The sequence below is a fragment of the Stenotrophomonas sp. LC732 genome (assembly GCF_052446685.1).
Taxonomy (GTDB): Bacteria; Pseudomonadota; Gammaproteobacteria; order Xanthomonadales; family Xanthomonadaceae; genus Stenotrophomonas; species Stenotrophomonas muris.
Map to the genome: position 1 here is coordinate 2,233,377 of NZ_CP199214.1, position 109,461 is coordinate 2,342,837.

Genomic DNA, 109,461 nt, shown 5'->3' on the forward strand with positions numbered 1-109,461 from the left:
CCGCATGTCCCCCGCGTAGCGGCGATCCGGCACGTAGGGCTCGTTCGAACCGCGCCCGCGACCGCGGTAGACCTTCATGGGTACCGAAATCCGGCTCAGCCCACTGGGCAATGGCTGAGGCCTGATATCCATATAGACACTGTCGGCGGACGTCTCGACCCCCACCTGCAGAGCGCCCAGCCGCTTCCATAGATCCAGTGCATCCAGGCAGGCTGAGCCGCAGGAGGCGTCCGCCACGATCACCACCCTGCCGCTGCGATCCGGAACGGCTGCAGCGGGCGGACGCATCGGCCCAACCGGCGCGTCCGCCGGTTCGCACCACAGCGCCTCACCGTTCGCACCGGCACGGGCCATCCCTGCGGTGACCGTTTCCAGCATGTGCAGCAGTTCGGGCGACGCGTCGTGTGCTGCCTTCAGCTTCTGCAGGAAGCCGCGCAGCTGCGCGATGTTGGCCTCCGACGTCCGCCATTCCGCCCAACTCTCGTCACGCAATGCATCCACCGCTGCAGGCCCCCAGATCAAACGGGCCAGCGCGATGCTCCAGTGCGACGCACCTCCGGTATTGCCGCGCACGTCCAGCACCACCCGCGGTGCCTGCTGCAGTGCGTCGGCCACCGGGGTGAGTTGCTGCAAAAGCTCGGTCAGCTGCTGGGCATTGCGCGTGGCTGGATCGGCATTGAAGCTGCTGGTGGTGATCCAGTAGCCGCCACCGGCCAATGTGTGCCAGCCATTGGCTGGGCGGAAGCTGCGACGGGTATCGGCCAGTCGCGCTTCGCGTGTTGCCGTATCAATCGGAAGCCATTGCAGCGTGTAGGCGCTCTGGCGCCCATCCACCCGGAAGACGCAGCTGTGCAACGTCGGCACGAACGGGTTGCCCTGTTCAAGCAGCACCTCGCCGCCAGCGTGGATACGGCTCGCCTGCAGGTTCCAGCGCCCGCTGAAGTCGCCCACGCGCCACTCAGCCAGTGCCTGTGCATCGACGCCATCACAGGACAGCAATCGCGCGCCCATGGGCGGCCGACCGGGGCGTCCATCCACGACCATCACCACCTGCGCGTCACCTTCGAAGCCCGTCAGGAACCCGGGCCATCGGGCCGGCAGCATGGGGGCGCCCGCCAATGGATTGAGACTCACGTGGCCATCGTTGAACGTGGCCGCATAGCCCTTCATCGCCCACCAGTAGCCGGCGAAACTGTCGACCTGGCGCGCGCGCGACCGTGCAAGTGACAGGGCGCCGTCCATCTGGGAGACGAAGCCGGGATTGTGCGGGTCAACCACCCCGGGATGGCTGCCGCGCAGGGCCGCGTCAGCAGCCTCCAGATCCATCAACAGCGTGCTCGGCCAATCTGTGGCACAGCCTTGGGTGCCTGCTGCCAGTACCGCGCCGACCAGCAACGATGCGAGCGCCATCGATTCACCTCTCGACTGGATTGCGCTCCAGTCTGGCAACTTTCAGGTCTGTCGTGCCGCGCCCGCCGCAACGGGCGCGGCGCCACGTCAATGCAGGGGCACCTTCAGCACCGAAGGCGCGTTGGCCGGTGAGCTGAAGGTCACCGCACCGCCCAGCTGGCTGATGCCCGCATAGCGCAGGTCCACGGTATCGACCACCAGGGTCAGGCGGCTGCCGGCCGGGAGGTTCCAGCTGCTGGCTTCCAGGCGGAGATCGATTGTCTTCGGCTGGCCGGGCGTGGCCCCGCGCAGGGTGTAGGGCTTGTGGCTGACCAGCTGGCCGTTGCCCAGCACGTCTTCGGCATACAGGTAGGCATACAGCGTGGTATTGGCGCGGCTGGGCGTCACCGTCACCCGCACTTCCGGTGCGCCATCCAGGCGACGTGCGCTCCAGTAGATCGGGCCCTGCCAGACGCCGGCGGCGTTGCGGCCGACGAACGGTACATAGGCGCCGGGCGGCAGGTTGATCATCTGCAGTGCACCGGAGGCCATCACCACGCCGGAATTGGCAGCCGTCAGCAGCCCGCTGCCGATGCGGTAGCTCCAGCCGGTAGCGCCACCGTTCTCCGCTAGGCCGCCGGTGGGAAGCAACAAACCGGAGGGTGCGGTCAGGCCGTAGCTGACGGCGCCCGCATTGGTGGCCTGCCAGTCCGGATAGCGGCTCCAGCTGCCCTTCTGCGACTTCAGCTGCACCGCTGCCTGGCGATCGATGCCATTGTCCACGCCCTTCAGGTAGTGGTCGAACCAGTCGCCCACGGCGGCATAGACCTCATTGGGAATGCCGAACGCACCGAAGGCCTCGTTGAGGGCATGGTCGCCGTGGCGCAACTGCAGCTGCTTGGGCCCCGTCAGGCGGTTGAAGAAATCGACCAGCTGGCCCGGCGGGAACAGGCTGTCATTGAAGGCATTGGCGAGGAATACTGCCGGCTGGTTGGCGTTGATCTCTTCAAGGCTGCTGGCCGGGCTGCGCTGTGCGGCCACCGGCAGCAGCGAGTCCACCGCCCCCTGGTAATTGCCGACCAGCACATTGCGGTTGATGGTGGCCAGCTCCGCGCCGGGGCGGCCGGTGGCCAGACCCGCCGCCACCAGCAGGGCGATGCCCTGGGCGCTGGGTGTGTCATGGCTGTACAGCGACGCCTGCAGGTCGGCCCAGCCACTGAGTGCGGCAACGGCCTTGATGCGGGGGTCGCGCGCCGCCGCCAGCAGGCTGGTGCCGGCGCCATAGGAGATGCCCGAGACCCCGATCCTGGCCGGATCGGCGCGGGTGTTGTCCAGCGCCCAGTCGATCAGCGCGCTGACATCCTCGACCGTGGCGGGCCCGGCGATGTCGATGCTGCCACCTGACTCCCAGAAGCCGCGCGAGCTGTAGCTGATGACCACATAGCCGCGCTGCGCCAGCGACTGTGCCACGCCCACGTACTCCACGCTGGGCACCGCCCAGCTGCTGGGCATGACCAGCAGCGGATAGCGCCCGCTGCCGGCATCCTGCGGTTCGATGACGAAGGCCCCGAGAGGCGTGCCATCCCAGCTGGGAATGGTGCGATGGGTGGTCTTGACCGTGGCGGCCCAGGCGGTGGGCGCCAGGCCGGTCAGCAGGATCAACAGCAGCAAAAGCTCGCGCATCGTCGTCTCTCCCCGTCGGTGGTGGTGCAACGGGTCGGACCGTACCAGTGCGAATGGTGGCTGGCACCTTGCGACGCAGCATGGCGCAAAGCGCACCTTGGTATGCTTCGCGGCACTGCGGTCCTCCGCAGGCTCCCATCAATGCAAGGATGCCCCCCCGATGCGCAGGACGCTCTTCGTCGGCACGCTCTTGAGCGTGGCCAGTCTGTTCGCCCCTTCAGCCGTGGCGGCCCGGGACCCCGACGTCACGGATGACTGCAGCGAAATCGCGCAGTTGATGTCCAACGACGACTTTCCGGCACTGGACGCGATGGCCGCGCGCCTCCGCACGGGCGAGCTCAACGCCGCCGGCGAATCCCGGCTGGGCCGTTTCTACCTCTGCATGTCGCGTGCAATCGGCACGGCGCGGCAGGAGGTGGAGGCCTGGAACCGCTGGTCGGCCTGGGCGGCGCGCTGGGTTCAGCATGCGCCAAAGTCGCCGGCAGCCCACCTGATGACTGCACGGATTCCGCTCAACCTGGCCTGGAGCTACCGCGGAAATGGTTACGCCAACACCGTCAATGCCGAAGACTGGGCTCAGTTCCATGAGTACAACGCGGCTTCGCAGGCCTACCTGCAATCGCATGAGGGCGTTGCCGGCGGCGACCCGTTCTGGCACGAGATGAGCGTGCTGATCGCGCTGCGCGAGGGCGCGGATGACGAAGAACTACTGACGCTCGTCGACCGTGCAGCGAAGGCCTTCCCCGACTACGAGCCGCTGCACTTCATTGCCCTGCAGCACTTCACGCCGGCCTGGGGCGGCAGCGCACAGAAGATGGAAGCCTTTGCACGGCGCTCGATGGCCAGTATCCCGAAGAAAAAGCGGGCCATGCGCTACGCACGGCTGTACTGGTCAGCCACCGCGTATTCGGCCGATCACTTCCGCGCGGCGACACCCGATTGGCCGCTGATGCGCCAGGGGCTGGACGAAATCGCACAGCGCTACCCGACCATCGACAATCTGGAGACCATTACACGCTACGCCTGTTGGGCGCGTGACGGCGATGCCCTGGATCGGTGGAATCGCCTGTACTTGAGCCGAAGTGGTTTCAGCGAGGCGGTCATTGCGGACTCGAGCGAGCAAAGCAGGGCCGCCTGCCTGGCGCCGGATGCTGGGCAAGAGGCTTCCTTGTAGAGCCAATCGGTGCGGAACCGGGCCGCGGAGGATGCGCGGTCCAGCATGCACTTCACACCTGCAGGGTGCTTAGCACGTACGCATGTCAGCCACGGACCGCGTGATCTGACAGATCACCAGTGCTTGCACCCGGTCACAGCTTTGCGCTTTCGTCGTTGACCAAAAGACGACAGCTTGTGACGCTTGCGACACCGCGCGGCCCTCCGGGCCTCCTCATCGCGGCCTCGCTCTACTGCACTCCGCATCACCCGTATCCGCAACGCCTTCACATGACACAGGCCGGGCCTGGTCGTGGCGGGCAGCTGCGTCCTGAACTCTTTGCTGGAGAATCGCAATGCGCCTTGCAAGCTTCGTCTTTGCCTTCGTCCTCAGCGCCTTTGCCGGCGCAGCCCAGGCCCAGGTAGTCACCCTCAACAAGGGCGGCTTCGTGCTCACCTACGACTGCAGCATCCACAGTGCCACCCGCTACGAGTACACGCTCACCGCCGATACCGGTTCGGCCGCACGGCCGTCCAGCTTCTACAAGGACCCGGACCTGCCGGCCGGTTGCCTGGGCCAGACCAGCACCGCGTCCTACGCCAGCATCAAATCCGGCTATGACCGTGGCCATCTGGTCACGTCCAACCACATGGATTACGACGCGACCTACATCCGTCGCGCCAACTACATGACCAACATCGTGCCGCAGGTGTCCAGCTTCAACCAGGGCATCTGGGTGAAGGCCGAGAACGTGGCCGAGTGCTACCGCGACATCGCGCCGGTGGACGTCTACGGTGGCGTGGTCTACGGCGATGCCGCCAACGATTATTTCCTGGCCAGCCATGGCATTCCGACGCCGGAGTTCTTCTGGAAGACGATCATCACCCGCGACCCGAACACCGGAACCGCCAAGGCGATCAGCTGGATCATCCCCAACGAGGCCAACCTGGGCAGCCTGGACAACTACCTGGTGACGATTGCGGATCTGGAGGAACTGCTGGGCGCCAGCTATGTGGCGATCAACGCGCCGGCCTCGCTGAAAAACATGCTGCCGGCCACCACCTGGCCGCAGCCGGCCGGGTGTGACCTGGGCTGATCGGGGGGCAGAGGAACGTCACGATGCCTGTGCGCGCAGCCATCGTGACGCCAGCACTCTGGCCAGCAGGAACTGCACTGCGGCGCCGACGACGGTGGCAACGACAAGCCCGCGACCTGTCGTCGGCGCCCCAGCGGACAGCGCTCGCAGAAGATAAGCCATGCTGGCCAGGATGATCAGCAGCGCCGTGGCAAGCAGGATCAGCGACACCACCATCGTGCGCGCCGTCGATGCGGGTTCCGGCGACGGCGCGCCGGCCCATAGGCCGGCAAACGTGGTCAGCGCGCAGGCCACCAACAGGATCAGGCTCGCAATCTGCAGCTGCGCGGCGCCGTCGGCAACGGGCATGATGAACTCGCCGGGCGAGAATCCCACCGGCAGCTGCGCCACCAGGATGGGAAGCAGGCAGCTGCCGGCCACCAGCGTCACCGCGCCGGCGATGCTGGCACTGATGAGGTGATGGTGCCCGCCCTCGGCAGGGATGCGCCGCTGCATCAGCAGCGCCGGCACCAAGGCCAGCAGCGTGAGGACCAGTGCATGCGCAAGCGGCATCAGACTAATGGCTGCGACGCTGTAGACTGGAAACGGCAACTGCGCCATCGGAATGCGCATGGCGCGATCCAGCACGACGAGCAACCCGAAAAAGGCGATCGAAGCGATCACCGGGTGGCGGATCCGCAGCGCGCCGCGACGCCCGAACAGCAGCATCGACACCAGTACCGCCGCTCCGGCGAAGAGACTCAGCCTGAAACCGAGCTCCGCCAGCGCGTAGCCGATTTCACGTGAGGCCTCGGGCGGGCCCAGACGGCGCCCGAATTCGACCAGGCGGAGGGCTACGGGCAGATACAGGCAGAGCACGTAAAGCTTGGCGGCCATCGCGAACTTGATGGGGTACGCACTGAAGAATGATCGCAATCGGTTCAAGGCGTATTCCCGTGCAGGCGCTGGGCGGGCTGACCTGGCAGTCTAGCGTTCCTGTGGCCCGCGTGCCCCGCCCGACCCGCTATGGGAAAATGGCGGGCACGTCGCCCCTTTGGCTGTTCCCGGAGTAGTAGATGTCCCGTTTCCCCTTCGATGCCGTGCTGTTCGACTGCGACGGCGTACTGGTCGATTCCGAGCCGCTGGTGGCCCGTGTGCTCTCGGAAATGCTGACCGCACGCGGCTGGCCGCTGACCCCGGCGCAGGCGGGCGAGGTCTTCCTCGGCCAATCCGTGGCTCATCTGGCCGGGCTGATCGCAGAGCGCACCGGCAAGCCGTTCACCGAGCAATGGCTGGAGGAATTCCGCCAGCAGCGCAACCGCGCGCTGGAGCAGGACCTTGAGGCGATCCAGGGGGCGCCCGAGGCCGTGCGTGCGATTGCCGCGGCCACCGGCGGGCGGATTGCCTGCGCCTCCGGTGCCGACCTGTTCAAGGTGAAGCTGCAGCTGGGCAAGGTCGGCATCCTTGATGCCTTCGGTGCCCATGTGTTCAGTGGCCAGGACATGCCGAACACCAAGCCTCACCCGGATGTCTATCTGGCCGCCGCCGCAGCGCTGGGCGTGGACCCGAAGCGCTGCGCGGTGATCGAAGACACCGTGACCGGCGCCACCGCCGGCGTCGCGGCAGGTGCGACCGTGTTTGGTTTCAGCGAGGGCGGCCCGCACCACAGCACGCCGGAGGCCCTGCGCGCTGCGGGCGCGAAGGTGATCTTCCAGCGCATGGAGCAGCTGCCGGCAGTGCTGGCGGCCTACGCCGCCGACGCAGCCGCCTGAGGCGGCCTCAGCCCGCAGCGCCCAGCGCGGCGCCGCGGCGTTTCCCGGCGTAATGCAGCACGAACAGGTACAGGCCGGTGAACAGCTGCAGGAACAGTGGCGGCAGCGGCGAATAGGTGATCCACGTTGCAGGCTCGCCCTGCCCCAGCCCGCGAACGACGAAGTTGGCGATCACCGCCAGGGTGAAGACGATCGAGGTCCAGCGATGTACGGGCCGCGCCCAGCCACCGCGGCTCATTGACGGTGCCTCGCTTCGGAGCGCGCTTCGATCATCTTCCAGCCATTGCCGGACGGGTCGCGGAACCCCGCATCGATGGCGCCGTAGCGTTCGACCGGCGCCTGGGTGAACTCCACGCCCTGCGCCCGCCATTGCGTGTAGCGCGCCTGGCAGTCATCCACGGCCAGCACCAGCGGCGGCATTGCGCCCTTGGCCACCAGCTGCTGCAGCGCCTGCGCGGTGGCCGCATCGTGGGTGGGCGGACCGGGCACGAACAGGCCCAGCTGGAATCCGTCCTGGCCGGGGCTGCGCACCGTCAGCCAGCGGTAGCTGCCATTGCGCACGTCGGTATGCACTTCGAAGCCGAGCGTGCCGACGTAGAACGCGAGCGCCTCATCCTGGTCGCGCACATACAGGCCGACCGTGTTCACAGTGTTTGTCATGGGACCTCCCTCAGGTGGGATCCACGTTAGCAACCGCCTCGCGGCGGCGCTTCTCCAAAACTGCGATGTTCAGGTCCGGTCGCTGCGCGGCACGTGCGTGGCATTCCGGCACGCTGGCCGGCGTCGCCTCGCCGGCGCGCTCGCGCTGGCGCACATTGCCCGGGCTGTCGCCGGTGATGTCACGAAAGATGCGCCCGAAGGTGCCCAGGCTGCTCCAGCCGGTCTGCGCGGCGATCTCGGTGACCGGCAGCTCGGTGTCACGCAGCATCGCCACGGCCCGTTCGATGCGGCGGCTGAGCAGGTAGCGGTGCGGCGGCAGGCCGAATGCCTGCTTGAACGAACGCGCGAAATGCGCAGGCGATACCGCACTGACCTCGGCCAGGCGGGCCACCGGCCAGTCCTCGTGACTGGCGTGGTCCATCCGGTCCTTGGCACGCAGCAGGCGCCGCAACAGTTCCGGGCTCTGGTTCATGGCGTCACCGCGTGTGCCAGATGATGTCGCGACGCACGCCTGGCCTGCGCGGCCTGCTCGCCCAGCCAGTCACCGAATGCGATGACCTTGGTGCTGCGGCTGCGCGCCGTCGGTGCCACGAACCAGAAACCACGCCCGTCGCTGGCCACACCGGGATGTGCCTGCACCAGGCGCCCACTGTCCAGTTCGGCCTTGAACAGGATCGGCGAGCCGATGGCGATGCCCTGCCCGGCAATGGCAGCACCGACATCCAGATGCTCCATCGCAAAGGGGGTGACGAAGCTCTCCGGGTCCGGTGGCGGAACAGCACCATGTGCGGAAAACCACAGCGCCCACCAGTCAGGCCTGCCGAGCAGTGGAACCTCCAACGCCCGCCGACCGAGCCCGTCTGCCGCCGGCAGCAGCGCTGGCGCGCACAGCGGAGTGAAAATGCTGGGGAACAGGGGCGTGGCCTGCAGCCCGGGCCACGCACCATGCCCGTTGCGGATGGCGGCATCGAAACGCCCGGCGGCCAGGTCCTGCGGCTCTGCCGACAGGTCCAGTTCCAGCACGATGCTTCGATGGCGCGCGCGGAAACTGCCCAGGCGCGGCGTCAACCAGCTGGTGCCCAGCGTCGGCAGAACGGACAGGCGCAGTCGTGCCGCATCCATGTCAGCGGCGCGCATGAAACTGGCGCGCAGCGCGTCGAAGGCCCGGGTGGCCTCCACTGCGACGCTCGCACCGGCGGCGGTCAATTCCACATGCTGGGCGTGGCGCAGGAACAGGCAGGTACCGGTCTGGGCCTCCAGCCGGCGCACGTGGTAACTCACCGATGCCGCACTGGTGTCGAGCTCCTCGGCGGCGCGGGCGAAGCTGCCCAGCCGTGCCGCCGCCTCGAAGGCGCGGATGGCGACAAGCGATGGCAGCTGGCGTTGGGTCACCATAAGTGTGGCTTAGCCTGAGCCCCGATTTCCACGTGGTCAATCCCCCTCGCACGCGCAACGATGGAGGCACCTCCGGCACGGGATAACGCACATGGATCGACGGCAGTTCCTGGCCACCCTGGCCGCCACGGCAGCGTCCACCGCCCTGCCCTCCGGGTGGGCCCTGGCCAGCCCCAGCGCAGACTGGAAATGGTTGCAGGGCAACTGGCAGGTCCGGCACCAACGCCTGAAGGAGCGCCTGGTGGGCGATACCCGCTGGGACGCCTTCACCGGCGCCAGCGCGGTCTGGCTCACCCTGGGCGGGCTCGGCACCATCGATGACAACGTCATGGCACTGCCTTCGGGCCCCTACAGGGGCCTGGGCGTGCGTGCCTTCGATCCGGTGTCTTCCACCTGGTCGATCTGGTGGATCGATGGGCGCACCCCTGCCCATATCGAAGCGCCCGTGCGCGGCGCCTTCGCAGGCGATGGCGGCAGCTTCCGTGGTCGCGATGACTTCAAGGGACGCCCCATCGAGGTCTGGTTCCGCTGGCATGACATCCACGGCGATGAGCCGTGGTGGGAGCAGGCGTTCTCCGACGATGCCGGTGCCCATTGGGAAGTGAACTGGCGCAACTGGTTCCGGCGCACTGCTGCGATCCCCACTCCGCTTCCGAAGCTGCCGGATGCACCGGGCGATTTTGATTTCCTGGTGGGCCATTGGAACGTGCGCCATCGCCGCCTGCGCGCTCGGCTGGCAGGCAGCGATGCGTGGGACGCGTTCAATGGCACCCTGCACAACTGGCCGGTACTGGGCGGATTCGGCAACGTGGGCGACAACCTGATGGACGTGCCTGGAGCACCGCTGCGCGGCATGGGCATCCGCGCCTGGAATGCGGCCGAGCGGCACTGGCTCAGCTGGTGGCTGGATGGCCGCGCGCCGACCCGGATCGGCGCGCCACTGCGCGGGGGGTTCGAGGCCGGTGTCGGCCGCTTCTTCGGCGAGGACCAGCACGAGGGACGGGCGATCCAGACGCGGGTGATCTGGTCACGCATCACCCCGCGTTCGGCGCGCTGGGAACAGGCGGCCTCCGCCGATGGTGGACGCAGTTGGGAAACCAACTGGGTCAGCGACTTCGAGCGACAGGCATGAAGGCGCTTCTGGCCGTGATGCTGCTGGCATCGGCATTGCCCGTGCCCTCCCCGCCCGTGGTGCTGCGGATCATCGGTCCCGCCGAGCGGTTCGCCCCCGGCATTGCCTCCACACAGCATGACGAGATCCGGCTGACCCTGAGTCCGGACGGCAATACCGCCCTGTGGTTCAGCCGCAACCGGCCGGGGGGGCCTGGGGGCTACGACATCTGGATCTCGCACCGCGAAGGTGACCGCTGGCGGCCGGCCACGCCAGTGCCGTTCAACACGCCGGGGCGCGACTTCGATCCCGCATTTTCCGCAGATGGGCGCGTCGTGTATTTCTGCTCGGACCGCGCAGGCGGCCAGGGCGGTGACGATCTGTATCGGGTCAGCATGGGGAGCGACGGTCGATTCGGGGAGCCAGTCAATCTTGGCCCCGCAGTGAACAGCGCGGCCGATGAGTTCGCGCCGATGCTCTCGCCCGACGGTCGTACGCTGTTGTTCTCCAGCGATCGTGCGGGCGGTGCTGGCGGCCATGACCTCTACAGCGCGGCGATGATCGGCGGCGTCGCGCAGCCGGCACGGCCGCTGGCGGGAGACCTCAATACCGCAGCGCAGGAGTTCGATGCCACCTTCCTGGGCGACGGCCGAACGGTGGTATTTGCCCGCGCCCAGGACTTCGGCCGCGCACCGGTGCGCCAGTTCATTGCCTACGAACGTGGAGGCCGCTATGACGCTGGCCATGCTTTGCCATCGCCCGTGAACGCGCCCAGCGGCGACAGCTACGGCGCGATGCTGGATGGCTCGCGCCGCGACACGCTGACCTACTCGGCGCGACGCGCCGGTGGTGAGGGACTGGACCTGTACCGCGTCCGCTACCGGATGATGCCGCCCTGAAGGCAGTGGGTGTCGATTTCCCACGCGCCCGTTCGTCGAGAGGTTGAGTACCCCAGGAGAAAATGCAGATGCCTTCCCAACAGTCCCTTGCCTGCGCCTGCGGCCAGGTCCGCCTGACCACCACCGGCAGCCCCATCGCCAGCGTCGAATGCTGCTGCGGCAGCTGCCGCAGGGCCGGCGCCCGGATGCAGGCGATGCCCGGCGCACCGCAGGTGCTGGGGCCTCAGGGCCAGACGCATTTCGTAATGCAGCGCAAGGATCGCGTCCGCATCGATGCCGGGCATTCCCGGCTGCACGCGTGGCGGTTGTCCAGCAAGGCCGGCAGCCGCCGCGTCGTGGCGGGCTGCTGCAATACGCCGCTCTTCCTGGAGTTCAGCGGTGGCCATTGGCTGAGCCTGTATGGGCTGTTGTGGCCGGACGCGATACGCCCCGCCGTGGAGATGCGGACGATGGTCAACGATCTTCCCGACGCGTCTGTCCTTCCCGGCGATGTGCCCAACCTGAAGACCCACTCGCTGCGGTTCTATGCCCGGCTGTTGAAGGCGTGGATCTCCATGGGCTTCCGCAGCCCACGCATCGAGATCGCGGGAGATAGCCATGCCTGAGCCCGAGCGGATCGAGATCGAGAGCATCACCACGCCCGGGCACATCCAGCGCGTGGATCGCGCCAAGTACATGGCCATGCGCGCGGCCCTGCTGCGTGCCTTGCCCAGGCAACCTCGCGGGATGACGGTGGCGCAGGCGAAGCAGGCGCTGTTGCCGCACCTGCCCGCATCGCTGTTTCCGCAAGGCGCCACGGCCGGTTGGTGGCTGAAGGCCGTGCAGCTGGACCTGGAGGCCAAGGGCGTGATCGAGCGTCTTCCAGGCACGCCATTGCGCCTGTTCAAGCACGTGCCGGCCGGCTGATCAGCGCTGCGCCGGCAGCTCCAGCCGATGCTTGCGGCACAGCCGATACACGGTCACCCGCGAGATCTGCATCTGCCGCGCGCACTCGGAGACGTTGTAGCCGGTCTGCCGCAGCGTCTGCAGCAGCACATCACGTTCGGCCTGGCCGCGGGCATCGTGCAGCACCGCCCCCGGCGGCGCATGCACGGGCCCTCCCAGTTCGAGGTCACGCTCGCTGATCAGCTCGCCTTCGGCCATGATCGCCGCCCGCTGCACCCGGTTCAGCAGTTCGCGCACGTTGCCGGGCCATTCGAAACGCCGCATCGCCTGCAGCGCAGCGGGTGCAAAGCCACGTGCACGCACGCTGTGGCGCAGGCGGAAGCAGCGCAGGAAATGCTCCGCCAGCAGCTGCACATCAGCGCCGCGCTCGCGCAGCGGTGGCATCAGCAGGCGCAGCACGTTGAGGCGATAGTAAAGATCGCTGCGGAACCGCACCTGCGCCACCGCGTGCTCCAGTTCCACATGGGTGGCAGCCAGTACACGCACGTCCGCCCGCAGCGGCTGGCTGCTGCCCACGCGCTCGAACGTACCTTCCTGCAGCACGCGCAACAGGCTGGTCTGCGCTTCGGCCGGCAGGTCGCCCACCTCGTCAAGGAACACGGTTCCGCCGGATGCGGCCTCGAATACGCCGATCTGGCGCTTGTCGGCACCGGTGAACGAGCCACGCTCGTGGCCGAACAGCTCCGACTGCACCAGGTTGGCCGGAATGGCACCGCAGTTGACCGCGATGAACGGCTTGCCTGCACGGCCGGACAACGCGTGCAGTGCATGTGCCGCCAACTCCTTGCCGGTGCCGGTCTCGCCGGTGACCAGCACCGGCAGATCGACCGGCGCGAACTTGTGCAGTACGGTGCGCACCGCATGCAGCGCAGGACTCTCGCCGATCAATGCGCGCGGCCCCTGCCCGCCGCACACTTCGTCGGCAGACGTATCCTCCGCGTCGAACTGCTGGCGCATCGCCGCCACCAGGTCCTGCAGGCCGAAAGGAAGCGTGAACCGCGAGATGCAACGCTGCAACAAGGGCAGCCACGCTGCAGGCGTGGGCCCTGCGCCAGGCGGCAGCACCGCCAGCCAGGTCAGATGCGCGTGCTGTTCGATCCACGGCGCCAGCAATTGCTGGGCTGGCGCATCCAGATGGCGAAGATCCAGCACGGCGAGCAGCCGGTCGCGCCCGCGCAGGCCGATGGCCATCGCCGGGTCGGGATGGATGCGACGCACGTACCAGCCTGCGGCCGCCAGCGCGCTGCGCTCGTTCGCCAGCGGCTCGCCGAACCAGAGCACGCATCGTGACGCAGAAGCCTCCGGGACCGCTGCCATGCTTCCCCCAGCATCCGGACACCGTCGGCGGACTGTCAGACAATCACCGGCGTGCCGCCCCTCCGCCGGGACCTCTACGGCCACCGCGGCGGCCTTTGTTGCGCGGATCCTAGCGCTGCGCTAAACGGCGGCGCAATGAGCGGCGCGTCAAGAAAGCACTGGCTGAAGCGGCATCGTTACAGTCCGCGGCGGCACCTGTAACACCCGTGCGACAGTCGGGCGCCTGCCTTGCCCTACGGCGCTTGGCGCTGCGCAATCCCAACATTTTTCCCACGCCGCTGTAACGACGCGGCAGCAACGCTCCACACCCGCCAGTGCCCACCCCCCTGGCTGCCAAGACTTTCAGGGTTGGCACGGTTGATGCGTGGTTCCGCCGCACCCATCACGGGAGATCGGCATGGACGGCATCACCCCCATTCGCGGCCTGCTGGCAATGCTGGCCGTGGCCCTGCTGTCGGGCGCCGCGGGCGCCTCTGCCTCCGGTGCCCGCCAGGGCGTGAAGGCACAACCGGGCGAAATCGTCCTGTTGCGGGATGTGGCCGCGCGGCCGGCCTATCGCATGGCGCCCCCGGGCATGGCGCTGATCGCCGACCCGAAACCGCAGCGCGAGATTGCGACGGCGCTCGGTGCGGGTACCCCGGCAAACGCGATGGACGAGCTGAGCGATGAGGACTATGCCGGCATGGGGGCGGGGCACACGGCTGCGACCGCGACCCCCACGGGCACCACCGTCGAACGGGTCGCCCAGCAGGCCCTGGGCGGCACGCTGGGACGCAGCAGTGACGGCATGCTCGGCAGCAGCCTCGGTGGCGCACTGGGTGGCCCACTGGGCGCGGTCGGGAACAGCACCCGCGGCATCGGCGATACCGTGCGCGGCGCGCTCGCCCAGTTCCCGTTGCAGGGCCCGGCCCCGGCAGGTGGCAAGTGAAGCGGGCACGTTTGCTGCTGCTGGTCCTGTTTGCCACGCCGTTGATGGCGCAGGCCGACGACTACAGCGGCATGCTCGCCTACCTCGACGTGGCCCGCATCGACGGTCACGCCCTGGCGGGTGCAAACGGCGCCATCGCGTTGAACCAGGCGGCCGGTGACCTCAACCTGCAGGCCAACCTGCATGGCATCGCCACCGGCGAACGCGCCGACGTGTTGATCGGCAACCGGCAACTGCGGGCCGGCAACCGCGTGCTGAGCGCACCGGCGCACGCCACCGCCGTCATCGACGGCAACGCGCTGGCCGGTGCCAGCGGCATCGCATCCATCAACCAGGCCAGCGGCATCGCCAACACGACGCTCAACGTCGTCAGCGCGACGCTGGCCAGACAGGGCATACGCGAATCCGACGATACGGCCTTGGCCGCCGAAGGTTCCGCGTTGGCAGGGGGGCGGGACGACGCCGGTCGCGGCGTCGCGACCGGCACCCGCAGCGCCGGTGTCACCAGCACCGCGCTGCGGAGATTCGACGGGGTCCTGCAACTCAATCAGATCGCGGGCAGCGGCAACGACACGGCCAATGTGCTGGGCCTGGTCGTGCAGGACCGCCCGTGACAACCACCCAACCGATGCACCACCCGATGAGAGAGAGGGCACCATGAAAGCGACCGTCAAACGGACCATGCTCGCCATGGCGATTGCCACTGCCTCGACCGCCGCTGCGGCCAATGGCTGGGACAACCAGAACGCCAACGCGAACATCAACCACAACCACACCGTCAGCGAAACCCGCAACGACACCCACAACCACACCGACAACGACGTACGCAACCGCACCGTCAACGTCAATGTGCAGAAGCACAGCACCATCCAGGCCGACGAGCGCAAGGAAAAGAACAACCACGGCGTCGACGTGAACCTGGAGAAGGACCTGCGCCTCAGCACCGACGTCAATTTCTCCGGCGACCCCACCATCACCGGCGACATCGACCTCGACTCGGCGGCCATTGCGGTGATCGACAACCGCCAGTCGATCAGCAACAACGCCACCAGCAACAGCCTGGTCACCAACAGTGCGTCCATCGGTGACAGCGTGGGTGCCGGCGCCTCCGGCAACCTCGGCTTCAACGTGGTATCGGGGGACAACAACGCCCAGGACAATGCCGCGTCATTGTCCGCTGCCGATGCGTCCTTCAGCTTCGGCATGGCCGACGCCGAGGTGTTCGTCAACCAGGCCGGCTTCGGCAACGCGACCATGAACTCCGGCGTCACCAATGCCGCAGGTCTCGGTGGCAATGCCTTCGGCGGTGCGTCGGGCAACATCGGCGTCAACATCGCCTCGGGCAACAACAACGAGCAGAAGAACGCGCTCGCGGCCTCGGTCGCAACCACGGCGGTGGCGCAGTCGAGCATCAGCTCCAACCAGGTCTCCACCGGCAACACGGTCAGCAATGCCGGCTTCGTGCAGTCCTACACCGATACCGTGCAGGTCGGCCTGCATGGCGGCGTCAGCGGCCTGACGTGGGGCTATGGCGCCGGCACCTACCGCGGCACCGGCAATGCCTACCAGATGGCCAACTATTACCTGGATACGTGGAACGGCGCACTGCCGCACCCGGGTGGCAACAGTACCGGCCACATCGACCTGGACAACGAGATCCAGAACGCCACGATGAACCCCAACCGGCCGGGGGTGGGCGGCCTGGGCTTCGATACGCGTGAAAGCGGCACCAGCCAGTTCGTCGAACTGGGCGTGGCCGATCTGTACGCCAGCCTGAGCGGCACGGTCAGCACCACGCGCTGGGTGAACGTCAACGCCACCAACACGTCGGCCTTGTCCGGCAGTGCCTTCTCCGGCGCCTCCGGCAACATCGGCGTGAACGTGGCGGCGGGCACCGGCAACCTGCAGGCCAACAGCCTGGCCCTGGCCGTAGCCCAGCCCAGCACCGGCGGTGGTGGCGGCAACGGCGAGTAAGTGCACCACCCCGGCCGTCCGCCAATGGCCGGGTTCCCGGGAGCCCCTGTTCCTCCTCCCCCTTGGGGCAGGGGCTCCCTCCTGCTGCTGGAGAACGTGATGATCGGCCACCGTCTCTCGATATGCCTGCTGGCCTGCCTGCTGTTGCTGGGCGGTGCATCGGCGCGGGCGGGCGACGTCGGCTTCGCCAGCGTGCTACCCAATGGCGCACTGCTGCAGCAGAAGGTGGAAAGCATGCAGGAACGGCGCTACCGCAACGTGGTGCGCCAGCACACCGATTACAGCTGCGGGGCGGCCGCACTGGCAACCATCCTGCGCCATGCCTATCACCTGCAGACCGACGAAGCGACGGTGATCGAAGGAATGATGGGGGTGTCCGATCCAGCACTGGTGGCCGAGCGTGGTTTCTCGCTGCTCGACATCAAGCGCTACGTGGAATCGCTGGGCATGCGCGGGCGCGGCTATCGTATCGATGAAACACGCCTGCGCACGCTTCGCGTTCCCGGTCTTGTGCTGATGGACGTGCGCGGCTTCCGCCACTTCGTGGTGCTCAAGCAGGTGCGCGACGGTGTGGTCGAGGTGGCTGATCCCATCCTCGGCAACCGCAGCCTGGCGCTGCCTGAATTCCTCGCTGCGTGGCCATCGCGTGCCGTCTTCGTGGTGATCGGCAGCGATTTCGATCGCAACACGGTTCTGCTGCAACCCAGCGAACGGCCCAGTGCCCGCGCGCTCTACGCGCGACAGGGGCCGATCACCGATGCCGAACTGGTCGACTTCGGCTTCAGCCACGCCGACCTGTTCTGAAGGAGGTTCCGCCATGTTCCGTCACCGCCTGTTGATGGTCCTGCTGCTGGCCTGCCCCGCCCTGCCCCTGCAGGCGGCGGACGCGGCGCCCGGGCGCGGCCTGAAGGAAATCCCGGATCCCGAACTGAACCTGATGCGGGGCCGTTACACCGTGGGCGGCAATACTGTCGCCTGGTTCGGGGTGACGATGGTCTCGCAGTGGCAGGCCAGCAACGGAAGCGTGTTGCAGGGTGCGTTGACCCTGGGCATGGACTTCCGCGGCGGGGGCAGCCCGAAACTGAGCTTCCAGCCCAGCGTGCACGTCACCGCCGCAGATGCGCCGCTGCCGGACACGCAGGGTCTCCACATCGACAGCAGCGGCCTGGCCAACGCCAGCGGCGTGGTGCAAAGCGTGCAGGTGGCCGGCGATGGCAACGTCGCCCGCAATGCGACCACGCTGGTGGTACGCAATGGCGCGGTGCCGGCCCTGCTGGGTGACGGTGCCCATTCGATCAGCGCACAGGCCGAAGGCGTCTCGGCCTCCGCGGTGCTCGACGGCAACCAGGCACGCCTGCTGTTGCAGGTAGATGGCCAGGGCCTGGTTCAGCAATGGATACGCAACGGCAGCGTCGGCCAGGGCATCGCCCTGGCCGGTGACGGCCAGATCGCCAGCAACCAGCTGCGGCTGGAGCTGGTGCGGGATACCGCGGGCGGCAACCTGCCGTTGAGCCAGAACGTGGCCCAGGCGATTGCGATGAACCGCGGCATGGGGCCGGGCCGGTAGTACCACGGCACGGCGTTGGGGGAAGCGTTCCACAACGCAGGACACGAACATGCACACCCTGATGAGGATCACCCCGTTGGCGCTGGCGGCGCTGGCGGGCACCGCCTTCGCCGCGCCACCCGCGGCGGATGATGGCGCCGACGTGCAGGCGCTGGCCAACCAGCTGGAGCAGCTCAAATCCAACTACGCGCAGGAAGTGCGGCGGCTGCGCGAACTGGACATGCAGGTGCAGGCGATGCAGGCGCGCCTGAGTGGGAAGGTTGGCCCGATGGCCCCGTCTACGACTGCGCCCGTCGAGCATGGCTCGACCCTACAGACGTCACCGGGCAGCGAAGGCTATGCCAGCAGTGCCGCCGAGGCGCAGCAGGCAAAGCAGGAATCGCGGCGCAGCGTGGATGATGTGAAACAGCAGCAGTCGGCGCTGTTCTCGCGCCGCTTCACCGTCGAGAACAGCCTCACCTACGCCCGCTACGACCGCAAGCAGCTCACCCTCAATGGCTTCCTGGCGCTGGATGCGATCTTCCTCGGCAACATCGCCATCGAGAACGTCGAGTCCGATTCGCTCACCTACAATCTGGCCGCGCGCTGGGGCGTCAGCCCGAACCTGACGCTCAACCTGGACGTGCCATACCTGGCGCGGCGCACCGTCTACCAGAAGGGCGGTGCCGGCGGTGCGGCGGCCGCGATCGCGCAGGAAGAGACCAATGGCAACGGCCTGGGCGATATCGGCCTGAGTGCGAATTACCGCTTGTTCGGCGAGCGCGGCTGGCGCCCGGAAGCCGTACTCACCGCCGGAGTGACCGCGCCCACCGGGCGTGCGCCCTACGGCCTGGACTGGAAAGTGATCGAGCGCGATGACGATGACTACATCCGCTTCGCCGTGCCCAAGGAACAACCGACCGGCAATGGCGTGTGGCAGGCCAACGTCGGGCTGTCGATGGTCAAGACAGCCGATCCGGCGATCCTGTTCGCCAACCTCGGCTACGTGCATTCGTTCCCGCGTGGTTTCAGTGACATCGACAGCAACCCCGACACGGTCAACCCAGGTGACGTGAAGCTCGGCGGCTCGGTCTACTTCGGCGCCGGCGTGGCCTTTGCGTTCAACGAGCGCACCAGTCTCAGCCTGTCCTTCAGCGACCGCATCAGCGCCCGCGCTTCCACCCGTTTCCAGGGCGGGAAGTGGATGAAAGTGATTGGCAGCGACGCCAACGCGGCGTCACTGAATCTGGGTGTGACGTATGCGCTCAACCAGCACACCACGCTGGTGACCCTGCTCGGCATCGGGCTGACCCCGGATGCACCGGACTTCACGCTGGCGTTCAAGATCCCTTACATGCTCTGACCCGCCCGATCCGGCGACGCTGTGGCCGACAGCCCCTCGCCGCCGGATCGCGCTGCCCACGCGCAGGCCCTGTGTGTGCTCCAGGGCAACGCGCCAGCGCTGGCGACGACGGCGATGATCATCAGTTCCGCCGTATTCACGCCGCACCTTCACGGTGATCCCACCGCATTCTCCGTCGATTCCGCCAATCCGGCGGCGGCGCCATTTCCTACTCTGGCCCCACGGTGAAGCCCAGGCCGCTGCAGGCAACGCACCGTGACACTGGATACCACGCACTTCCACCCTTTCGCAGGAGCAGGACATGGCATTTCCAACCGCGGTAAACGACCAGATCACCGATTCGGTCACCCAGGCCAACACCAAGGTGCTGGGCGACGCGCCCGCCGTGGCAGTGGGCAATCTGTACCAGGCCACCGCACAGGCGCTGGCCAATGCCGCCCACAACGCCACCAACGCGCAGCAGCAGTCCTACGTCACCGCGCAGTCGGCCACCACCATGGGCGTGGCCACTCTGTACTCGATCGATACCGCCACCACGGCGGTAGCGAGCAAGGAAATCCTCAGCACCCGCGTCCGCGGCCTGGGCTCCTGATCTGTCGTTCCATCGCTGACCCGCCAACCTCAAGGAGATCGACATGGCATTCCCGACCGCTGTAAACGACCAGATCACCGATTCGGTCACCCAGGCCAACACCAAGGTGCTGGGCGACGCGCCCGCCGTGGCCATGGGCAATCTGTACCAGGCCACTGCGCAGGCGCTGGCCAACGCCGCCCACAACGCCACCAATGCGCAGCAGCAGTCCTATGTGACGGCGCAGGCGGCCACCACCATGGGCGTGGCCACGCTGTACTCGATCGACACCGCCACCACCGGCGTGGCCACCAAGCAGATCCTCGGCGCGTGATGCGCCGGCAGGCAAGGAGCTGAGCCATGGCATTTCCCACGGCCGTCAACGACCAGATCACCGACTCGGTCAGCCAGGCCAACCTGCAGGTGCTGGGCGTGGCGCCTGCCACGGCAATGGGCACGCTGTACCAGGCCACCGCGCAGGCGCTGGCCAATGCCGCCCACAACGCGACGCTCGCCCAGCAGCAGATGTATGTCACGGCGCAGGCCGCGACCACGATGGGCGTCGCGCTGCTCTACGCCGTCGATACCGGCGCCACCGGCGCCGCCACCCGGAAGATTCTCGGCTGATTCCATTGAGTGCCGGCAATCTCCGTTCCTGTAGTGCTGTCCACCCTAGGAGCTTCCACCATGGCATTTCCCACCGCCGTCAACAGCCAGATCACCGATTCGGTCTCGCAGGTCAACACCAAGGTGCTTGGCGATGCGCCGGCCATCGCAATGGGCAACCTGTTCGTGGCCACCAGCCAGGCGCTGTCCAACGCCGCGCACAACGCCACCAACAACCAGCAGCAGTCCTACGTGACCATGCAGGCGTCGACCACCCAGGGGGTGTCCACGCTGTATGCGATCGACACCGCCTCCAACGGCGTGGCCACCCGCGAAATCCTGGGCCTGCGCTGACGTGTCGGCCCGGCGTGACGCCAACCACCGCGCCCCCGCCCAGGGCGGCGTCACGTCGGGCCCCTGATCGATGGCCGCATCGCCCGCCACCGGCTACCTGCTGGCAACCACCAGCGCCGGATCCGGTGTGGCGATCGCCCTTGCCCCCTCGTTCGCGATGTCCGCCACCTACCTGGCGATGGCCGACAGCCTCGGCCTGGCAATGCAGAACGCGGTGGCCAACCAGCAACGCGGCCAGGTGACCGCCGGCGCAAGCCTGGCCCAGGTCCTGGCCCTGATCATCCAGAAGGGAGCCGTTCCGTCATGAGCAGTGAGAACACCGTCAACAGCCAGATCGTCGACAGCGTCAGCGCCGCCTCGACGTTGCTGGTGGCCCAGGGTCCGGCGCAGTCCTTCAGCATGCTGGACATGGTGATGCTGGAGACGCTGGGCACCGCCATGCACAACGCCGTCGCGCGCCAGCAGGGTGCAGGCATGGTCAGCAACGCAGCGGTCACCGCCACCTGCGCGAAGATGATCAACGCTCCTTGGCCGGTGCCGCCACCCGCTCCGGAACCCCCTCCGCCGCCACCACCGCAGGTCATCCCCCTGCCCGGCCCGGTGCCTGCGCCCCCTTCGCCTGCGGCGGTGATCGCCGCGGCCACCGCAGAAGGAAAGACCGCCATCAGCGTCCTGCAGGCACAGACCCACGGTGCCACTGCCGACGCTGCGGCCGCTACCAGCAGCCTGCATGCACTCCAAACGCTTGCAGGCAATGCGGCAGCGCCCGCGCCCGGTCCTGCGCCCGACCCCGCGTCCGGTCCGGATCCGGACGCAGGTCCCGCCCAGGATCCCGCGCCAGACTCCTCTTCCCCTTCCCCTTCCCCGGCAGACGACGCTGACGCCGGGGCCTGACAGACTGCAGGCCGCCTGCGGCCCCACCCGCCCATCAAGGAGCCCGTATGGACCCGAGCAACGTCAACGCCCAGATCATCGATGTGATCAACCAGGTGCAGACGGCCACCATGTCAGCGACCGTCGTGACGACCAGTGGTGCCGGCAAGGCCTACCAGTCGGTGGCCCAGTCTGCGGCGATCGCCGTACAGGATGCCGCCGACGCCCTGCGCAATGTCTCAACCATCGCGACCACCGCGGCCGGCGTGGCCATGGCCCAGTACCTGGCGACGGGGGACGAAAAGTATGCAAGGGTGCTCACGCAGGCGCAGAACATGATGCAGGGGGCCACCGCCGACTTCAACCGCGTCGGCAATGCCGCTGCGACCGTCCTCAAGGAATTTCCGGCCCAGTGAGGCCGCCAGGAGATCCACGCATGAGCATTTTCATTGCCGGTCGTTCCATCCCCCAGGCCAACCTGATCAGTCAATCCTGCAGGCATGTCCTTCAGTTCATCGACGGCGGCGAGCACTGGTTGAAGTGGGCCATGGAATCGCATGAGCACCGCTACGCCTTCTCCGACGAGGGCACGATGCTCGATGGGGTGCAACAGGGCCTGCACGGTTCGCGCATGACATGGTTGCCCCGCCTCGGATTGCAGGTCGGCCCGGTCAAGCTGCTCAGCCTTGGTGCCAGCGACCTCGGCGCCCTGCGCAACATGGAGTTTGATGACGAGACACGCCTGTCGCACAACGAGGCACAGCGAGTGCTGGAAAAACACCGGCTGCTGACCAACGCCGAGCTCGGCGCCTCGCGCGCGTTCCTGGCTTCGATCGGCGCGGCCGACGCACCCCTGCTGCAGCAGCTGGACTTTCGCGAATCGGTGGCGCTCCACCAGCTGTCCCGTGAGGTGGGCATGTCCGCCGCAGGGCGCGACGACCTGGCCGACGCTGCCGGCTTCGCGCTGCTGCACGCGCGCAGGCCCATCGAGTTTGCCGACTACTTCCGGTTCTACCAGCGGGTGAGCACAGGAGGTGGCAGCCGCGAACATCGGCTGACGCGTGCCACCCGTGCGTTGCAGCAGGTGCTGCCGATCCTGTTCGGCTTCCTGGACGGGCCGCAGCTGCCACAGTTGCCGTCGCCAGAGCAGGTGCGCGAGGCGATCGACGCAAGCCTGGCCGCGCACCGGCAGATCGGCTATGCCCGCATCTCGCTGGCCGCCCAGCAGATGGCGGCCTGCTTCGACGACGAACCCGAACTGCTGCAGGATGACAGCCGGTTGCGCGAGGCCGCGCGGTGGCAGCTGCGCGATGCGCAGGAATTCCTCAACGAGCATCCGGTTTCCCGTGGCCGGCTCGGCCAGGACGGTGCCAGCGTGCAGTTCGCGATCGATGGTTCCAGAGCGAAGGCGCTGATACAGGTGGAGGACAATGTGATCACCCTGCAGGATTACCGCCGAACCCGCCGCTACCTGGGCGATGAAGCGCGGGTGGATTATCAGAAGGATGCAGTGTGAACCCGGCTCCGGCGCCAGATGGCGATGGCGTGCAGGCAGCAACAGAGGCCTTTGCTTCGGCAGCCGGCGCGGCCGTTGCTGCCGGACGCCTGGCGGCCCGGCAACAGGCGCAGAAGATCCTGGCCGATGCCCAGGCGGCATTGCGCCACATCCTGGGGGAGCGCAGCGACGGTGTTCCCCCCTCATCCCCAGCAGGAGCACCGACGATGACCTTCCCGACCCCGCTTCCCGGCAAGCCCACTCCCGCCCATCCGGCGGGCAGAACCCCGATGGAGATCGCCCAGGAACTGGCGGACGCCGCAATGGCTGCCAGTGAAGAAGGCATCCGCACCGCGATGAAGGTTTCGCAACGCGCGGTCGAGGCCGCCGCCGAGGCCGCGCGATGCGCGGACGAAGCGGCCGAACAGGCCGTGCAGCGCGCTGCCGAAGCCAACGCGCGCTGACGCCGCATCTGCCATCCCAACGCCCCGGGCAGGCCCGCGCCTGCACCGGGGCATTGCTTTTACTGGTGCGGGCTTCGCCGGTAGCTGCGCGGGCTGACCCCTACCGCGCGCCGGAAGCTCTTTTCGAAGTGGCTCAGGTCACCGAAGCCGACCTGCAGTGCGACATCGGTAATGCGCAGGCGCTGCCCATCCCGCAGCAGCTGCTTGGCGTGCTCGATGCGCAGTTGCTGCAGCAGCAGCTTGAACGTCGTGCCCAGCTCGCTGCGGAACAGGAATCCCAGGTGTGACTGGCTGACGTGGGCCTGGCGAGCGAGGTCGCCCAGCGTGAGCGGCTCCGCGGCATGGTCCTTCAGGTAGGCCAGGGCGCGTTTCAGGCCATCGTGCAGGCCTTCATGCGCTGCCCGCGGCGTATCCGGCTGCGCGGGCGCAGGACCGACGGTCTGCTCAACCGCGGGCAGCCGTTGCGGGGCGCGCCCGGCATCGCTGGCAACGTGGCCCGCAGCCAGATCCGGCGCGTGGCGTGCGAGATCCTCACGACGGATGCATCGGCCACCGGTCATCACCGCCAGCCGGACCACTACCCGCTCCATTTCCAGCAGATTGCCGGGCCAGTCGTGCGCGCACAGGGCTTCCAGCACATCGTCGCCCAGCACGCGGGGATTGAATCCATGCAGCTCCAGCGAACGCGCCGCCAGCGCGCCGATGTCCTCCACCCGTTCGCGCAGCGGTGGAATATCCACGGTCAGGAACTCCAGCCCAGCCAGCAGGGCGCGCGAGAACTGCTTCTCTCTCACCCGTTGTTCCAGGTCCGCGCTGGTCGACGCGATCACCCGTATCGGGCCGGCCGCCAGCGCTTCAGCATGAGCGGCAGGCAGCCCACGCATGCGATGTGACAGCTGCCCCTGCAGCGGCACCGGCAGTTCGTCGACTTCGTGGAAGTACAGCGTCCCGCCCTGTGCGCGCGCGAACCAGTCGCTGGCTTCGCCCAGCGGGTGAACACAGTTCACTTCGACAAACGGGCCCTGCCGGGAAGGGCCGCCACTGTGCAGGGCGGCGGCCAGCTCCATCTTCTCGGTACCAAACTCGCCGCGCAGCAGGACCGGCAACGGGCTGGCCGCCGCGCGCTCCACGAATTCATCCATCTGCTTCAGCGCCTCGCCGGCGCCGACCAGCAACAGCGGCCGGCTCAATGCCTGTTCGGCCCAGGCCTTGGCTTCGTAGCGCTTGATCAGATGCGCGCAACGCTGGGCAAACTGCTCCCCCAGCGCCAGGGCACTACCATCCAGCCGGCCCTTCTCGCCTTCCAGGTGCAGCTCACCCAGCACCTCGCCGCCATAGCGGATGGGAACCCGCTGCAAGGAAACCTCTTGCCCGGACGCAGCTGGCAACCCCGCAGCTGCCCCTGCCACCGCACCACGCAACCGCACTTGGCCACCCCGCATCACCTTGTGCTGGGACAGCTCCTTCACGAACGCGCCCAGCAGTTCGGGCAATGACGGATAGGGCCGATAAGCGCGCTGCAGCATCTCACTGACTTGCCTGTGCATCGAAACTCCCCTTTGGAATGGCGACCCGATGCATCTGCAACGGGCGATCTCGCGATGCAGGCCGTCCGGCATCATCGCGGGATGCTGCAACGTCCACGCCGCATGCCGTGCCCGCTGGTCGCACCGCTGGTGCCGTGCACGCTGTTCGCTCCCGCAGTGCCGGGAACTGCCATCGCTGCTGGAGGTCGGCAAGGCGGACGTCGTCCAGGCCGGGGTCGTGCGCCAGAGGGCGGCACTGCCTGTGACACGGCGCTCCCTGTGTTCCGGCCATCGCGTCCCTGGATTATGGGAAACGAGTTTCCAGAAAATAAGCATGATAATGACGTGAATATCCGCGCCGGATATTTGTCGCCCGCGTTTCCGTGCGCCGAGCACCGCAAAGCAGGTGAAGGCAAGGCGCCGGGATTCCATCCACGCTGATGATCAACGCGTCTGAGCGAACCAGGGGCGGGCACGTATTGCGCCGCCGTGACGGCTGCACCGCCTGCTCGCCCAGGCCCGCAGGCCACCGCGCCTGCCTGCCGCGGCGCCGCCCCCGATCAATGACCCATCGACCAGCAGAAGATTGCGCACCACGCACGCGTGGCATGCCTTCCGCTGCAACTGGCCTGTCCGCATACTCGCGCTCCCGACCGCAGCACGATCAAGGAGATCGACCGCATGGACCGCACCCCGCCACCCGTGCCCCCCAGGAACTACCTGATGTGGGCCATCCTGAGCATCATCGCCGGCTTCTGGCCGTTCGGCATCGTCGCCACCGTCTACGCCAACCGCAGCACGTCACTGGTCGCCAGCGGCCAGATCGGCGCGGCCACCGAGGCTTCGCGCAAGGCGCTGCGCTGGATGATCGCCTCCTTCGTCACCCTGCCACTGTGCCTGGCACTGATGATCGGCTATGCCCTGATCGCGCGCGGCATGGCCTGAAAGCCTGCCGTCGCCGTCGCGCCATGATGAATGGCAGGCGCGCGCGGCGGTGGCGGCGGCCCATCCCGCTCCTCTATAGTCAGTCCAGCTCGGCAGGCATGGTGCCTGCCCTCGAATCACAGGGAGTTGGACATGGGTCTGGTACAGGCGGTGAAGGGTGCGGTGGGTGGTGTGCTGGCCGACCAGTGGAAGGACTTCTACACCGTGCCCACGGGCCTGCCCTCGACGGCGGCCCTGTTCGCGGCGGTACCGCGCGGCACCAATGCCGGCCGCGGCTCCAATACCAGCGGCTCGTCCAACATCATCACCAACGGCTCGAAGATCATCGTGCCGGAGGGCTACGGCCTGCTGCTGTTCCAGGACGGCGCGATCACCGCGTTCGTCGCCGAACCGGGTGGCTACGAGTGGCGTTCGGACGATCTGAACTCGCAGTCGATCTTCGCCGGCGACGGCCTGGTCAGCACGTTCATCAAGCAGAGCTGGGAGCGCTTCAAGTTCGGCGGCCAGCCGGGTTCGCAGCAGGCGGCGTATTTCGTGTCGCTGAAGGAGCTGCCGGACAACCGCTTCGGTACCCAGTCGGAAATCTACTGGGACGACGGCTTCCTCAACACCCAGGTGGGTGCGGTCACGCGCGGCTCCTACACGCTGAAGATCGTCGACCCGATCCTGTTCGTGAAGAACTTCGTGCCGGCCAGCTACCTGCAGCCGGGCCAGGTGTTCGACTTCACCGACCTGGACAACGCCGCCGCCAGCCAGCTGTTCAATGAAGTGGTCGGTTCGCTGGCCCCGGCCTTCAGCCTGTACACGAACGACCCGGGCAAGGGCAACCGCATCACCAAGCTGCAGCAGGATTCGCTGGGCTTTGCACAGAGCCTGTCTGCCGCCGTCGAGCAGGGCTACCAGTGGAAGTCCGACCGCGGCCTGGCCATCGTCAAGACCGCCATCGTCTCGATCGAGTACGACGCCAACACCCGCGAACTGCTGAAGACCGTGCAGCGCGCCGATGCCCTGTCGGGTTCGCGCGGCAATTCCAACCTGCAGGCCAGCGTCGCCCAGGGCATCCAGTCGGCCGGCGAGAACGGCGGAGCGGCTGGCCTGGTCGGTGTCGGCATGGCCTCGGGCATGTTCGGTGTCGGCGGCATGCAGCAGCCGGTCGCCCCGGCTGCCGACGACCCGGTGGCCAAGCTGAAGAAGGCCAAGGAAATGCTGGATCTGGGCCTGATCACCCAGGGCGACTATGACGCCCTGAAGGCCAAGGCACTGGGCCTGTAACAGCAGGACGCACAACGAACATGTCCGATCCCCGAAACGGCCCGCCGCCGCTGCCCGGATCCGCGCCCGCGACGCCGCCGCCCTTGCCGGCGGCGTCGTTGGATGGGCCCGGTTCGCCGCAGGACGTCCCTCCCCTGCCCGGCAGCTTCCCGCTGGACACCTCGAAACTGCCACAGGCCATCCGTGATGAAGTGGAAGCGCCCGACCCGGTGGCCATCGATACGTCGGCCAGCGAGCTGAAGGACGGCCTCAACCGCTGCCCGAAGTGCGGTGCCACCGACATCCGGCCCAAGGCCGGCACCGACATCCTGGTCTGCCTGTACTGCCGTCACGAATGGCATGGCGCACGCGTCGAGGAAGAGTTCGGCCTGGGCGAGGCCATCGACCAGCTGCGCGGTACGGTCATTGCCTCTGGCGCACGTGACATCGACGCCGACACCTCGGCACTGATGACGTTCAAATGCACCGGGTGCGGCGCTGAAGTCACGGTCAATACCGAGAGTACGATGACGGCGCGCTGCCACTGGTGCCGCCATGTGTTCGGCGTCAACGAGCAGATCGCCAATGGCGCGGTGCCCGATGCAGTGCTGCCCTTCCATATCAGGAAGGACGATGCGGTCGCGCGCATCCGCCAGTTCGTCGACAAGCGCCGCATGTTCGCGCTGAAGGCATTCAAGGACCAGTTCACCCCGGAAAACGTGGTGGGCGTGTTCCTGCCCTACATGATCGTCGACAGCAATGTCAGCGCGGCCGTGGCCGGCAAGGGTGAGATCCAGACCCGGCAGTACACCGTGGGCAGCGAGAAGAACAAGCGCACCCTGTACGACGCCGATGTCTACCAGGTCGAGCGCCAGGTCGACTTCACGGTCGATGACCTGCCACTGGAATCCTCGGCCGAGCGCGGGAATCTCGATACCCGCGCCAATACGAACAACATCATCAACACCATCCTGCCGTTCGATACCAAGAACGCGGTGAAATGGAACGCCTCGTACCTGGCCGGCTTCACCTCCGAAAAGCGCAACCTGGATGTGGAAAAGCTGCGGCCGCGGCTGGAAGACCAGCTGCTGTCGATCGCCCGCGCACAGGTGGAAGGTTCGGTGAAGCGCTACAACCGTGGCGTGCGCTGGGAACAGGAGCAGCTGGAGGTGCATGGCACCCGCTGGGTGTCGATGTACCTGCCGGTGTGGTTGTACTCCTACCACCAGCCCGGCAAGAACGGCGGCATGCTGCACTACATCGCGGTGAACGGCCGTACCGGCGAAACCATGGGCAGCGTGCCCGTGCAGCAATGGAAGATGCTGCTGGCGGCACTGGCCACCGGCACCGTCATTGAAGCCCTCGCAATTGCCTTCCTGGTGGCATCGACATGAGCGACGACAGTGGCCTCTGGCTGTTGGCGGCAGGTCCGGCCGGCGCAACCGCGCTGTACTGGGCGCTGTACCGCTATTACCGCAACACCGACAAATCGCACTCCTTCGAGCACGAGACCGCCATCGAGGCCAAGCCGGTCACCGGCTCGGACCAGCAGGTAGGCCGGGTTACCGGCACCGAGGAAAAGCGTATCCGCGGTGACAATGTGTATGAGTACCGGAAACGGGTGGTGCGGGTAAAGCCCGACCCGTAGCGCCAGGCTCCGCCTGGCTGCGGGTAGTGCCGGCCGCTGGCCGGCATTCCTTCGGTTTCTGGGCGCCAAGAGGGAGCCGGCCAGCGGCCGGCACTACCCTTCGCTGGGCTGCCCCAGCGCACACCCTCACACCGCCTCCCGCCCCACCGGTTCGATACTCGCGCGGTCCGCCCTTCCGAGGATGCTGCAATGGCTGCCGTGCTCGCCCGTACCTGCCTGTCCGCGTTGTGCTGCCTGGCCCTGCCCGCCCTGGCCCAGGACGCCTCGTTCGGCTTCGGCGAACAGACCACCCACACCAACCAGACCACGCAATCCAGCAGCACCCGGACCCAGAGCAGTGGCGCGGTGACCACCCAGACCACCACCAGCGGCAGCTCGCAGTCCGGGTCACGCAGCGAAAGCAAAGAGATCGACGTGGGCTTCGGTTTCCACGACGACGACGACGACTGGGGCCGCGACCGCCACCGTGGCGGCCGCGATGTGCGCGACAGCGATCTGTTCGGCAGCTGGACGCTGGGCCAGGAGAACGGCAACACCTGCTCCATCGAGCTGAAGAACATCGAGTGGTTCGGCGGCTACAGTGCCTACGTGCCCGCCGGCTGCCCGGATGGCTTCTTCTCGGCCAACCGTTGGGTACTGTCGGGCAACCAGCTGCTGCTCACCGACACCAGCAACACCGTGTTCGGGCGCTTCCGCGCGTCAGGCGGTGGGCGCTGGACGGGCTACCGTGAATCGGATGGGGCGCGTTTGTACCTCAATCCCAAGGGGCACTGATCGCGCCGTGCACGCAATGGGCACGCGCTGATCGGGAAGATCAGGCGTCCGCCCCGCCCCGCCGCCGAAATGTCCGCTCCCACCGGTTCCCGTCTGGTCATCTATGCCGCCCTCGCGGGCAACCTGGCCATTGCCATCGCAAAGTTCATCGCTGCCGGCATCTCCGGCAGCTCGGCCATGCTCAGCGAGGGCGTGCATTCGCTGGTCGACACATTGAATGAACTCCTGCTGCTGTACGGGCTGCGCCGTGCCGGCAAGGCGCCAGACCCGATACATCCATTCGGCTATGGCCGCGAGCTGTACTTCTGGAGCTTCATCGTCGCCCTGCTGGTGTTCGCCGCTGGCGCCGGCGTCTCGGCGTACGAGGGCATCCAGCACATCCGCCGGCCGGAGCCGGCTACCAACCACGCGTTGAGCTACAGCGTGCTGGGCATTTCCATCCTGTTCGAGGGGGCCTCCTGGTGGGTGGCGCTGCGCGAGTTCCGGCGTACCAAAGGCAAACTTGGCTACTTCGAAGCCTTCCGCCGCAGCAAGGATCCTTCCACCTTCACCGTACTGCTGGAAGACAGCGCTGCGTTGCTCGGGCTGGGCTTCGCGTTGGTCGGCCTGGTGGCCGCGCAGGTGCTGGATATGCCGGTGCTTGATGGCGTGGCGTCGCTGTGCATCGCCGGCGTGCTGGCCGCAACCGCCTTCCTCCTGGCCCGTGAAACCAAGGGCCTGCTGGTTGGAGAGCCTGCCCACCCTGCGGTGGCCGAGCGGATCATGGCGGTGGCCGAAACCGATCCGGACCTGCGTCGCGCGAACGGCGTGACCACCATGCAGATGGGACCGGAACAGGTCGTGGCCATGCTCAGCGCCGAGTTCGAGGACGATCGGCAGACCCCACAGATTGAAGCCTGCATCACCCGCATCGAAACGGCGGTAAAGCGCGAGTATCCGGAGCTGGTGGCACTGTTCATCAAGCCGCAGACGCCCGAGGTCTACGCCGCCCGGCGCGCCACGCTGGCGGCACCGTCCGCGCCGGAATGACGCTGCGTCTGCGCCCGTTTCACCAGTCCAATGCCACAGTGCCACCAACATCTGCCCGAGCCTGCCTCTACCGTGCCGGATTGCTTGCCCGCCTCTCTTCAGATCCTCCCGCGCAGCTTCTACCGGCGCCCGCCCGTCGAGGTTGCGCCCGAGCTGCTCAACAAACTTCTGGTCCGTGACGATGGCCGAACGGGTCGCATCGTTGAAGTCGAAGCGTACGCGGGCAGCGTCGATCCGGCGGCGCACTCCTATCGCGGGCAGACGCCGCGCACGGCCAGCATGTTCGGTGAGGCCGGCCACCTGTATGTCTACTTCACCTACGGCATGCACTGGGGCAGCAACGTGGCCTGCGGAGAGGTCGGTGAAGGCGTGGCGGTGCTGCTGCGGGCCGTCGAGCCGCTGGCGGGCCTTGAGCGCATGCACGAGCTGCGCCCCGCCGCGCGCCGGGATCACGATCTGGCCAGCGGCCCCGGCAAGCTCTCGCAGGCATTCGGGCTGGACCGCAGTTTCGACGGCGCCGACCTGGTTACTGGCAGCCATGGCATCGTGATCGCAAGCGATGGGACCCCGCCTCCGTCCGACCCGGTAATTGGTCCACGCATCGGCATCACCCGCGCGGTCGATTTCCCTTGGCGCTGGCACATCCGTGACAATCGTCACGTATCGATTCAGCCACGGCGTACTCCCGCCCCTGCGAGGAAACGATGATGACCCCGCTCGACAAACCACTGCGACGCGAACTGGACATCGATGGCCGGCCCCATACCCTCACTGTGGACCCCGAAGGCCTCAAGCTGGTCGAAAAGGGGCGACGCAAGGGCATCACGCTACGCTGGCAGGACCTGGTATCCGGCGATGCCGCACTGGCCACCGCCCTGCAGGCATCGCTCCAGCAACACTGAGCGGGCGCGGCACCTCACATCGGCATCACTCCGCCATGGCGATACATAACGCCGTGCGCACTAGCGTAGCGCCAGCCAGCCGCCGCAACCGCCCTCGCCACCCAGCCCTGAAAAGCGCCATGGACGAAGCCGAACGTCTGCTCGAAATCGACCGACTGCACCTGCTGGATACGCCCCCTGAGCCGGTGTTCGATGCCATCGTCGCCGCCGCCCGCGCCGCGACCGGCATGACCATGGGACTGATCACCGTGGTGGCCGAAGACCGGCAGTGGTTCAAGGCCAATATCGGGCTGGAGGGCGTCACCGGAACGGCCCGCGAGATCTCCTTCTGCACGCATGCGATCCGCCACGACGAGCTGTTCGAGATACCCGACGCGCGCCAGGACCCTCGCTTCTCGACCAATCCCCTGGTGACCGCCGGGCCGCGCATCCGGCATTACGCCGGCATCCCGCTGGGCTCGGCCCATGGTGCACGCATTGGCACGCTGTGCCTGCTCGACCCGATGCCCGGCGTGCTGTCCCCCTCCCAGCGCGAACTGATGGTGCATCTGGCGCGGGTCACCACCCAGGTGCTGGAACAGCGCAGTACCCTGATGGCGCAGGTTGGCCAGGCGAAAGCGCTGCATCGCGAGCTGAAACGCAGCGAAGACTTCCTGGAGCGGACCAACCGCGCCGCCCGGGTGGGCGGCTGGGAGATGGACCTGGTCACCAACGAAGTGCGCTGGACCCGCGAGACCAAACAGCTGCACGGCGTGCGCAGCAACTTTGAACCGACGCTCGACACCGCGCTGTCGTTCTACCGCGAAGACAGCCGCAACATCATCCGCGCGGCCGTGCAGCGTTGCATCGACGAAGGCACGTCCTGGGAGGTGCAGCTGCCAATGACCACCGCCGACGGGCGCGCGATCTGGACCCGGGTGGTCGGCAGCCGGCAACAGGTCGACGGCCATCCGCGCCTGGTCGGGGCGATCCAGGACATCACGGACGAGCGAGCCGCGCTCGACGCGCTGGAAGCGAGCGAGACCCGCTACCGGCGGCTGTTCCACTACAGCCTGGGCCTGATCTGCACCCACACGCTGGACGGGACATTGACCTCGGTGAATCCCGCGGCGGTGCAGTCGCTGGGCTTCGAGGAAAGCCAGATGGTCGGGCGCAGCCTGTGCGACCTGATGCCACCGGAAAAACGCGAGGGCTTCAAGGCCTACCTCGCTCGGATCCAGGCAAACCACACCGACGCTGGCGTGATCGAGCTGATTGCCGCCGACGGTACGCGCCACTACTGGGCGTACCACAACGTGCTCGACAGCGAGGCCAGCCCGCCCTACGTGCTGGGGCATGCACAGGACGTCACCGCGCTGAGGATGCAGGAGCAGCAGCTGCGCGAAATGTCCTTCAAGGATCCCCTCACGCAGTGCTACAACCGGCGTTATCTGCACCGGCTGGATGAACTGATTGATGAGCGCTGGGCCTGCGTGATGTTCGATCTGGACCACTTCAAGCACATCAACGACACCCAGGGCCACCGCCGCGGCGACGCCGTCCTGGTCGAGTTCGCCACCTTCCTGCGCTCGCCGCTGGGCAAGGAGGAGACGGTGGTGCGGCTGGGCGGCGACGAATTCATGGTGGTACTGGTCGCGCCCGCGGATGGCCGGTTGAGCGAACTGGAGCACTGGTACCAGGACCACGCTGCGCTGTCGCCGAGCGCTTTCTCGATGGGTGCAGCCATCAATACGGCCGGTGAGCCTGTGGCCGACACCATCCAGAAGGCGGACAGCCGCCTCTACCGGACCCGCGCGCGCGTGCGCCGCGAGCGGCGCGAAGGCCCCGCCGTGCGTTGATCACGCCGCCCGCACCGTCACCCACGTCGGCGCGTGGTCGCTGGCCTTCTCCTGCAGACGCACCCAACGGTCGACGCCAGCGTCCTTCAGTCGCTCCGCCAGTACGGGATTCAACAGCAGATGATCGATGCGCAGCCCACGGTCGCGCTCGGCATGTTGGCGGAAATAGTCCCAGAAGGTGTAGATCGTGGCGTCGCCGTGCACCTTCCGCAGCGCATCGGTCCAGCCCTGCGCGAGCAGCCGCTCGAAGGCATCGCGAACCTCGGGCTGGAACAGCGCATCGCGGCGCCAGGCCTTGGGATCGTAGACGTCGGCTTCGGTGGGAATCACGTTGAAATCACCCAGCAGCAGCGCCGGGTGCGGCAGCTCGACCAGGCTGCGCGCGTGCCGGATCAGGCGTTCCATCCAGCGCAGCTTGTAGTCGAACCTGGGCCCGGGCTGCGGGTTGCCGTTGGGCAGGTAGAGGGCACCCACGATGACCCCGTGCACCGCCGCCTCCAGGTAGCGGCTCTGCGTGTCGCTGGGCTCGCCGGGCAATCGGCGGCGGCTCTCGACCGGCGTGGTCCCCCGAGCCAGCAACGCCACGCCGTTCCAGCGCGCCTCACCTTGCCAGAGCGCACCGTACCCAGCCTCCTCCAATGACGCAGCCGGAAACGCGGCGTCGGTCGCCTTCAGTTCCTGCAGGGCAACCACGTCCGGCGATTCCCTGTGCAGCCAGTCCAGCAGCTGTGGCAGGCGCGTGCCGATGCCGTTGACGTTGAACGTGGCAATACGAAGCGTCTTGCGTCGGGCCATGCAGGAAGCCTCCTCGGTGCCGGGAATGAGCATTCACTCTGCGCGCCCGGGCATGCACGGGCCGTGGATGCCACGTCATGATGTGGTGCCATTCGTTTCACGAACCGCTGCCACGCGCGACAGCAGGCTGGTCATCCGTGAACAGTGCCGGAGAAACCCATGGCGGTGCGTCCGCTGCGCGCCATCTACCAGATCGACCCCTACCTGTTCCGCGACAGCGACGGCCGCGGATGGGGCACGCTGGATGGCATCGCGGAAAAGCTGGACTACCTGCAGTGGCTTGGCATCAGCCATGTCTGGCTGCTGCCGTTCTACTGCAACGCCGGCCGCGATGGTGGCTACGATGTCACCGATCACTACCGTATCGATCCACGCCTGGGCGACCAGGCCGCGTTCCAGCGCCTGGTCGATGCCGCCGACGCACATGGCATCGGCATCATCGTCGAACTGGTGATGCAGCACACCGCCAGCGCGCACCCGTGGTTCGTCGCCGCGCAGCAGGGTGACCCGGCCTGGCGCCGCTGGTACCTGTGGAGCGACCACATGCCTGACGACGGCCTGCAGCCGATGTTCCCGCCGATCGAGGCCTCTGTCTGGACCTGGGATGCCGAGGCCGGCGCGTTCAACCGGCACATGTTCTACCGGCACGAGCCAGACCTCGACCTGGCCCATGCGCCGGTACGCGAGGAACTGCTGCAGGTAATGACGTTCTGGCTGCAGCGTGGCGTGGCCGGCTTCCGCGTCGACGCGGTCCCGTACATGGTCGAGCGCGCGCGCCACGCGGACCCGCGCGACGACGGGCTGTGGCTGCTGGAGGCGATGCGCGCCACGGCAGACGCACAGCAGCCAGGGCTGCCGTTGATCGGCGAAGCGGATGTCCGCGCGTCCCGCTACGGTGACTTCCTGTGCCAGGGGCGGCGGCTTTCGCACCTGCTCGATTTCCACCTCAACAATCATTTCTTCCTGGCACTGGCACGCGGCGATGCCAGCGAAGTGGCCCGGGTCATGGCCGAATACGGCCCGCACGCGCCGCCGGACACACGCATTGCCTGGCTGCGCAACAATGATGAACTGGACCTGGAGCAGCTGGAGCCGGATGAGCGCGAAGCGGTGATGGAACGCTTCGCTCCTGAGCGTGGCATGCGCATCTATGGTCGTGGTATCCGCCGTCGGCTGGCACCGATGCTGGACGGCGACATCGCATGGCAGGCGATGGCCTGGGCGGCGCTGCTGTCGCTGGGCCAGGTGCCGGTGGTGCGCTATGGCGAAGAGATCGGCCTCGGTGATTGCCTGGAGCTGCCCGAACGCAATGCCGTGCGCATGCCGATGCACTGGCACGGTGGCCCAGGGGCTGGGTTCGCCGACCAACCGCGGCATGCCTGGCGCGCGCCACCGGCGGATGGCCCCTACGGTTACCGCACGGTGAATGTCGAGGCGCAACGCGCGATGCCGGGCTCACTGCTGCTGCGGGTGCGCGAGCTGCTGCAGCAACGCAATGCCCATCCCGTGCTGCAGCAGGGGCCACACACGCTCGACCCACCCTCACCCGCGCTGCTGATGCTCCGCTTCGGTGAGGCACCCCATCAGGCACTGGCACTGATCAACTTCGGCGACAACCCGGTTGAGGTGGACGTACCCCTGCACGGCCCGCTGCACACGCTGGTGGGCCACGGCGCCAAGCTGCAGGGTCGCCGCTGCTACCTGCAGGGCCATGGCTATACGTGGCTGGCTGCCGAGGGTGCCTGAGTGCGCAGCGCAGGCAGTACGTGTTCGGCGAAGTCGTCGATGAAGCGTTCCTGCTCGCGGTTCACGTTGTGCAGGTAGATGCGATCGAACCCCAGGGACTGCAGCTCCTGCAGCCAGGCCCGATGCTGGTCCAGGTCTGCCGAGACATGCACGTGCTCGCGCACCACCTCGGCGCTGACCGATCGGGCCTGTGCTTCGAACTGTTCGGGCTGGTCCAGGCCTTCGGCCAGTTCCGGCGGCAGCACGTTGGCGCTCCACTGCTCCATCGCGCCTTCCAGCGCCGCCTGTTCGGCGCGCGCGTAGGAGAGCTTGGCCTGCAGGTACATCGGCTTGCCCCTGCCGCCGCCGTCCTCGAACGCCGCCACCACACGCCGCAACTGCGCCAGTGGCTGGCTGATGGTGATCAGGCCATCGGCCCAGCCCCCCATCCAGCGTGCGGTTTCCTCGGTGACGGCCGCCCCCAGCAGCGGCAGGGGAAGCGCCGGGCGACTGTAGAGCCGTGCCTGGCGCACCCGGAAGTCACCGTCGTGGTCGACCTGCTCGCCGCCCCACAGCCGCCGCATCACCTCGGCCGCATCGCGCAATGCCTTCTGCCGCTCGCGCTTGGCTGGCCACGGCTGGCCGGTGATGCGCTCGTTCAGGGCCTCGCCGGTACCCAGCGCCAGCCAGATCCGGCCCGGCGCCAACTGTTCCAGCGTCGCCGCTGCCTGTGCCACCAATGCCGGGTGCTGGCGCAGCATCGGGCAGGTCACCATGCCCAGGGTCAATGCGCTCTGCACCGCCAGCGCGCCGGCCCATACCCAGCTGTGGCCGGACTGCCCTTGCGCAGTCGTCCACGGGTGGAAATGGTCCGAGCACATCAAAGCCTCGAATCCCGCCTGTTCGGCGCGCAGCGCCAGGCCCAGCAAGGTGGCGGGCGGGAACTGCTCATGCGATGCGTGGTAGCCGATGGTCATCACGGATTCCGTGCGGGGACTGGACACGATGGCAACACCCCTCCAGCTAAAACGGCGTCATGGAAACGAACACCTCCTGCATCGGGCATCGACGCTGGGCTATCGCCGAAGGCTACATTCCAGCCTGGAGCAACGGCCCGTCGCCGGAGATGCAGAGTCACGAAACCTGCTGCGTCCTCAATGCGGGCAACGAGGACGCGCATGTCACGCTGACCCTCTACTTCGAGGACCGCGATCCTGTCGGTCCCTACCGGATCACCGTGCCAGCACGACGCACCTGCCACCTGCGCTTCAACGACCTGCAGGATCCGGCGCCGGTACCACGCGGCACCGGCTTCGCCACCCTCATCGAATCCGACCAGCCGATCATCGTGCAGCACACGCGGCTGGATTCGCGGCAGCCGGCCAACAGCATCATGACCACGATCGCCCATCCCTTGTGAAGCACCGTGCGCAGTCGTCCACGCTGCCACGACACCGCGCCCTCCGGCCGTTTACCCGCGCCGAGCGAGACTGCCGCCAGGTTCCCTTTCGGAGAGTGACGATGGCCCTGCCCGACTACCCACGTCCGCCGTTCCCGGCGCAGCAGCAATCCTTCCCCGGCAAGACCGCGCAGATGCAGCCCCGGCCGGACCACGGCGAGGACAGCTACCGCGGCCATGGCCTGCTGCAGGGCAAGAAGGCACTGATCACCGGCGGTGACAGCGGCATCGGCGCAGCGGTGGCCATCGCTTTCGCGCGCGAGGGTGCCGACGTCGCCATCGCCTTTCTTGATGGCGAGCAGGACGACGCCCGCCATGTGCAGCAGCAGATCGAACAGGCCGGGCGCAAGGCCGTGCTGGTGCCCTGTGACATCAGCGACCCGGCGCAGGCGCGCTCGCTGGTCGACCGCGTGGCCAGCGAGCTGGACGGTCTCGACATCCTGGTCAACAACGCGGCCTACCAGCGCTACTACGAGCATTTCGACGACATCACCCTGGATGACTGGAAGCGGACGTTCGATACCAATGTCCATGCCGTGTTCAATCTGACGCGGTTGTGCGTACCACACCTGCGCGGTGGCGGCGCGATCATCAACACCGCATCGGTCAATTCCAAGCGACCGACCCCGAACATCCTTCCGTACTCTGCGACCAAGGGCGCCGTCGCCAACCTGACGCTGGGGCTGGCGGGCCTGCTGGCCGAGCATCAGATACGCGTCAACGCCGTGCTGCCCGGCCCGATCTGGACACCGTTCATTCCGGCAGGCATGGCCGCCGAAGAGGTCGAACAATTCGGCTCGCAGACGCCGTTCGGCCGACCCGGGCAGCCCGCGGAACTGGCCTCGGCCTACGTGATGCTGGCTTCGGACAGCGCCAGTTATACCTCCGGTGCCTTGCTGACCATCTCCGGCGGCGCGGCAACGCTGTGACCGCCCATGGCCGGACTGCCTGCCTGGATCGCGGATTGGCTGCTGGTGGTGGTACCGGTGGCCGAGGTGCTGGTCATTCTCGGGGTGGCCTGGCTGATGGTGCGTGCACTGGCGTGGCTGCTCGTGCAGGCCCGGCAGCGCGGCAGGCTGGCTCCAGAGCTTCATGTGGGCCTGCGCCGCGGAGGTGCATTGCTGCTGTATCTGGCGGCCGCGCTGCTGATACTGGAGCGGCTGGGCGTTTCGCGCTCGGTGCTGTGGACCGCGCTGACCGGGTTCATGGCGGTCGGTGCGGTGGCGTTCTTCGCCGCATGGAGCGTGTTGTCCAACCTGTTCTGTTCGTTCCTGATCGTGGCTACGCGCCCGTTCCGCATCAACGACACAATCGAAGTGCTGGAAAGCGTGGACAAGCCGGGCCTGTGCGGCCAGGTGGTGGACATCAACCTGATCTACACCACGCTGAGTGACCGTGGCGAAGGCGCGCGCGGTTGCCTGCTGCGCGTGCCGAACTCGTTGTTCTTCCAGCGCATCACCCGGCACTGGGGTGACAGCGGCTATTCGCAGCTGCCGGGCAGCCTGCCGATAAAGGGCAAGGTGCGCTGAGTCGCTGTAGAGCCGAGCCCATGCTCGGCTCGCTGCGCGCAGCGCAGGGTGCGTCGCGGCCGAACGGAGCGCAGCCGAGCGTGGGCTCGGCTCAACAGGTGCCACTGCGGGCGACCCTACTCCGCCGCCAATGCCTGGATCGGGTCCAGCTGTGCGGCATTGCGGGCCGGGAAGTAGCCGAAACCCAGCCCGATTGCCGACGAACATGCCAGCGCGGCGAGCACCGGCCCTGGCGTGAACAGGAACGGCACCCCCAGCGACAGCAGGCTGGACAGCGCCCCTACGGCGAAGGCCAGCAGTACGCCCAGCACGCCACCGGACAGGCAGATCAGCACCGCCTCGATCAGGAACTGGCGCAGGATGTCGCCCTGCCGGGCCCCCACTGCCAGCCGCACACCGATTTCGCGCACGCGCTCCTTCACCGACACCAGCATGATGTTCATCACGCCCACGCCACCGACCACCAGCGCCACCGCCGCAATCGCCGAGACCAGCGCCGCCATGGTCTGGCTGGATTTCATCACCGCCTTGCGGATCTGGTCCGAGTTGTAGATGAAGAAATCGCGACGACCATGCAGGCGCTCCAGCTCGGCGCCCAGCGAGGCCTCGGCGGCGTTGGTGGGTACGTTGTCGCGTACGCGCACGGTGATGCTCTCCAGGCGCTGGCTGCCCAGCAGCCGGGAGGCAGCCGACGTATAGGGAACGTAGACGGTTGGCGTGGCCCCACCGGCGAATGCATTGGCACCCACCACGCCGATCACCTCGACCGGCATGCCGCCCAGCAGCACCGTGCTGCCGACGGGGTTGCCAGTGAACAGTGCCTTCGCTGCCTTCTGGTCGACCACGCCCACTGCCCGATGCGCCTCCACCTCGGCATCAGTGAAAAACCGGCCGGCCCTCAGGCGCAGCCCGCGCACGCGCGGCAGATCGGCACCGGCGCCCAGCACCTGCGTATTGGCTCGTCGGCCGCCCTGCAGTGCTGCTACCGAACCGCTGAGGTTGGGGCTGACACTGTCCACGTAACTCAGGGCGGCCAGGTGATCGGCATCGCCTACCACCAGCGTTTCGATCTCCGCCGAGCGCGGGTCACCGAAATCGGCGCCCGGGAAGATCTCCAGCGTGCTGGCGCCCAGCTCGTTTATCTGCGCCTCGACCTGCGCCTGCGCGCCTTTGCCCAGCGCAACCACGGTCACCACCGCGGCCACGCCGATGATGATGCCGAGCATGGTCAGCAGGGTGCGCAGGCGATGGGCCAGCATCGAGCGCACTGCCATGCGCGTCGCCTCGCGCACGGCATCGATGCGGGCGCGCCGCTCGGTAGCCGCCGTGGGTGTGCGCCCCGGTGCGTCCGCACCCTGCCGCACCGAAGGGCCGCGCTCCTGGCGATCCGCCACCACACGCCCATCGGCGATCTCGATCACCCGTGACGCGTGGGCAGCAATCGCCGCATCGTGGGTGACCAGGATCACGGTATGGCCCTGCGCATGCAGGCGCTTGAGCTCCGCCATCACCTGCCTGCCACTGGCATGATCCAGCGCGCCGGTCGGCTCATCGGCCAGCACGATCGCGCCGCCGTTCATCAGCGAGCGTGCGATGGAGACGCGCTGCTGCTGGCCGCCGGACAACTGGCTGGGCCGGTTCGCGGTCCGCTCGCCCAGGCCGAGCGTTTCCAGCAGCAGGCGGGCACGCGTGGTGCGCGCATCGGCCTCCACCCCGGCATAGACGGCGGGCAAGGCCACGTTCTCGGTGGCACTGAGGTTCTCCATCAGGTTGTAGCGCTGGAAGATGAAGCCGAAGTGCTCGCGGCGCAGGCGCGCCAGCTGGTCAGGCGACATCTGCTCGGTCGCAGCCCCCTCCACGCGGTAGCTGCCTTCGGTCGGCCGATCCAGGCAGCCCAGGATGTTCATCAGCGTGGACTTGCCCGAACCCGAGGGGCCGATGATGGCGATGAACTCGCCGGCATCGATGCGCAACGAGACCTCCTTCAGCACCACCACCTCGCCGGCGGCCGAGCGATAGGCGCGCGATACGCCCTTCAATTCCAGCAGTGCGTCGGCCATGCTCACATCCCCAGCAGGCTGGTGGGTTCGGCATCGCCACCGCTGGGCGCCTGGCCGACCACCACGTTCTCGCCCGCTTCCAGGCCAGAGAGGATCTGCATCGCGGTGGCGGTGCGCAGGCCGGTAGTCACAGCGCGCTCGTGGGCGCGGCCTTTCGCATCGACTACCCGCACGGTTGCGCCGTTGCCGTTCTTGTCGTCGGACTCGCCCAGGGCGGTCAGCGGCACCTGCAGTGCATTGGCCACGCGTGCCAGCTGGATCGTCACTTTCACCGTCATCGAAGGCTTCAGCATCAAGCCCGGATTGGCCACGTCGAACAGCCCCGCGTAGTACACCGCTTTCGGCGTCTGCGCCGATCCGCCGCTGTTGCCGCTGGACGCGTCGGCAATCGACGACGGCGCTGGCTCAAGCTGCTGCAGGTGCGATTCATAGCGGCGCCCGCTCGGTCCCAGCGTCGAGAACCACAACGGTTGGCCGGGTGCGATCAGTTCCACGTCAGCCTCGGCGATCTCGGCGCGCACCGTCATCGTGTCCATCTGTGCCAGCATCACGATGGTCGGCGTGGTCTGCATCGAGTTCAGCGTCTGCCCCGCCTTGGTGACGATGGCCACGATGTAGCCCTCGGACGGCGACACGATACGGGTGTAGCCCAGGTTGATGCGGGCGGTTTCCACCTGGGTCACCGCCTGGTCGATCTGCGCCTGCAACGCAGCGGCATCCGCGCGCGCCGCATCGCGCGCCACACGTGCCGCTTCGAAGCCTTCCTGCGAGACCAACCGCGACGCCACCAGCTGCGATTGGCGATCGTACGTGCGAAGGGCCTGGCGGTAGCGCGCCTGGCTGGCCGCATGTTGCGCACGCAGCGCGTTGGCGGCGGCTTCGGCACTGCGCAGGGCAATGCGCTGCGGTTGTGAATCCACTTCGGCAATCAGGTCGCCGGCCTGCACGTGCTGGCCCAGCACCACATGCAGGCGCGTGACCTGCCCGGAGACCTGCGCGCCCACGGCCACCAGTTCTTTCGGATTGACCCGGCCGACCGCCTGCACGGTCTTTTCCAGACCGGCGACCCTTGCCGGTGCGGTGATCAACGCGGCATCCTCGCCATCGGCAAACGCCCACCAGCAACCGCCGCCGGCAAGAACGGCCAGCGTTGCGGCAATGATCCAGGTCCTGCGGTTGTTCATCGAAACTTCCGGGGGTGCGTGCAGTCGCCCGGTGCGACCGCCAGGGCCGCAGTCTGGAAGCCCCAGGTGGATGTTTCTTGGAGCGGCTGTGGAGATTGGATGGAGACGCGACCGCCGTTCAGGCACCGCGTCGGCCGCTGAATCCATGGCGCGGCTCCACGCAATCTCGACACAATCTCGACCAAGTCTCCATCAACGGTCGCTAGCCTCGGCGGCCTCGCCGACTGCCAGCCTGCCGTGCCCCTTTCCTACCCGGACCTGCCACCCCTCGATGTGCGCCGTGCCTACCTGGCGTGGTGTGCGCCTTCGCCGTGGTTGATCGCACTGGTGCTGGCATCGACCAGCACATGGATGTGGGTCGCACCGTATCCGCGACTGCCGTTGCTGGCCGGCTTCGGGGCCGCCGCCCTGCTGGGGTTCCGCAGTGACGGGCCCGGACGCACCCGCCGCTCCGGGTCGCTCGCATCGCTGGCCTTGATCGGCCTGGCGTTCTGGTCGGCAACACCTCCGGCCGCCAACGTCAACCTGCATCTGCTGCTTGCGCCCGTCACCGCCGTGGTCGCCGCCCTGCTGGCAGTGCGCCTGCGCGCCATTGTGGGCATGGCCTCGCGGCTGCAGGCCCGGGTGAACGCCACCCCCATGGCCTCGCGCTGGAACGCGCTGCCTGCCGCGGTGTCTACCCTGACGCTGCAGCAGCTGCGCGGCGCGGGTTCGGTGGACCCCAGCCTGCAGCGCACGCTGGTGCTGGCCACGCTGGCCTGGGCGGCCAACGAAGAGGCGCAGGCCAGGGAACGCCGACGATGACCCTGCCCCTGATCCGGCCCCTGCCCGCCCTGGCCTCGAACCCGCCGTACGCCATGAAATACGAACCCCGTAACCGACAGCCCCCCTTGGTGCTGATTGCCGAAGATGAGAGCGAGATCGCGGACATCCTCGGTGCCTACCTGGCCCGTTCGGGCCTGCGCAGCGCACGCGCCGCCGACGGCGAGGCGGCGCTTGCCAGCCACCGCCAGCTGCGCCCGGACCTGGTGCTGCTGGATGTGCAGATGCCCAAGCTGGATGGCTGGCAGGTGCTGAGCGAACTGCGGCGTCGCGGCAACACGCCGGTGATCATGCTCACCGCGCTCGACCAGGACGTGGACAAGCTGACCGGCCTGCGCGTGGGCGCTGACGACTACGTGGCCAAACCATTCAATCCCGCTGAGATCGTTGCACGCATCCAGGCCGTGCTGCGCCGCAGTGCCCGCAGCGTGGCCGAAGAACCCACCGGGCTGATCCGCCAGGGCCCGTTCGAGATCGACCTGCGCAGCCACGAAGTGACGGTCCGCAACGGCGAACAGGTGCACGCACTGAACTTCACCCTCACCGAATTCCGGCTGTTGGTGCACATGGCGCGCGCGCCGCGCCAGGTGCATGCGCGGGTAGACCTGCTGCACGCCTGCCTGCCCGAGGGCGATGCGCAGGAGCGCACCGTCGACAGCCATGTCAGCAAGCTGCGGCGCAAGCTCGAGGATGTCGGCGTGATCGGCATTCCCGCCACCATCCGTGGCGTCGGCTACCGCTTCCTGGACTGAATGATGACTGCGAAAGGCAAGAGCATCGGCCGCCAGATCAGCCTGTCGATCACCGTGGCCTCGCTGTGTTCGACGGTGCTGTCGATCAGCGGCTTCTACCTGTTCTACTACCTGCTGGAGGTGTTCTATCCGCGCTGGTATGACGAGCCGAAGTCCATGATGCCCTCCGGGCTGGAGTGGCTGTGGATCGGCCTGACCGCCACCGTGGTGGTGGCGTTGGCCACCCTGATCGCGTCTCGCCTGACCCGGCGCATCATCACCCCGTTGAATTCGGTGGCCGCAAGCCTGCGTCGCGTGGCCAGCGGTGACCTGGAGGCGCGCGCGCGCGGCGGCGACACCTCGATGGCCGAGGCCGCCACGCTGGTCAACGACTTCAATTCCATGGCCGAGCGGCTCAGCCGGATGTCCGAGAACCGCGTGTTCTGGAACGCGGCCATCGCACACGAACTGCGCACGCCGATGACCATCCTGCGTGGCCGCCTGCAAGGCATCGCCGAAGGTGTATTCGAGCCGGGCCCCGAGCAGTTCAACAGCATGCTCACCCAGCTGGAGGGACTGACCCGCATCATCGAGGACCTGCGCGTGGTCAGCCTGGCCGAGAGTGGCCACCTGGATCTGCGCCTGCAACGCAGCGACGTCAGCGTGCAGGTGGCGGCGGTGGTGGAGGCGATGTCCGAGGCGCTGACCGAAAGTGGCTTCTCGGTGAGCCTGGACGCGCGGCCGTCGCTGGCGGACTGCGATCCGGCCCGCATCCGCCAGGCGGTGCTGGCATTGCTGGAGAACGCCCGTCGCCATGCCATCCCCTGCCCGCTGCGGGTGCGCGTCACCCTCGCTGAGGGGCACTGCGCGGTGGCCGTGGAAGATGGTGGCCCGGGCGTGCCGAACGACCTGCGCGACAGCATTTTCGAAGCCTTCCAGCGCACCGATGTGTCGCGCTCGCGGCAGAGCGGGGGCTCAGGTCTCGGCCTGGCGGTCGTGCGTGCGATTGCCGTGGCCCATCACGGAACGGCGCAGTGTCGCGCTACCGAGCGTGGCGGCAGTTCGTTCGAGATCCGCTGGCCGGTGCACGTGCGCCGTTGAGGCGGTAGACGCTGCCCTGGTAGCGGCCCACCTTGGTGGGCACCACGCGCGTGGCTGAACGCCGCCGATTTCTCCACGCAATCTCCATCATCCCTCCATGCCCGCTCCAAAGGGCTGCAGATACTGGGCGCGACCCGGCAGATGGCAGGCATCCGTCCCCTGCCCTGTCCCCGAACCCCCCAGGCATCCCATGGAACACCCCCACGATCCAGCGGCCGCTGCCGGCAGCATCGGCCAGCAGAATGCGGCCGCCACGCTCAAGGCCATCCTGCGCACCTACCCCTGGCAGCTGACCGGCACGTTCTCGCTGGTGGCGCTGGAGAACACCCTGCTGCTGGCCTATCCGTTGTTCGCAGGCTTCGCGGTAGACGCGATCCTCAGCGGCAACATCAGCCATGCCATCTCCTATGCCGGCGTGGTACTGCTGTTCTGGCTGGTGGGTGCCGCACGTCGGGCGGTGGATACGCGCACCTTCACCCGCATCTATGCCGATCTGGCAGTGAGCGTGGTGCAGGCGCAGCGCCGGTTGGGCCAGGCGACGTCCACTTCGGCGGCACGCGTGGTGCTGGCCCGCGAGTTCGTCGACTTCTTTGAAAAGCACGTGCCGATCATCGCCACCGCGCTGGCATCGATGTTCGGTGCCGTGGCCATGCTGCTGGCGATCGAGCCGATGGTCGGTGCCGCTGGCCTGGCCACCCTGCTCGGCGCCCTGCTGGTGCTGCCCTCGTTCGCACGCCGCAACGAGCAGTTGCACGGCCGACTGAACAACCGCCTAGAACACGAAATCCGGCTGGTCGACCGGGTCAGCCCCTCGGTGCTGCGCCGCCACTACACCACGCTGTCGCGCCTGCGCATCCTGCTGTCCGACCGCGAAGCCGGCGCCTATGTGGTGATCGGCCTGGCTGCCGCGGCATTGTTCGCGCTGACCATCGGTCGCCTTGCCACCAGTGAAGGCGTTACACCGGGCCACGTCTACGCGGTGATGACCTACCTGTGGACCTTCGTCGGCAGCCTGGACGATGCGCCGTCAATGGTGGATCAGCTTGCGCGGCTGAAGGATATCGGCCGCCGCGTCAGCCCCGGCATGGACGATGCGGACCACAAGGGCGCCGCTTGACCGGTCGCTGCCCACCTTGGTGGGCACCGACGAGAGCAGCGCCAACCAAGGTTGGCGGCTACCGGGCCTGAGCGGTGTTGCCCTGGTAGCTGCCCACCCTGGTGGGCACCGACGGAAGCCAGCGCCAACCAAGGTTGGCGGCTACCGGGCCTGAGCGGTGTTGCTCTGGTAGCTGCCCACCCTGGTGGGCACCGATGGAAGCCAGCGCCAACCAAGATGGGCGGCTACCGGGCCTGAGCGGTGTTGCTCTGGTAGCTGCCCACCTTGGTGGGCACCGATGGAAGCCAGCGCCAACCAAGATGGGCGGCTACCGGGCCTGAGCGGTGTTGCTCTGGTAGATGCCCACCTCGGGTAGCTGCCCACCTCGGCGCGCACCGACGGGAGCCAGCGCCAACCAAGGTTGGCGGCTACCGGGCCTGAGCGGTGTTGCTCTGGTAGCTGCCCACCTTGGTGGGCACCGATGGAAGCCAGCGCCAACCAAGATGGGCGGCTACCGGGCCTGAGCAGTGTTGCTCTGGTAGCTGCCCACCTTGGTGGGCACCGATGGAAGCCAGCGCAACCAAGGTTGGCGGCTACCGGGCCTGAGCAGTGTTGCTCTGGTAGCTGCCCACCTTGGTGGGCACCGATGGAAGCCAGCGCAACCAAGGTTGGCGGCTACCGGGCCTGAGCGGTCTTGCTCTGGTAGCTGCCCACCTTGGTGGGCATCGATGGAAGCCAGCGCCAACCAAGGTTGGCGGCTACCATGCCTGAGCGGTGTTGCTCTGGTAGCTGCCCACCTTGGTGGGCACCGACGGAAGCCAGCGCCAACCAAGGTTGGCGGCTACCGGGATCGATAGATACCCATGCGCCGCTTGGCGCTACAGGAACTCCGCCATGCGCTGCAGCTCGTCGTCCAGCGCGCCACGAAATACCTTGTCGCGGACCAGCGACTTGCCGGCATAGCCCACGTTCGACACCAACTCACCTTCGCGCATGCTCAGGTTGGCCCAGCCCACCACCTGCTCATGCCACAACACCGGCAGTGCGTAGTAGCCATACTGGCGCTTCGGTGCAGGCGTGTAGGCCTCGAACTTGTACACCCAATCCCACAGCAACTCGAAACGGCGGCGGTCCCACACCACCGGGTCGAACGGCGCCAGCAGGCGCACCTGCTCATCCGGTGCATGGCGGCGCGAGCGCGGATTCTCGTCCGCCGGCCAGTACCAGGTGGTGCCCTCCAGCGTGCAGCTGGCCAACTGCTGCTTGGCCAACGCCAATGCCCTGCGGGTCTGCTCGGCCAGGTGCGGCGCGCCATAGCCCAGCAGGCGCACCAGATAGGTCAGGCTGGCCGAGGGCAGCGGCGCGTACTTGCGCACCACCAGATCGATCAGGGCGGCAGCACGTTCGATCTGCGCCTGTTCGCTGGAATCGGGCTCGGCATGCTCGGCCACCGCGTAGATGCGCGTACCGCTGTCGCGCCGTTGCACCCGCAGCATCCCGCGGTAGTGCATGCCATCCAGCAGATGCGTGCTGGCGTTGCTGGTGCCGCCCCAGTAGTTGGTCACCCGCCCATGCGCGAATGCCTGGTCGACCTCGCGCGGGTGCACGCTGCCACGCTCGCGCACAAAGGCCAGCACGTCGGCCGCACGGCGATGGGTCTCGGCATCCCACTCGCGCTTGGAAACCCGTGGGTGCATCAGCGCCAGATGCTCGCGCGGCAGGAAGCCGTAGTTCACCAGGCAATCCTCTTCCACCGGCAGACGCGTGTAGCGGCGCTCAAGATCGCCCGCGCGGTAGCCCTTCACCCGGTGGCGCAGGGTCAGGTCCTGCGCGCGAGCGGGTGCGCGGATCGGGTCGGCCTGCACGAAGCCCAGGCGCCGGATCGCGGTCAGCAGCGTGGTCGGCTTGAACAGGGTGCGCGCCACCGCGTAGCGGCGAAGGTCATCGAGAGTGGGCGTGGCAGGCATGGCCGCATTGTATTCTCGACACTACGCGATCCGTCCAGTAGAGCCAGGCCACGCCTGGCTGGCGTCATGGTGAACGGCCGCGATCATCCACGCACGGCGTGCATCTACCGAAGCCGCGATACCTCCAGCGAACCGATCACCAGGGCCCGCATGCCCTGCTTGAACTCGGTGATCACCTGCCCCTCCTCGTCGTCCGCAATCGCGTAGATGGTGTCGGCGCCGGCGATGCAGTAGAACGCGATCGTGGCCAGCAGCCAGCGCGCCTTGTCCACCGGCAGGCCGAACACCTCGGCCACGTGCGCCTGGTGCGAGGCGATCTTTTCCAGCATCGGCGCGGTCGCCACCGTGCGCCGCAGCAGGTAGGGCGGTAGCCCGGGATGCGCCTTCACCACTTCGCACAGCGACTCCACGAACCCCATCAGATAGGCCTCCAGCCCACCCGGTGCGTCGACCGACGCGCGCGGAATCTGCCAGCGCTGGAACACCGCCTCCGCCACCAGGCGCTTCAACGCCTCCAGGTTGGCCACGCGCTTGTACAGCGCTGCCTGGGTCACCGCCAGTTCGGCGGCCACGTTGGCCATGGTCAGGTTGGGCAGGCCCAGGCGGATGCCGATGTCGGCCAGACGCTCCGGGGTGATGGTGGGCGGGCGGCCACGGGTCGGCGCCGTTGGATCGGGGTGCGTGCTCATACGGTGCCTGCTCTTACGGTGCGCGTCCATACCCTGCTGAGGGTGCCAGCAAAGGGACCCTCTTGTCCGCTTCGATTGATTTAGTTTACTTTACTCAACTAATTCGGAATGCGTCCGCCGCGCACCCGTAACCGAGCCCATGGCTCACCTCCCGCCAGGTCCCCACCCAGCCAACAACCCTGCGCTGCGCCCTTTCCCCGTGCTTGCCGTCGGCAGCGCGCCAGGCGCGCTCGCGCCTGCGATTCACAGGACTCTGGCATGACCGTTTTCAACTTCACTTCTGCACAGCATCGCGCTGCCGCCGCATCCTCCGGCCTGATGTATTCGCCGGGCATGGTCCGGCGCTACCGGGTGTCCGCCCTCGCGCTGGGGCTGCTGGCCTCGTTCGCCGCGCTGGCCGACGCCGCGCCGTCCACCCTTCCGTCGGTACAGGTGCAGGAACAACGCCGGGTCACTGCAGACTATGCGGGCGGGCAAGTGGCTGCCGGCAGCCGCGTCGGCCTGCTCGGCGACAAGGATTTCATGGACACGCCGTTCAATACGGTCAGCTACACCGAGTCCTTCATCCGCGATCGCCAGGCCAAGGACCTGACCGACGTCATTGCCGCCACCGACCCCACGGTGTTCAGCAACGGCGTCACCGGTGCCTGGAGCGAGAACTACGCGATCCGCGGCTTTGCCTCCAACACCAGCGACACCACCTTCAATGGCCTCAGCGGCATGGCGCCCTACTACCGCACCTCGCCGGAAATGTTCGAGCGCATCGAGGTGCTGAAGGGACCGTCTGCGCTGCTCAACGGCATGCCGCCGGGCGGCTCGGTCGGTGGCAGCGTCAACCTGGTGCCCAAGCGCGCAAGCGAGCAACCGCTGCTGCGGGTCAGTGCCAACTTCGCCTCCGATGCGCAGTTCGGCACTCACGTGGATATGGGCCGTCGCCTCGGCGCCGACAGGCAGTTCGGCATCCGCTTCAACGGTGCCTACCGTGATGGTGACGGCGCCGTCGGCAAGCAGCGCAAGAAGGTACAGCTCGGTTCGCTGGCACTGGACTGGCGCGGCGAACGTATGCGGCTGTCGGCCGATCTGTACAGCGCCGACGACCGCGTTGACGGCCCGGCGCGTGGCGTCGGCCTGGCACCGGGCGTGGCCATTCCGCGCCCGCCACGCGGCGATACGCTGATCAACCCGGATTGGGCCTACGTGGACAGCCAGGACAAGGGCGCGATGGTGCGCGGAGAACTGGATGTCAACGATAGCCTGATGGCCTACCTCGCGTACGGCACCAGCAGGACCGACTACCGCTACAACGGTTCGATCAGCGCGCAGATCCTCAATCCAGCCGGCAACTTCACCACGGTGATCGGCCAGCTCGCCTTCGACATCAGGAAGCAGTCCGCAGATGCCGGCCTGCGCGGTTCCTTCCACACCGGCAACGTCGGCCACCAGTGGGCCGCCAACGTGACCCACTACCAGCACACCCAGAACGACTACGGCCGGCGCAGCGTACCCGGCTGGGACTGGACCACCAATCTGTACAACCCAGTGTGGGGCCCGGCGGCGCCGTTCGTGGCACCGCACATCTCGCATACCGAGCTGACGCTGGACAGCCTCGGCTTCGCCGACACCCTCGCCTTCGCCGATGACCGCGTGCAGCTGACGCTGGGCGTGCGCCGCCAGCAGGTGGTCAGCGAGACCTTCAACGTGTCCACGGGTGCACGCACCTCGCGCTACGACGAGAGCGCCACCACGCCGGCAGCGGCCCTGCTGGTGAAAGCCACCGACGCGATCTCCCTCTACACCAACTACATCGAAGGCCTCAGCCAGGGCGCCACCGCGCCGATGACCGCCGCCAATGCCGGCGATGTGTTCGCACCGTTCCGCACCAGGCAGAAGGAGCTGGGCCTGAAGCTGGACCTGGGCAGCTTCGCGCACACCTTCAGCGTGTACGAGATCAAGCGACCGAACAGCTACACCGACCCGGTCACGAATATCTTCTCGTTTGGCGGCGAGCAACGTAACCGGGGCGTGGAATGGGGCTTCTTCGGCGCACCAATGGACGGCGTGCGCCTGCTCGGTGGAGCGGCCTATGTGCAGCCGAAGCTGACCCGCACGGCCGGTGGCGTGAATGAAGGACGCATCGCCACCGCCGTGGCGCAGCGGCAGGCCAAGCTGGGCGTGGAATGGGATGTGCCGACCTTGCAGGGCCTGACCCTGACCGGCAATGCCACGGCGATGTCGAGGCAGTACATCAGTGCCGACAATAGCCTGTCGGTGCCGGGGCGTACGTTGTTCGACGTGGGGGCGCGCTACAGCACCACCGTGGCGGGTCGATCGCTTGCGCTGCGGGCCAGCGTGAACAACGTGACCAACAAGTCGTATTGGGGCATGCCGTTGTTGTCGAGCCTGGCGCTGGGTGCACCGAGGACGGTGCTGGTGTCGGCAACGATGGATTTCTAAGCTGGCGTGGAACCCCTGTAGAGCCGAGCCATGCTCGGCTCCGTTTCGTCCGCTGAGCCGAGCATAGGCTCGGCTCTACAGGACGTCGGGCAATCCGCGAACGGCATCCACGCATGGCGTGGATCTACGTGTCATTCCGGATGCAGGCGATAGATGGCGTGGCTGGTCAACGCCAATGCCGCCAGCTTCAGCCCTTCCATTACGCGATCGCCCACGTACTGTTCCGGGCCGCCATTCTGGCGGGCGCGTTCGGCCGCCAGCAGGATCTCCTGCACGATACGCAGCCCGGCCAGTGCACCGTCGGCGTCGGCCAACGCCAGGCACCGGCCCGGCAGCTGATGGCGCTCGGGCCAGGGCTGGCCGTCGGCAGCCGCGCCCAACCCGATGCGATGCAGCAGGGCCGTCAGGTTGTTGGGATCGGGCGGGATGTCGTGGCCTTCATCGGCATTGGCCGGGGCGTGCTGATGGGGGAACTCCGATGCGTTCATGGCAGGTCTCCGTGCAAGGCATGCGGGACCACCACCCTTAACAATCAAGGCGGCGGACGGTGCGTGGCTGGAAATCCCGTGAGTCAGTGCTATACCCGGGCGGTGGGCTTGCGCCCACCTCCACGCACCGCCCGCCATGGAACGCGAACGGAATGCCAGCCGACGCCGCGCAAGGCGACGCCGGCTGGCAAGCGTAAACAGCACTTACTCAACGGGGTTTCCAGGCCCCGGCCACCCTTTTTCGGTGGCACCCCATCATGTGCACAACGGGGTGGCAGGCGCCAACAACCCAAGTGCCAAGACAGCAACGTTCACGCAGTGGCAGCATTGTCGCATATCGACAATCGAGCCGAAGATTCAACAACTTGCGCCACGCCAACGGCGGCGTTCCCCACCCGCATCGGCACCACGCGTTCCTTGACCGCATCCGGCTTTCAAGACGCGCGACACGCCAGTTCCGACATTACACAAGCAGATGGGCAATCAACGCCAGCACCGCCAGATGCCCCACGTAGTAGCCGTAGAACAGCCAGCGCCAGCGCGGCAGCTGCCACGGCACCCGCGCGGCCAGCAGCACCACCGGAACGGCCAGCACCGCCCAGCCGTTGTGGTTGGCCCAGCACACCGCCGCAAGCGCGACCAGCAGCGGCCACCACGCCCGATGCCGGAACGCGATCCAAGCCAGCAGCACGGCGCCAACGCCGGCCCACTGGTAGTCCACGAACATCGGCAGCACGCCGGCAGCCAGCAACAGCAGCACAGGCCGATTGTTCGCAAGCGCATGCACGGCCACCACCGCCAGGGTGAAGGCGAGCAGGATGTTGAGCGGCAGCCAGGAACCGAACGCAAGTGCGTGCAACGGCTGCGCGATCAGCCCCCATAGCGCGAGCCGGCGCACGATTTGCGTAGGTCGGCGCCCGGCTGGGCCAGGTTGCAGGCCATCACCAGCGCGAACAGCGGGAAGGCGATACGCCCCAGTTCGCTGACCACCGGCACGTAGCCCCCGAAGACCACCTTGGCCACGTGGTCGCCGGTCATGGCCAGCAGCGCGATCCACTTCAACAGCTCGCGCGCGCCGCTGCCGAGGCTGAGGTTGAACGTGGACGTCCCGGTCGTGGTCGCTTGCATCGCGGAAGCTTATGCGCATCGGCCAGCGCATTTCCAGCGCCGCGCAGGAGCCCGCCACTGCAAGCCGTAGATGGCGGCGCTATGCTGGCCGCCCCTGCTTGTGAGACACCCGCCATGCGCACCCTGTACCCGGCCATCGAGCCCTACCGCGAATTCGCCCTGCCGGTGAGCGATCTGCACACGCTGCATATCGAAGAGTGCGGCACGCCGGAGGGCATTCCGGTGGTGTACCTGCACGGTGGCCCGGGCGCCGGTATCTCGCCGACCCATCGGCGCTTCTTCGACCCGGCGCGCTACCGCATCGTGCTGATCGACCAGCGCGGCAGCGGCCGTTCCACGCCGTTCGGCGAGCTGCGCGACAACACCACGCAGGACCTGGTGGCGGACATCGAAAAGGTGCGTGAGCACCTGGGCATCGAGCGCTGGCTGGTCTATGGCGGCTCCTGGGGCTCCACGCTGTCGCTGGCCTACGCGCAGGCGCATCCGGAACGCGCCACCGGCCTGATCGTGCGTGGCGTGTTCCTCGGTCGTGAGATCGAGAACCGCTGGTTCGCCGAGGCCGATGGCGGTGCGCGCTGGATCTTCCCGGAGCGCTGGGACCGCTACGAGGCTTATATCCCGGAAGCCGAGCGTGGCGACATGATCGCGGCCTACTGGGCGCGCATGGATGGCCCGGATCAAGCAACCCGTATCGAAGCCGCGCAGGCCTGGTTGGGCTGGGAAGACAATGCGGCCACCCTGCAGCACGACGTGGATGCCGAATCCACCGATGATCCGCTGGATACGCTGGCGAAGGCCCGTATTGAAGCGCACTACTTCCGCAACGGCATCTTCCTGGAGCCGGACCAGCTGCTGCGCAACATCGATCGCATCCGCCACCTGCCCGGCGTGATCGTGCAGGGGCGCTACGACATCATCTGCCCGCCGCGCAGCGCCTGGGACCTGGCCAAGGCCTGGCCGGAAGCGCGCCTGGAGATGGTGACCTCCGGCCACAGCGCCAACGAGCCGGCCACGGTCGATGCGCTGGTGCGGGCGACGGATGCCTTTGCCGACCGGTTCTGAACGCCTGGGGTAGTGCCGGCCGCTGGCCGGCACCCCCGCAACACACTCCTGCGTGCGACTACGGGTTGGCGTCAAACACCACGGTCATGTTGCCTTCCCAATGCGAGCCTGGCGCCTTCAGCATCTCTGTTACGGCGGCCCGTCCTGCGGTGAACCGCAAGGTCGACCGCCGCTGCATCAGATAGCCATCCGGCGTGAAGCGCGGCGCCTGTGCGTCGTCGGGTAACAGCGGTGTGTCCTGCGCCGGGCGCCCATCGCGCAGATTGCGCATGCCGGGCAAGGTGACGTCCACATCCACCGGTACAACCTGCCCAAGCGTCTGATTACGAATGCCGCAGCGATTGCCCGCGTCGTGCTCACAGCGCAGCTTCATGCTGAAGTCCGTTGAGCTGGTCAGATGGAATGGCAGCTCCTGATAGAGGCGTGTCGGGGCACGGCCCTGATCGGTCCACTGCGCCCAACCTGCCTCCGGCGCCAAGTGCACCTGCGGATTATCACTTGGGAAACGTACCTGGAACTGGTGGGACACCGTGAAGCGGAACTTCAACGTGATCGGTTCGGTCGTGACGTCATCACCAAAGTCAATGTCCCTGCCCGCACCCCCCGCAGTGTAGGTCAACTCGCCTTCATAGATACCGTCGATCAGAGACAGGGGCGAAGGTGCCGTGATGAGAAGACCCAGACCGAACCAGGACATCGCATAGTCGGCCGGCTGTGAAAGCGCTGTATCCCCCTGCGAGTTGCACGGCACCGGCATCTCTGGATTGCGGACGATCCATCCAAACCTGACAAATGATCCGGCGCCAGCCGTATGAACGTAGCTGCACCCTCCACGCACTGATCGTGTGAATACGGGATTGGATCCACCTCCGGGCGTCACATGACCGCTGACGGTGGCTATCGTGATTCGCACTTCAGCTTCAGTACCCGTGACGGTGTTACGTAGCATGACGGTCCGGGGAGCGGGCAATCCAAGATAAAAGCGCTTACGAACATCACCATTGTGCTCGTAGGTTTTACTCCACTGCAGTGGAACATCGACGGAGTAGGCGCCATCATCCGCACAGAACTCCGGCCGCCACGAGCAGTAGCTGCCGCGCGGCGTTGTATTCCGGAAGACCATCCGGCCCGGGTCCAGGGCTGACGGGGCAAACTCTGCCGTGACCAGCACTTCTGCCGCACATGCACTTGCGGCCGCGCCAAGCCCAATCACGACCAGCCCTGCGCCTCGCAGCGCTGCCATCAGTGAGCGGATTCTCATTTCGCATGCTCCTCGGTTCTCGCGATCGACGGCGGGCATCCCGTCGCCCCCACCATCAACACATCCCCTTCCCTGGGGTAGCGCCCCTCCTCCATCGTCAGCGTGCAGCTGACCAGGTTGGGGTAGCGCAACTCCACCACCGGCGCACGGGCGCTCAGTTCCAGGGTAAAGAAGCCGTCCTCCTGGCTGACGCTGCGGCCGGCGTGGTTGATCACCTGCACGCCGCGCACACCGTTGCCGTCTGCATCCAGTACCTGGCCCATGACGGTGAAGGTGCGCAGCACGTCCAGCGTGGCATGCATCACGCCGCCCTTGTTGAGGTGATAGCTGACGACCGATGGCTGCAGCGTTGCCGACGGCGCATGCCGCCCCTGGAAGTCGAACTGCACGTGGCCTGCGCGATACGCGGCCACCGGAACGAAGTTGCGGCCCGGGCGCAGCGCCACGCCGCCACCGTGGCTGTCGTCCGCACGCAGGGCAAGATCGGGATAATCGCTGCGGACATCGACAATCAGCCCGGTGTCAGCGCTTCTGCCGCGCCCCTGCCCCAGCACAGCGGCGCGCCCGCCGCCAATGACCACAGTGCTGTCGAGGTTGGCGGTGCCGCTGATGCGGCCCGATTCCGCGCCGCGATAGACCTGCATGTCACCTTCCACAAACGTGCTCTGCAGCGAGGCACCCGCGCCCGCGCCCAGCCCGCCCCGCTCGGCGGTGACTGTGCCATTCACGCTCTGCAGTACGGCTCCGTCCATGCGCTGGGTGGCGGTCGCGGTCACATAGGTATCGCGGCGACCGGCATCGCCGGTGCGGCTGCCGAGGCTGCCGCTGTAGCTGCGTCGATCGCTGCCCAGTGACACACTCACCGTCAGGTCGATCCCGCGTTGCCGCCGGTAGCCCGTGTAGCGGGCGCCGGGGCGGTCATAGGCGGAAACGCGCCAGTTGACATCATGCTTGCCGAACACCGTCTCCCGGCGCCCGTACGAGACATCGATGCCGGTCCCGCGGGTGAAGCCCGAACTGCGGGCCACGCGCAGGCTGGCAGTGTCGCGGTGCCCGAAACGATGCGTGATCGAGATGGCCGTGGTGTCCTGCCAGCCGCCGCGGGTCTCCCAGCGTGGGGCGCTGCTCGCGTCCGCCACGACGCGCTCGCGCTGCTCCACCCAACCGCGCGCATGGTTGGCCACCACCGAGCCGGCACGATAGCGGTACAGGCCCTGCAGGTCCACGCCGCGCCCGGCGTCGCTGGAGGTATAGACATTGGTGTAGGTGCTGAAGCGGTCACTGGCCTGCCAGTCCATCGACACACCCGCCGCATGCCGCGCGCCGATCCGCTGCACGGTGGCCCCGGCCACCGCACGGGAATGCAACAGGTAATTGACCACGGCACCGGCCGCGGCGCCGCCCTCGCGGGCGCTTCCGGCGCTGGCCAGCAACCCGCGCTGCTGCCCTGCGAACGCGCTGTAGCGCCACCGCCGGCTGGGATCCTGCCAGCGGCTGGGCTTGTGGATGGAGGCGCTTTCGCGGGACGCTTCTCGACCGTCCTGGACCACCCGCAGTTCCACATCGTAGATCCCGCCGGGTAGCCGGCGCGTATCGATTTCCTGGATGCCGGGCTTGACGGCCTGCGTGGACAGCAGGTTCCCGTCGCGATAGATCTCCACCACGCCTTCGCCGCTGGCCGTGACATAGACGGGATAGACACTGGGGCTTCGCGTATCGGCCAGGAGTACGTCCGAGGATCCGAACATCAGGCCCAGCGCCGTATCGTTCTGCGTACCCGGTGCCCGGGGCTGGCGCACAATGCCCTCGAAGGTGGGCAGGAAGTAGCCGGCGCGAACGAAATGATCGCCCAGTTCGCGCTGGGCATACAGGGCACTGAGGTAGTGCTCGCTGCTGCCGGGCTGGGCGTAGTACTGGTAGCTGCCAACCGTGCTCCAGTGGCCGGCACTGCCGCGCAGTTCAGCGCTGTAGCGTACGGTGGCCTGCTGTTCCTGGCCGCCGTGCACGGCAAGACTGTTGCGCACGATCAGCCCCCGGCTGCCCGCGTCCGGCAAGGCGATGTGGCGCCCCTCCTTCTGCGCGCCGGCAGGCGTCAGTACACTCAGCAGCGAGTTGGACAGACTGTAGTGCAGCGCTGCCATGCCCCGGCACTGATGCCTGCATACGCCCAGCGCCATCGGTTCAGCGAGTTGCTCGCCCCAACGGGCACGCTCGGTCTGTGCCAACCGGCTTTCGTGGCTGTCGCCAAAGCCGATCACCTGCACCCGGTTGTCTTCGTGCAGCAGAACCTCGGCGTCACCCAGATACTGCCCATCCAGCTCCACGCGCACGGTGAGCGGGTTGCCAAACAGGTGCTCGCGGAATTCGGCCGGCATGCGTTCGCGCTGCTGCTGCAGGCTGGGCAGCTCGCCCGGCGCGAGGCCGGCCGCCTGCGTTGACGTGGCAAGGACCACGGCACCGATCGCGGTCGCGAGCTGGGCCAGGCGGAATCGACGGTGGTTGGAGGACGAGAGCATGGACGCTGTTCCGGCGTCCCCGCCGCATCATCGGATGCGGCGGGGTGCCTGAAGGAACTCAGGGGGTGATGTCGCTTTCGAAGATCATGTGGAACTGGCCACCGTAGCTGCCCTGCTTGTAGCCACCCGACGGCGCGGTCGGCGCAATGGCGAAGGCAAGCGACTTGCCGGCGGCGGCCTGGGCCGCGTTGGCGACGGTGATCTTGGCGGCGGCGGTTGCCGGAACCTCCACGTTGTCCAGCTTCACCACCAGGTCCACGACGTCTGCGGCCGACGCCATCTGTGCCGGCGACGTCAGGTAGGCGGTGATGGCAGCCGGCGACTTGATGTTGATGACGCGCCCGGTCAGTTCGCCCAGCGTTTCGCGCGCGGTGTCCCACGGCAGGTTCTGCGGCAGGCCTTCCCAGCCGTCAGGCGTGGACACCTGCAGGCCAGCGGTGTTCGGGACGTCGGCGGTCACGTTGACGGTGATCGACTTGGATTCGGTGGCTGCCAGGCTGACAGCCGGTGCGATGAGGGCTGCAGCGGCTGCAGCCAGGGCGTACTTCTTCAGGGACATGGAAATGCTCCGGGATCGGTGGATGGATACGATGGGATACGACGCCAGGACGAAGACACAGCCTCCCCGCCGGGCGCCTGGCGAACCCGGTGGGGACGTTGCAGAAAGGGGAGATGGGCGGACGATCAGCGGCGCGAGTCGATGCTGCGGCGGTCGTCGCCCTCCCTCAGGTCGTAGCGGGCGAACCGGCTGTCGTCGGCCTGCAGCGCATAGGTTCGCCCGGGCCGGACATGGACGATGATGCCGGGCGTGCAGGCATCCGGACTGTTTCGCTCGCAGTACCGCAGGTTGTCCAGCACCACCGTGGCGTTGCCACCGTTGTGCACGTGACCGTCCTGCACACGGGTGTCATAGCGCGTGTTCCGCGGTGCCACGAACAGGATGGTGCCGTAGCCGGTGAACACGCGAACTGCCGAAGTCAGCCCGGTGATCTCCTGCACCTGCGCATCACTGAGCGAAAACTCCTCGGCGCTCGGCACCACCGGAATGAAGCGGAGCCGGTAGTAGCGCTCCTCATCACGGTCACCGCGATAGACCAGGCGCGTCGCCTGTTGGCCGTTGGCGGCAATGATCAGGCGGCTGGGGCTGGCGATCACCCCGTGCGCACCAGGTGCGTTGCGTACCAGCGCCACGGTGTCCACTGGCGTTTCGACAACCTTGCCGTCTGCATCGAAGTGCATCTGGGTGACCTCAACGCGCACGTATGCGGTCACATCACCGGTATTGCGTATGCGCTTGAGCAGGTTGCTCTGCGCGGGCGCAAGATGATCGAACAGGAGACCCACGTTGATCTGTGGTGTCGTGGCATGGGCGCTGCTGACGCACAGAGCCAGCAGGATCAGAATGAGTGCGCGTTGCATGACGAACTCGCGGGGGAGAGGCGAGCGGTTAGTTTCACGGCAGCTTTACAATCAGGCTATGCAACAACTTGCAAAAAGGTCAGATATTTCCGACCTCGCAAAGTGGCTCCGCCCAGGTCAACCCGGAAATCCTGTCCGCGCACTCGGCCGCGGCGGTCTGGCCCGTTGCACATCGCGACGGCACGCCCTGGATCAGCATCGGCGGCTGGCACACGCATGGGGCGTGCGGGTGAACGGGCGCCCACCGCTGCATGGCGACCCCGCCGGTTCTTCGCAGCTCGCTTACGGACCCGGGCCGAAGATCCGGCCGTGGCCATCCAGACGCATGGCCCGCGTCCCCACTTCTGGAGCCTGTCATGACCGGTATTCGCTACGTTCCTGCTGTCCTCGTCATCACCATCGGCCTGCTGCTGGGCGCCTGTTCCAAGACCCAGGAGGCGAGCAAGGCCACCGCCGCCGAGGACGTCACCGAAGTGAAGCTGATACCGCCGTATGAGTCGCTGGACAAGGACAAGGACGGCATCGTCACGCTGGCCGAAGTGGATGCCGTGGCACCCGACTGGGCCGAGCGCCTGCATGCCTGCGATACCGACCGTGACAAGACGTTGACCCGTGGCGAGTACGACGTCTGCAAGCAGACCAGCGGCGCGCATTGACCCACCACTGAACCCTCGATCGGCACCGCATACGCCCGGCTATACCAAGGTATAGCCGGGCTAACCCACGGGCCTCTAGGCCTGCCCCATTCAGGGGCGGACAATAGCGCCACTGGCCAGGGCAACCCTGGCTAGCCCCCTCCCCTCATGGAGACGCAGATGGACCCCGACCCTGCCGGGCGCACCGCGCCCCGGATGCCCGCTTGTTGCCTGTTCCTGGCGCCTGCCCGCCGGTCCCTGCCTGCCTGAGTGACGGGGGACCGCCAGGTGCCGCCTGCCTGGAGATCACCCCCATGTCCTACAAGATCCTCTACATCACCCTGCGCCGCCTGATCGGCGAGCGCGATGTTGCCGCCCTGCGCAGCCAGCTGCTGCAGCACGGCCCGGTCATGTTTGCCCGTTCGCTGTCGCTCGGTTCGCCGCGCGTGGTGGCCGACGCGCTGTCGCTGCTGCCGATCAGCGAGCGGATCACCGTGCTGCGCCATCTGCCCTACCCGCTGCGCGATGCGATGAAGCCGCTGTGCATTGGTGGCAGCCAGCGCCTGCACATGCAGCCGTGGTCGCCGGCGGTGCTGGCGATGCGCCACGCCTGAACTGTCTCACCCATTCCGTTCGTGTTCCGGCTGCGGCCGGCTCTGACATTCGAGGAGCGTCCCATGAGCCTGCTCAACGCCTGGTTCAACGCCTTCCTGCGCAGCCGTCGCGCAGGCAACCTGTTCCGCCGTCGTGCGATGCCCGAAGCCGGCTTTGGCCCGGGCAGCGCCGAAGCGGCGCCGTTCGCGCTTACCACCGGCCTGGTCACCCTTGCCCAGCAGGAAGAAGCCGAGCTGCTGGCCACGCTGGAGTCGCATGCCGATGGCCTCAGCCCGCATGAAGCCGAGGAGCGGCTGGCCACGCTCGGCCCCAACGAGGTGGATCACGAAAAGCCGCTGCCGTGGTGGCGGCACCTGTGGCAGTGCTACCGCAATCCGTTCAACCTGCTGCTGACCGTACTGGCGGCGGTGTCCTGGCTGACCGAGGACATCAAGGCCACGATCGTGATTGGTGCGATGGTACTGCTGTCCACGCTGATCCGCTTCGTGCAGGAAGGCCGCTCCAACCGTGCGGCTGAGCGTCTGAAGGCACTGGTCGGCAACACCGCGCGCGTGCTGCGCCGCAATCCGGGCACCGAGGCCGCCGATGTGGCCGACCAGTACTTCGGTGCGCACCTGCACAGCCGTCGCCCGGCACGCCTGCTGGACCTGCCGATCCGTGAGCTGGTGCCCGGTGACCACATCGTGCTGTCGGCCGGCGACATGATTCCGGCCGATTGCCGCGTACTGACCGCCAAGGACCTGTTCGTCGCCCAGGCCGCGATGACCGGCGAATCGCTGCCGGTAGAGAAGTTCGCGCACCCGGGCGACGGCCTGGCCGGCCTGCTGGAGCAGCACAACCTGCTGTTCATGGGCACCAACGTGGTGTCAGGCACCGCCACCGCCGTGGTGCTGGCCACCGGCAACCGCACCTACTTCGGCACGCTGGCCCAGCGCAGCACCGCTACCGACCGTGCGCCCACCGCGTTCCAGGCCGGCGTCAACAGTGTCAGCTGGCTGCTGATCCGCTTCGCGCTGGTGATGGTGCCGTTCGTGCTGCTGATCAACGGCTGGACCAAGGGTGACTGGACCGAGGCGTTCCTGTTCGCGCTGTCGGTAGCGGTGGGCTTGACGCCGGAAATGCTGCCGATGATCGTCACCTCCACCCTGGCCAAGGGTGCGGTGCTGCTGTCGCGGCGCAAGGTGATCGTCAAGCGCCTGGATGCGATCCAGAACTTCGGCGCGATGGAAGTGCTGTGCACCGACAAGACCGGCACGCTCACCCAGGACAGGATCGCGCTGGAGCGCCACACCGATGTGTTCGGTCACGATTCGGAAGACGTGCTGAAGTTCGCTTACCTCAACAGCCACTTCCAGACCGGGCTGATCAACCTGCTGGACCGCGCGGTGCTGGAGCACGTGGAGCTGCAGAGTTCGCTGCGGCTGTCGCAGGACTACCACAAGGTGGATGAGATCCCGTTCGACTTCGAGCGCCGCCGCATGTCGGTGGTGGTGTCCGAGCGCGAGGACCACCATGAGCTGATCTGCAAGGGCGCGGTGGAAGAGATGCTGGCGGTGTGCAGCACCGTGCGCGAGAACGGCCAGGACATGCCACTGGACGAGCGCCGCCTGGCGCGGGTGCGGCAGACCACCGAGGAACTGAACGAACAGGGCCTGCGCGTGGTGGCGGTGGCGATGAAGGAGACCGCGGCCAGTCAGAGCGCCTACTCGCAAGCGGACGAGTGCGGTTTGACGCTGGTCGGCTACGTGGCCTTCCTGGACCCGCCGAAGGAGTCGGCTGCGCAGGCGCTGCAGGCGCTGGCCGCACACGGTGTCGAGGTCAAGGTCTTCACTGGCGACAACGAACTGGTGACCGCCCGTGTCTGCGCACAGGTGGGGCTGGACGCGGACACCATCCTGACCGGCCCGCAGATCGAGCGCATGGACGACGGCGCGCTGTCGCGGGCGCTGCACCACCATCGCGTGTTTGCCCGGCTGACGCCGCTGCACAAGGAGCGGCTGGTACGCGAGCTGCGGGCGCAGGGCAAGGTGGTCGGCTTCCTCGGTGACGGCATCAACGATGCGCCGGCGCTGCGCGCAGCCGATATCGGCATCAGCGTGGACAGCGCGGTGGACATCGCCAAGGAGGCGGCCGACATCATCCTGCTGGAAAAGAACCTGATGGTGCTGGAGGAAGGCGTCATCCAGGGCCGGCGCACGTTCAACAACATGCTGAAGTACATCCGCATGACCGCCAGCTCCAACTTCGGCAATGTGTTCTCGGTGCTGGTGGCCTCGGCCTTCCTGCCGTTCCTGCCGATGCTGCCGCTGCAGCTGCTGGTGCAGAACCTGCTGTATGACATCTCGCAGATCGCCATTCCGTTCGACAACGTGGATGAGGAACTGGTACGCAAGCCGCTGAAGTGGAACCCGGCGGACATCGGCCGCTTCATGGTGTTCTTCGGGCCGATCAGCTCGCTCTTCGACCTGAGCTGTTTCGCGCTGATGTGGTACGTGTTCGATGCACGCACGCCGGCCGACCAGGGCCTGTTCCAGTCCGGCTGGTTCGTGGTCGGCCTGCTGACCCAGACCCTGATCGTGCACATGATCCGCACGCCGAAGGTGCCGTTCCTGCAGAGCATCGCCGCGCCGCCACTGCTGCTGATGACCGGCCTGATCATGGCCATCGGCGTGGCCCTGCCGATGAGCCCGCTGGCCGGCTACTTCAAGCTGCAGGCGCTGCCGGTTGGCTACTGGCCGTTCCTGGTGGCGATCCTGTTCGGCTATGCGGTGCTGACCACCGCGCTGAAGAAGTTCTACATCCGTCGTTACGGCTGGCAGTAAGCACCCGCCGCTTGTCCAGGGAGAAACGCAATGGACATCAATCCGAACCTGCCGGCGTTCAACGCCGGCGCCACGCTCAGCTCGCTGATCAGCCTGTCGGTGGCATTCGTGCTGGGCACGGTCATCGGCCTGGAGCGGCAGCTGCGGCAACGCACCGCCGGCCTGCGTACCAATACGCTGGTGGCGGTGGGTGCGGCAGTGTTCGTCGATCTGGCGGTGCGCTTCCATGACCTGTACGGCGGACCACCCTCGCCGCTGCATGTGGTGGCCTATGTGATCTCCGGCGTCGGCTTCCTCGGCGCCGGCGCGATCATGAAGGACGGCGCCCAGGTGTCCGGCCTGAACACCGCCGCCACCCTGTGGGGATCGGCAGCGGTGGGAGCCTGCGCGGGTATCAAGCTGCTGCCCGAAGCAGTGCTCGCAGCGGTGTTCGTGCTGGCCGCCAATACCCTGCTGCGGCCGGTGGTGAACCGCATCCAGCGGCAGCCGCTGCCGGAAGCGTTCAGCGAGGCGACCTATGCGATCAACGTGGTCTGCCAGCGCGAGCAGCAGGCCGAGGTGCTGGACCAGCTGTTGCTGCTGCTTGAGCAGGCGCATTACCCGGTGCGCGCGGTGGACCAGCGCCCGTTCGGCGAGCGCGATGTGGAGATCGAAGCGGTGCTGTATGCCACCACGGTGGATGCCGGCGAACTGGACGCCGTACTTGCGACGCTGGCGACCACGCCCGGTGTGCTGCAGGGATTCTGGAACGCCAGCCTGGAGGAGTAGTGCCGGCCGCTGGCCGGCAACACCGTGCACCGCTTTGGTAGGTGCCGACCTTGGTCGGCAGAGAACCTTCAGAGACCGTGTCCATCCCTGCGGTAGTGCCGGCCGCTGGCCGGCAACCTCATGAGCTCCGGCAACACCGTGCAGTTGCCGGCCAGCGGCCGGCACTACCAGACATCGTTCTGGCTTGTGCCGACCAACGGTCGGCACCCACAGCAAAAGAGCCTGCCGACCAAGATCGGCATCTGCCGATGGCGGCTTTGCTATCCTTTCACCCCACGCCAGGGAGCCGTCCCGATGCCATCGCTGTCGCCCCGCCGCCCGCTGGTGCTGCTGGCCCTGATCGTCGTGATGGCCGCGATCTTCCTGATCGACACCGTCACCGATTACGCGGTTGCTGCTGCCTGCTTCTACGCAGCGGTCATCCTCGCGGCATCGCGCGTGCTGGCCGCCCGCGGCCTGATCACGCTGGCCATCGCCTGCATCGCGCTGACCGGGCTGAGTTTCTTCCTGACCCGCTTCGGCACCTACCGCATCGGCCTGGTCAATTCGGTGATCGGCATGCTGGTGATCGGCATCACCACCTACCTCGCACTGAACATGGAAGCGGCCAAGGCCGCCGTGCAGGAAGCACAGGGCCGTCTGCTGCGGGTAGCGCGCGCCTCCACCGTAGGCGAGCTGACCACCTCCATCGCCCACGAAGTGAACCAGCCGCTGGCGGCCATCGCCAGCAGCGCCGAAGCCTGCCAACGCTGGCTGGCGCAGGACCCGCCGAACGTGGACAAGGCACGCCAGACCGTGGCCCGCATCCTGGCCGATGCGCACCGTGCCGGCGATGTGATCGCCCGCATCCGCGGCCTGACCCAGGGCGCGGCACCGGAACGGCGCGCCTTCGACCTGAACCAGGCGGTGGAGGAAATGCTGGCGTTGTCGCGCAGCGAACTGGACCAGCATGGCGTGGCCGTGGCCCTGCTGCTGGACGCCGACCTGCCGCCGGTGCAGGCCGATCGCGTACAGGTGCAGCAGGTGATCGGCAACCTGATCCTCAATGCGGTGGATGCAATGGAAGCCGTACCCGCAGGCGACCGGCGTCTGTCGCTGCTGACCCGGCGTGAGGGCCAACGGGTCAGCCTCAGCGTACGCGATCGTGGCGTCGGCCTGCCCGCCGAGCATCCCGAGCGCGTGTTCGACGCGTTCTGGACCACCAAGTCGCACGGGTTGGGGCTGGGCCTCAGCCTGAGCCGCTCGATGATCGAGGCGAACGACGGCCAGATCCGCGCCGAACGACCGGCAGGCGGCGGTGCCTGCTTCGTCTTCGACCTGCCCGTCGCCACGGATGTCCACCATGCGTAAGCCCACTGCACCCATCGCCGATCCGGCGCCCATTGTCTATGTGGTCGACGACGATCCTTCGGTGCGCGCGGCGCTGGAAGACCTGCTGGCCTCGATGGGCCTGCAGGTGCGGGCCTTCGCCTCCACCCAGGCCTTCCTCGAGCACGACCTGGAAGACGCGCCGGCGTGCCTGGTGCTGGACGTGCGCATGCCCGGCCAGAGCGGTCTTGAATTCCATCGCACGATGGGCAGCCATGGCCTGCAGCTCCCCGTGGTGTTCATCACCGGCCACGGCGACATCGCGATGGGTGTCAACGCGATCAAGGACGGTGCCATCGAATTCCTGACCAAGCCCTTTCGCGACCAGGAACTGCTGGATGCGATCCACAAGGGCATCGAGATCGACCGCCAGCGCCGCCGCGAGGGCGAGGCGCTCGATGCCCTGCAGCAGCGCTGGAACACGCTCAACGCGGGTGAGCGCGAGGTGGTCGATGGCGTGGTGCGTGGCCGCCTCAACAAGCAGATCGCCGGCGACCTCGGCGTCAGTGAGATCACGGTGAAGGTGCGCCGCGCACAGGTGATGCGCAAGATGGGCGCGCGCACCCTGGTCGACCTGGTGCGCATGTACGACCGCCTGCAGGCGGGGACGCCATGAACGTCCACGTCGCCTTGCTGCGCGCGGTCAACGTCGGCGGTACCGGCAGGCTGCCGATGCGCGAACTGGTGGCGATGTGCGAGGACGCAGGCTTCGCCGATGTCCGCACGTACATCGCCAGCGGCAACGTGGTGTTGCGCAGCTCGCTCGACGAGGCGGGCGTGCGCCAGGCCCTCGGCCAGCGGCTCCAGGAATATGCCGGCAAGCCGGTAGGCGTACTGGTGCGTTCGGCCAGCGAGATCGCAGGCGTGGTGGCACGCAATCCGTTTCCGGATGCCGCCGGCAACCGTGTGGTCGCCCTGTTCCTCGACGGCAGCCTGCCTGCCGACCCGCTTGATGGCGTGACCGGCCGGCGCGACGAACAGCTTGCACTCGGCACGCGCGAGATCTTCATCCACTACGGCGCCGGCATGGCCGACTCGCGCCTGCGCATTCCCGGCTCGGCACAGGGCACGGCGCGCAATCTCAATACCGTCGCCCGGCTCGCGGCGATGGCAGCGGAACTCCGCTAGATCTCGTCCGGCAGGCTGTAGACCAGCCGGTAGTCGTGGCGGCCTTCACTGATGGTGATCTCCAGTGTGCCGCTCAGGCCGAACAGTCCTTCACTGCCCGAATCGGGCACCACCACCACGCTCAGCTGCGGCGTGCCACGGGTCATCAACCCGTTGTGCTGCAGGGTGAACCCACCCTGGCGCCCGGCCAGCGTGGCCGTTACCCGTTCCATCGCCACGTAGCCGGCCGAGCCCTGCACCGGCGTGCGGAAGGCCAGCATCTGGCCGACGCTGCTGCCGTGCAGGTCGCCGGCGAAGGTCTTGTTGATCGACATCACCGCAATTGGGCCGTCATTGCCACCGATCGGCCGCAGATCCACTTCAAACGTACCGTGTGCTTCGCCCTGCATCCTGCTCTCCCCTCTGGTCGGTTCAACGCTGCTACTTCTTCGTGGCCAGCACGATCACCCCGGCCAGCACCAGGCCGATGCCGCTCCACTCCCGCAGGCTGGGCCGCTCGCCCAGCAGAAGATAGGCCAGCACGATCGCCAGCACCACGCTGAACTTGTCCACCACGGCCACCTTGGCCAGCTCACCGCTTTGTAGTGCGCGGAAGTAGAACAGCCACGACGCACCGGTGGCCAGCGCCGACAGCACCAGGAACAGCTGGGTCCGCCCCGGCAGCAGCAATGGATTGGACCATTTGCCGGTGACCATCACCAGCGGCAGGATCACCGCCGCCACCACCAGGGTACGGATGGCCATGGCCAGGTCCGGGTCGACACCCTTGACGCCGACCTTGGCGAACAGCGCAGTCAGCGCTGCGAACACGGCGGACAGTCCCGACCAGAGCAACCATTGCGGTACGTTCTGCACGAAGCCCTCGCTTGCCGCAACCGATGAGCGTGCGCCAACGCTACTCCACCCTGCCATCGGTGGGGCTTCACCTGCCCATCACCGCCGCTACAATGGGACGGAATCGCCAGGGGGGCGATCTGCAGGGAATGCGCCATGCTTGAACAGGACACCACCCTCGCCCATACCGGGCCGTCGGCCCTTGACCGGGCCCGCCTGTCGTGCGCCGCACGGCTGCCGCTCCCCTTCCCCTTCGTTTCGCAGCAACCTGCCCGTTCCGCGCGGCAGGTTCCTCATTGCCTGCCCTGACCGGAGCCGTCGAAATGTCCGAGAACACCCTCCTTGCCACGCCGGCCGCTACCGCGCCGATCAAGTACCTCGACCGCGCCATGGCCACGCTGCGCAGCCTGGGCCTGGCCGCTCCCCAGGACAACAACGCACCGGCCATCGCGCTGGTCTCGCAGCTGTCCACCCTTGACCAGGGCCGCGTGGTGGCCATTGCCCGCGTGCTGCAGCAGTCCGGGCATTTCAATGCCGTGATGCGTGATGAAATCAGCTCGGCCAAGGTGTCCGACCGCTATACCGAGATCATCCGCGCGTTCGACAGCATCCGTGACGATGCCAGCACCATGGTCGAGCAGGTGCGCGACGGCAGGATCGACATGGGCGAGCGCCTGCAGAACCTGTGGATGAAGGTCACCCGCGGCGACATCCCGAGCCGGTTCGAGAAGATCCGCCGCACATTCCTGGAAGTCAGCCGCGATTCGGCCGAGCAGCTGCAGCGCGAGTCGCGCGTGCTGGAGATGTACGGCGACTTCCGCCTGTCGATCAAGGATGCCGAGATCCAGGCCCATGAGCTCTTGAAGCTGCAGGAGCAGGCGCTGGCCGATGCCCGCGAGGCGCTGAAGCAGGCGCAGCAGCGCGTGGAGTCGGCCGATCCGGCCGCCGATGCCGCCGACACCGGCCGCCTGGTCATGGCCCGCGACGAGGCCCTGCGCAACAACCAGGCCGAGGAGTCGCGCTACCAGCTGGCCAAGGACCTGGCCGAGAACCTGCAGGTGAACTACGCCACCTCCGAGGCGATCATGCTGCGCGTGCACCAGTCGCACGAGATCAAGCGCCGCGTCAACGAGCGCTCGGTGGTGTTCTTCTCCACCAATGAAACCAGCTTCACCGCCTTGAACCTGGCCTTCACCACGCAGATGGGCCTGCATGAGTCCACGCAGGCGCTCAATGCGATGACCGAGGGCACCTCCAAGGGCCTGGAAGCGGTGGCCAACATTGGCGATGACGTGCTGCACGAGGGCCTGAAGGCCGGCTACGGCGCCACCATCGGCGTCGATTCGGTGCGCAAGCTGGTCGATGCGGTGGTGCGCTTCCAGGAGACCTCGCTGCGGGAGATCGAGCAGCTGCGCGGCCAGGCGACCCGCGACTCGGCCGAGATCGCCGAGTATGTCGAACAGGGCAAGCAGCGCTTCGCCGCCCTGCTGCAGGCGCCGCCGAGCCCGGAGTCGCGCTGAGGTGAGTGCGACGATGGCCCCTGCCGAGCTGCAGGCTGCGCTGCTGACCATGGATGTGGTCGACCAGCTGCGCTACCGCAACGCCGAAATGAAGGCGCTGGCCGACAGCGGCCACGACAAGGCGACGCTGAAGCAGCGCCTGCTTGAGCTGTACCGCTCGCAGGGCATCGAGGTCTCCGACGAGATCCTCGAGGCCGGCATCCAGGCCCAGCGCGACCAGCGCTACCTCTACACCGCGCCGCGTGGCTGGAAGGCGTGGCTGGCGCGGCGCTGGATCGATCGGGCCCGCCTGTTGAAGTGGGCGCTGCTGGCGGCCTTCCTGCTGCTGGTGCTCGGCATGCTGCTGGTCATGGCGCGCAGCTTCGGAGCGTTCGTGCACGAGAGCAACGTGCAGAAGAACGTGCAGGTGCTGAACGACAAGGTGGCCGCGCAGCAACAGGAGGCTGCTGCAGCGCGCGCCCTGCTGGCCGCACAGGAACAGGCCCTGCAGGGGCTGCTGCCACGTGCCACCGCCAGCGGTGGGCGCCTGCAGCCACTGGCCGAAGGCGCACAGGCCGCGCTGGCCGAAGCACAGCGGCGCTTCGCCGGGGTTCCCGCCGCACTGGCCGCACAGCCGACCCTTGTGCGCAAGGACAAGCTCACCCGGCTCAGCAGTGGTGGCAGTGCCACCGGCGAGCAGGCCGCCGCGCAGGTTGAGCAGCATCGGCAGGCCGCCGCGCAGCTGCTGGCGAATGCCAGGGAAACCTTGCCGCCGCTGACCGAGCGGGTGAACATTCTCGGCCAGGCGATCGAGGCCGGCGAGCTGCTGGATACCACCAACGCCGCTGCAAAGGCGGCACGCCTCGCGCCGGATGCAGAGCAGGCGCGCGCACGCGCCTACACCGGCGGCGACGTGGCACTGCGCGCGGGCGACATCGCCGCGGCCGGCCAGGCGGTAGCGACCCTGAAGGAGCTGATCGGCAGCGCCGACACGCTGGCCGCGCTCAACGAGCGGTTGGCCCAGCTCAAAGCCGACGGCCTCGCCACCGGTGTCGCCGGCGAAGACCGCAAGCGCTTCGAACGTGCGCTGGAGCAGGCCGCCCGCCTGATCCGGGTCGAGACGCTGGCCGAAGCCGGGCCGGCCCTGGACGAGGTCAGCCAGCTGGTGGGGCTGCTGTCGCAGACCCTGGTCTACCGCATCGTCAACCGTGACGATGAACGCACCGGCGTCTGGCGCTACAACGAGAAGGCCAATGGTGGCCGCAACTACTATCTGGTGACCGAAGCGCTGGACGAGGCCGGCAATGCTGCCGAACTGCCGATCCGCAACGAGGAAACCGGCAAGGAGGAACGGGTCTCGGTGTTTGCCGTACGCGTGCCCGAGGCCACCTACAACCGGGTTGCCGCCGACAAGCAGGACAACGGCATCATCGAAGACGACCAGATCGGCAGCAAGCCGCGCGGCAGCCTGTCGCCGCGGTTCCGCATGCCCGCCACCGGTGGCTACATCACCCAATGGTGATGGGTAAGGAACTGACATGAGAGACCTGAACGACGCGATTGCCGATGTCGAAACCGATATCGGTCAGGTGCAGGCACAACTGGCCGCGCGTGGCGACCAGTGCCGGGAGCTGATCAAGGAACAGGAAGCGCTGCACGGGCGGGTCCGCGACGACTTCAACGCCCTGGCGCGCCTGCAGGCCGAGGCCGCAAACGATGCGCCGCCGATGCTGGCCCGGGACCTGCTGCAGCAGTCCAGCGCCGATCTGCAGCGCCGTGACCGCAAAGCGGCGGTGCTGGACGACGAACTGCAGGCGCTGCTGGACATCGAGCAGTCGTTGCAGCAGCGGTCGCAGGAGGCCGTTGCCGCACGCGACGCCGCCGGCGGACGCTGGCAGGCCCTGCAGGACCAGGTGGACACCACGCTGGAAGCGGAACCTACCTACAGGGCGCTGCAGGACGACCTGCAGCTGGCCGTGGCGCGTGCCGACACGGTCGAGCGCATGGCTTCCTCTGCCCAATCGGAGCATGACGCCAAGGCCGGCGCCTATCAGGCCGACCCGATCTTCATGTACCTGCACCGGCGCAGCTACGGCAGCACGGCCTACCGCGGCTGGCCACTGGTGCGCACCGTCGACGGCTGGCTGGCCGAACTGTGCGGCTTTGACCGTGCCCGTCGCGAGTACGCCACGCTGGTCGAGCTTCCGCCCTATCTGCAGGAACATGCCCGACGCGCCCGCGACGACGTGGAGGCGGCCCGCCAACCGGTACAGCAGGCCCGCGATGCCGCCCTCGCCCGCGCCGGTGGCGACCCGCTGCGCCAGCAGCTGCAGACGGCACAGGGCGCAGTAGCGCAGGCGCTGCTGGCCGAGCAGCTGCATCGTCAGACCGTGGATGCCAAGCAGGCACAGATCGACGGCTTCCGCAGTTGGACCGATGCCGAAGGCAGCGCCCTGCTCACCGCGCTGGCGCGCACGCTGTCGGCCAAGAGCATGGACGACCTGTACCGGCGCGTGGCCGCCACCGCCTCCGGCGAGGACGATGCCGTGCTCGAGCACATCCATCGCAGTCGCCTGCGCCTGGGCGAGATCGATGGGATGGTAGGCGAGCACACCCGCGAAATGGCCGTGCTGAAAAAGCGCCTGGACAGCCTGCAGGCGGCGCGGAGGAGCTACCAGGCGGCAGCAGACATCGAGCGCCAGGCCTACGAGGCGCCGAGCTACCGGGCCGCCGCGCCGGCCACCGTCGCCGCATCCTTCTTCAGCACCACCAGCAGCCGAAGCACCACCCGCTCCTCTGGCGGCCTGTTCGACCTGCTTTCGGGCGGTTCCAGCAGTTCCGGCTCGGGTTCGAGCTCCAGCTCCAGCTCCAGCTCCAGTTCCAGCGGCAGCAGCTTCCACAGCGGCGGTGGTATCAGCGGCGGCGGTGACTTCAAGACCGGCGGCGGGTTCTAGCCCGGCAACGGCCGGGTGCGCCGCTTCAGCCGCGCATCCAGCAACCCCACGCCCAGCAGCACCAGGCTGGTCAGCCATCCGGCGGCCAGCAGGTGCATCCAGGGCAACACCAGGCCCAGCATCAGTAGTGCGGCGGCGCCCAGCAGGTGCGAGCGCGGCGCGCGCCCATAGACCACGTGCTTGTACAGGGCACTGCCCAGCAGATAGATCAGCGGGCCCGCCACCATCACCGTGGCGTACACCGTGGTGACGGCCGCCGCCGGATGGTCCATGACCAGATCGTTGCCCACCGCGGTGGCGATGATGCCGGCGATCAGCAGGGCATGCACGTAATGGAAATTGGCGCCCATCCGGCCCGGGTCTTCGGCGTGGGTGATGGCCTCTGTGGCATCGCGGCTGGAGATGCCGAAGTACAGCCACCACATGGCAATCGTGCCAGCGAAGGTGGCCAGCACCGCCGAGATCACCTGCAGGCTCCAGTGCTCGACGTCGCTTAGCACGCCCCCGGTGGCCAGCAACGTCTCGCCCAGTGCGACGATGACGAACAGCTGGCAGCGTTCGGCCAGGTGACCGCCCTCGATGGTCCAGTCGCGGGTGTGCGACCGGCCCATGCCCGGGAACGCGAAGCCGAACATCGGCGAGATGTATTCGCAGGCCGCCGCCATCGCCCACAGTGCCAGCCGCAGGTGGCCCTCGGCCGCCGCGCCGGCCAGCCAGAAGCAGGCCGACACGCTGACCCAGGCCAGCATGCGGCGGAAGTTCGGCGCCAACGTATGGTTGCGGCCGACTTCCAGCAGCACGAACGCGGTGCGTCCGACCTGCATCGTGGCGTACGCCCCGGCGAAGATCCACGCACGATCGGCGAACGCCTCGGGGATGGACGAGGACATCAACAACGCCAGCAGCATGGTGGCGAACATCAGGCCCCGGATGCGCGGCGCCTCCGGGTCGAACCAGTTGCTGACCCAGCACGCGTACTGCCAGCCGAGCCAGACCGCGAACCACAGCACCAGGGTCTGCAGCACGCCGGCCAGATCCAGGTGGTGCAGCAGATGGTGGCTGAGCTGGGTGACCGCGAACACGTAGACCAGGTCGAAGAACAGTTCTTCGTAGGTAACGCGGGCATGATGGCCATCGCGGTGGCGCAGCGCGGGCAGGCGCAGTCGGGTACTCATGGAACTCCTTCAGCGCGCCAGGCGCCAGTACAGGAAACCGGCCAGCAGCGCCGGCACGGCGAACACCAGCAACAGGATCGGCAGCTCCTCGCGTACCGCGTAGCCGGCCTTGCTGACCCCTACCCACATGTTGGCCACGGCCACCAGCAGCCAGGTGGCGATGAAGGCGATCAGTGCCGTGGGCAGCTGCGAGGTGCCCGTGCTCCAGAGATGGCCAAACAGCACGAATACCCCCAGCAGCAGTACGCCACCCAGCATCACCATGAGCACGTGCATGGTCCACCTCCTTGAGCCTGGTAGCAGGCTAGCCCCGGCCGATTCTGCGCTCCAGCCCGTGGAGGTGGATTCACAATCCATGGCCAGCGAACAATCCCTGGGCAGGCTGCGGCGCACCTTATCGCAGCCATGAATTATTCGCGAAACGGTCCGCCCCGCCCGCGTGCTAGTTTCATTCGACCCTGCCCAGACACCTCTCCGCCATGCGCCTTTGCCTGACGACCCTTGCCCTGACTGCCACACTTGCCTTTGATGTGACTGCCGCCGACGCACCGCTGCCGCAGCTGCAGGCCTACACCGTGGACGCCTCGTGGCTGCAGCCGATGGCACCGCTGCAGATTGCCGACCGCACCTGGCAGATCGGCACCGAGGACCTGACCGCGCTGCTGGTGCAGACCGCCGACGGTGCGGTACTGCTCGACGGCGGCATGCCGCAGATGGCCGGTCACCTGCTGGACAACATGAAGGCACGCGGGGTGGCAGCACAGGATCTACGGCTGATCCTGCTCAGCCACGCACACGCCGACCATGCCGGGCCAGTGGCGGAGCTGAAGCGCCGTACCGGCGCCAGCGTAGCGGCCAACGCCGAATCGGCCGTGCTGCTGGCGCGCGGTGGCAGCAACGACCTGCACTTTGGCGACAGCATCACCTTTCCGCCGGCCAGCGCCGACCGCATCATCATGGATGGCGAAGAGGTCACCGTAGGCGGCATCGCGTTCACCGCGCACTTCATGCCGGGGCACACCCCAGGCAGCACCGCCTGGACCTGGACCGATACCCGCGATGGCCAGCCGGTGCGCATCGCCTACGCCGACAGCCTGAGTGCGCCGGGCTACCAGCTGCAGGGCAACGCCCGTTATCCCCGCCTGGTCGAGGACTACCGGCGCAGCTTCGCTACGGTGCGCGGCCTGCCCTGCGACCTGCTGCTGACGCCGCATCCGGGCGCCAGCAACTGGAACTATGCCGCCGGTGCAGAGGCCGGAGCCAACGCCCTGACCTGCAAGGCCTACGCGGATGCGGCCGAGAAGAAGTTCGACGCACAGCTGGCCAAGGAAACAGCCACGGCACGCTGATCCTGTAGAGCCGAGCCCATGCTCGGCTTGCCGGCCAAACACAGCCGAGCATAGGCTCAGCCCTACACAAGACGCGTCGAAGGGTGCCGGTCAGGACGACCGGCACCCGCCTTCCATCAGCCACCCTGCCCGTGCTGGGCAAACGGCTCGGTGCTGCCGTCGGTCCGCACCAGCTCGACGGTGTACGGCTGCACGTAACCATCCGGCATTTCCATGCCCGGCGAACCGGCCGGCATGCCGGGCAGCACCAGCCCGCGTGCGGCCGGGCGTTCGGCCAGCAGGCGCTTGATGTCCTCGGCCGGGATGTGGCCTTCGACCACATAACCGCCGATCTCGGCGGTATGGCAGGAGGCCTTGCCGACCGGCACGCCCAGGCGGACCTTGATCGGATTCATGTCATCGGTATCGCGCACGTCCACCTGGAAGCCCGCGGCCTTCAGATGGTCGACCCAGATACCGCAACAGCCACAGCTGGCGGTCTTGTGCACGATGGCCACCGGCAGGGCCGGATCGACCTTGGCCGGGCTGGCCTGGATCGGTGCCACCGGAGCCTTCCTGGCGACCGGTGCGGCGGCGGATTCTTCGGCGGCACGTGCACAGGCGGTGGTGGCCAGCACGGTGCCCAGCAGCAGGCCGAGGGAGAGAGAACGGTTCATTGAGTGATTCCTTTGCTGAGGCGGGCAACGCGGCCCGCCGCCCGCGCATCGAAGGCGCAGGCAGAGGCGAGAAAGAGCCGAACAGTCATGGCAGGCGCTTGAGCGCCTGCAGGACATCACACGATGGGGGGACGCAACGGGTCCGGCATCGGCGGCGATGCGCGTTGCTGGGAACGGGCAGCTACAGGCGCCTCACGCCACGGCGAGGCGGGCGTTCCACTCAACGTGGCCAGCATGCCAAGGCAGGCTGGCGGGCATTCGCACTCACCGCTCTGGCAGGCCGCCCGGGCCGCATCATCGCAGCAGCCGGCTGCCGCCAGCGCAGCCGCGTGCGGTGCAGCGCAGTGATCCTGGTTGGCCGACCCGCCGTACGAAGACGAGCCAAGCGCCAGCGCCGGTGCATTCAGCACCAGGGCAACGAGCAGCATCCATCGCAGCAGCAGGCCAGGCAGGTTCACCCGCCGATGATAGCCGATGCGCGTCACGCAATCGCCGCCGCCATCGCCCGCATCCGCACCGGGATCGACTTCGCTGCGGGTGTGCCGCTGATCCGGTCGTAGTAGTCCAGCGGCAGCAACGGGTTCAGTTCCGGGTAGTAACCGGCCAGCGCGCCGCGCGGCATTGGGTAGTCCAGCACCGTCAGGCCCTCGATACGGCGCTGCACGCCATCGCCGCTGATCGTCTCCAGGCTGACCAGCGCTTCCTTCTCCAGCCCGCGCGCCAGCCGGTCCTCGATATTCATGAACAGCACCATGCGATCGTTGTACACGCCGCGATAGCGATCGTTGTAGCTGTAGATGGTGGTGTTGTACTGATCATGCGAGCGTACCGTGGCCAACCGCAGCATGTCCGGATCGTGCACCGGATCGTCCACGTCCAGGCCGGGCATCACCAGGATGTTGGCCTTGCCATTGGGCGTGGGCCACACCCGGCGGCGCGGCGGAATGTCCAGATGGAAACCGTGTGGCTGCTGGATGCGCTCGTTGAAGCCGGTGTAGATCTCCGGATACACCGCGGCAATCAGCTCGCGGATGGGCGCGTAGTCGTGCATGCAGCCGGCCCAGTCAACCCTGCTGTCCGGCAGCGTGGCCAGTGCCATCCGGCAGACGATCTCTACCTCGGGCAACACCTCGGCACTGACCGGCTCCAGTACCCCGCGCGACGCGGTTACATTCGACATCGCGTCTTCGATGGTGACGAACTGCTCGCCGGCCGGCGTAACGATGCGTTCCGAGCGCGCCACCACCGGCAGGATCAGTGCATCGCGGCCATGGACCAGGTGCCCGCGGTTGAGCTTGGTGGCAATGCCCACGGTGAGCTCCAGGCCACGCATTGCCTCATACGCACGCGGGGTATCGGGCACGGCATGGATGAAGTTGCCACCCAGGCCGATGAACACCTTGGCGCTGCCGTCCAGCATCGCCTCGATGGATTCGACCACATGGTGGCCATGCTCGCGCGGCGGGTCGAAGCCGAACACCTGCTGCACGCGGTCCAGATAGGCCGGCTTGGGCTTCTCGTCGATGCCGACGGTGCGGTCGCCCTGCACATTGGAATGCCCACGGATCGGTCCGATGCCGGCGCCGGGCTTGCCGAAGTTGCCACGCAGCAACAGCAGGTTGGCGACCTGCTGCAGCAGGCGCGAGCCGTACTGGTGCTGGGTCAGCCCCATGCCGTAGCAGATCACGGTGGCCTTGGAACGGATGTAGATCTCCGCACAGCGGCGGATCTGCGCCTGCGAAATGCCGGACACCTGCACGATCTGGTCCCAGTCCTGCGCCATCACGTCTTCGCGCAGCGCCTCCAGGCCCACCGTGTGTTCCGACAGGAAATCATGGTCGAGCACGCGCTCGCCCTGTGCCTCACGCTCGAACATCACCTTCATCATGCCCTTGATCAGGGCCAGGTCGCCGCCGATGCGGATATGCACGAACTCGCTGGTGATCTCGGTCGAACCGAACGTGGCCATCTGCACCACGTCCTGCGGCTCGGCGAAGCGGATCAGCGCACGCTCGGGCATCGGATTGACCGCCACGATCGGGATGCCGCGTTTACGCGCCTCGACCAGGTTGCTCATCATCCGCGGTGAATTGGTACCGGTGTTCTGGCCCATCACGAAGATCGCCTCGGCATGCTCGAAGTCCTGCAGCACGATGGTGCCCTTGCCCACCCCGATGGCCGGCGGCAGGCCACGGCTGGTCGGCTCGTGGCACATGTTCGAGCAGTCCGGGAAATTATTGGTGCCGAACTCGCGCACGAAGATCGAATACAGGAACGCGGCTTCATTGGGCGTGCGGCCGGAGGTGTAGAACTCGGCCTGGTGCGGGCTGTCCAGCGCCTGCAGGTGGCGGCCGATCAGCGCGAAGGCATCGTCCCAGCTGCACGGCACGTAGTGGTCGGTGGCTGCGTCGTAGCGCATCGGCTCGGTCAGCCGGCCCTGCATCTCCAGCCAGTAGTCGGTCTGCGCCATCAGTTCGGTCACGGTGTACCGGGCGAACAGTTCGCGGCCGGCGCGGAACTGGGTGGCTTCCCAGGCCAGTGCCTTCGCGCCGTTCTCGCAGAACTCCAGCTTCTTGCGTTCGTCGGCATCGGGGAACGCGCAGCTGGGGCACTTGAAGCCACCGGGCTGGTTCATCGCCAGCAATGCCTTCGATCCCTTGCCGATCACACTCTGCTGCAGCAGCACCTTGGCCGTGGCGCCGGCGGCACCCCAGCCTCCGGCGGGCTGGTTGTAGGGCTTGTAACGCGGCGGTTTCTGCTCGGACATGTTCGGGAACCTGGCAGTAGGAACGCAACAACGAACGGCACAACGCGGTCCGGCGGTGCATTCAGTGGCACGACCAGCCGCACAGTCAAGCACGGCCCACGGCGCTTTGCCAGAGGGCACAGGCTGATTTCAGCACAACCTGCCATGGCAACGGTTACAGCCGCGTCTGCGCGCGACCACTGCGCTATCCTCGAAACCGCAGGCGGTGGCCCGCCCGCGTTTCTCCCTTGTCCGGACGCGCTGCATGCCTGATTCGATCCCGCCGCACACCCCGCCTGCCGGCACCGCCCAACGCCCGTTGCAGCGCTGGCGCGGCGGCACGCAACAGCAGCAGGTCGACGTGGTGGCCGAGGAAGTGCCGGTGGCGCTGCGCTACAACGATGCCGCCTTTGCCGTGATGATGGCCACACCCTGTGATCTGGAGGACTTCGCACTCGGATTTTCGCTCAGCGAAGGCCTGATCAGCGCGCCCTCGCAGCTGCTGTCGATCGATATCCACCCACAGCTGGAAGGCATCGAGCTGCAGATGACCGTGGACGAGGCTGCGCCCGGCGCAAACCTCGACCCCGACAAGGGACGCCTGCTGCCCGGCCGTGGTGGCTGTGGCCTGTGCGGCACGCGCCAGCTGGAAGAAGTGCTGCGCCCACTGCCGCAGATCCGCGAACGCCGCAGCTATTCCGCCACCGCCCTGCAGCGGGCGTTGGCCAGCTTGGCGCAGCACCAGCCGATGAATGCGGCAAGCGGCTCGATCCATGCCGCGGCCTGGGCCGACGCCAGTGGGCGCATCGGCTGGGTACGCGAGGACGTCGGCCGCCACAATGCACTGGACAAGCTGATCGGCGCCCTGCACCACAACGAACACGCCATCGAAGGCGGCCTGCTGGTGATTTCCAGCCGGGCCAGCTACGAGATGGTGAGCAAGGCAGTGCGCGCCGGCGCCAGCGTGCTGGCGGCAGTGTCCGCGCCGACCGCGCTGGCGATCGATCTGGCCCGCAGCGCCGGCCTGTGCCTGGTCGGGTTCGCGCGGGAAAGCGGGTTCAATGTGTATACGCATCCAGAGCGGCTGCAGGCGCACGACGGCCACGCCCGCTGAGGATGGCCGGGAGCACTGCGTCCCCCGGCCCGGTACGCCTCAGCGCAGCGCGACCTTCGGGAAGTCCACCGGCACGTCGAACGCCACGTTGACGTAGTTGGTGAACAGGTTGAGCGCCACATGCGCGAGGATCTCGACGACCTGCTCATCATCGAAGCCGGCCGCGCGCAGCGCCTGCACGTCGCCGTCGGCGATCTGCGCACGCTGCTCGACCACCTTCAACGCGAAGTCGAGCGCCGCCGCAGTGGCCGGGTCGCTGGACTGGCCGATCTGCGCGGCAGCCATCTGCTCACCGCTGGCGCCGGCCTTGCGGCCCAATGCCGTGTGCGCGGCCAGGCAGTACTCGCAGGCGTTGCGGTTGGCGATGGCCACGGCGATCTGCTCGCCCAGCAGCGGCGACAGGCGACCGCCGCCCAGCGCGCCGAACGAACCCCACATGCTCTGCAGGGCAGCCGGCGAGTTGGCCACGGCGCGGAACATGGCCGGGGTGGCGCCGAAGGCAGCGTGGACCTGGCCCAGCAGGGCCTGGCGGTCGGCGGTGGTGTTGGCGGCATCGATCAGGGGGACACGGGACATGGTGGATCTCCTTGGGAAAGCGCCCGGGATTGGACGACCCGCTCATCCTAGGTAGACTCCCTGGACGCAACATCCTCATTTCGCCACATATGTTGTCCATACGTCCATGAGCATGCGCGCCGCCACCCCTGCGCCAGATCGACTCTCCTCGCTGCTGGAACGCTTCCGGGTGCAGGCGGCGCTGTTCCACAGTGGCCCGCTGTGCGGGCAGCATGTCTTCGAGCCGCAGCCCGGTCGTGCGTTCCTGCACATCCTGCGCCAGGGTGAGATGGAAGTCCGTCATCCTGGGGGCGATAGCGCGCTGCCCCGGTTGAAGATCGATACACCCAGCCTCCTGCTGTATCCGCAGCCGCTGCACCATGTGTTCTTCAACGCTCCGCTGGACGGCCCGGATTTCACCTGTGCCACGCTGGATTTCGATGGTGGCGCGCGCAATCCGATCGTGCAGTCGCTGCCACCGGTGATGGTGGTGCCGCTGGCCGCGATCACCGAACTGGATGACACCCTGCAGCTGCTGTTCGCCGAAGCCGATCGCCAGCGCTGCGGGTCACGGCTGCTGACCAACCGCCTGTTCGAGGTGGCGCTGATCCAGATCCTGCGTTGGGTGGTCGACCACCCGGATGCAGCCGGCGTCAGCCACGGGTTGATGCGGGGGCTGTCCGATGCGCGGCTGGCACGCACGCTGGTGGCGATGCACCAGGCACCGCAGGACGAATGGACGCTGCCGCGCATGGCCGCGACCGCCGGCATGTCGCGCAGCGCGTTCGCGGCCGTGTTCAAGGACGTGATGCAGGCAACGCCAGCCAGCTACCTGCTGGACTGGCGGCTGAGCCTGGCCTGCGCGCAGCTGCGGGCCGGCGTGGCGGTCAAGCAGGTGGCGATCGAGGTGGGGTTTGCCGATACCGCATCGTTGTCGAAGGCGTTCCGCAAGCGGCTGGGGGCTTCGCCGAGGGCGTGGCTGGCCGCGGGCGCCGCGCAGGCTGGGTAAAGGTGAGGGGGTAGAGTCGACCGCTGGTCGACCATCGCGCGACGCGCGGGAGGTTCGTTGCCCGACCGAAGGGCAGTCGACCAACAGCCGACTCTACCGATGCGGCATTTTCGTGATGTGACCGAAGGCAGCCGACCAGCGGTCGGCTCTACCACGGGCGATCGAAGCGGCATTTCCGTGGCCTGACCGAAGGACAGCCGACCGGCGGTCGGCTCTACCACGGGCGATGTCGGCGCGCCGGCTGCCCGCTCAACTGGACGTTCCATCGGGCTTCGCCAGCAGCCCGGCGATCCGTTCGGCCACCTGGGCGCGAACGCTTTCATCCAGCTGCCCTTCGTACATCGCCTCGTAGATCCACAGGCCGTCGGCGGCCAGCCGTGCCACGAAATTGTCGAGCGCGGCCGGGTCGCTCTGCCCGGCCGACGGTGGCAACGGCGCCCAACGCCGTACCGCCGGCCCCCACGGGCGCTCATCGGCGTCCGGGTCGGCCGATTCGAGCATGAACATCAGCTCGGCACGGGTAGCGCTCTGCGCCGAGACGCGCACGAAGGTCTGGTAACGCTCCAGCGCCGAGGCTTCGTCTGCACGCTTGCCCAGCAGCGTTTCCATCGACGTCTCCCAGGCCTGCACCAGGTGCTCGTCGATGCCGCGCAGCAGCGCCTCGCGCGAGGGGAAGTGGTACAGCAGGCCGCCGCGGGTCAGCTTGGCCTCGGCCGCCACCGACTCGAAGGTCACTGCGCGCACGCCATCACGATTGATCACGTTGACGGCGGCGTCGAGGATGCGGTCGCGCTTGCTGGTTCTCATCGCGTCATTTTACGCGATCGGCCGCACCCTCGCGGCTGCCGACGCGCCCGCGCAGCAGGCGCGCGATGATCGACGCGCCCAGCGCCAGCACCACCGTGATCACCAGCAGCACGATCTGGTAGCCGCGGTCATACGCGGCCGTGGCCAGTGCGAACCACTCGCCCTGCCCGCTTTCACGTGCCACGTGCAGCGCCTGGGTGAAGCCTTCCCGTGCAAGCGCGGGCATGTCGGCCGAGACCGGCAGGAATGCGCCATACATCGCCGCGCTCAAGCTGCCCAGCATCGCCACCGCCAGCAGGCCGCCGAACTCGTAGGACACCTCTTCCACCGACGAGGCCATGCCCGCGCGGTGCGCCGGTACGTTGTTGAGGATGGCGGTGGACGCCACCGAGATGGCCGAACCCATGCCGAAGCCGGTGATCGCCATGCCGGCGACCACCCAGCCGAGGCCGTGCGGGAAGCCGAATGCCACCACGCCTACACCCAGCGCACCTGTGGCCAGGCCGCCACAGATCAGCGGGCGCAGGCCCACCCGGTGCAGGATGCTGCCGCCCAGCAGCGCACTGGGCAGGCTGCCCAGCGCGGCCACCGACACCAGCAGGCCCGCCTGCAGCGGAGAAAAGCCCGCCACCAGCTGGAAGCGCTGGGTAGTGACCAGCTGCAGGCCGGCCATCGCAAACAGGGTGAACACCGCCGACAGCGTGCCGGCCAGGAACGCCGGATTGCGGAAGATCACGAAGTCCAGCAGCGGGTGCGGCAGCTGCTGCTGGCGGCGCGCGAACGCCGCACCACTGATGGCGGCCAGCAGCAGCGCGCCTGCACCCAGCGCATACGACGGCGGCGTAGCGATCAGTGACTTGATCGCCAGCACCAGGCCGGACAGTGCAGCCAGAGCCAGCAGCGACGAAACCAGGTCCCACGGTCGCGAGGTGTCGCGCTGGCCTTCCGGTGCCAGCAGCAGCGTGGCCACGAACGCGACCACCACCACCGGCACGTTGATCAGGAACACCGAGCCCCACCAGAAATGCTGCAGCAGCCAGCCACCGATGATCGGGCCAAGCGCCGCACCGACGATGGCCACCGAACCCCAGATCGCGATGGCGATGTTGCGTTCGCGCGCTTCGTGGAAGCTCAGGCCGATCAGCGCCAGCGTGGCCGGCATCATCGCGGCCGCGCCGACCGCCAGCAAGGCGCGCGCGGCAATCAGCTGCCCTGCGGTGTCGGCGAACGCCGCTGCCAACGATGCCACGCCGAACACCACCAGGCCGATCAGGAACATGCGGCGGTGGCCGATGCGGTCGCCCAGCGTGCCCGCACCCAGCAGCAGGCCGGCCATCACAAGCGGATAGGCGTTGATGATCCACAGCGCCTGGCCGGCACTGGCCGAGAGTTCTTCGGTCAGCGTGGGCAGGGCGGTGTAGAGCACGGAGTTGTCGAGCGTGACCAGCAGCAGGCCGGCGGCGACGGTGAACAACAGTGCCCAGCGACGGGCACGCGACAGGGCCGGAGCACCGGCCAAGGGCTGGGACGAAGCCATGGGAGAACCTGGTGGGGGTGGATTACGGCGATAACTATACAGGATGTCCTGTATAGTTATGAAGGCGGCGACAGCGGCTCAGATTGCGGTCCGGGCAATGTTCATGTTGCCGTGCCCCTCATGCCCGGTCTTGGCTGGTGTCCGGGATCATCACCGGCAGTCTTCCGGCAGCGCAGCAATCGCCGCTACCACTGCCGCCTGCATGCCCTGCCCCACGGCCATGTCCAGCTCCCCGCCCGTTGCCCCGTGCTGGCGCCGCAGCTCGTCCTCGCACAGGCCGCGCACCTGCGCGCGGGCATTCGCGCGCAGGCTGCTGCACCGCCAGTCGGTGCCACCCAGCGGCAGCACCGAATACACCACGCTGTTGCAGGCGTTGCCAGCGCGCTGCTGCAACGACCGTCCACCAAAATCCCGGGGTTCACTACTGCGCTGCGGGTCGAAGTAGCTGTCCGGGAATGTGCGCGCGTACTGTTCGATGTCCAACGCCATGCTGCGCCCAGCGGCCAACGGCATCTGCAGCGGCTGCCCGCACCGCGTCGCATCGGCGCGATGCTGGATGTACTGGTAGATCGGCCGGTCCAGCGATGGATCCTGCTGGGTCACCGCGCTGACTCCCGCCAGCACCGGCAGCGATGCACGATTGGCCATGCGCGCCAGCAGCCCCGCCTGCGTTGCCTGGCAGCGGTCGCGCACTGTTGCCGCAAGCAGGAACAGCACGTCGTTGCGGAACGCGTGGTCGTCACCCAAACGCTGTTCGATGCGCTGGCTGGCGTCGGACGCCGGTGCTGGAAACGCGACCACCGGCGGCGCGGTGGGTGCGCGCTGCCGCTGCCACCACACCAGCAGCACGACTGCGCTCACCAGCACCCCGGCAGCCACGATCCAGCGCATGCGCATCAGTCGTGGATCGCCGTCAGCGTGGCCGCTGCGGCATCGTAGGACGCGCTGGCAATGTCCGCATCGAAGCGCTTCACCTGCAGGCGGCCGGCCAACCGGTACGGGTCCCAAAGATCGCCCAGCGCGATCGGCGTGGCCAGGGTCACATGGATGATCTGGTTCGGTGGCGGCGGCGGCACGTGGATGCACGCACCGTAGAACGGCACGAACAGCAGCTCATCGACCAGGCCGGCATCATTGGTGCCCAGCGGTACCACGTAGCCATCCAGATCCACCGCGCGACCGTCGACAGCGTCGACCACGCGCGAAGAGCCGAACTGCTTGGCGCGATCCGGGCTGGAATGGTCGATTTCCTGCCCCGGTGGCGTGCCCGAGCCGGTGTCGTCGATCAGGCCGCCCACCCCGTCCATGCCATTGCGTGACAAGCCGATCTGCGGGGGCGGGCGCTGATAGGTCACTTCGTCCGGCCGCAGCGCGTCCCAGCGGTCGATAGGCGTTTCGGGCGCGGCGGAGGGCAACGGCTTGTCGCGCGGCGTGGCCACCACGGCATCACCGCCCGGTGACGTGCAGCCTGCCAACCAGACGCATCCAAGCAGCAACACAGCGCTACGGTTCATAGGGCCTCAGCTGGGCATCGCGCATGGTGTAGGCGGAACCGGCCAGATCATCATCCAGCCGCTCGTCACGCAGGGTGCCGGCCAGGAAGAACGGCGAGTACATGTCCGGCATGGCGATCGGGCGCGGCAGCACCACGTGCACGATCTGGTTCGGTGGCGGCGGTGGTACGTGGATGCAGGCGCCGTAGTACGGCACGAACAGGAATTCGGTCAGGCGCCCATCCTGCGCAGTGGCCAGCGGCACCACGTAGCCGGGCAGGCGCACCGGACGCTGCAGCACCGCATCCACGGTACGGAACGTGCCGAATTGCGGCATGCGCCGGTTGCCGTTGTGCTCCACCTCCGGGCCCTCTCCGCGCTCCAGCGCGGCCAGCTCGTCCTTGGGCATCATCTGCAACCAGTCCAGTTCCTGCTCCGCCGCATCCGCAGCGCCAGCGTGGTCGACAACCGGCGGAGGTGGCAACGCCTGCACACCGGTATCCACCGGCCGCTCGCAGGCTGCCAGCGCCAGTACCATCGGCAATGACAGCATCCAGCGCATGCTCAGCCTCCCGGCGACAGGCCATCGGCCAAGGTGCGCCGGTAGGCCAGCAACGCCGGCACCAGCCCGGCCACCGCGCTGATCGCCAACACACCCGCCACCCAGGCCAGCTCGCGGCCATCCGGCCAGACATGGGTGATGGACAGGCCGAAGGTGGCCAGGGCCCAGCCGCGTCCGGCCATGCTGGCGGCCACCAGCAGCGCCAACGCCAGCACGCAGGCCACGGCACTGGTCGCCACCGCTTCCACTACCAGCAGGCCGGCGATGTAACCCGGCCGCGCGCCGGTCGCACGCAGGATCGCCATCTCGCGCCGCCGCTGCTGCAGCGTCGAGACCAGCAACGCCACCAGCGAGACCATGCCCAGCAACACCACCAACGCGCTGATCAGCTGCAGGGCGCGCTCGGCCGTGCCCAGCGACTGCCACAGCTGCTGCAGCGTCACCCCGGGCAGGATCGCCAGCATCGCCTCTTCGGGATACTCGTTGATCCTGCGCTGCACCGAAAAGGTGGCGATGCGCGAGTTAAGGCCGAGCATGAAAGCGGTGATGCTGGTCGGGGTCAGATCGAGGTGGCGCGCCTGCTCGGCACTGACGCTCTGGCTGCGCAGCTGCACACCCGAGCGCCAGTCGACGTGGATGGCCTCGATCGCCGGCAGCGAGACCAGCAGCGACGAATCCACCGGCGTGCCGGTGCGCTGCAGGATGCCGGAGACCCGGAACGGCTTGTCGGCATGCGTGGCCAGCGTGACCGCGCCGGTGCCGTGCGCCAGCACGATCTCGTCGCCGAGGCCGACCTTCTGCGCGCGTGCCACCTCCGCGCCGATCACCGCGTCATACAGATCATCAAAGGGCCGCCCCTGTGCAAAGGCAAGCGCATGACCGGAACCATAGCGATAGTGTTCAAAGTAGCCGCCAGTGGTACCCACTACCCGGTAGCCGCGCCAGGAATCGCCCAGCGACAGCGGCACCGCCCACTTCACCTGCGGCATTGCGGACAGCGCCTGGTAGGACTGCCAGGACACGTTGTTGGTGGGGTCACCGATATGGAACACCGCGTACAGCAGCAGGTTCACCGGCCCCGAACGCGCACCGACAATCAGGTCCGTGCCCGACACCGTGCTGGCGAAGCCTTCGTGCGCCTGCGTGCGCACACGCTCGACACCCAGCAACAGCATCACGCTGAGGGTGATGACCAGCACGGTCAGGCCCACGCTCAACGCGCGGCTGCGCAGGCTGGCCCAGGCAAGCTCAAGCATGGCCGGCACCTGCCTGGTTGATCTGAGACAGGGCAATCGTGCGGTCGAACAACGGCTGCAGGCTGTCGTCATGGCTGACCACCAGCACCGTGGTGCCGGCCGCCTCGCATTGCGCCGACATCAGCTTCAGGAACGCGGTCGCCGCGTCGCGGTCGAGCGCCGAGGTCGGCTCATCAGCCAGCAGCAACGCCGGGCGGCCGATCAGGGCGCGTGCCGCCGCCACGCGTTGCTGCTGGCCAACACTGAGCGTGCCTGCGCGCCGCTGCATCAGAGCCGGGTCCAGCTGCAGCGCCTGCACCAGGCGGGCGATCTCGGCATCCAGCGGGCCGCTGATGCGTGCGCTGCGCAGGCGCGAGAAGCGCAGGCCCAGCGCGATGTTGTCGCGCACGCTGAGAAACGGCAGCAGGTTGAACTGCTGGAAGATCACGCCCAGGTGGTCGGCGCGGAAGCGATCCCGCGCGGCACCACGCATCGCCTGCAGCGCGTGGCCGGCGACCTGGATGCGGCCGTTGCCGGGCAGCAGCACGCCCGCCAGCAGGCCCAGCAGCGTGCTCTTGCCACCGCCACTGATTCCGCGCAGCAGCACGCTGCTGCCCTGCTCGATCCATAGCCGCGGCACGTCCAGCACCAGCCGCCGGCCATAGCCGAACTGCACGCCATCCAGCACGATCACCGGTCGCATGCTCACGGTGCCAGCACCACGCGCAGATTGTCCGCAGTCAACACGCTGCGGTTCTGGCCATGGGCGGTGGTGCTGTTGACGATCACTTCGTGCAGGCCCGGGAATACTGCGGGCAGGCGCACGACGATGGCCCGCAACCCGGCAGGCTTGGTGCACTGGTACCGCAGCGTTGCGCTGAACCCTGCGTGGCGATGCTGACCGGGCGGCGGCGCGGCAGCCATCGCATCGAAGCCCTCGGCCCTGGCATCGTTCGCGATAAGGCGGCAGCCCGCGGCGGTGGGCAAGGTGACCCAGCTGCCGCTTTGCAGCAGCGCAATCGCACGCGCCAGCGCGGCCTGCTCGGTTGCATTGGCCGACGGCCGCTCGAAATCAAGGATGCCGATGCCGGGCGCCTGCAGGGCGAATTCCAGCGTCTGCTGGTCAAGCGCAAGATCAACGGTGGCCTGGCCGTGTACGTGCGCACCGAGCTGGCGGACATCATGGGCCTGTGCAGCGCTGGCAGCCAGCAGCAGGAAAAGAGCAGCAGAACGCTTCATGGGAGAGGCTCCAATTGTTACTATGTAACATTATGGACCACATCCCCACGACGCCTGCAAGGGCCCTGGCCCAGCCGCCAGCTTCGGCACGCTGGCACCCCCGCTTCGATCTAGCCGGGGCCTGGCTGTCCCTGGCCTGCGCCGCCCATTGCATCGCCCTGCCCCTGCTGTTGGCCTTCGTGCCGGCAGCGATGATGGCGCTGCGCTCGTTCCAGCACCCCGGCCATGGCGCGATGACGTTTCTGCTGATGATGTCGCGCTGGGAATGGCTGTTTGCGCTGCTGGCCTCGTCGCTGGCCTTGGCGAGCACCTTGGCCGGGGTTCACCGGCATGGGCGCTGGCGACCTGCAAGGCTGGCCTGCGTCGGCGCCCTCCTGCTGTTGCCGGCCTCGCTATACCTGCCGCTGAAGGAATCACTGCTCTGGCATGGCGTGGCGACAGCTGGTGGTGGCGTGCTGCTGGCATGCGCGCACATCGGCAACCGGCGCGCGCTGCACAACCGCCGGTAGTGCCGGCCGCTGGCCGGCAGCTGCGGGATCCCGGCAGCCGGCCAGCGGCCGGCTCTACCCCCTCCATGCATGGGCAACGCAACAGGTGACGCGCATTTGGTAGTGCCGGCCGCTGGCCGGCAGCCCCAGAGACCCGGCAGCCGGCCAGCGGCCGGCTCTACCCCTCCATGCATGGGCCATGCATCAGGGGATACGCAGCTGGTAGTGCCGGCCGCTGGCCGGCAGCCTCAGGGACCCGTCAGCCGGCCAGCGGCCGGCTCTACCCATCCGTACATGGGCCACGCAACAGGTGACGCTCAGTCGGTAGTGCCGGCCGCTGGCCGGCAGCCCCAGAGACCCGGCAGCCGGCCAGCGGCCGGCGCTACCCCGCCTTACTCGTCAAACGGACGTTGGCCGAGCGTCTGCGTCACGTGGTCGACGAAACAGGTGATGCGCGCGGCCAGCGCGGTGTTGCGGTAGTACACCGCATTGATCGGCTGGCGCACCTCCTGCGTCTGCTTGGCGAACAACTGCACCAGGCGGCCGTCACGCCGGTCCTGGCGGGTCAGGAAGTCGGACAGGCAGGCGATGCCCAGCCCGGTCACCGCCATCTGCCGCAGTGTCTCGCCACTGGATGAAGCAATCGCCGGCTCGATCACGAAAGGCCCACCATCGGCATCCTGCAGCGGCCATTCGTTCAACGAACTGGGCTGGGTGAAGCCAAGCAGGTCGTGCTCGCGCAGCTGCTCCACCCGCGTGGGCGTGCCATGCCGGCGCAGGTACTCGGGGCTGGCCACCACGCGGATGCGGCTGTGGCCGATCGGCCGCGCATGCAGGGTGGAATCGCGCAGCACGCCAATGCGGAACGCCACGTCGGTGCGCTTCTCGATCAGGTCGGTGATGCCTTCATTGGAATTCAGCTCCAGCTCCACCTGCGGGTAGCGCTCGCGGAAGCCCTCCAGCAACGGCACGATGACGTGCAGCATGAACGGCGTGGCGGCGTCTACGCGCAGGCGCCCGACCGGCTGCAACCGCCGCGCGGCCATCTGTTCCTCGGCCTCGTCCACCGTGGCCAGGATCGTGCGCGCGTACTCCAGGAATGCGGCTCCCTCCTCGGTCAGCTCCAGCCGCCGCGTGGTCCGCCGCAGCAGCGTGGTCTGCAGCTTGTCCTCCAGCCGCGCCAAGGTGCGGCTGGTGGCGGAGATGGTCAGCTCCAGCTCTTCGGCCGCGGCAGTGATCGAACCGCTGTCGACCACGGCCACGAAGGCCTTCAGCTCATCCAGGGTGGTTTTCATTTTTTACCTCGGCGCAAAAGCGTTTCCCGTATACACGGCTTAATCAACAAATGTAAAGCGCCCACACTTCGCCCTGTCCCGAGCCCACCGGCTCTCAACGAAGTCCCTGGAGTCCATCATGAGCGTTCCTTCCTTTGGCGTCGGCACCTTCCGCCTGACCGGCCAGACCGTCATCGATTCGGTGCGCAACGCCCTCGACGTCGGCTACCGTGCGGTCGATACCGCGCAGATCTACGGCAACGAAGCCGAGGTCGGCCAGGCCATCGCCGAATCCGGCGTCCCGCGCGACGAGCTGTTCCTGACCACCAAGATCTGGGTGGACAACTACGCCGCCGACAAGCTGATCCCGAGCCTGCGCGACAGCCTGGCCAAGCTGCGCACCGGGTACGTCGACCTGCTGCTGATCCACTGGCCGGCGCCGGGCAATGGCGTTGAACTGCGCGAGTACATGACCGCGCTGGCCGAAGCCAAATCGCTGGGCCTGACCCGTCAGATCGGTGTGTCCAACTTCAACATCGAACTGACCCGGCAGGCCATCGAGGTGGTCGGCGCCGGCGAGATCGCCACCAACCAGATCGAACTGAGCCCCTACCTGCAGAACCCTGCATTGACTGCCTTCCTGCAGGAACAAGGCATCATCGTCACCTCCTACATGACCCTGGCCTACGGCAAGGTGCTGAAGGACCCGGTGCTGGCCGCCATCGCCGACAAGCACCAGGCCACCGTCGCCCAGGTCGCGCTGGCGTGGGCGCTGCAGCGGGGTTACTCGGTCATCCCGTCCTCGACCAAGCGCGAGAACCTGGCCAGCAACCTGCTTGCCCAGGACCTGCACCTGGATGCCGATGACATGGCCGCGATCGCCGCGCTTGACCGCAACGGCCGCGAAGTCGATCCGCCCGGCCTGGCACCGGCCTGGGACTGAGGAGCCTCGCCATGGGCAGTGCGTTGACGCGGCTGCAGGCCGGTGGCTTCAGCATCGGCATCGAAGCACCGCTGGACAATGACTGGACGCCGCTGGGCGAACAGGCACGACACGCCGCGCGACGCCTGCCCGGCGAACCGGACCTGCAGCGCCATGCGGAGCTGGCACGGCTGGCCGACCGCCTTGGCTTCCGTGCGCTGTGGGTACGCGACGTGCCGGTGTACGACCCGGCCTTCGGCGATGCCGCACAGGTGTTCGAGGTGTTCAGTTACCTCGGCTACCTGGCCGGCATCACCGAGCACATCCTGCTGGGTACCGGCGCGGTGGTGCTGCCGATCCGCGAGCCGTTGCTGACCCTGAAGTCGGCACGCAGCGTGCAGCGGCTGAGCGGTGACCGCCTGCTGCTGGGCGTGGCCAGTGGCGACCGCCCGGTGGAGTACCCGCTGTTCGGCCGCGACTTCGACAGCCGTGGCAGCCGCTTCCGCGAGCAGATCGCACTGCTGCGCGAAGGCGCCGCCGCGCACCTGCCGCAGGGCCTGGACGTGCTGCCCGCGGACGGCCCGGCCCTGCCGCTGTTCGTGGCAGGCCTGGCCCAGCAGCAACCGGCGTGGATCGGCCAGCACATGGATGGCTGCCTGGCCTACCCGGGCACGCCGCAGGACCATGTACAACGCGTGGCGGCCTGGCGCGCCGTGGCCGGTAACAAGCCCTATGCCAGCTTCATCCACCTGGACCTGGTGGCCGATGCCGATGCTCCTCTGCAGCGCTGGCGCTTCGGCCTGCGCGGCGGCCGCAACGCCCTGCTGGCCGAGCTGCACGCCATGCGGGCGGCCGGTGTCGACCACATCGGCCTGCACTTCCGCCGCAACGAACGGCCGTTGGCCGAAACCTTCCACGAAATCGCCGAGTACGTGCTGCCGCACTTCCCGGCCCACGCCGGCGCCGCTGCGCCGCATGCCCCGCTTGCCGCCCCCGCGACGGCCTGACAGTTACCGGAGCTTTGCCATGAAGATGAAGACCCTGGCCGCGCTAGCGCTGGCCACCCTGCCGCTGTCCTTCCAGGCCACCGCCGAGGACTGGTACCCCTCTGCATATGGCGCCAACGACGAGATCGGCGCGGCCAACCTGCTGACCGCCGACGTGGTCAAGCACGCGGTCTCGCTGGTCAGGACCGGCAAGACCTATCCGCTGGCGGTGCCGGTGGACAAGAACCTGCCCGCGTTCCGCCACCGCAGCTTCCGCCTGTACAACGTGCAGGTCGGCCAGCAGGCTGGCAAGTCGCTGGGCCCCAACAGGTTCACTTTCAACGATGAACTGGTGAACGCCTGGACCGGCGTTGGCACCCAGCTCAACGGCATCGGCCATATCGGCATCGACAACGTCTACTACAACGGCAACAAGGCCGCCGACTTCGTCACCGTGGACGGGGTGCGCAAGCTTGGCGTCGAGAAGGTGCCGCCGATGGTCACCCGTGGCGTCGTGCTGGACATGACCACGTACTACGGCAAGGCGATCGTGCCCGGCGGCACCGAGTTCACCGTGGCCGACATCCAGGCCGTGCTGAAGAAGCAGGGGCTGCGCCTGCGCAAGGGCGACGTGGTGCTGTTCAATACCGGCTGGCTGGAACTGATCGGCAAGGACGACAAACAGTTCCTGGAAGTGGAACCGGGTATCGGCATGGAGGCGGCGAAGTGGCTGGCCGACCAGGGCATCGTCGCCTTCGGTGGCGACACCTGGGCCTCGGAGGTCTACCCGAACCCGAACGGTGCCGAGGAGTTCCCGATCAACCAGTACATGCTGGCCAAGCGTGGCATCTACAACCTGGAGCTGATCGACAGCCGTGCCCTGGTGCGCGACAAGGCCTGGGAATTCCTGTTCGTGCTCGGCCAGCCGCTGTACGTCGGTTCGACCCAGGTCAACATCAACCCGGTGGCGATCCGATGAACACTGCCCCCGCCTTGCCGTTGTTCGCCGGCCGCCGCTTCCGCGTCAGCTATGACGGCCTGGCCGCCGACAATGTCTACAGCGCCGATGGCCGCCACGTGCAGTACGCCATCGTCTCTGGCGCCTATGCCGGTGCGCAGGGCGAAGCCGCCTGTGAGTGGCAGCGGATCAGCGACGGGGTCTATGCCATTTCGTGGCAGGAAGCCGATGGCGCTACGGTCGTGCATGTCGATGACTTCGCGGGCGGGCATTCGCTGGCCTGGTTCACCGCCACCGATGGCAGTTTCCATCGCATGCAAGGGCCGCTGGCAGCGCTGTGATGCCGGCCAGCGGCCGGCGGACGGAACATTACAGATCGGTAATGCAGGGGTCAGGGCAGCGAAAGGCGCTGCCCTCCACCCTGTGGGCCATGTCTTCCACAGGTGTCCCACGCATGGCCCGTCCCCTGCTCCGCTCCACCGCCCTTGTTGTCCTCGTCTCCGGCCTCGCGGTTGCGCCGCTGGCCCTGGCCCATCCCAGCCTGGTGCGCTCGACGCCGGCCGCCGACGCGACCGTGGCGCCGGCCAGCCAGATCGAGCTGCAGTTCAGCGAGAAGGTGATGCCGCGTGCCACCCGCATCGAACTGAGCATGGACCATGGCCGCATGAAGATGGCCATGCCCACCACTGCGCAGGAGCTCTCCGAAGATGGCCACACCCTGCGCGCACGCTTCGCCAAGCCCTTGCCGACAGGCAGCTACGCACTGCAGTGGCGCGCGGTGGGCCAGGACAGCCACCCGATCACTGGCACGTACCATTTCACCGTGAAATAAGGCTGCCATCGTGGCCGAGCTCTCGCCGTATGCGCTGCGGCTGGCACTGTACCTGGTGCTGATGCTGCTGTTCGGGCGGATGCTGTTCGTCCGTCCGGGGCTGCCGCGCGGCGTCTCGCTGGCGCTCGCCCTGATCGCGTTGGCCGTGGTGGTCACCGATGCCATCACCCGCTTGACCGGTGTGCTCGGCATCGCGCCGGCCGACATCGACCCTGCAACGGCGCACTGGTTCCTCACCGGTACGCCGGTGGGTAAAGCCGGCCTGCTGCGTACCGTGGCGGTGCTGGCGATGCTGCCCCTGCTGGCATTCGCCACGCCGCTGCCGGGCCTGCGCCGCGTGGCCCTGCTCGCTTTGTCTGCCACGGCGTTGGCCAGCCTGTCCTGGAACGGCCACGCCGCTGCGGGCGATGGGTTCGGCGGCACCTTGCGGCTGCTGGCCGGCATCGTGCACCTGCTGGCCGCCGGTGCCTGGGTCGGCGCGATCGCCGCCATCCTGCAGTTGGCGCTGCGTCCACAGGGCCTGCGCCTGCGCGAGCGCACCTACGAGTTGTGGCGGGCCGCGCACAGCTTCGCCCTGCCGGGCACGGTCATCGTCGCCCTGCTGGCAATGACCGGCACCTATACCTATGTCGATCTCGGCGGTTCCGTGCAGACCCTGACCGGTACCGCGCATGGGCGCTGGCTGCTGCTCAAGCTGGCCCTGGTGGTCGGCATGCTGGGGTTGGCGGCGCTGCATCGCTGGCGATTGGTACCGGCCTTGGCCACCTCCATCCGCGACGGCTGGCAACCGCGGCCGCTGCGTTCCCTGCGCCACAGCCTGGCCTGCGAGTCGGTGCTGGCCGTGCTGGTGCTGGCCTGCGTGGCGGTGCTGGGTACGCTGGACCCGTTGGCGTGAGCCTGCGCAGCCAGCCCACGTGCAAGCTGCGATGATGGGCGCATCATGAAACTGCTGATCGTCGAAGACGAACCCAAGACCGGCAACTACCTGCGCCAGGGCCTGATCGAGGCCGGCTACGTGGTCGATCTCGCCTGCAACGGCGTCGACGGGCTGCACCTGGCCGGCAGCGGCGAGTACCAACTGATCATTCTCGATGTGATGCTGCCCGGCCTGGATGGCTGGAACGTGCTGTCGCGGTTGCGCGCCGGAGGGTGGCAGACACCGGTGCTGTTCCTGACCGCGCGCAGCAGCATCGCCGACCGCGTGCAGGGCCTGGAACTGGGCGCCGATGACTACCTGGCCAAGCCGTTCGCCTTCGCCGAGCTGCTGGCGCGGGTACGCACCCTGCTGCGTCGCGGCCAGGCACAGCCGCAGGCCGAGCGCATCATCATCGCCGACCTGGTGGTGGATACCCTGCGCCGCCGGGTCGAACGCGGCGGCCAGCGCATCGCCCTCAGCCAGAAGGAATACACCCTGCTGGAGCTGCTGGCGCGTCGCCAGGGCGAAGTGCTGCCACGCTCGCTGATCGCCTCGCAGGTGTGGGACATGAACTTCGACAGCGACACCAACGTGATCGACGTGGCGATCCGCCGCCTGCGCGCGAAGATCGACGATGACTTCGATGCCAAGCTGATCGTCACCGTGCGCGGCATGGGCTATGTGCTGGAGGCGCCGGACGACGGTGCCGTGCACAGCGGATGAGCCTGCGTCGTTCCATCGCGGTACGGCTGACACTGCTGTTCGCCATCGTGGCCACGCTGGTGCTGGCCGCATTGGGCGTGGCGATCTATGTCAGCGCCCGCCATGATCTTGTTGCCCAGGACTTCATCGAACTGGAAAACAAGGTCGCGTTGATCCGCGACCTCGCTGACAATGGGCCTGCCGCCGCGCGCGGACCGCGGTTGGCAGAGGCGCTCGGCCATCATCCGGATATCGCCTTCCACATTGTTGATGGGAGCGGAACCGTACTGTTCTCCACTGCGCCGGCACTGCTGCGCGAGCATGCACGCAGCCAGCCCATCGACGCCGCGCCACGGCGGCACGATTGGATCCTCACCGATGGTCGCTGCATGCATGCCCTGCACCTGCGCCAGACGCTGGCCGACGGCAGCCAGCTGGTGACCCTGCTGGCCATTGATGACAACCGTCACGCCGACTTCCTGGAGCGCTTCCGCCACCTGCTGGCAATCGCCATCATCGGCGCCGCGGTGGCCAGCAGCCTGCTCGGCGGCTACGTGGTGCGGCGCACGCTGCGGCCGCTGCGCACGCTGGCCGATGAAGCCCGGCAGATCACCGCTGGCCGGCTGCAGCGCCGCCTGAGCGCGCGCAGTGCACCGGCCGAACTGGAGCAGCTGGCGCAGACCCTCAACGGCATGCTGGCACGCCTGCAGCAGGACTTCGCGCGGCTCACCGGGTTCTCCGGTGATCTCGCCCACGAGCTGCGCACCCCGATCACCAACATGCTCACCCAGGTGCAGGTGGTGCTGGCGCACCCGCGCAGCAACGAGGCCTACCGCGAGACGCTGGCGTCCTGCGCCGAGGAACTGCAGCAGCTGGCACAGACCGTGGGTGACCTGCTGTACCTGGCGCAGGCCGAGGCGCCGGGTGCGCTGCCTTCGCGCGAGCCGGTGGCGCTGCATGGGGTGGTGGATTCACTGTTGGAGTTCTACGAGCTGTTGGCCGAGGACCGGCAGTTGACCCTGCATCGCGAGGGCGTGGCGAGCGTGGAAGGCAACCGCTTGATGCTGCACCGGGCGATCGCCAACCTGCTGTCGAACGCGTTGAAGCACGCCGCTGCCAGCAGCGAGGTGCGGGTGCGGCTGGCCGAGGCCGATGGCGTGTGCAGGGTCAGCGTGCACAACGTCGGCACCCCGATTTCCGCCGAGGCACTGCCGCGCCTGTTCGATCGTTTCTACCGCGGCGAGCGTGGCCGCCACGAAGGTGCGGGGCTGGGGCTGGCGATCACCCGCGCGATTGCAAAGGCGCATGGCGGCAGCGTGAGTGTTGCGTCCGATGACACCGGCACCGTGTTCGAGTTGGTGCTGCCGAGCGCCGCAGCCCGGTAGTGCCGGCCGCCGGCCGGCACCCCCCCCCGGGGTACATCAAGCGCATTGCGGTTGCCGGCCAGCGGCCGGCACTACCCTCTGCGGTCGGACGGCTTCGCGTGCCGCTCCGGTAGTGCCGGCCGCTGGCCGGCACCTCCGGTCTGCTCGAACACCCCGGCCACCCAGTCGATGAACACCCGCAAGCGTGGGGACGGCGTGCGGTTGCGCGGGTAGACCAGGCTCAACGGGCTTGGGGTCGGCGGCGCGTCCGGCAACAGCTCCACCAGCTGCCCGCGCGCGATATACGGGTCCATCCGGTAGCGCGGAGCCTGGATGATGCCCAGGCCCGCCAGCGCGGCGCCGAGGAACGCATCCGCACCGGACACACGCACCCGCACCGGCAGCGGCACGTAGCGCACCTGCCCGCCCTGCTGGAACTCCAGCGGAATCAGCTGGCCGGTGGCGCTGGAGCGATAGCCCACCATTTCATGGCCGCCCAGCAGGGACTCGATGCTGCCTGGCACGCCCTTGGCCTGCAGGTAGCCCGGCGCGGCCACCGTGACCTCGCGCAGCATCGCCAACCGGCGCGCCGCCAGATCGCTGTCGGCCAGCGTGCCCACCCGCAGCGCCGCATCCACGCCTTCGCGCAGCAGATCGACATAGCGGTCGCCTTCGCTGACCTCCAGTTCGATCTCCGGGTAGCGCTGCAGGAACTCCGGCAGGTGGGGAAACAGCAGGTGCCGGCCCAGCGTGCCATGCACCTCAATGCGCAGGGGGCCGCGCGGCGGCGCGTCACGGAAGGCGGCCTCGGCGTCGTCCATGTCGGCGATCAGGCGCAGGCAACGGCCATAGAAGGCCTCGCCTTCCAGCGTCGGCACCACCAGCCGCGTGGTCCGGTGCAGCAGGCGCACGCCCAGCCGCTGTTCCAGCGCCTTGATGGCGTCGGTCACCGTGGCCCGCGGCAGGCCCAGGTCCTCGGAGGCCCGGGTGAAGCTGCGGCGCTCGACGATACGGACGAAGGCGCGCATGGCCGTGAAGCGGTCCATTGTTCGGCTATCCGGATGATGTTGGCGGATTATGCAGGATTATCCGAAAGCGCGATTTCGCGAAGGTGGCGCTGCGCCACTTCGGCGTGTCCCCGTGGAAGCCACCATGACCCTCTCCCCCGCCCGCTCTGTCGCCTTGGTCACCGGCGGATCCCGTGGCATCGGTGCCGCCATCTCGCGTCGGCTCGCCGCCAATGGCCACGCGGTCGCGATCAACTATGCGGGCCGCCGCGACGACGCCGAAGCCTTGGCGGCCGAACTGAGCGCCGCCGGCGCGCAGGCCATCGCGCTGCAGGCCGATGTGTCCGATCCGCAGGCGGTGCGCCAGCTCTTCGACGCCATCGAAGCCCGTTTCGGCGGCATCGACGTGGTGGTCAACAGCGCCGGGGTGCTGCAGCTGGCACCACTGGCCGATACCGACGACGCCCTGTTCGAGCGGGTGATCGGCATCAACCTCAGGGGCGCCTTCAACGTGCTGCGCGAAAGCGCGCGACGGGTGCGCGACGGTGGCCGGCTGATCACCCTGTCCACCAGCGTGGTCGGCATCCGGCTGGAGAACTACAGCGTGTATGCGGCCAGCAAGGCGGCGGTGGAGACGATGGGCGCAATCCTCAGCAAGGAGCTGCGCGGGCGCAACATCACCGTGAACGCCGTGGCGCCCGGACCGACCGCCACCGATCTGTTCCTGGATGGAAAATCGCCCGAGCTGATCGAGCGGTTGGCGAAGATGAACCCCCTGGAGCGGCTGGGCATGCCGGAGGACATCGCCGGCGCGGTGGGGTTCCTGGCAGGTGCCGATGGCGGATGGATCAACGGCCAGGTGCTGCGCGCCAACGGCGGAATGGTGTAGATCGCACAGGTGGCATCCACGCATGGCGCGACGCCCTTGTAGAGCCGAGCCCATGCTCGGCTGCTCTTCGCGCAAAGGCCAGAAGCAGCCGAGCGTGGGCTCGGCTCTACAGGTAGGTCAGGCGATGCGCGCCTCGCGGCGGCGATGCACCCAGTAGTACATCGCCGGCGCGGTGGGGTTCCTGGCAGGTGCCGATGGCGGATGGATCAACGGCCAGGTGCTGCGCGCCAACGGCGGAATGGTGTAGATCGCACAGGTGGCATCCACGCATGGCGCGACGCCCTTGTAGAGCCGAGCCCATGCTCGGCTGCTCTTCGCGCAAAGGCCAGAAGCAGCCGAGCGTGGGCTCGGCTCTACAGGTAGGTCAGGCGATGCGCGCCTCGCGGCGGCGATGCACCCAGTAGTACATCGCCGGCGCGGTGGGGTTCCTGGCAGGTGCCGATGGCGGATGGATCAACGGCCAGGTGCTGCGCGCCAACGGCGGGATGGCGTAGATCGCACAGGTGGCATCCACGCATGGCGCGACGCCCTTGTAGAGCCGAACCCATGCTCGGCTGCTCTTCGCGCAAAGGCCAGAAGCAGCCGAGCGTGGGCTCGGCTCTACAGGTAGGTCAGGCGATGCGCGCCTCGCGGCGGCGATGCACCCAGTAGTACAGCGTCGGCAACACCAGCAGGGTCAGCAGCATCGCCGACAGCAGACCACCGATCACCACCACCGCCAGCGGCTTCTGGGTCTCGGCACCGATCGCGTGCGAGGTGGCCATCGGCAGCAGGCCGAACATCGCCAGTAGTGCGGTCATCAGCACCGTGCGCAGGCGCTGCAGCGAACCCTGCACCACCGACTGCAGCAGATCCATGCCCTGCTCGCGCAACTGGGCAAAGCGGCTGAGCATCACCACCCCGTTCAGCACCGCTTGCCCGAACAATGCAATGAAGCCGATTGCCGCCGACACCGACAGCGGAATGCCGGTCAGCCACAGGGCCAGGATGCCGCCGATCATCGCCAGTGGCACGTTGGCCAGGATCAGCGCGGCGCTGCTGATGTCCTTGAAGGCATCGAACAGCAGCACGAAGATGATCAGCACCGACAGCGGAATCACCCAGCCCAGCCGCTTCATCGCACGCTGCTGGTTCTCGAACTCGCCGGACCACTCCAGCCGATAGCCTTCCGGCAGCTGTACGCTGGCATCCACGCGCTTGCGCATGTCAGCCACCACGCTGCCCATGTCGCGGCCGGCGATGAAGATGCTCACCGCCTTCACCCGCTGCGCGTTCTCGCGCGAGATGTTGATCGCGCCGCTGGCCATGCGGAAGTCGGCCACGTCGGACAGCGTCACCGTGTGGCCATCGCCGATGCCAACCGGCACCGTACGCAGCCGCTGCAGGTCACGATCGGCATCGTCCAGGCGCAGGGTGATGGGGAACCTGCGGTCACCCTCCCACAGCTCGCCGACCTGGCGCCCGCCCAGTGCGGTCTCGATCACTTCGTCGACGTCGCGTACGTTCAGGCCATAGCGCGCGGCGCGGTCGCGGTCGATCTCGATCTGCAGCTGCGGCAATGACCCGTCGCGGTCGATGAAGGCGCTCTCCACGCCCTCCACGCCGCGTACCTGGCCGAGGATCGCCTGCGCCTGCTGGTTCAACACGTCCAGATCCGAGCCGCTGACCTTGATCACCACCTGGCCCTTGATCTGCGAGATGCTCTCCAGGATGTTGTCGCGCACCGGCTGCGAAATCGAGAACTCGGGGCCCGGAATGCGCTGCTCCAGCGTGCGCTGCAGATCGCTCACCAGCTGTCGCTTGTCCACGCCTTTCGGCCATTCCTTCTCCGGCTTCAACGCCACCAGCGCCTCGATCTGGTTGGCGCCCTTGGCATCGGAGCCGTCTTCCGGGCGTCCCAGCTTGGCCACCACCGTCGATACCTGCGGGAACGTGCCGACCAGCTCACGGATGCGCCGCGACTGCTGCTGCGCTTCGCCCAGGCTGGTGCTCGGGTCGAGCGTGGCCGTCAGCCAGATCGATCCTTCGTCCAGCTCGGGCAGGAACTCCGAACCCAGCTGCGTGCCCAATGCCAGCGTGCCGACCAGCAGCGCAACCGCGGTCAGCACTACCGCACGCGGGCGGGCCAGTGCGCGCTCCAGGACCGGCCTGTACCAGCCGGTCAGGCGGTCCATCAGCGGATTGCCGTCGCGCATGCGGTCGCGCCGCAGCCACCAGTAGCAGAACAACGGCACCACGGTCAGCGCCAGGATCAGCGCGCCGATCAATGCCGAGGTCACCGAGTACGCCATCGGCGCGAACATGCGGCCTTCCTGGCGCTGCAGGGTGAAGATCGGGATGTGCGCGGCGATGATGATCAGCATCGAGAAGAACGTCGGCCGGCCCACTTCCGACGCTGCCGAAAGAATGGTCGAGAACCGTGTCTTACGGTCGGCCGCAGGTGGCAGCTTCGACAATCGCGAGACGATGTGCTCGGTCACGATCACCGCGCCATCGATGATGATGCCGAAGTCCATCGCACCCAACGACAGCAGGTTGGCCGGCACGCCCCACAGATGCAGGCCAAGGAAGGTCGACAGCAGCGCAAGCGGCATCATCGCCGCCACGATCAGCGCGGCACGGGCGTTGTACAGGAACAGCCACAGCACCAGGAACACCAGCACCGCGCCTTCCAGCAGGTTGCTGAAGACGGTTTTCAGCGTGGTCGAGACCAGCCACGAGCGGTCGTAGAACGGCTCGATGCTGACCCCGGCCGGCAGCTGGTTCGCTTCGATCTCGGCGATGCGCGCATGCAGGGCGTCGAGCACGTCGGACGGGTTCTCGCCCTTGCGCATCAGCACCATGCCGAACACCGCATCGTCGTTGTCATCCTGGCCGACCAGGCCCTGCCGGGGCAGGCCGGTATCGGCGATGCCAGCCAGGTCGCGCACCAGGATCGGCGTGCCACTGCGCTGCGCCACGACCACGTTGCCGATGTCGGCCGGCGAACGCATCAGTCCCACGCCGCGGATCAGGAACTGCTGCTGGCCACGTTCCACGTAGCCGCCGCCTGCGTTCGAGCTGCCCTTCTCCAGCGCCTCGGCGAACTCACCCAGGCTGATGCCGCGGTCACGCAGCTTGTCCAGGTCCGGCTTGACCTGGAACGTACGCGCGAAGCCGCCGAAACTGATCACATCGGCTACGCCCGGCACGGTGCGCAGGCTGCGCTCCATCGTCCATTCCTGCACGGTGCGCAGCTGGGTCGGCGTCAGGTGCGGGCCTTTCAGCACGTACCGGTAGATTTCGCCCACCGCCGAGCTCATCGCCTCCAGCTCCGGCGTCACCCCTTCGGGCAGCTCCACGCCCTGCAGGCGTTCCAGCACCTGCTGGCGCGCGAAGTAATCGTCGGCCTTGTCGTCGAAGGTCAGGATGATCATCGACAGGCCGAATTGCGTATGCGAGAACACCCGCACCGAATGCGGGATGCCGGACAGTGCCACTTCCAGCGGCATCGTCACCTCGCGCTCCACCTCCTCGGCGGCCCGGCCCGGGTGCAGCGATACCACCGTCACCTGGGTGTCGGACACATCCGGAAAGGCTTCCACCGGCAGCACGCGGAACGCGGCAATGCCTGCGCCGATGAACAGCAGCAGCGCCAGCATCACCATCAGCGGCTGGCGCAGGCAATAGGCAATCAGGCGATCGATCATGGCGCGGCATGCCCCGTCCCGGTGCTGGCGGCTGCGGGCGCACTGTCGACCAGCTGCTGCAGCAACAGGCCCCCTTCGACCACCACCCTGGCGCCCTGGGCCAGGCCCTCGCGCACCCACAGGCGGCCATCGCCCAGTTCCTCGGCACGCACGGCGCGGCGCGCGAAGCGGCCCTTGGCCTCCTCCACGAACACCACCTGCTTGCCGTCGATGAGCAGTACCGCAGCATCGGGCAGCGAGACACCCCCCCCGGCCGGCACTGCCACCTGCGCACGCACGTACTGGCCCGCCTTGAAACCGCGCGCACGGTTGTCCAGTTCGGCGCGCGCCTGCACCACGCGGCGTTCGCTGTCGACGAAGTCATCCACGTGCTGCAGGCTCGCCTGCTGCGGCTGCCCATCGGCGCCGGGCACGCTCACCTGCATGCCCGCCTTCAGGCGTCCGGCCAGGCTCTCCGGTACATCCAGCAGCAACCACAGGCGGTCAGGATCGCCAATCATCGCCAGCGGCTGTTCGCTGTCGGGGCTGACTGCCATGCCCGGGCTCATCCGCCGCTCCACCAGCACGCCATCAATGGGTGCGCGCAGCGGCAGCCGTTGGTCGACGTGCTGGCCGTTGCCATACGCCCTGGCGAAGGCGGTCGCGCGCGCGTGATCGGCCTGGCTGCCGGCGAAGCTGGCCTCGGCCTCGTCCAGTTCACGGCCCGACGCCACCCCTGCCGCGTGCAGTTCGCGGGTGCGGTCCAGTTCCCGGCGTGCCAGCTGCAGCTCGGCACGGCCACGCACGCCCTCCGCCTGCGCCTGGCCGAACTCGGGCGAGGTGATCCAGGCGATCACCTGGCCGGCCTTCACCTTCTGCCCCGGTTGTGCCTCGATGCGCGCCACCTGCCCCGCCAGCGGGGTGCGCAGCGCGCTGGAGCGGGTCTCGTCCCAGACCACCCGGCCCGGCAGCTGCAGGCTGGCGCTGGCACCGGCGGTCACCCGCTCGCTGCGCAGCACATCCAGCTGGCGGCTGCCGGCCGGAAACAGGATCTGGCCGGCGCTGACCTGCGGCGCATCCTCGGTATACGACGCCGGTTCGCGACCGCAGCCGCCCAGCAGGGCCAGCGCCAGCAGGGCCGGCAGCATGGCATGTCGCGCCCGCGGGCGATGGGCGACGGTGGACTTCATCGGGACTCTCCTTCAGCAACGGATGTGGCCGCTTCCCAGCGCGCCAGGGCAATGGCCTGGTCGGCACGCGCATCAATCAGCGCGGCCTCGAACTCGCGCCAGCTGCGGCGCGCGTCGAGCAGATCGGTCAGGCTGGCGGCGCCACGGCGATAGGCCAGTTCGATGCCCTCCACCGCCTTGCGCGCAGCGTCGGACTGCAGCCCCTCGTAGTCGCTGCGACGCTGCGCGGCGGACTGCACGCTGGCCTGCAGCTGGTCCAGTTCAGCGTGTGCTTCGCGCTGCAGCAGCTGCAGTTCCAGCGCGGCGCTGTCCCGGTCGGCCTCGGCACGCTGGATCGCGCCGCGTGCGCGCGACGGGCCGCCCAGCGGAATGGTCAACGACACGCCCCAGGTGACACCGCTGATATCGGTGGGCTCGCGCTCGGCCTCCACACCCAGCTGGATGTCGCGGTGGCGCTCGCTACGTGCCAGGGCCACGCCAGCGTCGGCGGCGGCCAGGCGCGAGCGTGCCGCGCGCAGATCGGCACGCTGCTGCGGATCGAACGCGCGCACCTTGGCCACGCTGCTGGCATCCGGCCAGGGGTCATCGGCACTGAGGTCGCGGCTGTCATCGCTGCCGAGCAGCAGGCCCAACGCATGCCGCGCATCGCGCAGATCCAGGGCCGCCTCGCGCGCCGCATCGGCCACCGCCAGATGGTCCACCGCCATCCGCGCGCGATCCACCGGCGCCATCGCCCCGGTGGCCACCTGCTTGTCGGCCGCCGCCATCTGTTCGGCCGAACTCTGGCGGTTGGCCTCGGCAATCTGCGCCCGCTCCTGCGCGCCCTTCAGGCCGAAATAGGCTTCATGCAGTGCCACCTGCTGCCGGCGCCGGGTATCGAGCATGTCCAGCCCGGCCACTTCCAGCAGCGCGTCCGCCTGGCGGATGCGCAATGCGCGCTTGCCGCCGCGCTCCCAGGTCCAGCCCAGGCCCAGCGTGCTGTCCACCCGCTTGTCCTGCCAGCGCCCCGGGCCGATGCCGTGCTTCGGGCTGATCTTGCTGCTGCCGATCGACAGCTCGGCCGCTGGCCGCAACGCAGCGGTCAGCGCATCGCCCTGCACCCCACGCAGTTCCAATGCCGCCGCGCGCAGGTCCGGGTTGTGCGCTTCCATTGCACGCTGTGCATCCTGCAAGGACAGCGCCGAAGTCGCAGGCGCGCACGAAAGGGCGGCCAGCAGGGCCGCAAGACGACGGGAGAAATTCATGCACGTCACGGTAAGGTGACGCACTTGCGCCAAACTTGCCCCAACCTTGCACGAAGCTTGCAATGCGAATCCTGCTGATCGAAGACGACGCCGCCCTGGCCGATGGACTGATCCGCGCCCTGCAGGGCGCCGGCCATCTGTGCGACCACCTTTCGCGCGGGCTGCACGCGCCGGCTGCACTGGCCAGCGCGCCGTATGACGTGATGGTGCTCGATCTTTCATTGCCCGACGTCGATGGCCTCGACCTGCTCTCGCGCCTGCGCAACGACGGCGTCACCCTGCCGGTGCTGATCCTCACGGCGCGCGATGGCGTGGAGGACCGCATCCTCGGCCTTGACCGCGGTGGCGACGACTATCTCGCCAAGCCGTTTGCACTGGGGGAACTGGAAGCCCGCCTGCGTGCGCTGTCGCGTCGCCGCAGCGACGCACCGGCGCACAAGCGGTTGGGCCGTTTGTGCTTCGACAGCATCCGCAATGAAGTGCAGGTGGAAGGCCAGCGCATCGAACTGACCGCGCGCGAGCTGTCGCTGGTCGAGGCACTGATGCAGCATCCTGGCCGCACCGTCACCAAGCAGCGCCTGTTCGACGCGCTGTACAGCTGGGATCACGAGGCCAACCTGTCAGTGATCGAAGTGCATGTCAGCCGCCTGCGCCGCAAGCTGGAACAGGCGCGCGCCGGCGTCGGCATCCGCATGCTGCGTGGCCTGGGCTATCGGCTGGAAGCCGGTGGTGACTGAGCGTGTGCACAGCCTGCGTGGCCTGCTGCTGCGCCGCCTGTGGCTGCCCCTGCTGGTGCTGCTGCTGTGCAGCGCGATCGGTTCATTCGCGTTGGCCCGCTTCTATGCCGGCCAGGTCTATGACCGCTGGTTGCTGGACTCGGCGATGTCGTTGTCCGAGCTGGTGAAGGTGCAGGACGGGCGTGCCTCGATCGAGATCACGCCCGCGGTGTCGCGCATGTTCACCTGGGATACCGCTGACGAAGTGCATGGCGAAGTGGTCGACGCTGCGGGCGGGCGCCTGTATGGGGACCTGCCCGAAGCGCTGCCCCGCCCCGCGATCGCTGCCGGCAGCGACGATGCCGTCTACTACGACGCGCGCCTGCGTGGGCAGCCGGTGCGCATGGTCGAGGTCGTGGTCAGCGCTGGGCCGGGCCACGATATCCGCCTGCGCGTGGCCGAGACGCTGCGCAAGCGGCACCGGCTGGAGCGCAAGCTGCTGCTGGCCAGCATCCCGTTCCAGGCCGCGATCCTGGCGCTGGCCGCGTGGCTGGCCTGGTCCGGTACCGGCGCGGCTGCACGCCATGCCAACCAGGTGGCGCGGCGGCTGGCCAGCCCGCGTCCGGACCCGCTGGCGCCACTGGAGCCCGCGCAGGAAGCCCCACGCGAACTGTGGCCGGCGGTCGAAGCCTACAACGCACTGCTGCAACGGCTGGACGCGATGCAGGCCGCGCAACGGCGCTTCGTCAGCAATGCGGCGCACCAGCTGCGCACGCCGCTGGCGGCAATGCAGGTGGAGCTGGAGAGCTCACTCCGCCAACAGGATCCGCAGGCCCAGCAGCTGGCGCTGTCCGGCACGCTGGCCGGGCTGGCACGGCTGCAGCACCTGGTCAACCAGCTGCTGATGCTCAGCCGCTCGGAAGATCCACAGGGCAGCGCACTGCCGCTGCAGCCGCTGGATCTGGCCGCGTTGGCACGGGGCGTGGTCGAGCGCTACGCCGACCGTGCGTTGGTGGCGGGCGTGGACCTGGGTTACGACGGACCCGACGACGGCGTGAAGGTACAGGGTGATCCGCAGTTGCTGCGCGAGGCGCTGGGCAACCTGCTCGACAACGCGCTGCGCTACGGCGCCGTGCCCGGTGTGATCACCCTGGGACTACAGCGGGATGCCGAGGGCGTGCAGGTGTGGGTGGACGATGACGGTACAGGTATCGCCGAAGCCGAGCGCGCGCGCGTCACGGAACGGTTCTACCGGGCCAGCAGCGAGGGAGATGGCTGCGGGCTGGGGCTGGCGATCGTGGCCGAGATCGCGCAGCGGCATGGCGCGATATTGATGATCGAAACGGCGCCGCTCGGTGGCGCCCGCGTCGGGTTGCGTTTCCGTTCGCGAAAGCACCCCGACCCACGGATTCCGGTAGACGCCCACCTTGGTGGGCGCCGTTGATGTCCCGCGTGCCAACCAAGGTTGGCACCTACCAAAAGCACCGCGACCCACGGATCCCGGTAGACGCCCACCTTGGTGGGCACCGTTGATGTCCTGCGTGCCAACCAAGGTTGGCACCTACCAAAAGCGCCGCGACCCACGGAATCCGGTAGAAACCCACCTTGGTGGACGCCGTTGATGTCCCGCGTGCCAACCAAGGTTGGCACCTACCAAAAGCGCCGCGACCCACGGACTCCGGTAGACGCCCACCTTGGTGGGCGCCGTTGATCTTCCGCGTGCCAACCAAGGTTGGCACCTACCAAGTGCGGGGCAATGACGGCGGCAATGCGGCGCCGCCCATCATCACCGGCTCATCGAATACGGCGCCTGCGCGTCCTGCCCCGGCCAGTCCTTGTTCGGCTCGGCCTGCATGCTGAAGCGCAGTTCGCCGCCAGCCAGGATCTCGTCATGGCGCAGGAAGGTGCGCTGCAGCGGCTTGCCGTTGAGGCTCACGCGGCCCACATAGGTGTGTTTGTCATCCAGGCCCTCGGCCACGATGGTGAACGTCTTGCCGTTCGGAAGACGCATCGCGGTCTTCGGCAGGAACGGACGGCCCAGGATGTACTCGCCCGAGCCCGGCGCCACCGGGTAGAAGCCCAGCGCGGTGAACACATACCAGGCCGACATCTGGCCAACGTCATCATTGCCGGCCAGGCCATCGGGGCGGTCGGCATACTGGGTGTCCATGATCTGCTTCAACCGCGCCTGGGTGCGCCATGGCTGGCCCGCGTACGAATAGAGGTAGGCCACGTGGTGGCTGGGCTCGTTGCCGTGCGCATACCAGCCGATCAGGCCGGTGATGTCTTCCATGTGCTCGAAGATCGATGGATCCACCTTGGCGTTGAACACCTCGTCCAGGCGCGCGAGCAGCTTGTCGCTGCCACCGTGGGCTGCCGCCAGGCCGGCAACGTCCTGCGGCACGTACCACGAGTACTGCCAGGCGTTGCCCTCGGTGTAGTCGGTGCCGTAGCCGCTGGCGCTGGGGTCGAACGGCGTACGGAAGCTGCCATCGCGCTTGCGCGCGCGCATGAAGCCGGTGTCCTTGTCGAACGCGTTGCGCCAGTTACCCGCGCGTTTGTCGAAGGTGGCCGCGATATCGGCCTTGCCCATCGCCTGCGCCATGCGTGCGATGGTCCAGTCATCAAAGGCGTACTCCAGCGTCTTGCTGGCCGCTTCGCCTTCCTCGTCGATCGGCACATAGCCCAGCTCACGGTACTGCGCGATACCGTCATACGGGCCGTAGTTGGCGGTCTCGACCATCGCCTTCAATGCCTTGTCGGCGTCGAAGCCACGAATGCCCTTCACGTAGGCATCGGCGATCACCGGCACGGCGTGGTAGCCGATCATGCACCAGTCTTCCAGGCCATGGAACGACCACACCGGCAGCATGCCGTACGGACTGTGCTCATGGTGGGCCAGCATCGAATTGACGAAGTCGCTGTTGCGCTTCTCCGGCTGCACCAGCGTCAGCAGCGGGTGCAGCGCGCGGTAGGTGTCCCACAGCGAGAACGTCGAATAGTGCGTGAAGCCGTCGGCCTTGTGCACCGCGTTGTCCGAACCGCGGTACTGGCCATCGGCGTCCATGAACAGCGTCGGCCCCAGCATCGTGTGGTACAGCGCGGTATAGGCACTGCGCCGCGCATGCTCGGGGGCATCGATATCGAGTACCGACAGCGCCTGCGTCCAGTCCTGCTTCGCCTGCGCACGCACCCGATCGAAGTCGAAGTCGGCCACTTCCGCGTCGAGGTTGGCGATGGCACCGGCCTCACTGACCGGCGAGATGGCTACCTTCACCACCAGCGGTGCGTCGAGCTTGCCGAATGCGAACGTGCCGACCAGCTGGCGACCCTCGATCTGTGCGCGCTGCGCCGGGTCCTTCTCGCCCGGCGGCGGGAAGCCCTTGTAGACGATGTCCTGCTCGGTGTTATGCAGTTCATGGCCACCCAGCGAGCGCGAAAAGCGCATCGCGAAGAACAGCTGGCGGCCCGGCGCCCAGCCGCGCGTCTCGCGGAAGCCGGTCACCGTGCCATCGGCGCGCACCCGCACCCGCGACCACAGCACCTTGCCCGGGTAGTCGTACATGCTGGTACGCATGTCCAGCAGCACCTTGGCGTCGGCACCTTTGGGGAAGGCATAGCGGTGCACGCCCACGCGCGCACTGGTGGTCAGCTCGGCACGCACCTTGTAGTCGTCCAGGGTGACCGCGTAGTAGCCCGGCTCGGCCTTCTCGTCAGCGTGACGGAACCGTGAGGCGTAACCGCTGCGCGGCTTCTCCGGATCGCCGCGCTCCAGCCCGGGGTTGCCGGTGAACGGCATCAGCAGGATGTCGCCCAGGTCCGAATGACCGGTGCCGGAAAAATGCGTGTGCGAGAAACCGACGATGCTGCTGTCGTCGTAACGGTAGCCCGCTGCCCAGCCATAGGCCTTTTCGCGCGGCTGGATGCGCGTGTCCGGGCTGAGCTGGACCATGCCGAACGGCACCGTCGCCCCCGGGTAGGTATGGCCTTCCCCGCCGGTACCGACGAACGGGTCGACCGAGCCATAGGCGCGTTCGGCGGATTTCGACGGAGCCGCCAGCACCGCCCCGGAGGCAAGCATGGCGGTCGCGACGAAAGCGATCAGGAGACGACGGTCCAGCGTGGGCATCGGCATTTGGATCGATTCAGGTGGTAGTCGGATCCTAGCACCGGCCCTGCCCTGTCGCATGCTGCAGTGCGGCCGCCGGAACCGGCACGATGCTTTGCACGTAATTGCATGGCCGCGCGACGAATCACCTCATAGCCTTCCGGTCTCCCGCGTCCCGATCGGTGCCGATACGGCAATGGATGTCCAGACATGCACTTCTGAAAGACCGCGCCTTCCGAACGGGACAAAGCGAGACAAACCATCAATTGGTGCGCAGCGCCTCGATCTGCCCAGGATTGCGCCGCAGCGGACATCCCGCTGCCGGGATTGGAACCCCCGGATGAAACTGAAGATCTGCCTGTCATGACTATGGCGGGCGCTGCGTGTGGCCGTCTGGCCATCGGAGTTCTTCTTCAGTTCAGTCTCTCCGGGTTCCAAGCACGCATCGCCCGCCACCCTTGCGGTGGCCCTCGCACCCAAGGAGTTCCCGCATGAAACACACGCGTCCGCTCAGCCCGGCCATGGAGTCGCTCTTCCAGCGCATCGAACATGCCCTCAACAGTGCAGAAGGCATGGCCATTCTCATCGGCGAACAGTACGGCCCCGAGCCGAAACCTCCCGCGCCAATGGGCTACGACGCCAGGCAGATCGCCAACGCGATGGTCATGCTGAGCCAGCATGGGCGGTGCCTGTTGCAGAAGCTGCGTGCGGAAGCGGAAAAGGTGACCTATCACTAGGTCGCCCTGCAGCCGAGCCTGCTCGGCGCCGTGCGCACCGCACGCAGCGATTGCTGCCCTCAATCTGGCAATGCGTCCTGCAAGGTGGCGAGGTCGGCGCTGTCGACCGGCCTCACCACGCGCGCCACTTCCTGGCCGTCATGCAGCAACACCGCGGTGGGCCACAGCTTTACCTTGAACGCACGCCCCAGTGGCTTTCCCTTGCCATCCTCGATCTTCCAATGCACAAGATCGTGGGCGTCCACAAGCGCCTGGAGTGCGGGCTGCGCGGCCTGGCAATGGCCACACCAGGGTGCACCGAACTCCAGCAGCTGCCAGCCCGCTTGGGCTTCCACGTCCCCGCCTGCAGGCTCCGCCGCCGGGTAGTCACGCATGAACGGCATGCCGG

At 67.6% G+C, this 109,461-nt stretch carries 110 protein-coding genes and 3 pseudogenes (1 of these 113 cut by a window edge); 69 read left to right on the forward strand and 44 right to left on the reverse strand.

Annotated features, from left to right (window positions below; all coding sequences use genetic code 11):
- Positions 1-1,410 carry the 5' portion of a S41 family peptidase gene (locus ACT6SE_RS10720; protein ID WP_046430778.1) on the reverse strand. Its footprint begins 45 nt before the window's first position, so only the first 1,410 of its 1,455 coding nucleotides appear in the window; it begins with the start codon at positions 1,408-1,410; its stop codon lies beyond the left edge, outside the window.
- A gap of 87 nt (positions 1,411-1,497) precedes the next feature.
- On the reverse strand, positions 1,498-3,072 hold the full coding sequence (locus ACT6SE_RS10725; protein WP_046430780.1) for a S15 peptidase family protein: 1,575 nt from the start codon (positions 3,070-3,072) through the stop codon (positions 1,498-1,500).
- A 160-nt stretch (positions 3,073-3,232) separates the two neighbouring features.
- On the opposite strand from ACT6SE_RS10725, the gene ACT6SE_RS10730 reads away from it, so the two are divergent.
- Both ACT6SE_RS10730 and ACT6SE_RS10735 read left to right on the forward strand, forming a co-directional pair.
- The gene (locus tag ACT6SE_RS10730; RefSeq protein WP_046430782.1) at positions 3,233-4,246 is read left to right on the forward strand and encodes a DUF4034 domain-containing protein; all 1,014 of its coding nucleotides are present in this window, start codon (positions 3,233-3,235) and stop codon (positions 4,244-4,246) included.
- Positions 4,247-4,580: 334 nt separating this feature from the next.
- Positions 4,581-5,321, forward strand: coding sequence for a DNA/RNA non-specific endonuclease (locus ACT6SE_RS10735; RefSeq protein ID WP_014647237.1), 741 nt, complete (start codon positions 4,581-4,583; stop codon positions 5,319-5,321).
- A gap of 18 nt (positions 5,322-5,339) precedes the next feature.
- Here the strand turns inward: ACT6SE_RS10735 and ACT6SE_RS10740 are convergent, their stop codons facing one another.
- Positions 5,340-6,197 carry a hypothetical protein gene (locus ACT6SE_RS10740; RefSeq protein ID WP_230548541.1) on the reverse strand — a complete coding sequence of 286 codons (858 nt, stop codon included), beginning with the start codon at positions 6,195-6,197 and terminating at the stop codon, positions 5,340-5,342.
- 179 nt (positions 6,198-6,376) lie between these two features.
- On the opposite strand from ACT6SE_RS10740, the gene ACT6SE_RS10745 reads away from it, so the two are divergent.
- On the forward strand, positions 6,377-7,072 hold the full coding sequence (locus ACT6SE_RS10745) for an HAD family hydrolase (RefSeq protein ID WP_014647239.1): 696 nt from the start codon (positions 6,377-6,379) through the stop codon (positions 7,070-7,072).
- A gap of 7 nt (positions 7,073-7,079) precedes the next feature.
- Here the strand turns inward: ACT6SE_RS10745 and ACT6SE_RS10750 are convergent, their stop codons facing one another.
- From ACT6SE_RS10750 to ACT6SE_RS10765, 4 genes are read right to left on the reverse strand one after another with little or no spacing between them, the layout of a single operon-like run.
- Entirely contained in the window at positions 7,080-7,310 is a 231-nt protein-coding gene (locus tag ACT6SE_RS10750) for a hypothetical protein (protein ID WP_046430785.1), read from the reverse strand.
- Entirely contained in the window at positions 7,307-7,732 is a 426-nt protein-coding gene (locus ACT6SE_RS10755) for a VOC family protein (RefSeq protein WP_046430787.1), read from the reverse strand. Before ACT6SE_RS10755 ends, ACT6SE_RS10750 begins: the two co-directional genes overlap by 4 nt.
- Before the next feature lie 10 nt (positions 7,733-7,742).
- The gene (locus tag ACT6SE_RS10760) at positions 7,743-8,204 is read right to left on the reverse strand and encodes a helix-turn-helix domain-containing protein (protein ID WP_014647242.1); all 462 of its coding nucleotides are present in this window, start codon (positions 8,202-8,204) and stop codon (positions 7,743-7,745) included.
- Positions 8,201-9,127, reverse strand: coding sequence for a LysR substrate-binding domain-containing protein (locus ACT6SE_RS10765; protein ID WP_046430788.1), 927 nt, complete (start codon positions 9,125-9,127; stop codon positions 8,201-8,203). The genes ACT6SE_RS10760 and ACT6SE_RS10765 overlap by 4 nt, the downstream gene beginning before the upstream one ends.
- Before the next feature lie 91 nt (positions 9,128-9,218).
- On the opposite strand from ACT6SE_RS10765, the gene ACT6SE_RS10770 reads away from it, so the two are divergent.
- From ACT6SE_RS10770 to ACT6SE_RS10785, 4 genes are all read left to right on the forward strand, one after another.
- Positions 9,219-10,259 (forward strand): hypothetical protein, encoded by a 1,041-nt coding sequence (locus ACT6SE_RS10770; protein ID WP_046430789.1) that lies wholly within the window; start codon positions 9,219-9,221, stop codon positions 10,257-10,259.
- Positions 10,256-11,137 (forward strand): TolB family protein, encoded by an 882-nt coding sequence (locus ACT6SE_RS10775; RefSeq protein WP_444811156.1) that lies wholly within the window; start codon positions 10,256-10,258, stop codon positions 11,135-11,137. Before ACT6SE_RS10770 ends, ACT6SE_RS10775 begins: the two co-directional genes overlap by 4 nt.
- Before the next feature lie 185 nt (positions 11,138-11,322).
- Positions 11,323-11,742, forward strand: a complete 420-nt coding sequence (locus ACT6SE_RS10780; protein WP_239515123.1) for a hypothetical protein — start codon at positions 11,323-11,325, stop codon at positions 11,740-11,742.
- Positions 11,735-12,043: a DUF6958 family protein gene (locus ACT6SE_RS10785; protein ID WP_046430794.1), complete on the forward strand. Its 309-nt coding sequence runs from the start codon at positions 11,735-11,737 to the stop codon at positions 12,041-12,043. Before ACT6SE_RS10780 ends, ACT6SE_RS10785 begins: the two co-directional genes overlap by 8 nt.
- Here the strand turns inward: ACT6SE_RS10785 and ACT6SE_RS10790 are convergent, their stop codons facing one another.
- Complete coding sequence (locus ACT6SE_RS10790; protein WP_046430795.1) at positions 12,044-13,399, reverse strand: sigma-54 interaction domain-containing protein; 1,356 nt, start codon at positions 13,397-13,399, stop codon at positions 12,044-12,046. It lies immediately after the preceding gene.
- Between the two features lie 397 nt (positions 13,400-13,796).
- Between ACT6SE_RS10790 and ACT6SE_RS10795 the strand changes: the two genes are divergently transcribed.
- The 15 genes from ACT6SE_RS10795 to ACT6SE_RS10865 all read left to right on the forward strand — a co-directional run bounded on the left by ACT6SE_RS10795 (position 13,797) and on the right by ACT6SE_RS10865 (position 23,573).
- Positions 13,797-14,327: a hypothetical protein gene (locus tag ACT6SE_RS10795; protein ID WP_032957577.1), complete on the forward strand. Its 531-nt coding sequence runs from the start codon at positions 13,797-13,799 to the stop codon at positions 14,325-14,327.
- Positions 14,328-14,371: 44 nt separating this feature from the next.
- Positions 14,372-14,941, forward strand: a complete 570-nt coding sequence (locus ACT6SE_RS10800; RefSeq protein ID WP_046430811.1) for a hypothetical protein — start codon at positions 14,372-14,374, stop codon at positions 14,939-14,941.
- Positions 14,942-14,984: 43 nt separating this feature from the next.
- Positions 14,985-16,301: a hypothetical protein gene (locus tag ACT6SE_RS10805; RefSeq protein ID WP_046430796.1), complete on the forward strand. Its 1,317-nt coding sequence runs from the start codon at positions 14,985-14,987 to the stop codon at positions 16,299-16,301.
- 99 nt (positions 16,302-16,400) lie between these two features.
- Positions 16,401-17,105: a C39 family peptidase gene (locus ACT6SE_RS10810; RefSeq protein ID WP_046430798.1), complete on the forward strand. Its 705-nt coding sequence runs from the start codon at positions 16,401-16,403 to the stop codon at positions 17,103-17,105.
- 13 nt (positions 17,106-17,118) lie between these two features.
- Positions 17,119-17,868: a hypothetical protein gene (locus tag ACT6SE_RS10815; protein ID WP_049420464.1), complete on the forward strand. Its 750-nt coding sequence runs from the start codon at positions 17,119-17,121 to the stop codon at positions 17,866-17,868.
- 49 nt (positions 17,869-17,917) lie between these two features.
- Positions 17,918-19,210, forward strand: a complete 1,293-nt coding sequence (locus tag ACT6SE_RS10820; protein WP_046430801.1) for a transporter — start codon at positions 17,918-17,920, stop codon at positions 19,208-19,210.
- 301 nt (positions 19,211-19,511) lie between these two features.
- Positions 19,512-19,802: a RebB family R body protein gene (locus tag ACT6SE_RS10825; RefSeq protein WP_005416648.1), complete on the forward strand. Its 291-nt coding sequence runs from the start codon at positions 19,512-19,514 to the stop codon at positions 19,800-19,802.
- Positions 19,803-19,845: 43 nt separating this feature from the next.
- Entirely contained in the window at positions 19,846-20,115 is a 270-nt protein-coding gene (locus tag ACT6SE_RS10830) for a RebB family R body protein (protein ID WP_005416649.1), read from the forward strand.
- A 26-nt stretch (positions 20,116-20,141) separates the two neighbouring features.
- A complete protein-coding gene (locus ACT6SE_RS10835) occupies positions 20,142-20,408 on the forward strand; it encodes a RebB family R body protein (protein WP_006446865.1) in 267 nt (88 codons plus the stop codon).
- A 60-nt stretch (positions 20,409-20,468) separates the two neighbouring features.
- Positions 20,469-20,741: a RebB family R body protein gene (locus tag ACT6SE_RS10840; protein WP_005416651.1), complete on the forward strand. Its 273-nt coding sequence runs from the start codon at positions 20,469-20,471 to the stop codon at positions 20,739-20,741.
- Positions 20,742-20,811: 70 nt separating this feature from the next.
- Positions 20,812-21,048 (forward strand): RebB family R body protein, encoded by a 237-nt coding sequence (locus ACT6SE_RS10845; RefSeq protein ID WP_032957589.1) that lies wholly within the window; start codon positions 20,812-20,814, stop codon positions 21,046-21,048.
- Complete coding sequence (locus ACT6SE_RS10850; protein WP_049420461.1) at positions 21,045-21,635, forward strand: RebB family R body protein; 591 nt, start codon at positions 21,045-21,047, stop codon at positions 21,633-21,635. The genes ACT6SE_RS10845 and ACT6SE_RS10850 overlap by 4 nt, the downstream gene beginning before the upstream one ends.
- 47 nt (positions 21,636-21,682) lie before the next feature.
- Positions 21,683-22,030 (forward strand): hypothetical protein, encoded by a 348-nt coding sequence (locus ACT6SE_RS10855; RefSeq protein WP_046430815.1) that lies wholly within the window; start codon positions 21,683-21,685, stop codon positions 22,028-22,030.
- Positions 22,031-22,050: 20 nt separating this feature from the next.
- Positions 22,051-23,130 carry a hypothetical protein gene (locus ACT6SE_RS10860; RefSeq protein WP_046430816.1) on the forward strand — a complete coding sequence of 360 codons (1,080 nt, stop codon included), beginning with the start codon at positions 22,051-22,053 and terminating at the stop codon, positions 23,128-23,130.
- Complete coding sequence (locus tag ACT6SE_RS10865; protein ID WP_014647259.1) at positions 23,127-23,573, forward strand: hypothetical protein; 447 nt, start codon at positions 23,127-23,129, stop codon at positions 23,571-23,573. The genes ACT6SE_RS10860 and ACT6SE_RS10865 overlap by 4 nt, the downstream gene beginning before the upstream one ends.
- 59 nt (positions 23,574-23,632) lie before the next feature.
- Here the strand turns inward: ACT6SE_RS10865 and ACT6SE_RS10870 are convergent, their stop codons facing one another.
- Positions 23,633-25,120, reverse strand: a complete 1,488-nt coding sequence (locus ACT6SE_RS10870; RefSeq protein WP_046430817.1) for an AraC family transcriptional regulator — start codon at positions 25,118-25,120, stop codon at positions 23,633-23,635.
- Positions 25,121-25,780: 660 nt separating this feature from the next.
- Here ACT6SE_RS10870 and ACT6SE_RS10875 point away from each other — a divergent pair.
- The 9 genes from ACT6SE_RS10875 to ACT6SE_RS10915 all read left to right on the forward strand — a co-directional run bounded on the left by ACT6SE_RS10875 (position 25,781) and on the right by ACT6SE_RS10915 (position 33,486).
- Positions 25,781-26,044 carry a CD225/dispanin family protein gene (locus ACT6SE_RS10875; protein ID WP_032956532.1) on the forward strand — a complete coding sequence of 88 codons (264 nt, stop codon included), beginning with the start codon at positions 25,781-25,783 and terminating at the stop codon, positions 26,042-26,044.
- Between the two features lie 132 nt (positions 26,045-26,176).
- Complete coding sequence (locus ACT6SE_RS10880) at positions 26,177-27,316, forward strand: SPFH domain-containing protein (protein ID WP_014647262.1); 1,140 nt, start codon at positions 26,177-26,179, stop codon at positions 27,314-27,316.
- 20 nt (positions 27,317-27,336) lie between these two features.
- Positions 27,337-28,689 (forward strand): membrane protein, encoded by a 1,353-nt coding sequence (locus tag ACT6SE_RS10885; RefSeq protein WP_032956535.1) that lies wholly within the window; start codon positions 27,337-27,339, stop codon positions 28,687-28,689.
- Positions 28,686-28,943: a hypothetical protein gene (locus ACT6SE_RS10890; RefSeq protein WP_014647264.1), complete on the forward strand. Its 258-nt coding sequence runs from the start codon at positions 28,686-28,688 to the stop codon at positions 28,941-28,943. The genes ACT6SE_RS10885 and ACT6SE_RS10890 overlap by 4 nt, the downstream gene beginning before the upstream one ends.
- A 189-nt stretch (positions 28,944-29,132) precedes the next feature.
- Positions 29,133-29,717, forward strand: a complete 585-nt coding sequence (locus tag ACT6SE_RS10895; RefSeq protein ID WP_046430818.1) for an AprI/Inh family metalloprotease inhibitor — start codon at positions 29,133-29,135, stop codon at positions 29,715-29,717.
- A 69-nt stretch (positions 29,718-29,786) separates the two neighbouring features.
- Complete coding sequence (locus ACT6SE_RS10900) at positions 29,787-30,746, forward strand: cation diffusion facilitator family transporter (protein ID WP_046430819.1); 960 nt, start codon at positions 29,787-29,789, stop codon at positions 30,744-30,746.
- Positions 30,747-30,818: 72 nt separating this feature from the next.
- Positions 30,819-31,454 (forward strand): DNA-3-methyladenine glycosylase, encoded by a 636-nt coding sequence (locus ACT6SE_RS10905; RefSeq protein ID WP_046430899.1) that lies wholly within the window; start codon positions 30,819-30,821, stop codon positions 31,452-31,454.
- The gene (locus tag ACT6SE_RS10910) at positions 31,454-31,648 is read left to right on the forward strand and encodes a hypothetical protein (RefSeq protein WP_014647268.1); all 195 of its coding nucleotides are present in this window, start codon (positions 31,454-31,456) and stop codon (positions 31,646-31,648) included. Before ACT6SE_RS10905 ends, ACT6SE_RS10910 begins: the two co-directional genes overlap by 1 nt.
- Positions 31,649-31,767: 119 nt before the next feature.
- Positions 31,768-33,486 carry a sensor domain-containing diguanylate cyclase gene (locus ACT6SE_RS10915; RefSeq protein ID WP_046430822.1) on the forward strand — a complete coding sequence of 573 codons (1,719 nt, stop codon included), beginning with the start codon at positions 31,768-31,770 and terminating at the stop codon, positions 33,484-33,486.
- Here the strand turns inward: ACT6SE_RS10915 and xth are convergent, their stop codons facing one another.
- Complete coding sequence (xth, locus tag ACT6SE_RS10920; RefSeq protein ID WP_014647270.1) at positions 33,487-34,281, reverse strand: exodeoxyribonuclease III; 795 nt, start codon at positions 34,279-34,281, stop codon at positions 33,487-33,489.
- A gap of 159 nt (positions 34,282-34,440) precedes the next feature.
- Here xth and ACT6SE_RS10925 point away from each other — a divergent pair, with 159 nt between their 5' ends.
- Positions 34,441-36,027, forward strand: coding sequence for an alpha-amylase family glycosyl hydrolase (locus tag ACT6SE_RS10925; protein WP_046430823.1), 1,587 nt, complete (start codon positions 34,441-34,443; stop codon positions 36,025-36,027).
- Here the strand turns inward: ACT6SE_RS10925 and ACT6SE_RS10930 are convergent.
- A complete protein-coding gene (locus ACT6SE_RS10930) occupies positions 35,997-36,983 on the reverse strand; it encodes a TIGR03885 family FMN-dependent LLM class oxidoreductase (protein ID WP_046430825.1) in 987 nt (328 codons plus the stop codon). The genes ACT6SE_RS10925 and ACT6SE_RS10930 overlap by 31 nt on opposite strands.
- Before the next feature lie 59 nt (positions 36,984-37,042).
- Between ACT6SE_RS10930 and ACT6SE_RS10935 the strand changes: the two genes are divergently transcribed.
- From ACT6SE_RS10935 to ACT6SE_RS10945, 3 genes are all read left to right on the forward strand, one after another.
- Positions 37,043-37,426 (forward strand): sensory rhodopsin transducer, encoded by a 384-nt coding sequence (locus ACT6SE_RS10935; protein ID WP_014647273.1) that lies wholly within the window; start codon positions 37,043-37,045, stop codon positions 37,424-37,426.
- A 101-nt stretch (positions 37,427-37,527) separates the two neighbouring features.
- Positions 37,528-38,394, forward strand: coding sequence for a glucose 1-dehydrogenase (locus ACT6SE_RS10940; RefSeq protein ID WP_012480369.1), 867 nt, complete (start codon positions 37,528-37,530; stop codon positions 38,392-38,394).
- Between the two features lie 6 nt (positions 38,395-38,400).
- Positions 38,401-38,994, forward strand: coding sequence for a mechanosensitive ion channel domain-containing protein (locus ACT6SE_RS10945; RefSeq protein WP_014647275.1), 594 nt, complete (start codon positions 38,401-38,403; stop codon positions 38,992-38,994).
- 116 nt (positions 38,995-39,110) lie between these two features.
- Here the strand turns inward: ACT6SE_RS10945 and ACT6SE_RS10950 are convergent, their stop codons facing one another.
- Positions 39,111-41,054: a MacB family efflux pump subunit gene (locus tag ACT6SE_RS10950; RefSeq protein WP_046430826.1), complete on the reverse strand. Its 1,944-nt coding sequence runs from the start codon at positions 41,052-41,054 to the stop codon at positions 39,111-39,113.
- 2 nt (positions 41,055-41,056) lie between these two features.
- Positions 41,057-42,238 (reverse strand): efflux RND transporter periplasmic adaptor subunit, encoded by a 1,182-nt coding sequence (locus tag ACT6SE_RS10955; protein ID WP_444811157.1) that lies wholly within the window; start codon positions 42,236-42,238, stop codon positions 41,057-41,059.
- A 237-nt stretch (positions 42,239-42,475) separates the two neighbouring features.
- Here ACT6SE_RS10955 and ACT6SE_RS10960 point away from each other — a divergent pair, with 237 nt between their 5' ends.
- From ACT6SE_RS10960 to ACT6SE_RS10975, 4 genes are all read left to right on the forward strand, one after another.
- Positions 42,476-43,042, forward strand: a complete 567-nt coding sequence (locus ACT6SE_RS10960; RefSeq protein ID WP_172412191.1) for a hypothetical protein — start codon at positions 42,476-42,478, stop codon at positions 43,040-43,042.
- A gap of 53 nt (positions 43,043-43,095) precedes the next feature.
- Positions 43,096-43,812: a response regulator gene (locus ACT6SE_RS10965; protein ID WP_046430903.1), complete on the forward strand. Its 717-nt coding sequence runs from the start codon at positions 43,096-43,098 to the stop codon at positions 43,810-43,812.
- Positions 43,813-43,815: 3 nt separating this feature from the next.
- Entirely contained in the window at positions 43,816-44,892 is a 1,077-nt protein-coding gene (locus ACT6SE_RS10970) for an ATP-binding protein (protein WP_046430905.1), read from the forward strand.
- A gap of 190 nt (positions 44,893-45,082) precedes the next feature.
- Positions 45,083-46,009, forward strand: a complete 927-nt coding sequence (locus ACT6SE_RS10975; protein ID WP_046430829.1) for an ABC transporter six-transmembrane domain-containing protein — start codon at positions 45,083-45,085, stop codon at positions 46,007-46,009.
- A gap of 857 nt (positions 46,010-46,866) precedes the next feature.
- On the opposite strand, the gene ACT6SE_RS10980 is transcribed toward ACT6SE_RS10975, so the two are convergent.
- Positions 46,867-47,955 (reverse strand): DNA glycosylase AlkZ-like family protein, encoded by a 1,089-nt coding sequence (locus tag ACT6SE_RS10980; protein WP_046430830.1) that lies wholly within the window; start codon positions 47,953-47,955, stop codon positions 46,867-46,869.
- Positions 47,956-48,059: 104 nt separating this feature from the next.
- Entirely contained in the window at positions 48,060-48,644 is a 585-nt protein-coding gene (locus tag ACT6SE_RS10985) for a TetR/AcrR family transcriptional regulator (protein ID WP_014647283.1), read from the reverse strand.
- A 258-nt stretch (positions 48,645-48,902) separates the two neighbouring features.
- Here ACT6SE_RS10985 and ACT6SE_RS10990 point away from each other — a divergent pair, with 258 nt between their 5' ends.
- On the forward strand, positions 48,903-51,098 hold the full coding sequence (locus ACT6SE_RS10990; protein WP_046430832.1) for a TonB-dependent receptor: 2,196 nt from the start codon (positions 48,903-48,905) through the stop codon (positions 51,096-51,098).
- A gap of 131 nt (positions 51,099-51,229) precedes the next feature.
- On the opposite strand, the gene ACT6SE_RS10995 is transcribed toward ACT6SE_RS10990, so the two are convergent.
- Together ACT6SE_RS10995 and ACT6SE_RS11000 are read right to left on the reverse strand one after the other, a co-directional pair.
- A complete protein-coding gene (locus ACT6SE_RS10995) occupies positions 51,230-51,586 on the reverse strand; it encodes a hypothetical protein (protein ID WP_014647285.1) in 357 nt (118 codons plus the stop codon).
- 463 nt (positions 51,587-52,049) lie between these two features.
- Positions 52,050-52,714: pseudogene (locus tag ACT6SE_RS11000) on the reverse strand (TraX family protein).
- A gap of 114 nt (positions 52,715-52,828) precedes the next feature.
- Between ACT6SE_RS11000 and pip the strand changes: the two are divergent.
- A complete protein-coding gene (pip, locus tag ACT6SE_RS11005; RefSeq protein WP_046430834.1) occupies positions 52,829-53,776 on the forward strand; it encodes a prolyl aminopeptidase in 948 nt (315 codons plus the stop codon).
- 58 nt (positions 53,777-53,834) lie between these two features.
- Here the strand turns inward: pip and ACT6SE_RS11010 are convergent, their stop codons facing one another.
- The 4 genes from ACT6SE_RS11010 to ACT6SE_RS11025 form a co-directional block, all read right to left on the reverse strand.
- Entirely contained in the window at positions 53,835-55,037 is a 1,203-nt protein-coding gene (locus ACT6SE_RS11010) for a hypothetical protein (protein ID WP_141098651.1), read from the reverse strand.
- The gene (locus ACT6SE_RS11015) at positions 55,034-57,553 is read right to left on the reverse strand and encodes a TcfC E-set like domain-containing protein (RefSeq protein ID WP_046430836.1); all 2,520 of its coding nucleotides are present in this window, start codon (positions 57,551-57,553) and stop codon (positions 55,034-55,036) included. The genes ACT6SE_RS11010 and ACT6SE_RS11015 overlap by 4 nt, the downstream gene beginning before the upstream one ends.
- Positions 57,554-57,611: 58 nt before the next feature.
- Positions 57,612-58,112: a CS1 type fimbrial major subunit gene (locus ACT6SE_RS11020; RefSeq protein ID WP_046430838.1), complete on the reverse strand. Its 501-nt coding sequence runs from the start codon at positions 58,110-58,112 to the stop codon at positions 57,612-57,614.
- Positions 58,113-58,237: 125 nt separating this feature from the next.
- Positions 58,238-58,972 (reverse strand): hypothetical protein, encoded by a 735-nt coding sequence (locus ACT6SE_RS11025; protein ID WP_046430840.1) that lies wholly within the window; start codon positions 58,970-58,972, stop codon positions 58,238-58,240.
- A gap of 356 nt (positions 58,973-59,328) precedes the next feature.
- On the opposite strand from ACT6SE_RS11025, the gene ACT6SE_RS11030 reads away from it, so the two are divergent.
- From ACT6SE_RS11030 to ACT6SE_RS11060, 7 genes are all read left to right on the forward strand, one after another.
- Positions 59,329-59,628, forward strand: coding sequence for a hypothetical protein (locus ACT6SE_RS11030; protein WP_046430842.1), 300 nt, complete (start codon positions 59,329-59,331; stop codon positions 59,626-59,628).
- Between the two features lie 293 nt (positions 59,629-59,921).
- Positions 59,922-60,221: a hypothetical protein gene (locus ACT6SE_RS11035; protein WP_005413574.1), complete on the forward strand. Its 300-nt coding sequence runs from the start codon at positions 59,922-59,924 to the stop codon at positions 60,219-60,221.
- A 63-nt stretch (positions 60,222-60,284) separates the two neighbouring features.
- Positions 60,285-63,044: a magnesium-translocating P-type ATPase gene (gene mgtA, locus ACT6SE_RS11040; RefSeq protein WP_046430844.1), complete on the forward strand. Its 2,760-nt coding sequence runs from the start codon at positions 60,285-60,287 to the stop codon at positions 63,042-63,044.
- Between the two features lie 30 nt (positions 63,045-63,074).
- Entirely contained in the window at positions 63,075-63,812 is a 738-nt protein-coding gene (locus ACT6SE_RS11045; RefSeq protein ID WP_012511185.1) for an MgtC/SapB family protein, read from the forward strand.
- Positions 63,813-64,106: 294 nt separating this feature from the next.
- Positions 64,107-65,162 carry a sensor histidine kinase gene (locus ACT6SE_RS11050; RefSeq protein ID WP_041864198.1) on the forward strand — a complete coding sequence of 352 codons (1,056 nt, stop codon included), beginning with the start codon at positions 64,107-64,109 and terminating at the stop codon, positions 65,160-65,162.
- Positions 65,155-65,796: a response regulator transcription factor gene (locus ACT6SE_RS11055; RefSeq protein WP_014647295.1), complete on the forward strand. Its 642-nt coding sequence runs from the start codon at positions 65,155-65,157 to the stop codon at positions 65,794-65,796. The genes ACT6SE_RS11050 and ACT6SE_RS11055 overlap by 8 nt, the downstream gene beginning before the upstream one ends.
- A complete protein-coding gene (locus ACT6SE_RS11060; RefSeq protein WP_014647296.1) occupies positions 65,793-66,308 on the forward strand; it encodes a DUF1697 domain-containing protein in 516 nt (171 codons plus the stop codon). Before ACT6SE_RS11055 ends, ACT6SE_RS11060 begins: the two co-directional genes overlap by 4 nt.
- Here ACT6SE_RS11060 and ACT6SE_RS11065 read toward each other — a convergent pair.
- Both ACT6SE_RS11065 and ACT6SE_RS11070 read right to left on the reverse strand, forming a co-directional pair.
- The gene (locus ACT6SE_RS11065; protein ID WP_014647297.1) at positions 66,305-66,697 is read right to left on the reverse strand and encodes a DUF3224 domain-containing protein; all 393 of its coding nucleotides are present in this window, start codon (positions 66,695-66,697) and stop codon (positions 66,305-66,307) included. The two genes, ACT6SE_RS11060 and ACT6SE_RS11065, sit on opposite strands and share 4 nt — an antisense overlap.
- Positions 66,698-66,728: 31 nt before the next feature.
- Positions 66,729-67,220 carry an EamA family transporter gene (locus ACT6SE_RS11070; protein WP_153643306.1) on the reverse strand — a complete coding sequence of 164 codons (492 nt, stop codon included), beginning with the start codon at positions 67,218-67,220 and terminating at the stop codon, positions 66,729-66,731.
- 245 nt (positions 67,221-67,465) lie between these two features.
- Between ACT6SE_RS11070 and ACT6SE_RS11075 the strand changes: the two genes are divergently transcribed.
- From ACT6SE_RS11075 to ACT6SE_RS11085, 3 genes are read left to right on the forward strand one after another with little or no spacing between them, the layout of a single operon-like run.
- On the forward strand, positions 67,466-68,662 hold the full coding sequence (locus ACT6SE_RS11075) for a hypothetical protein (RefSeq protein ID WP_046430850.1): 1,197 nt from the start codon (positions 67,466-67,468) through the stop codon (positions 68,660-68,662).
- A 13-nt stretch (positions 68,663-68,675) separates the two neighbouring features.
- Positions 68,676-70,163, forward strand: a complete 1,488-nt coding sequence (locus ACT6SE_RS11080; protein ID WP_046430852.1) for a DUF6384 family protein — start codon at positions 68,676-68,678, stop codon at positions 70,161-70,163.
- A 16-nt stretch (positions 70,164-70,179) separates the two neighbouring features.
- Positions 70,180-71,595, forward strand: coding sequence for a hypothetical protein (locus ACT6SE_RS11085; protein ID WP_046430854.1), 1,416 nt, complete (start codon positions 70,180-70,182; stop codon positions 71,593-71,595).
- Here the strand turns inward: ACT6SE_RS11085 and ACT6SE_RS11090 are convergent.
- Positions 71,592-72,770 carry a low temperature requirement protein A gene (locus ACT6SE_RS11090; RefSeq protein ID WP_046430856.1) on the reverse strand — a complete coding sequence of 393 codons (1,179 nt, stop codon included), beginning with the start codon at positions 72,768-72,770 and terminating at the stop codon, positions 71,592-71,594. The two genes, ACT6SE_RS11085 and ACT6SE_RS11090, sit on opposite strands and share 4 nt — an antisense overlap.
- A gap of 9 nt (positions 72,771-72,779) precedes the next feature.
- Positions 72,780-73,046: a hypothetical protein gene (locus ACT6SE_RS11095; protein WP_014647303.1), complete on the reverse strand. Its 267-nt coding sequence runs from the start codon at positions 73,044-73,046 to the stop codon at positions 72,780-72,782.
- 203 nt (positions 73,047-73,249) lie between these two features.
- Between ACT6SE_RS11095 and blaL1 the strand changes: the two genes are divergently transcribed.
- Positions 73,250-74,119 carry a L1 family subclass B3 metallo-beta-lactamase gene (gene blaL1, locus ACT6SE_RS11100; protein ID WP_046430859.1) on the forward strand — a complete coding sequence of 290 codons (870 nt, stop codon included), beginning with the start codon at positions 73,250-73,252 and terminating at the stop codon, positions 74,117-74,119.
- Positions 74,120-74,235: 116 nt separating this feature from the next.
- Here the strand turns inward: blaL1 and ACT6SE_RS11105 are convergent, their stop codons facing one another.
- The 3 genes from ACT6SE_RS11105 to ACT6SE_RS11115 all read right to left on the reverse strand — a co-directional run bounded on the left by ACT6SE_RS11105 (position 74,236) and on the right by ACT6SE_RS11115 (position 77,542).
- Positions 74,236-74,775, reverse strand: coding sequence for a DUF411 domain-containing protein (locus tag ACT6SE_RS11105; RefSeq protein WP_080342753.1), 540 nt, complete (start codon positions 74,773-74,775; stop codon positions 74,236-74,238).
- Positions 74,776-74,891: 116 nt separating this feature from the next.
- Positions 74,892-75,233 carry a hypothetical protein gene (locus ACT6SE_RS11110; protein ID WP_046430909.1) on the reverse strand — a complete coding sequence of 114 codons (342 nt, stop codon included), beginning with the start codon at positions 75,231-75,233 and terminating at the stop codon, positions 74,892-74,894.
- Positions 75,234-75,256: 23 nt separating this feature from the next.
- Positions 75,257-77,542, reverse strand: coding sequence for an FdhF/YdeP family oxidoreductase (locus tag ACT6SE_RS11115; RefSeq protein ID WP_046430861.1), 2,286 nt, complete (start codon positions 77,540-77,542; stop codon positions 75,257-75,259).
- Positions 77,543-77,786: 244 nt separating this feature from the next.
- Between ACT6SE_RS11115 and fdhD the strand changes: the two genes are divergently transcribed.
- Complete coding sequence (fdhD, locus tag ACT6SE_RS11120) at positions 77,787-78,635, forward strand: formate dehydrogenase accessory sulfurtransferase FdhD (protein ID WP_032962653.1); 849 nt, start codon at positions 77,787-77,789, stop codon at positions 78,633-78,635.
- A 39-nt stretch (positions 78,636-78,674) separates the two neighbouring features.
- Here the strand turns inward: fdhD and ACT6SE_RS11125 are convergent, their stop codons facing one another.
- The gene (locus tag ACT6SE_RS11125; RefSeq protein WP_046430864.1) at positions 78,675-79,211 is read right to left on the reverse strand and encodes a carboxymuconolactone decarboxylase family protein; all 537 of its coding nucleotides are present in this window, start codon (positions 79,209-79,211) and stop codon (positions 78,675-78,677) included.
- Positions 79,212-79,317: 106 nt separating this feature from the next.
- On the opposite strand from ACT6SE_RS11125, the gene ACT6SE_RS11130 reads away from it, so the two are divergent.
- On the forward strand, positions 79,318-80,199 hold the full coding sequence (locus ACT6SE_RS11130; protein ID WP_046430865.1) for an AraC family transcriptional regulator: 882 nt from the start codon (positions 79,318-79,320) through the stop codon (positions 80,197-80,199).
- A 249-nt stretch (positions 80,200-80,448) separates the two neighbouring features.
- On the opposite strand, the gene ACT6SE_RS11135 is transcribed toward ACT6SE_RS11130, so the two are convergent.
- The 8 genes from ACT6SE_RS11135 to ACT6SE_RS11170 form a co-directional block, all read right to left on the reverse strand.
- Positions 80,449-81,006, reverse strand: coding sequence for a TetR/AcrR family transcriptional regulator (locus tag ACT6SE_RS11135; RefSeq protein ID WP_049420776.1), 558 nt, complete (start codon positions 81,004-81,006; stop codon positions 80,449-80,451).
- 4 nt (positions 81,007-81,010) lie between these two features.
- Positions 81,011-82,543: an MFS transporter gene (locus ACT6SE_RS11140; protein WP_444811158.1), complete on the reverse strand. Its 1,533-nt coding sequence runs from the start codon at positions 82,541-82,543 to the stop codon at positions 81,011-81,013.
- Between the two features lie 150 nt (positions 82,544-82,693).
- The gene (locus ACT6SE_RS11145; protein WP_046430869.1) at positions 82,694-83,440 is read right to left on the reverse strand and encodes a hypothetical protein; all 747 of its coding nucleotides are present in this window, start codon (positions 83,438-83,440) and stop codon (positions 82,694-82,696) included.
- A complete protein-coding gene (locus tag ACT6SE_RS11150; protein WP_046430871.1) occupies positions 83,440-84,057 on the reverse strand; it encodes a DUF3299 domain-containing protein in 618 nt (205 codons plus the stop codon). Before ACT6SE_RS11150 ends, ACT6SE_RS11145 begins: the two co-directional genes overlap by 1 nt.
- Complete coding sequence (locus tag ACT6SE_RS11155; protein WP_046430873.1) at positions 84,047-84,598, reverse strand: DUF3299 domain-containing protein; 552 nt, start codon at positions 84,596-84,598, stop codon at positions 84,047-84,049. Before ACT6SE_RS11155 ends, ACT6SE_RS11150 begins: the two co-directional genes overlap by 11 nt.
- A 2-nt stretch (positions 84,599-84,600) precedes the next feature.
- Positions 84,601-85,854 (reverse strand): ABC transporter permease, encoded by a 1,254-nt coding sequence (locus ACT6SE_RS11160; protein ID WP_046430874.1) that lies wholly within the window; start codon positions 85,852-85,854, stop codon positions 84,601-84,603.
- Positions 85,847-86,542 (reverse strand): ATP-binding cassette domain-containing protein, encoded by a 696-nt coding sequence (locus ACT6SE_RS11165; RefSeq protein WP_046430876.1) that lies wholly within the window; start codon positions 86,540-86,542, stop codon positions 85,847-85,849. Before ACT6SE_RS11165 ends, ACT6SE_RS11160 begins: the two co-directional genes overlap by 8 nt.
- Positions 86,539-87,072, reverse strand: coding sequence for a ZrgA family zinc uptake protein (locus ACT6SE_RS11170; RefSeq protein ID WP_046430878.1), 534 nt, complete (start codon positions 87,070-87,072; stop codon positions 86,539-86,541). Before ACT6SE_RS11170 ends, ACT6SE_RS11165 begins: the two co-directional genes overlap by 4 nt.
- 32 nt (positions 87,073-87,104) lie before the next feature.
- Here ACT6SE_RS11170 and ACT6SE_RS11175 point away from each other — a divergent pair, with 32 nt between their 5' ends.
- Positions 87,105-87,581 (forward strand): MerC domain-containing protein, encoded by a 477-nt coding sequence (locus ACT6SE_RS11175; RefSeq protein WP_046430880.1) that lies wholly within the window; start codon positions 87,105-87,107, stop codon positions 87,579-87,581.
- 371 nt (positions 87,582-87,952) lie between these two features.
- Here the strand turns inward: ACT6SE_RS11175 and ACT6SE_RS11180 are convergent, their stop codons facing one another.
- Entirely contained in the window at positions 87,953-88,855 is a 903-nt protein-coding gene (locus ACT6SE_RS11180) for a LysR family transcriptional regulator (protein ID WP_046430882.1), read from the reverse strand.
- A 118-nt stretch (positions 88,856-88,973) separates the two neighbouring features.
- Between ACT6SE_RS11180 and dkgB the strand changes: the two genes are divergently transcribed.
- The 8 genes from dkgB to ACT6SE_RS11220 all read left to right on the forward strand — a co-directional run bounded on the left by dkgB (position 88,974) and on the right by ACT6SE_RS11220 (position 95,535).
- Complete coding sequence (gene dkgB, locus ACT6SE_RS11185) at positions 88,974-89,777, forward strand: 2,5-didehydrogluconate reductase DkgB (protein WP_046430884.1); 804 nt, start codon at positions 88,974-88,976, stop codon at positions 89,775-89,777.
- An 11-nt stretch (positions 89,778-89,788) separates the two neighbouring features.
- A complete protein-coding gene (locus ACT6SE_RS11190) occupies positions 89,789-90,763 on the forward strand; it encodes a TIGR03571 family LLM class oxidoreductase (protein ID WP_046430886.1) in 975 nt (324 codons plus the stop codon).
- A gap of 19 nt (positions 90,764-90,782) precedes the next feature.
- Positions 90,783-91,721, forward strand: a complete 939-nt coding sequence (locus ACT6SE_RS11195) for a cyclase family protein (protein ID WP_080342754.1) — start codon at positions 90,783-90,785, stop codon at positions 91,719-91,721.
- Positions 91,718-92,041, forward strand: a complete 324-nt coding sequence (locus tag ACT6SE_RS11200) for a MoaF-related domain-containing protein (RefSeq protein WP_046430889.1) — start codon at positions 91,718-91,720, stop codon at positions 92,039-92,041. The genes ACT6SE_RS11195 and ACT6SE_RS11200 overlap by 4 nt, the downstream gene beginning before the upstream one ends.
- Positions 92,042-92,154: 113 nt before the next feature.
- Positions 92,155-92,532 carry a copper homeostasis periplasmic binding protein CopC gene (gene copC, locus ACT6SE_RS11205; RefSeq protein WP_046430890.1) on the forward strand — a complete coding sequence of 126 codons (378 nt, stop codon included), beginning with the start codon at positions 92,155-92,157 and terminating at the stop codon, positions 92,530-92,532.
- A gap of 10 nt (positions 92,533-92,542) precedes the next feature.
- Positions 92,543-93,427 (forward strand): copper homeostasis membrane protein CopD, encoded by an 885-nt coding sequence (copD, locus tag ACT6SE_RS11210; RefSeq protein WP_046430892.1) that lies wholly within the window; start codon positions 92,543-92,545, stop codon positions 93,425-93,427.
- A 45-nt stretch (positions 93,428-93,472) separates the two neighbouring features.
- Complete coding sequence (locus tag ACT6SE_RS11215; protein ID WP_046430894.1) at positions 93,473-94,171, forward strand: heavy metal response regulator transcription factor; 699 nt, start codon at positions 93,473-93,475, stop codon at positions 94,169-94,171.
- A complete protein-coding gene (locus tag ACT6SE_RS11220) occupies positions 94,168-95,535 on the forward strand; it encodes a heavy metal sensor histidine kinase (protein WP_046430896.1) in 1,368 nt (455 codons plus the stop codon). Before ACT6SE_RS11215 ends, ACT6SE_RS11220 begins: the two co-directional genes overlap by 4 nt.
- Before the next feature lie 71 nt (positions 95,536-95,606).
- Here the strand turns inward: ACT6SE_RS11220 and ACT6SE_RS11225 are convergent, their stop codons facing one another.
- Positions 95,607-96,560 carry a LysR family transcriptional regulator gene (locus tag ACT6SE_RS11225; RefSeq protein ID WP_046430897.1) on the reverse strand — a complete coding sequence of 318 codons (954 nt, stop codon included), beginning with the start codon at positions 96,558-96,560 and terminating at the stop codon, positions 95,607-95,609.
- A gap of 106 nt (positions 96,561-96,666) precedes the next feature.
- On the opposite strand from ACT6SE_RS11225, the gene ACT6SE_RS11230 reads away from it, so the two are divergent.
- The 3 genes and pseudogenes from ACT6SE_RS11230 to ACT6SE_RS11240 form a co-directional block, all read left to right on the forward strand.
- On the forward strand, positions 96,667-97,410 hold the full coding sequence (locus tag ACT6SE_RS11230; protein ID WP_049420483.1) for an SDR family oxidoreductase: 744 nt from the start codon (positions 96,667-96,669) through the stop codon (positions 97,408-97,410).
- Between the two features lie 160 nt (positions 97,411-97,570).
- A pseudogene (locus ACT6SE_RS11235) lies at positions 97,571-97,657 on the forward strand (3-ketoacyl-ACP reductase); the annotation flags it as partial.
- A gap of 160 nt (positions 97,658-97,817) precedes the next feature.
- Positions 97,818-97,904, forward strand: a pseudogene (locus ACT6SE_RS11240) (3-ketoacyl-ACP reductase); the annotation flags it as partial.
- Positions 97,905-98,021: 117 nt separating this feature from the next.
- Here the strand turns inward: ACT6SE_RS11240 and ACT6SE_RS11245 are convergent.
- Genes ACT6SE_RS11245 through ACT6SE_RS11255 form a run of 3 tightly spaced genes read right to left on the reverse strand, consistent with a single transcriptional unit; the run spans position 98,022 to position 103,512 of the window.
- Positions 98,022-101,099: an efflux RND transporter permease subunit gene (locus ACT6SE_RS11245; RefSeq protein ID WP_046430915.1), complete on the reverse strand. Its 3,078-nt coding sequence runs from the start codon at positions 101,097-101,099 to the stop codon at positions 98,022-98,024.
- Entirely contained in the window at positions 101,096-102,268 is a 1,173-nt protein-coding gene (locus tag ACT6SE_RS11250; protein WP_046430916.1) for an efflux RND transporter periplasmic adaptor subunit, read from the reverse strand. The genes ACT6SE_RS11245 and ACT6SE_RS11250 overlap by 4 nt, the downstream gene beginning before the upstream one ends.
- A complete protein-coding gene (locus ACT6SE_RS11255) occupies positions 102,265-103,512 on the reverse strand; it encodes a TolC family protein (protein WP_046430918.1) in 1,248 nt (415 codons plus the stop codon). Before ACT6SE_RS11255 ends, ACT6SE_RS11250 begins: the two co-directional genes overlap by 4 nt.
- Positions 103,513-103,574: 62 nt before the next feature.
- Between ACT6SE_RS11255 and ACT6SE_RS11260 the strand changes: the two genes are divergently transcribed.
- Both ACT6SE_RS11260 and ACT6SE_RS11265 read left to right on the forward strand, forming a co-directional pair.
- Positions 103,575-104,249, forward strand: coding sequence for a response regulator (locus ACT6SE_RS11260; protein ID WP_014647334.1), 675 nt, complete (start codon positions 103,575-103,577; stop codon positions 104,247-104,249).
- Positions 104,242-105,672 (forward strand): sensor histidine kinase, encoded by a 1,431-nt coding sequence (locus tag ACT6SE_RS11265; RefSeq protein WP_046430930.1) that lies wholly within the window; start codon positions 104,242-104,244, stop codon positions 105,670-105,672. Before ACT6SE_RS11260 ends, ACT6SE_RS11265 begins: the two co-directional genes overlap by 8 nt.
- 342 nt (positions 105,673-106,014) lie before the next feature.
- Here ACT6SE_RS11265 and ACT6SE_RS11270 read toward each other — a convergent pair whose 3' ends face one another.
- Positions 106,015-108,363 carry a GH92 family glycosyl hydrolase gene (locus ACT6SE_RS11270; RefSeq protein WP_046430920.1) on the reverse strand — a complete coding sequence of 783 codons (2,349 nt, stop codon included), beginning with the start codon at positions 108,361-108,363 and terminating at the stop codon, positions 106,015-106,017.
- Positions 108,364-108,827: 464 nt separating this feature from the next.
- Here ACT6SE_RS11270 and ACT6SE_RS11275 point away from each other — a divergent pair, with 464 nt between their 5' ends.
- Complete coding sequence (locus tag ACT6SE_RS11275) at positions 108,828-109,073, forward strand: hypothetical protein (RefSeq protein ID WP_046430922.1); 246 nt, start codon at positions 108,828-108,830, stop codon at positions 109,071-109,073.
- A gap of 59 nt (positions 109,074-109,132) precedes the next feature.
- Here ACT6SE_RS11275 and ACT6SE_RS11280 read toward each other — a convergent pair whose 3' ends face one another.
- Complete coding sequence (locus ACT6SE_RS11280; protein ID WP_046430923.1) at positions 109,133-109,456, reverse strand: thioredoxin family protein; 324 nt, start codon at positions 109,454-109,456, stop codon at positions 109,133-109,135.
- Between the last annotated feature and the right edge of the window lie 5 nt (positions 109,457-109,461).

Excerpts from the sequence above, each read along its gene's own strand:
- ACT6SE_RS11160 (WP_046430874.1), bottom strand. The coding sequence starts at position 85,854 with ATGCTTGAGCTTGCCTGGGCCAGCCTGCGCAGCCGCGCGTTGAGCGTG.
- ACT6SE_RS11200 (WP_046430889.1), top strand. The coding sequence starts at position 91,718 with ATGAACACTGCCCCCGCCTTGCCGTTGTTCGCCGGCCGCCGCTTCCGC.
- ACT6SE_RS10945 (WP_014647275.1), top strand. The coding sequence starts at position 38,401 with ATGGCCGGACTGCCTGCCTGGATCGCGGATTGGCTGCTGGTGGTGGTA.
- copC (WP_046430890.1), top strand. The coding sequence starts at position 92,155 with ATGGCCCGTCCCCTGCTCCGCTCCACCGCCCTTGTTGTCCTCGTCTCC.
- ACT6SE_RS11025 (WP_046430840.1), bottom strand. The coding sequence starts at position 58,972 with ATGCAACGCGCACTCATTCTGATCCTGCTGGCTCTGTGCGTCAGCAGC.
- ACT6SE_RS10760 (WP_014647242.1), bottom strand. The coding sequence starts at position 8,204 with ATGAACCAGAGCCCGGAACTGTTGCGGCGCCTGCTGCGTGCCAAGGAC.
- ACT6SE_RS10800 (WP_046430811.1), top strand. The coding sequence starts at position 14,372 with ATGGCGCAGGCCGACGACTACAGCGGCATGCTCGCCTACCTCGACGTG.
- ACT6SE_RS11175 (WP_046430880.1), top strand. The coding sequence starts at position 87,105 with ATGGACCACATCCCCACGACGCCTGCAAGGGCCCTGGCCCAGCCGCCA.
- ACT6SE_RS10935 (WP_014647273.1), top strand. The coding sequence starts at position 37,043 with ATGGAAACGAACACCTCCTGCATCGGGCATCGACGCTGGGCTATCGCC.
- ACT6SE_RS10835 (WP_006446865.1), top strand. The coding sequence starts at position 20,142 with ATGGCATTTCCCACGGCCGTCAACGACCAGATCACCGACTCGGTCAGC.
- ACT6SE_RS10930 (WP_046430825.1), bottom strand. The coding sequence starts at position 36,983 with ATGACCATCGGCTACCACGCATCGCATGAGCAGTTCCCGCCCGCCACC.
- ACT6SE_RS11280 (WP_046430923.1), bottom strand. The coding sequence starts at position 109,456 with ATGCCGTTCATGCGTGACTACCCGGCGGCGGAGCCTGCAGGCGGGGAC.
- ACT6SE_RS10775 (WP_444811156.1), top strand. The coding sequence starts at position 10,256 with ATGAAGGCGCTTCTGGCCGTGATGCTGCTGGCATCGGCATTGCCCGTG.
- ACT6SE_RS11085 (WP_046430854.1), top strand. The coding sequence starts at position 70,180 with ATGAGAGACCTGAACGACGCGATTGCCGATGTCGAAACCGATATCGGT.
- ACT6SE_RS11255 (WP_046430918.1), bottom strand. The coding sequence starts at position 103,512 with ATGAATTTCTCCCGTCGTCTTGCGGCCCTGCTGGCCGCCCTTTCGTGC.
- ACT6SE_RS10830 (WP_005416649.1), top strand. The coding sequence starts at position 19,846 with ATGGCATTCCCGACCGCTGTAAACGACCAGATCACCGATTCGGTCACC.
- ACT6SE_RS11070 (WP_153643306.1), bottom strand. The coding sequence starts at position 67,220 with ATGGCAGGGTGGAGTAGCGTTGGCGCACGCTCATCGGTTGCGGCAAGC.
- ACT6SE_RS11095 (WP_014647303.1), bottom strand. The coding sequence starts at position 73,046 with ATGCACGTGCTCATGGTGATGCTGGGTGGCGTACTGCTGCTGGGGGTA.
- ACT6SE_RS10840 (WP_005416651.1), top strand. The coding sequence starts at position 20,469 with ATGGCATTTCCCACCGCCGTCAACAGCCAGATCACCGATTCGGTCTCG.
- ACT6SE_RS11115 (WP_046430861.1), bottom strand. The coding sequence starts at position 77,542 with ATGTCCGAGCAGAAACCGCCGCGTTACAAGCCCTACAACCAGCCCGCC.
- ACT6SE_RS11145 (WP_046430869.1), bottom strand. The coding sequence starts at position 83,440 with ATGCGCATGCGCTGGATCGTGGCTGCCGGGGTGCTGGTGAGCGCAGTC.
- ACT6SE_RS11020 (WP_046430838.1), bottom strand. The coding sequence starts at position 58,112 with ATGTCCCTGAAGAAGTACGCCCTGGCTGCAGCCGCTGCAGCCCTCATC.
- ACT6SE_RS10825 (WP_005416648.1), top strand. The coding sequence starts at position 19,512 with ATGGCATTTCCAACCGCGGTAAACGACCAGATCACCGATTCGGTCACC.
- xth (WP_014647270.1), bottom strand. The coding sequence starts at position 34,281 with ATGGCCCGACGCAAGACGCTTCGTATTGCCACGTTCAACGTCAACGGC.
- ACT6SE_RS10875 (WP_032956532.1), top strand. The coding sequence starts at position 25,781 with ATGGACCGCACCCCGCCACCCGTGCCCCCCAGGAACTACCTGATGTGG.
- ACT6SE_RS10880 (WP_014647262.1), top strand. The coding sequence starts at position 26,177 with ATGGGTCTGGTACAGGCGGTGAAGGGTGCGGTGGGTGGTGTGCTGGCC.
- ACT6SE_RS10950 (WP_046430826.1), bottom strand. The coding sequence starts at position 41,054 with ATGGCCGACGCACTGCTGGAATTGAAGGGCGTATCGCGCGCCTATCGC.
- ACT6SE_RS11125 (WP_046430864.1), bottom strand. The coding sequence starts at position 79,211 with ATGTCCCGTGTCCCCCTGATCGATGCCGCCAACACCACCGCCGACCGC.
- ACT6SE_RS10940 (WP_012480369.1), top strand. The coding sequence starts at position 37,528 with ATGGCCCTGCCCGACTACCCACGTCCGCCGTTCCCGGCGCAGCAGCAA.
- ACT6SE_RS11180 (WP_046430882.1), bottom strand. The coding sequence starts at position 88,855 with ATGAAAACCACCCTGGATGAGCTGAAGGCCTTCGTGGCCGTGGTCGAC.
- ACT6SE_RS10980 (WP_046430830.1), bottom strand. The coding sequence starts at position 47,955 with ATGCCTGCCACGCCCACTCTCGATGACCTTCGCCGCTACGCGGTGGCG.
- ACT6SE_RS10850 (WP_049420461.1), top strand. The coding sequence starts at position 21,045 with ATGAGCAGTGAGAACACCGTCAACAGCCAGATCGTCGACAGCGTCAGC.
- ACT6SE_RS10955 (WP_444811157.1), bottom strand. The coding sequence starts at position 42,238 with ATGAACAACCGCAGGACCTGGATCATTGCCGCAACGCTGGCCGTTCTT.
- ACT6SE_RS11150 (WP_046430871.1), bottom strand. The coding sequence starts at position 84,057 with ATGAACCGTAGCGCTGTGTTGCTGCTTGGATGCGTCTGGTTGGCAGGC.
- ACT6SE_RS10975 (WP_046430829.1), top strand. The coding sequence starts at position 45,083 with ATGGAACACCCCCACGATCCAGCGGCCGCTGCCGGCAGCATCGGCCAG.
- ACT6SE_RS10910 (WP_014647268.1), top strand. The coding sequence starts at position 31,454 with ATGACCCCGCTCGACAAACCACTGCGACGCGAACTGGACATCGATGGC.
- ACT6SE_RS11030 (WP_046430842.1), top strand. The coding sequence starts at position 59,329 with ATGACCGGTATTCGCTACGTTCCTGCTGTCCTCGTCATCACCATCGGC.
- ACT6SE_RS11010 (WP_141098651.1), bottom strand. The coding sequence starts at position 55,037 with ATGAGAATCCGCTCACTGATGGCAGCGCTGCGAGGCGCAGGGCTGGTC.
- ACT6SE_RS10915 (WP_046430822.1), top strand. The coding sequence starts at position 31,768 with ATGGACGAAGCCGAACGTCTGCTCGAAATCGACCGACTGCACCTGCTG.
- ACT6SE_RS10770 (WP_046430789.1), top strand. The coding sequence starts at position 9,219 with ATGGATCGACGGCAGTTCCTGGCCACCCTGGCCGCCACGGCAGCGTCC.
- ACT6SE_RS11015 (WP_046430836.1), bottom strand. The coding sequence starts at position 57,553 with ATGCTCTCGTCCTCCAACCACCGTCGATTCCGCCTGGCCCAGCTCGCG.
- ACT6SE_RS10765 (WP_046430788.1), bottom strand. The coding sequence starts at position 9,127 with ATGGTGACCCAACGCCAGCTGCCATCGCTTGTCGCCATCCGCGCCTTC.
- ACT6SE_RS10790 (WP_046430795.1), bottom strand. The coding sequence starts at position 13,399 with ATGGCAGCGGTCCCGGAGGCTTCTGCGTCACGATGCGTGCTCTGGTTC.
- ACT6SE_RS10860 (WP_046430816.1), top strand. The coding sequence starts at position 22,051 with ATGAGCATTTTCATTGCCGGTCGTTCCATCCCCCAGGCCAACCTGATC.
- ACT6SE_RS11170 (WP_046430878.1), bottom strand. The coding sequence starts at position 87,072 with ATGAAGCGTTCTGCTGCTCTTTTCCTGCTGCTGGCTGCCAGCGCTGCA.
- ACT6SE_RS11190 (WP_046430886.1), top strand. The coding sequence starts at position 89,789 with ATGGGCAGTGCGTTGACGCGGCTGCAGGCCGGTGGCTTCAGCATCGGC.
- ACT6SE_RS10820 (WP_046430801.1), top strand. The coding sequence starts at position 17,918 with ATGCACACCCTGATGAGGATCACCCCGTTGGCGCTGGCGGCGCTGGCG.
- ACT6SE_RS11105 (WP_080342753.1), bottom strand. The coding sequence starts at position 74,775 with ATGAACCGTTCTCTCTCCCTCGGCCTGCTGCTGGGCACCGTGCTGGCC.
- ACT6SE_RS11195 (WP_080342754.1), top strand. The coding sequence starts at position 90,783 with ATGAAGATGAAGACCCTGGCCGCGCTAGCGCTGGCCACCCTGCCGCTG.
- ACT6SE_RS11270 (WP_046430920.1), bottom strand. The coding sequence starts at position 108,363 with ATGCCGATGCCCACGCTGGACCGTCGTCTCCTGATCGCTTTCGTCGCG.
- ACT6SE_RS11260 (WP_014647334.1), top strand. The coding sequence starts at position 103,575 with ATGCGAATCCTGCTGATCGAAGACGACGCCGCCCTGGCCGATGGACTG.
- ACT6SE_RS10990 (WP_046430832.1), top strand. The coding sequence starts at position 48,903 with ATGACCGTTTTCAACTTCACTTCTGCACAGCATCGCGCTGCCGCCGCA.
- ACT6SE_RS11225 (WP_046430897.1), bottom strand. The coding sequence starts at position 96,560 with ATGGACCGCTTCACGGCCATGCGCGCCTTCGTCCGTATCGTCGAGCGC.
- ACT6SE_RS10780 (WP_239515123.1), top strand. The coding sequence starts at position 11,323 with ATGCAGGCGATGCCCGGCGCACCGCAGGTGCTGGGGCCTCAGGGCCAG.
- ACT6SE_RS11140 (WP_444811158.1), bottom strand. The coding sequence starts at position 82,543 with ATGGCTTCGTCCCAGCCCTTGGCCGGTGCTCCGGCCCTGTCGCGTGCC.
- ACT6SE_RS10795 (WP_032957577.1), top strand. The coding sequence starts at position 13,797 with ATGGACGGCATCACCCCCATTCGCGGCCTGCTGGCAATGCTGGCCGTG.
- ACT6SE_RS11230 (WP_049420483.1), top strand. The coding sequence starts at position 96,667 with ATGACCCTCTCCCCCGCCCGCTCTGTCGCCTTGGTCACCGGCGGATCC.
- ACT6SE_RS10725 (WP_046430780.1), bottom strand. The coding sequence starts at position 3,072 with ATGCGCGAGCTTTTGCTGCTGTTGATCCTGCTGACCGGCCTGGCGCCC.
- ACT6SE_RS10995 (WP_014647285.1), bottom strand. The coding sequence starts at position 51,586 with ATGAACGCATCGGAGTTCCCCCATCAGCACGCCCCGGCCAATGCCGAT.
- ACT6SE_RS11250 (WP_046430916.1), bottom strand. The coding sequence starts at position 102,268 with ATGAAGTCCACCGTCGCCCATCGCCCGCGGGCGCGACATGCCATGCTG.
- ACT6SE_RS11075 (WP_046430850.1), top strand. The coding sequence starts at position 67,466 with ATGTCCGAGAACACCCTCCTTGCCACGCCGGCCGCTACCGCGCCGATC.
- ACT6SE_RS10965 (WP_046430903.1), top strand. The coding sequence starts at position 43,096 with ATGAAATACGAACCCCGTAACCGACAGCCCCCCTTGGTGCTGATTGCC.
- ACT6SE_RS11135 (WP_049420776.1), bottom strand. The coding sequence starts at position 81,006 with ATGAGAACCAGCAAGCGCGACCGCATCCTCGACGCCGCCGTCAACGTG.
- mgtA (WP_046430844.1), top strand. The coding sequence starts at position 60,285 with ATGAGCCTGCTCAACGCCTGGTTCAACGCCTTCCTGCGCAGCCGTCGC.
- ACT6SE_RS10845 (WP_032957589.1), top strand. The coding sequence starts at position 20,812 with ATGGCCGCATCGCCCGCCACCGGCTACCTGCTGGCAACCACCAGCGCC.
- ACT6SE_RS10985 (WP_014647283.1), bottom strand. The coding sequence starts at position 48,644 with ATGAGCACGCACCCCGATCCAACGGCGCCGACCCGTGGCCGCCCGCCC.
- ACT6SE_RS11090 (WP_046430856.1), bottom strand. The coding sequence starts at position 72,770 with ATGAGTACCCGACTGCGCCTGCCCGCGCTGCGCCACCGCGATGGCCAT.
- ACT6SE_RS11055 (WP_014647295.1), top strand. The coding sequence starts at position 65,155 with ATGCGTAAGCCCACTGCACCCATCGCCGATCCGGCGCCCATTGTCTAT.
- ACT6SE_RS11045 (WP_012511185.1), top strand. The coding sequence starts at position 63,075 with ATGGACATCAATCCGAACCTGCCGGCGTTCAACGCCGGCGCCACGCTC.
- ACT6SE_RS10810 (WP_046430798.1), top strand. The coding sequence starts at position 16,401 with ATGATCGGCCACCGTCTCTCGATATGCCTGCTGGCCTGCCTGCTGTTG.
- ACT6SE_RS10970 (WP_046430905.1), top strand. The coding sequence starts at position 43,816 with ATGACTGCGAAAGGCAAGAGCATCGGCCGCCAGATCAGCCTGTCGATC.
- ACT6SE_RS10785 (WP_046430794.1), top strand. The coding sequence starts at position 11,735 with ATGCCTGAGCCCGAGCGGATCGAGATCGAGAGCATCACCACGCCCGGG.
- ACT6SE_RS11080 (WP_046430852.1), top strand. The coding sequence starts at position 68,676 with ATGGCCCCTGCCGAGCTGCAGGCTGCGCTGCTGACCATGGATGTGGTC.
- ACT6SE_RS10890 (WP_014647264.1), top strand. The coding sequence starts at position 28,686 with ATGAGCGACGACAGTGGCCTCTGGCTGTTGGCGGCAGGTCCGGCCGGC.
- ACT6SE_RS10750 (WP_046430785.1), bottom strand. The coding sequence starts at position 7,310 with ATGAGCCGCGGTGGCTGGGCGCGGCCCGTACATCGCTGGACCTCGATC.
- ACT6SE_RS10735 (WP_014647237.1), top strand. The coding sequence starts at position 4,581 with ATGCGCCTTGCAAGCTTCGTCTTTGCCTTCGTCCTCAGCGCCTTTGCC.
- ACT6SE_RS11060 (WP_014647296.1), top strand. The coding sequence starts at position 65,793 with ATGAACGTCCACGTCGCCTTGCTGCGCGCGGTCAACGTCGGCGGTACC.
- ACT6SE_RS10755 (WP_046430787.1), bottom strand. The coding sequence starts at position 7,732 with ATGACAAACACTGTGAACACGGTCGGCCTGTATGTGCGCGACCAGGAT.
- ACT6SE_RS11245 (WP_046430915.1), bottom strand. The coding sequence starts at position 101,099 with ATGATCGATCGCCTGATTGCCTATTGCCTGCGCCAGCCGCTGATGGTG.
- ACT6SE_RS10925 (WP_046430823.1), top strand. The coding sequence starts at position 34,441 with ATGGCGGTGCGTCCGCTGCGCGCCATCTACCAGATCGACCCCTACCTG.
- ACT6SE_RS11130 (WP_046430865.1), top strand. The coding sequence starts at position 79,318 with ATGAGCATGCGCGCCGCCACCCCTGCGCCAGATCGACTCTCCTCGCTG.
- ACT6SE_RS11275 (WP_046430922.1), top strand. The coding sequence starts at position 108,828 with ATGAAACACACGCGTCCGCTCAGCCCGGCCATGGAGTCGCTCTTCCAG.
- blaL1 (WP_046430859.1), top strand. The coding sequence starts at position 73,250 with ATGCGCCTTTGCCTGACGACCCTTGCCCTGACTGCCACACTTGCCTTT.
- ACT6SE_RS11220 (WP_046430896.1), top strand. The coding sequence starts at position 94,168 with ATGAGCCTGCGTCGTTCCATCGCGGTACGGCTGACACTGCTGTTCGCC.
- ACT6SE_RS10745 (WP_014647239.1), top strand. The coding sequence starts at position 6,377 with ATGTCCCGTTTCCCCTTCGATGCCGTGCTGTTCGACTGCGACGGCGTA.
- ACT6SE_RS11215 (WP_046430894.1), top strand. The coding sequence starts at position 93,473 with ATGAAACTGCTGATCGTCGAAGACGAACCCAAGACCGGCAACTACCTG.
- ACT6SE_RS11155 (WP_046430873.1), bottom strand. The coding sequence starts at position 84,598 with ATGCGCTGGATGCTGTCATTGCCGATGGTACTGGCGCTGGCAGCCTGC.
- ACT6SE_RS10815 (WP_049420464.1), top strand. The coding sequence starts at position 17,119 with ATGTTCCGTCACCGCCTGTTGATGGTCCTGCTGCTGGCCTGCCCCGCC.
- ACT6SE_RS11035 (WP_005413574.1), top strand. The coding sequence starts at position 59,922 with ATGTCCTACAAGATCCTCTACATCACCCTGCGCCGCCTGATCGGCGAG.
- ACT6SE_RS10740 (WP_230548541.1), bottom strand. The coding sequence starts at position 6,197 with ATGGCCGCCAAGCTTTACGTGCTCTGCCTGTATCTGCCCGTAGCCCTC.
- ACT6SE_RS10885 (WP_032956535.1), top strand. The coding sequence starts at position 27,337 with ATGTCCGATCCCCGAAACGGCCCGCCGCCGCTGCCCGGATCCGCGCCC.
- fdhD (WP_032962653.1), top strand. The coding sequence starts at position 77,787 with ATGCCTGATTCGATCCCGCCGCACACCCCGCCTGCCGGCACCGCCCAA.
- ACT6SE_RS11050 (WP_041864198.1), top strand. The coding sequence starts at position 64,107 with ATGCCATCGCTGTCGCCCCGCCGCCCGCTGGTGCTGCTGGCCCTGATC.
- ACT6SE_RS10870 (WP_046430817.1), bottom strand. The coding sequence starts at position 25,120 with ATGCACAGGCAAGTCAGTGAGATGCTGCAGCGCGCTTATCGGCCCTAT.
- ACT6SE_RS10730 (WP_046430782.1), top strand. The coding sequence starts at position 3,233 with ATGCGCAGGACGCTCTTCGTCGGCACGCTCTTGAGCGTGGCCAGTCTG.
- dkgB (WP_046430884.1), top strand. The coding sequence starts at position 88,974 with ATGAGCGTTCCTTCCTTTGGCGTCGGCACCTTCCGCCTGACCGGCCAG.
- ACT6SE_RS11065 (WP_014647297.1), bottom strand. The coding sequence starts at position 66,697 with ATGCAGGGCGAAGCACACGGTACGTTTGAAGTGGATCTGCGGCCGATC.
- ACT6SE_RS10895 (WP_046430818.1), top strand. The coding sequence starts at position 29,133 with ATGGCTGCCGTGCTCGCCCGTACCTGCCTGTCCGCGTTGTGCTGCCTG.
- pip (WP_046430834.1), top strand. The coding sequence starts at position 52,829 with ATGCGCACCCTGTACCCGGCCATCGAGCCCTACCGCGAATTCGCCCTG.
- ACT6SE_RS10855 (WP_046430815.1), top strand. The coding sequence starts at position 21,683 with ATGGACCCGAGCAACGTCAACGCCCAGATCATCGATGTGATCAACCAG.
- ACT6SE_RS10805 (WP_046430796.1), top strand. The coding sequence starts at position 14,985 with ATGAAAGCGACCGTCAAACGGACCATGCTCGCCATGGCGATTGCCACT.
- ACT6SE_RS10900 (WP_046430819.1), top strand. The coding sequence starts at position 29,787 with ATGTCCGCTCCCACCGGTTCCCGTCTGGTCATCTATGCCGCCCTCGCG.